The sequence below is a fragment of the Streptomyces sp. NPDC059852 genome, assembly GCF_042731455.1.
Taxonomy (GTDB): domain Bacteria; phylum Actinomycetota; class Actinomycetes; order Streptomycetales; family Streptomycetaceae; genus Streptomyces.
On record NZ_JBHWJK010000002.1, the window covers coordinates 161,607 to 271,972 of the forward strand.

Consider the following 110,366-nt stretch of genomic DNA (forward strand, 5'->3'; position numbering starts at 1 on the left):
CGACCGCCGGGTAGTCGTCGGTGGCGAAGTCGATGCGCGGGGTGAAGCCGGCGCTCGCGCACACCTCGACCAGCTGGCCGCGGCAGCGCGGGCACCCGGCGATCCACGGCTCGGCCGCCAGATCGCCGATGGCGACCGACGCCGGTGATCCCGCGCGGGCGAGCCGGTGCCGCTCCGGGACGAGGCCGACCAGGCGGTCGGTGAGCAGCGGGCGGACCACGAGGTCGTCCCACTCCTCGGCGCCGGCGGCGCTCTCGTACCGGAAGGCCAGGGCCACGTCGCACTCGCCCTCGCGCAGCATCTCGACCGACTTCGGCGGCTCGGCCTCCTCCAGGGAGACGCGGGTGCCGGGGTGGGCGGCGCGCAGGGCGGCGAGGGCGGTCGGGACGAGGGTGGAGCTGCCGCTGGGGAAGGAGACGAGCCGGACCCGTCCGGCGCGCAGGCCGGCGATGGCGGCGACCTCCTCCTCTGCGGCGGTGAGCCCGGCCAGGATGCCGGTGGCGTGCCGCACGAGCGCGTCGCCGGCCTGGGTCAGCCGCATCGCGCGCCCGGTGCGGATCAGCAGCGGGGTGCCGACGGCCGTCTCCAGCGCCTTCATCTGCTGGCTCACGGCGGGCTGGGTGCAGCCCAGCTCGCGGGCGGCCGCCGAGAAGGAGCCGGTGGTCGCGACGGCGCGCAGGACGCGGAGATGACGGGCTTCGAGCACGTCATCGAGCATAAGGCGCGCTTGGGGAGTGCGCTGAATATCGCGTCGACACTTTGACCACCGGTCGCCTACCGTGCCGCCATGAAGCTTCTGTCAGTGAATCTCGGCCGCTCCGAGGCGGTGCCGTACACGGACCACCCCGAGGGGGTGACCGGCATCGACAAGCGCCCCGTCGAGGGCTCGGTACGGGTGACGGCACCCGGCCCGAAGGGCGTCGGCGGGAGCGGTCTGGCCGGGGACGCGGTGTGCTCGAGGCAGCATCACGGCGGCGACGACCAGGCCGTGTACGCGGTGGCGCGGGAGGACCTCGACGCCTGGGAGCGCGAGCTGGGGCGCCCGCTGCGCAACGGCGTGTTCGGAGAGAACCTCACGACGTCCGGGGTGGACGTCTCCGGGGCGCTGATCGGCGAGCGCTGGCGGGTGGGGCCCGATCTGCTGCTGGAGGTCACGAGCGGCCGTATCCCCTGCCGCACCTTCCAGGGCCACCTGGGTGAACGGCAGTGGGTCAGGCGGTTCACCGCGCAGGCCGCGCCGGGCGCGTATCTGCGGGTGATCGAGCCGGGCGAGATCCGGGCGGGCGACGCGATCGAGGTCGTCCGGCGGCCGGACCACGAGGTGACGGTGGCGTTCCAGTTCCGGGCGGTGACGACCGAGCGGTCGCTGCTGCCGCGCCTCCTCGCGGCGGCCGAGTGGCTGCACCCGGAGGCGGTGGAGACGGCGGAGAAGTACGTGGCGAAGTACGGCTCCTGACGCGACGCCAAAAGCCGTGGGCCGTCGGCTTGTTGCCCTCGGGGGCGGCCGGAGCGGGCGTCCACTGACCGGCCGCGGAGCGGAAGGGGGCGCTCCGGGCCCCTAACCTTGCGCCATGACAACGGCATTGATCACGGGATCGACCGCGGGCCTGGGCGCCGCGTTCGCGCGACGGCTGGCCTCCGACGGACATGACCTCGTCCTGGTGGCCCGGAACACCGAGCGGCTGCGCGAGCAGGCCACCGAACTGCACGACCGGCACGGCGTCGAGGCGGAGGTGCTGACGGCGGACCTCGCCGAGGACACCGGCATCGAGGCGGTCGCCGCCCGCCTCGGCGACCGCCGCAACCCGGTCGATCTGCTGATCAACAACGCGGGGTTCGGCAACAAGGGCCGCTACCTCGACGTGTCCATGGCCGACGAGCTGCGGATGCTCAAGGTGCACTGCGAGGCGGTGCTGCGGCTGACGTCGGCGGCGGCCGGGGCGATGCGCGAGCGGGGCCGGGGCGGGGTCGTGAACGTCGCCTCCGTGGCGGCGTTCGTGCCGCGCGGGACGTACGGCGCGTCCAAGGCGTGGGTCGTGCAGTTCACCCAGGGCGCGGCGCGGGACCTGGCCGGGAGCGGGGTGCGGCTGATGGCGCTGTGCCCGGGGTTCGTGCGGACCGAGTTCCACGAGCGCGCCGGCATGGGCACGGACAACATCCCCGGGTGGATGTGGCTGGACGCCGACAAGGTGGCGGCCGCCGCGCTGGAGGACCTGGCACGGGGGCGGGCGCTGTCCATCCCGGACCCCCGCTACAAGGTGCTGCTGGGCGCGGCGAAGCTGGTGCCGCGGGGCATGCTCGGCACGATCTCCTCGCGGACGGGCCGCAAGTACGGACCGCGGTAGCGGGCGCTCCCGGCGGGAGGCGGGGGGCGGCTCGGGCGAGGAGAATGGTGCTGTCCAGCCGCACCCAGGGGGACCGGGAGGCGCCGGCGCCATGACCTTCGTACAGCTCATCGACTGCAGGACGGACCGGTTCGACGAGATGAACCGGCTGATGGACAGGTGGGTCGAGCAGACCAAGGGGAAGCGGACGGCCACGCACGACGTCATCGGACGGGACCGGTCGGACGGCTCGCACTTCGTGGAGATCGTGGAGTTCCCGTCGTACGACGAGGCGATGCGCAACTCGCACCTCCCCGAGACCGGCCGGATCTACGAGGAGATGGTGGCGCTGTGCGACGGACCGCCGGTCTTCACCGATCTGGACGTGGTGCGCGACGAACAGCTGAACGTCCTCGCCGCGCGGGCCTTCTTCACGGAGCTGGGCCGCAGGCCCCCGGAGCGCGTCCTCGAGCACGTCACGGACGACTACGTGGACCACGACCCGTCCTACCCGCGTCCCGTCAAGGGCAAGGACGAGATGCGCGCGGTGCTGGAGGGCTGGTACGGCGCCTTCGACATCGCGTTCACCGTCCACGACCAGATGGCCGAGGACGACCGGGTCTGCACCCGCTGGACCGTGACCGGCCACCACAAGGGCGACTTCCTGGGCATCCCGCCGACCGGCCAGGACGTGAGCATGCAGGGCATGACCTGGCAGCGCTTCCGCGACGGCCGCATCTGCGAGGGCCACTGGATCTACGACCGCGCGGGTCTGATGGAGCAGTTGGGGGTACTCGCCGAATGACCGCGAAGGGGAAGGCCCCGCTCCCGTCCTGACGAGGGAGCGGGGCCTTTGTCGTCCCGGAGCCGGGTGAAGCCCGTCAGTCGCCGCCTCCCCCGTCCCCGCCGCCGTCTCCCCCGCCTCCGTCGCCGCCGTCTCCGCCGTCGTCGCCCCAGCCGTCGGCGCCGCCCGGTTCGTTGTCGTCGTGGCCGGTGCCCAGGTTGCTGAACCAGGGCAGTTCCCAGGTGGTGTCGGCGTCGTCGCCGGGGCGGGGGCGGGTGCGGAAGCGGGCCGAGCCCGTGGTGTCGCCCAGGCCGAAGGACGCCGCGACCGCGTGGGCCATGACGGCGTCCAGCGGGTCGGGGCTCTCGTGGCGCACGGCGGGGAGGGGCAGCAGGACCGTGCCGGGGGCGAGGTCGGGGCGGCGGGGCGGGCGGGTCAGGAGGGCGACCCGGTCGTCGTCGCGCAGCAGCCAGGAGCTGGTCGCGTCGGCACGCCGTAGCGTCCACTGCCGGCCGGGGAGTTGTATCCCGACGCTGCGTTTGGACTTGCGGAGCGTCCTGCGCAGGGACAGCCGCGCGTACTGGTCGCCGACGGTCAGCACCAGGCCGGCGCCCGGCGAGGAGGAGTCGCCGAGGTGGCCGTGGGGCGCGCGCAGCCGTACGGCCGGGGCGTGCGGGCCCCAGACGTCGACGCGGACCAGGCGCCGGTCCACGGCGACGGCCACCGGTCCGGCCGGGCCCGGCGCGTACCGGCGCGCGATCCACAGCGGGACGTCCTCGGCGCGCGCCCGCTCGGCGAGGGCGGCCACGGCGGCCGGTCCGCCGCACGCGCGCACGGACAGTTCGCCGAGGGCCCGCGCGAACTCGGCGGCCCGGCGGACCTTCAGCGGGGTGCTGGTGCCGGTCACCCGGATGACGGGGACGGTCCCGGCGTCCTGCGGCAGCCGCCCGAGCGGACGTTCGGTGCCACCGCCGCCGAGCCACTGGCCCCGCAGGAACGCCTCCGCCATGGCGCCGAGGTTCAGCTCGGCGAGCGGTGTCGTACGGCCGCCCCTGCGCAGTCCGTCCCCGGTCAGTTCCACGGTCCGCGCGAACGGGTTCCGGGACCGTTCGCCGTAGAGCACCTCGCTCATCGCACCCCCTGTTGTCCGGCCGTCGCCCTGAGGGTACGGCGAGGGCCCGGCACCCCACGGTGGGAGTGCCGGGCCCTCGGCGTCGTACTAGGTGCCGCTCACTCAGTGGGCGTGGCCGTGACCGTGGCCACCGGCGGCGGCCGGCTCCTCCTCTTCCTTCTTCTCGACGACCAGGGTCTCGGTCGTGAGCAGGAGGGAGGCGATGGAGGCGGCGTTCTCCAGGGCGGAGCGCGTCACCTTGACCGGGTCGATGACGCCGGCCTTGACCAGGTCGCCGTACTCGCCGGTGGCGGCGTTGAAGCCCTGGCCCTTCTCGAGCTCGGCGACCTTGGAGGTGATGACGTAACCCTCGAGGCCGGCGTTCTCGGCGATCCAGCGCAGCGGCTCGACGGCGGCGCGGCGGACGACGGCGACACCGGTGGCCTCGTCGCCGGTCTTGCCGAGGTTGCCCTCGAGGACCTTCACGGCGTGGACGAGCGCGGAGCCACCACCGGAGACGATGCCCTCCTCGACCGCGGCGCGGGTCGCGGAGATGGCGTCCTCCAGACGGTGCTTCTTCTCCTTCAGCTCCACCTCGGTGGCGGCGCCGACCTTGATCACGCACACGCCGCCGGCCAGCTTCGCGAGGCGCTCCTGGAGCTTCTCGCGGTCCCAGTCGGAGTCGGTGTTCTCGATCTCGGACTTGATCTGGGCGACGCGGCCCTGGACGTCCTCGGACTTGCCGGCGCCGTCGACGATCGTGGTGTCGTCCTTGGTGACGGTGACGCGGCGGGCGGAGCCGAGCACGTCGATGCCGACCTGGTCGAGCTTGAGGCCGACCTCCTCGGAGATGACCGTGGCGCCGGTGAGGGTCGCCATGTCCTGCAGCATCGCCTTGCGGCGGTCGCCGAAGCCGGGGGCCTTGACCGCGACCGCGTTGAAGGTGCCGCGGATCTTGTTGACCACCAGGGTCGACAGGGCCTCGCCCTCGACGTCCTCGGCGATGATCAGCAGCGGCTTGGAGGCGTTGGTCTGGATGACCTTCTCCAGCAGCGGCAGCAGGTCGGCGATGGAGGAGATCTTGCCCTGGTTGATGAGGATGTAGGGGTCCTCCAGGACGGCCTCCATGCGCTCCTGGTCCGTCACGAAGTACGGCGACAGGTAGCCCTTGTCGAAGGCCATGCCCTCGGTGAAGTCCAGCTCCAGCCCGAAGGTGTTGGACTCCTCGACGGTGATGACACCGTCCTTGCCGACCTTGTCCATCGCCTCGGCGATGAGCTCGCCGACCTGCTGGTCCTGGGCGGACAGCGCGGCGACGGCGGCGATGTCGGACTTCTCGTCGATCGGGCGCGCGGTCGCGAGGAGGTCCTCGGACACGGCGGCGACGGCGGCGTCGATGCCCTTCTTCAGCAGCGCCGGGGAGGCGCCGGCGGCAACGTTCTTCAGGCCCTCGCGCACGAGCGCCTGGGCGAGCACGGTGGCGGTGGTGGTGCCGTCACCCGCGATGTCGTTGGTCTTGGTCGCCACCTCCTTCACCAGCTGGGCGCCGAGGTTCTCGTACGGGTCCTCGACCTCGACCTCACGGGCGATGGTCACACCGTCGTTGGTGATGGTGGGGGCGCCGAACTTCTTGTCGATGACGACGTTGCGGCCCTTGGGGCCGATCGTCACCTTGACCGTGTCGGCAAGCTTGTTGACGCCGCGCTCGAGGGCGCGACGGGCGTCCTCGTCGAACTTCAGGATCTTCGCCATGACAGCGGGAGCCCTCTCGGATTCTGTGGGTTCTCAAAAAAAGACACTGCGCCCCGGGCGCCCGGTTCTCATGTGGTCGCGGGGGCCAGGGGCGCAGCTGAAGACAAGAGCTTCGAGGTGTCTTACTTCTCGATGACCGCGAGCACGTCGCGGGACGAGAGGACGAGGTACTCCTCGCCGTTGTACTTCACCTCGGTGCCGCCGTACTTGCTGTACAGCACGATGTCGCCGACCTTCACATCGAGCGGAAGGCGCTCGCCGTTCTCGAAGCGGCCCGGACCGACGGCGAGGATGACGCCCTCCTGGGGCTTCTCCTTCGCGGTGTCCGGGATGACCAGGCCAGAGGCGGTGGTCTGCTCGGCGTCGAGCGGCTGGACCACGATGCGGTCCTCGAGCGGCTTGATGGCAACCTTGGAGCTGGTGGTCGTCACGATCCGACCTCCCCCTTCGGAGATCTCACGGGGTTAACTGTCTGAGGTGGCGACCAGGTCGATCCGTCGTCGCGGGTGCCGGACCTGCCCGTCGCGTGGTTGGCACTCTCCAGTGGGGAGTGCCAGAGCCGAGACTATGACCGCGATTAGCACTCGGTCAAGCGGAGTGCCAATTCGCCGTGGCGCGGCGCGCCGCGGACGGCCCCCCCGGAACGCCGGATGCCGCCGACGGGACGTCAGACGTAGTCCTCCAGGCGGCCCACGGTGAGCCCCCGCTCCTGGACCGCCCGCAGCAGCAGGGTGGTGCGCTCCCGCAGCGACAGCCCGCCCGGCTCGGCGGACGGCACGGAGACGACGTCGCCGGGGCGCAGCCGCCCGGGCCCCTCCGCGTACGTCAGCCGGCCGCCGCCCGTCATCGTCGCGCGCCACAGCACGACGGCGCCGACCCCGCAGTCGGCGGCGGCGCGCAGCGTGGTGCTGTCGTAGGTGCCGTAGGGCGGCCGGAAGAGACGGGGGCGGACACCGAAGCGGGCGTGCAGCTTGTGCTGCTGGCCGCAGATCTCGGCGCGCTGGCCGGCGTAGGGCAGTCCGCGCAGGGCGGCGTGGTCGAGGGTGTGGTTCTGCAGGGACGCGCCGACCGCGCGCAGCCGCGCGAAGTGCCCGTAGCCGGGGCCGACCACACTGTCCGTGAGGAACATGCTGACGGGCAACCGCAGTTCCCGGACCATGTCGACGAAGCGGGGGTCCTTCTCGGCGCCGTCGTCGTAGGTGAGGAAGACGACGCGGTCGCGGGTGGGGACGCGGCGCAGGACGGGCGGCGGTCCGCCGGGGGGCCGGGCGACGCGGCGGGCGGGCGGCGGGGGCGGCGCGGGCAGCGGGTCGCTCAGCCCCCAGCGGCGGTACGGCTGCGCGGTGTGCGTGGCGTTCTTCGCGGCGCGCGTGGCCTCCTGACCGGTCCCGGCGCGGGGGCCGGTGGCGGTCGTCCCGGCGGCGCATCCGGCGAGCACAGCGATCGCCAGGGCCACGACGACGGACGCGCGTGTCCCCGGCGGCGGCGTCACAGGTAGTCCTCCAGCCGGGCCACCGCGAACCCCTCGGCCGTGACCTTGTCCAGGAACCGGCGGATCATGTCGGGCATTGTGCCCTTCCACTCGTCCCGGCCCCGGAAGTGACTGAGCACGATGTCACCCGGACGGATCCGCCGGTCCTCCTCCCGGTAGTCCCAGCGGTCGACGAAGACCTCCTCGTTCCACAGGGGGACGTACCGCACGCCGCAGGACCGGGCCGCGCGCAGGGTGTTCCGGTCGTAGTTGCCGAAGGGCGGGCGGAACAGCGCGGGCCGCTCGCCGAAGCGCTCCTCCATGACGTCCTGCATGCCGCAGATCTCGTACTGCTGGCCACGGTAGGACAGGCCGGGCAGATACCGGTGGTGGAGGGTGTGGTTGTTCAGGCCGGCCCCCGCCCGCTGGAGCTGCCGGAAGTAGCCGTAGTCGTCCTTGATCACGTAGTCGCTGAGGAAGGCGGTGTACGGCACCTTCAGGTCGCTCATCATGCGCAGGAACGCCGGGTCCTTCTCGGCGCCGTCGTCGATGGTCAGGAAGACGACCTTCTGCCGCGTGGGGACGGTCGTGAAGACCGGCGGGAGGCCCAGTTCCTCGTGCCCGTCGACCTCGAAGCCCCCGCGGGTGGTGATCCGGGGCTTGACCGCGGGCGGCGGCGGGGGCACGAGCGGGACCCGGGCGAGCCGCCAGCGCCGGGCCGCGGCGACCCGGGCGGCATGGGCCTGCTGGGCGGACGGCGGCTTCCTGCCGTCCGGGGAACGGCCGCTGTCCGGGGAAGGACTGCCGTCCGAGGAACGGGTGCCGTCCGGAGTCCGGGTGCCGTCCGGAGGCGACGCCGGTGCGGCCGAACGGCTCGGCACGGGCCCGGCGGCCGGGGAGGTGCCGCCCGCCGGGCCGGGGAGCGCGCCCTGCGCGCAGCCCGAGGCGACGGCGGCGACCGCGAGCCCGGCGACGGCTCCCCGCAGCCGCGCACGCCGGATCGCCCGGGCGGCGGGACGGCCCCAGGACGCAATCCCGGCGATCCCGGCGATCCCAGTGTTCCCGGCGATCCGAGCGATCCCCAGAGGCCCCTTTTTGTCATTTTGTCCTACAAGTCGCATGGAGCCGGATCCTGGCAGGCGCCCCCGCCCGGACCGGGCCGACAGCGCCGCCGTGGAGCGGACCATCCTCCGACTGGCCGACAATGACCCGGTGAACGACCACCTCGACGCCTTCACCGCCCTGCTCGCCCCCGAGGGCCGCGCCCTCCTCGACGCGGTGCGCGGCACCGACCCCGCCGACGAACTCGCCGTCGCCACCAGGCTGCGCCGCGAGCACCCGGCCGGGCTGGTGTCCGCGGCGCTCGGGCAGGCCCGGCTGCGGCAGCGGGCGGCGGCGAAGTTCGGCGCCGAGGACGCGGGGCGCATGTACTTCACGCCGAACGGCGTCGAGCAGTCGACGCGGGCGAGCGTGGCGGCGTACCGCGCGGCCCGGATGCGGGAGCTGGGCATCGGCTCGGTCGCCGATCTGTGCTGCGGCATCGGCGGCGACGCGATCGCGCTCGCACGGGCCGGCATCCGGGTGCTGGCCGTCGACCGGGACCCGGCGACGGTCGCGGCGGCGCGGGCCAACATGGCGGCGCTGGGGCTGGCGGACCTGGTCGAGGTGCGCGAGGCGGACGTCACCGAGGTCGGGACCGACGGCTTCGACGCCGTGTTCGTCGACCCGGCCCGGCGGGGCGGACGCGGCCGCATCTTCGACCCGGAGGCGTACTCGCCGCCCCTGTCCTGGGCCGTCGAGGCCGCCCGCACCGCGCCCCATGCCGCCCTGAAGGTCGCGCCCGGCATCCCGCACGAGGCGGTCCCCGGCGACGCGGAGGCCGAGTGGATCTCGGACGGCGGGGACGTCAAGGAGGCGGTGCTGTGGTTCGGGACGGCCCCCGGGGCGGTCCGCGCCACCCTGCTGCCGGGCCCGCGCCCGCTGCTCTCCCGCGGCCTGCCCGACCCGGCGGTGCGGCCCGTCGGACGCTATCTGTACGAGCCGGACGGCGCCGTCATCCGGGCCCATCTGGTCGCCGAGGTCGCCGAGTCGCTGGACGGCGGGCTCGTCGACGCGACCATCGCGTACGTCACCGCGGACGAGCTGCGCCCCACGCCGTACGCCACCGCGTACGAGATCACCGACCGGCTGCCGTTCAACGTGAAGCGGCTGAAGGCGCTGCTGCGGGAGCGCGAGGTGGGCACGCTGACCGTGAAGAAGCGCGGTTCGGCGGTCGAGCCGGAGGAACTGCGCCGCAAGGTCAAGCCGCAGGGACCGAACGCGGCCACCGTGTTCCTGACCCGGGTGGCGGGGGCGCCGACGATGCTCGTGGGACGCCCCGCCTAGGGCGTGACGTCCGCCGCGCGTCCGAGCAGCATCTCCCGCTCCGCCTCGTTGCGTGTCAGGGCCGCCGCGCGCTCGAACTCCGCCCGTGCCTCCGCCGTACGGCCGAGGCGCAGCAGCAGATCGCCGCGCACGCTCGGCAGCAGGTGGTAGTCCCGCAGCGCCGGTGCGCCCATGAGGCCGTCGACGATCTCCAGGGCGGGCCCGGGGCCCTCGGCCATCGAGACGGCGACCGCCCGGTTCAGCTCCACGACCGGCGACGGCGCCCGGGCGGCGAGCAGCCGGTACAGCGTGGCGATGGTCTGCCAGTCGGTGTCCTCGTAGCGGTACGCGTGCGCGTGGCAGGCGGCGATGGCGGCCTGGAGGGCGTACGGGCCGGGGGCGCCCGTGGCCGTGGCGCCCGCCCGGTCCAGGGCGGTGATGCCCCGGGCGATCAGCATGCGGTTCCAGCGGCGGCGGTTCTGGTCGCGCAGCAGAACGGGCGTGCCGTCGGGGGCGGTGCGCGCGGGCGTGCGGGACGCCTGGAACTCCAGCAGCGCGGCCAGGGCGTGCACCTCGGGCTCCTTCGGCATCAGCGCGGCGAGCTGCCGGGCCAGCCGCAGCGCGTCCTCGCACAGCGCGGGGCGCAGCCAGTCGTCGCCCGCGGTGGCCGCGTACCCCTCGTTGAAGATCAGGTAGATGACGTCGAGGACGGAGCCGAGCCGCGCCTCCCGGTCGGGCCCGTACGGCACCTCGAAGGCGACGTTCCGGGTGGCCAGGGTGCGCTTGGCGCGGACCACGCGCTGGGCGACCGTGGCCTCGGGGACCAGGTAGGCGCGGGCGATCTCGGCGGTGGTCAGACCGCCGACCAGGCGCAGGGTGAGTGCTGTGCGGGCCTCCGGGGACAGCACGGGATGGCAGGTGGTGAAGACGAGCCGGAGCAGGTCGTCGTCGATGGCGTCGGGGTCGGCGGGCTCCGGCGGCGGCACGTCCTCCAGGGTCCGGCCGATCTCCCGGAGCTTGCGGGCGTAGTTCTCCCGGCGCCGGACCAGGTCGACGGCGCGGTGCCGGGCGGCGGCGGTGAGCCAGGCGCCCGGCCGGTCGGGCACGCCGTCGCGCGGCCACTGCTCCAGCGCGGCGACCAGGGCGTCCTGGGCGAGTTCCTCGGCGATGCCGACGTCCCGGACGACCCGGGTGACGGCGGCGACGACACGGGGGAACTCGAGGCGGAACACGGTGTCGAGGGCGGACCGGGTGTCGATGCTGCGCGGTGTCTCCACAGCCCACCATCGAACACCCTGTCCGCCCGGCGGCCCAGCGGGGGCGGTCACCCCTCGGCGATCTCCCGCACCTCGCAGGTGACGGTCCAGAACTCCTCGTGGACCTTCAGGAAGCGGGTGGTCCACTCGATGGCCTCGGCCTTGTCCTTGCACTGCATGATCGCGTACCCGCCGACGACCTCCTTGGCCTCGGTGAAGGGCCCGTCGGTGACGGAGATCCGGCCGCCCTCCCAGTGCACCCGGGTGCCCTGCGCGGACGGCAGCAGCCCGGCGGTGTCGAGCATGACGCCCGCCTTCGTGACCTCCTCGATCAGCTCGCCCATGCGCCGCATCAGTTCGGGGCTCGGACCCTCGGCGGGGGCGGACGCCTCGTCGATCTTCACGAGCGACAGGTATCGGGGCATGGTGACTCCTCGTGCTGCGGTGGCCGGGCCCTTCCCGGCCTCTCACCCCTGCGTCGAACGGCCGGGCGCCGGATCGACACGTCCTGCGGGATTTCCTGAGAGATCTTTTCTCAGCGCAGCGACTTCCACAGCTCGCTCGCCTCCGGCTCGTCCGCCACCACCCGGTTGTGGTTGGACGGCGCGGGCACGACCGGCATGGTCAGGGTCTTCACACCGTCCGACGTCAGCCCGCGCAGGCTCTGCCCGAGGCCGGTCAGCTCGCTCAGCGAGTCCAGTCCCGTGTCCGTGGTCAGGGCGCCGGTCACCGCGTCGGCGACCCGGTAGAGCCGGGCGGGGTCGGTGAGCAGGTCCGTGGAGGAGATCTGGTCGAGCAGCGCCTTCACGAGCTTCTGCTGGAGCTCGATGCGGCCCAGGTCGCTGCCGTTGCCGATGCCGTGCCGGGTACGGGCCAGCGCCAGCGCCTGCTTGCCGTCCAGATGGTGCGTGCCGGCCGCGAGGTCCAGATGGCTGTCGTCGTCGTGGATGTCCTCGTCCGTGGTGACGGTGACCCCGCCGAGGGCGTCCACCAGCTTCGCGAACCCGGAGAAGTCCAGCTCGACGTAGTGGTCCATCCGCACACCCGTCAGCGACTCGGCCGTCTTCACCGCGCAGACCGGACCGCCCAGCGCGTAGGCGCTGTTGAACATGGCCTGGTACGCCCGCCGGGTCGACCCACCCGACGGCAGCGGGCAGGACGGCCGGGTGACCAGGGTGTCGCGCGGGATGCTCACGACCGTGGCCGTGGTGCGGCCGGCGTCGATGTGGAACACCATCGCCGTGTCCGAGCGGGCGCCCCCGCTGTCGCCCCCGCCGAGCTTCCTGTTGGCGGCGCCGCTGCGCGAGTCCGAGCCGAGGACCAGGATGTTCAGCGCCTGCGTCGGCAGCGGTGACGCCGACGGCGACGGGGTCGTCATGACCCGGGGCGGGCGGTCGTCGCCCAGCGCCTGGTCGATGTCGACACCGGTGATGTTGTCGTCGAGATGCCGGTAGGCCCAGGCCGCCGCCCCGATCGCCAGGGCCAGTAAGGCCGCGAGCGCGATCCCCGTCCTTCTCCACACGGTCGCCCGCCGGCTCCCGCGTCCCCCGTCGTCCCCACCCGTTCCCCGCCCGCGTCCCCTCATGGACAGGAACGTACGTCCGAATTATTATGGCCAGACAGCCCAGAGCCGCTTTTCTCGCGAAATTCTCAGACTTCTCTCAGACGGCAGCCGAATGTTTCGCGCCGGGTGTCACCGCTGGGGCGCGGGGGCCGTACTGCTGCGCACCACCAGACTCGTCGCCAGGTCCACCCTGGTCGCCGTGGGCTGCTCCCTGGCGAGGTCCAGCACCAGCTTGGCCGCCGCCTCCGCCATCTCCGTCAGCGGCTGCCGCACGGTGGTCAGCGGCGGCCCGACCCAGCGCGCGACCGGCAGGTCGTCGAACCCGACGACGCTCAGGTCCTCCGGCACCCGCAGCCCGAGCTCCCGCGCGGCCTCGTACAGGCCGAGCGCCTGCAGGTCGTTGCCGGCGAAGACCGCCGTGGGCCGGTCCGGGCGGCGCAGCAGGTCCAGGCCCTCCCGGTAGCCGGTCTCGTGGTGGAAGTCGCCGGTCCTGACCAGGTCCTGGTCGACCGTCAGCCCGGCGGTCTCCAGGGCGGCGCGGTAGCCGTCGAGGCGGGCGCGGCTGCACATCATCCGGGACGGCCCGGTGATCGCGCCGATCCGCCGGTGCCCGAGCTCGATGAGATGGCGGGTGGCGGCGAGGCCGCCCTGCCAGTTGGTCGCGCCGATGGACGGCACGTCGGCACCCGGGTCGCCCGCCGGGTCCATCACGACGAACGGGATGGAACGGCTGGTCAGCAGGGCCCGCTGGGCCTCGTCGAGGCCGGACAGCACGAGGATCACCCCGTGCGGGCGGCGGGCGGCGACCTGGTCGGCCCAGGTCCGGCCCGGTGTGTGGCGCCCCGCGCTCTCGCTGAGCACGACGCTCAGCCCCGCGTCCCTGGCCACGTTCTCGACGCCCCGGATGACCTCCATCGCCCAGGCGCTCTCCAGCTCGTGGAAGACCAGGTCGATCAGGGGCGAGCGGCCGGTCTCGGCCCGTCGGCGGCGGTAGCCGTGGGCGCGCAGCAGCTCCTCGACGCGGCTGCGGGTGCCCGGGGCGACGTCCGCGCGTCCGTTGAGGACCTTCGAAACAGTCGGCGCCGAGACGCCGGCCTCGCGGGCGATCTCGGCGAGCGTGGCCGTCCGCCCGGACCGGCCGGTCGTCGGGGCCGTCGACGATGCCGGCCGGTTCTCCGGCTCGTCCGTCCGGGGTGCGGCGGTCTCACGGGCTGTCATGGCGGCGATCGTAACCCCGCCCGGCCCGAGGACGAACCCCCTCCGACCCAGTCCATGTCCCGGAACATTCGAAACGGAAGACGAAACCTTCGAACCGGGGATCAACCCGGGACGGCTCCCTCAGCCGCCGGACCGGCCGGAACCCTCCGTGCCGAGCGACTCGAACCGCCACCGGTGCACGGCCCGGGTGACCAGCTCGCCGCCGGGTTCCGGAAGTTCCGGGACGTCCGCGTCGGCGTCCGCGTCCCACCAGGTGACGACCAGGACCCGGTCCTGCGGTGCCCGGAAGGTCTCCCGGCGCAGCGGCGGCCGGGGCAGCTCCTGCGCCCGCGCCCAGGCGAGCAGGTCCTCGCCCCGCCCGGGCACCGCCCGCGCCTCCCACATCAGGGCCAGGGTCACGAGTACAGGTTCTCCCTGCCGACCTCGTGCACATGGTCGTGCCCGCTGCCCGGCACATGCGGGTCCGTCACCGGCAGAGAGGAGTCCGCCGACAGGTCCCAGTCGGAGGCCGCCCGGTTGCGCGCGACCATCTCGGCGCCGAGCGCGGCGACCATCGCGCCGTTGTCCGTGCACAACTTCGGCCGGGGCACCCGCAGCCGGATGCCGGCCGCCTCGCAGCGCTCCTGGGCCAGCGCCCGCAACCGGGAGTTGGCGGCCACACCGCCGCCGATCATCAGATGGTCGACGCCCTCGTCCTTGCAGGCCCGTACGGCCTTGCGGGTCAGCACGTCGACGACCGCCTCCTGGAAGGAGGCCGCGACGTCCCGCACCGGCACCTCCTCGCCCGCGGCCCGCTTCGCCTCGATCCAGCGGGCGACGGCGGTCTTCAGACCGGAGAAGGAGAAGTCGTACGCCGGGTCCCGCGGGCCGGTCAGACCGCGCGGGAACGCGATCGCCGCCGGGTCGCCCTCGCGGGCGTAACGGTCGATGACCGGGCCGCCGGGGAAGCCGAGGTTCAGCACGCGGGCGATCTTGTCGAACGCCTCGCCCGCCGCGTCGTCGATGGTCGCGCCCATCGGGCGCACGTCGGAGGTGATGTCGGAGGACAGCAGCAGCGAGGAGTGCCCGCCGGACACCAGCAGCGCCATCGTCGGCTCCGGGAGCGGCCCGTGCTCCAGCTGGTCCACGCAGATGTGCGAGGCGAGGTGGTTGACGCCGTACAGCGGCTTGCCGAGCGCGTAGGCGTACGCCTTGGCCGCCGACACGCCGACCAGCAGCGCGCCCGCGAGGCCGGGACCGGCCGTGACGGCGACGCCGTCGAGGTCGCGGGCGCTGACACCCGCCTCCTTCAGGGCCCGGTCGATCGTCGGAACCATGGCCTCCAGATGGGCCCGGGAGGCGACCTCGGGCACGACACCGCCGAAGCGGGCGTGCTCGTCGACGCTGGAGGCCACGGCGTCGGCGAGCAGGGTGGTGCCGCGGACGATGCCGACGCCGGTCTCGTCGCACGAGGTCTCGATGCCCAGAACGAGGGGTTCGTCCCGCGAGTCAGCCATTGATCTCAGTTCCTTGTACGGAGTCGTCACCCGCGGCGCTGCCGCTGTCGGGCGCTGTGGTCAGTCGCATCACCAGGGCGTCCACGTTCCCCGGCTGGTAGTAGCCGCGCCGGAAGCCGATGGCCTCGAAGCCGAAGCGCTCGTAGAGCTTCTGCGCGCGGACGTTGTCCACCCGGCACTCCAGCATCACCTCGGCGCACTCGAACTCGGTGGCCGCACGGAGCAGTTCGGCCAGCAGCCGCCCGCCGAGGCCGGTCCCCCAGTGGTCGCGGGCGACGGCGATGGTCTGGACGTCGGCCAGGTCGCCGGCGGAGGCGAGCCCGGCGTAGCCGATGAGGCGCCCGTCCTGCTCGGCGACGACGTAGCGGCGGGTGGCCTCGGCCCCGCGGGCGTGGGCCAGCTCGGACCAGAACATGCCCCGGGACCAGGCGTCCTCGGGGAAGAGCTCCTTCTCCAGCTCCAGCACGGGGTCGATGTCCCACCAGCGCATCTCGCGCAGTGCGGGGCCCTCGGCGCCGCCGGGGGCGGTCTCGGGTCCGGTCACTTGGGGGTGACCACCTTGTAGTTCTTGGGGACCTGGGCGTCGGGCCGGCGCAGGTACAGCGGCCGGGGCGCGGGCAGCTCCTCCCCCGCGGCCAGCCGCTCGGCGGCCAGGGCGGCCAGGGCGGCCGCCGACACGTGCTCGGGCTCGTGGGCGCGCGGGAACGTGTCGGGGTAGAGCAGGGCGCCGGCGCCGACGGCGGGCAGTCCGGCCACCTCGGCGGCGATGTCGGCGGGCCGGTCGACGGCCGGGTCGGTCAGCCGGGTGCGCGAGTCCGCGTACCGGGCCCAGTAGACCTCCTTGCGCCGGGCGTCGGTCGCCACGACGAAGGGGCCCTTCTCGATGTCGGCGGCGTAGGCGAGGCCGTCCAGCGTGCACACGCCGTGCACGGGGACGCCGAGGACGAGCCCGAAGGTGTCGGCGGTCATCAGGCCGACCCGCAGCCCCGTGTAGGGGCCGGGGCCGATGCCCACGACGACGCCGGTGACGGCGTCCAGCTCCACACCGGCCTCGGCGAGGACCCGGTCGACGGCCGGGAGCAGCAGCTCGCCGTGCCGGCGCGCGTCCACCTGGCTCGAGGAGGCGATGACGTCCGTGCCGTCGTGCAGCGCGACGGTGACGGCGGGGGTGGCGGTATCCAGAGCGAGCAAGAGCACGCGAACAGCCTACGGCGCCCGGGCCTCCGGAAGCGCCGCCCCGGTCGCGCGGACGGTGACTGCTACGGTCGGCGTGATCACGTTGCGCGAGCGAACGCTGAGGTGGTGACGGTGGCGGGCAGCAGTTCCGGATTCGTCGTGGGCCTGACCGCGGCCGCCCTCGCGGCGGTCGGCCTCCTCACCTTCCAGGCCGCCGCGAACATGCCGCCCGACCTGGGCGAGCGCCCCGACGGCGCGCTCCGCGCGAGCACCTCCGCGGCCGCCCGGGACGACCGCGACCCCGAGGCGCTGCCCGCCCTGTCCGGAACCGGGGAGCGGGTCGTCTACGCCCTGGGCGACGACCGGGTGTGGCTGGTCGGGGACGGCGACAAGGTCAAGCGGACGTTCCGGGTGACCCCCGGATCGGTCGACCCCGCGCCGGGCACCTACACGGTCGGGTCGCGCTCCGGTTCGGTCACCGGGACCGACGGGCTGCCGGTGGAGCACGTGGTGCGGTTCGCGACGGTGGACGACGTGACGATCGGCTTCAGCGCGGCCGTGCCGGGCGGTACCCCCCAGCCGGACCCGGCCACGCGGACGGGCGGCATCCGCGAGTCGCGCGCTGACGGCACCGCCATGTGGGAGTTCGCGACGATCGGCCGCACGGTGGTCGTGGTCCCCTGACCGCTCTCGGTCAGGCCGCCTCGGGCCGCGGCTCGGCGGCCGGGCGGGGCTCGGGCGTTGACGGGGGTGTCGAGACGATCCGCGCGGCGGCGTTGGCCGCCAGCAGGTCGCGCACGGACAGCGGGACGCCATGGGCCGGCGGGTACGGCCGCGCCTCACCGTGGGTCGTGTTCTCCGGTGCCGGCATGGAACGCCTCCTGAGGTCGGGGGCGGGCGTGGTTAGGCACGCCTAACCACGGGCTGGCTACCATGTGACCACGCCCACGACCACGAACGCAACGTTTTCCCGACACGTTGTCGGAACGACTCGCGGCCGGCCCCGGCCCGCAGGGCGTCAGGCGGACAGCACGCTGAGGTCCACGGCCGCCCAGCGCTCGCCGAGCCCGGTCACCGTCACCTGCCGCACCTCGTCGGTGGTGTCGCCGACGGCCCGGTGGATCACGACCTGGAGCCGCTCCTCGGTCAGCTCCTCGACCTTGCCCTCGCCCCACTCCACGACGACGACCGACTCGGGCAGCGAGACGTCCAGGTCGAGGTCCTCCATCTCGTCCAGGCCGCCGGACAGCCGGTAGGCGTCGACGTGCACGAGCGGCGGGCCGTCGCCGAGCGACGGGTGGACCCGGGCGATCACGAAGGTCGGGGACGTCACCGCGCCCCGGACCCCCAGGCCCTCGCCGAGCCCCCGGGTCAGCGTCGTCTTGCCCGCGCCGAGCTCCCCGCTGAGCATCAGGAGGTCGCCGGCGCGCAGCAGCTTGGCGAGTCGCCGGCCGAGCTCCCGCATCTGCTCGGGGGAGGTGACGGTCAGCTGAAGGTCACCCGCGTTGTGCGGTGCTGCTGGTGCTTCCATAGCCACTAACCGTAGCCCCTGCGGGCACGGCGCCCGCGCGGGTGAGCAGGTCCGCGAGGCGGTCGGTGACCACCTCCGGGTGCTCCAGCATGACCAGGTGACCGGCGTCCGGCACCAGCACCAGTTCGGCCTCGGGCAGCAGGTCGGCGATGGCCTCGCTGTGCTCGCTCGGGGTGACCAGGTCGCCGACGCCGGCCAGCACGAGGACCGGCATCTCGGTGAACAGGGCGAGCGCCTCGGTCTTGTCGTGGTCGGCGAACGCCGGGTAGAACTCCGCGACCACGTCGATCGGCGTCCCCTCGATCATCCGCTCGGCGAACCGGGCGATGGCCGGGTCCACGTCCCGCGACGAGAACGAGTACCGCTTGATGATCCCCGCGAACAGGTCGGCGGTTGCCCGCCGCCCCTTCTCCACCAGTTCGGCCCGCTGTCCCAGCGCCTTGAGGACGCCCGGCAGCACACGGCGCACGGCGTTCACCCCCGCGACGGGCAACCCGAAGTTGACCTCGCCGAGCCGCCCGGACGACGTACCGACGAGAGCGGTGGCGACGACGCGCTCGCGGATCAGCTCGGGGTACTGGTCGGCGAGCGCCATCACGGTCATGCCGCCCATGGAGTGCCCGACCAGGACGAGCGGGCCCTCGGGCGCCGCCGCGTCGATGACGGCTTTCAGGTCCCGGCCCAGCTGCTCGATGTCGACGTGCCGGTCCTCCTGCGTCTGGGCGACCCCGCGCCCGGACCGCCCGTGGCTGCGCTGGTCCCAGTGCACGGTGCGCACGACGCCCCGCAGCGCCGCCCGCTGGAAGTGCCAGGAGTCCTGGTTGAGGCAGTAGCCGTGGCTGAAGACGACGGTGACGGGGGCCGGCGCCTTGCGCCCGAACAGCCGGCGCCGGCGAGGGCTGAGCGCGGGCGCGGAGTCGGGGTCGACGTCGTCGACCTCGTAGTACAGCTCGGTGCCGTCGTCGGCGTACGCCTTGCCCGGGGTGCCGCGCAGCGAGCCGTAGGGCCCCGCCGAGTCGAGGGCGAGGCGTGCCCTCTGGCGCATGCCACGGCCCACGGTCATCCGCTCTATGGCGACACCGGCGGCCGCGCCGGCCGCGATCACGCCTATCGCGGCGCCGGCGAGACCGGTCGCCCTGCGCCAGCTCGCGGCCGCCCCCGAGGCGGAGGCGACGGCCGCGACGGCGGCCTCCGCGCTGCTCTCGCTCACGTACCGCTCCTCTTCGCTGGGTCCGGTGCCGGTGTGACGACGGTGGTGGACGGTGCCCGTGGTGCGAGGGGTCCCGCTACGGGGTACCCCTCTCGTTCCTCTTTCACATGAATGTACTCACTGGTAGCAACCGCGTGGCGGCACACACCGCGGTTCCTCCCGGAACCGGCGGCCGCGGCTACCGGCTCTCGTCCACATAGACGCGGGGAACGCGCGCGGAGATGCGCGTGACGACCTCGTACGCGATGGTCCCCGCGGCCTGCGCCCAGTCCTCGGCCGTGGGCTCCCCGCCGTCGCCGGGGCCGAACAGCACGGCCCGCGCGCCCGCCTCGGGCTCGTCCCCGCCGAGGTCGACGACGAACTGGTCCATCGCGACCCGCCCGGCGACCGTCCGCCACTTGCCGCCGACCAGGACCGGCCCGGCGCCCGAGGCGTGCCGTGGGACGCCGTCGGCGTAGCCGAGCGGGACGAGACCGAGGGTGGTCTCGCCCGGGGTGACGTAGTGGTGCCCGTAGCTGACGCCGTGCCCGCCGGGCACCTGCTTGACCAGGGCCAGGGACGCCGAGAGCGTCATCACCGGACGCAGCCCCAGGTCGGCGGCGCTGCCCAGCTCGGGGCTCGGCGAGATGCCGTAGACCGCGATGCCGGTGCGGACCAGGTCGAAGTGGCTCTCGGGGAGCGTGAGCGTGGCCGGCGAGTTCGCGATGTGCCGCACCTCGGGGCGCGCGCCCCGCTCCTCGGCGTACGCGGTCATCTCCCGGAAGCGGTCGAGCTGGGCGGCGATGGAGGGGTGGCCCGGCTCGTCGGCGCAGGCGAAGTGGGACCACAGCCCGGTGATCCGGATCAGTCCGTCGGCCTCGGCGCACAGCGCCTCACGGACCAGCTCGGCCCAGTCGTCCCCGGGCTGGCAGCCGCCCCGCCCGAGACCGGTGTCGGCCTTGAGCTGCACCCGCGCGGGCGTCCCGGCCCGCCGGGCGGCCTCCGTGACCTCGCGCAGCGCCCACATCCCGCTGACGGACACGTCGAGGTCGGCCTCGATCGCCTCCTGCCAGGGCCCGCCGGGCGTCCACAGCCAGCACATCATCCGCACGCCCTGGATCCCGGCGGCCCGCAGCGCGAGGGCCTCCTCGGGGGTCGCCGTGCCCAGCCAGGTCGCCCCGGCCTCCAGCGCGGCGCGGGCACAGGGAAGCGCCCCGTGGCCGTACGCGTCCGCCTTGACGACGGCCATCAGGGCCGCGCCGGGAGCGCGGCCGCGCAGGGTCCGCACGTTGGCCCGCAGGGCGGCCAGGTCGATCTCGGCGCGGGCACGCGCGGGGGCGGTCCGCTGTGGTGCTGTCTCTTTCATGGCGCCCCCAGTGTCTCAGAGGGGCCCGGCGACGCCGTCGCGCCGGACCCCTCGCGCCGGGCTCAGCCCTCCGTGCGGTGGCCCCACACGTAGACGCGGTCGCCGTTCCTCAGCAGCTTCCACAGCGCGCGGGCGTCGTCCAGGCGCAGGTTGACGCAGCCCATGGAGCCGACCTCGGTGAAGATGCTTCCGTAGACGCCGTGGAAGGCCTGGCCGCCGTCGAAGAACTGCGCGTACGGCATGGGGCTGTCGTAGAGCGTCGAGACGTGGTTCTTGTGCCGCCAGTAGATCCGGTGCCATCCGGTGCGGGTGCCGTAGCCCTTGCGTCCGCTGCGCACGGAGACCGGCTGGAAGACGACCTTGCGGCCCGTCTGCACCCAGGCGATCTGCCGGTCGAGGTCCACGCAGGCGACCCGGTACGCCCGTACGGGGCACTTCTTGGCGGCGTTGGGGTTCTTGCGGGCCGACTCCAGCCGCATGGTGGCCCAGGTGACGGGACCCGCGAAGCCGATCGCGGGCTTGATCCCGTGCTTCACCTGGAAGCGCCGGATGGCACGGCAGTCGGCGGGCGACTGCTCGCCGTCCACCGTCCGCCCCAGCCACCGCTCGACCTCGCGCTGGTACGGCCCGTCCTCGTCGCTGCACTTCACGCCGCCGAGGGCGTCCATCGGGGTGACGTACTCGACGAGGTCGTGCGTGGCGTCGGGGGCGGCCTTCGGCTCGACGGCGTCCTCCTCGGCGCTGGGCTCGTACACCTTCGGCGGCAGGGCCTGGTCCGCGGTGTCGGCCGGGGCGAGCTGGAGCATGTCGAGGGGGACACCCGGTACGAGGCCGGCACCGGGTCCGGTGGCCGGGGGCTCGGGGTCCGCCGAGGCGCTGCCCACGGGCAGCAGGGAGGCCGCCGCGAGCATCACGGCGATGCTCCGGCAGGCGATACGTCCGCTGATCATGCGCACAGGGAAGCGTGCCCGCCGGGCCCGGTGGGAGGCGCCGCGCGGCGGGGTCACCCGAAGGAGGAACCGTAATGTGCTCGCCATGAGCATCATCGGGGTCGGCATCGACGTGGCCGAGATCGACAGGTTCGACGCGGCGCTGCGCCGCACGCCGGGCCTGGCCGAACGGCTGTTCCTGGAACGTGAGTTGCTGCTGCCCGGCGGTGAACGCCGGGGCATCGCCTCGCTCGCCGCGCGCTTCGCCGCCAAGGAGGCGCTCGCGAAGGCGCTCGGCGCACCGGCGGGCCTGCTGTGGACCGACGCCGAGGTCTACGTCGAGGACAGCGGGCGGCCCCGGCTGCGGGTGCGCGGCACGGTGGCGGCACGCGCGGCCGAACTCGGCGTCCGGTCCTGGCACGTGTCCCTCAGCCATGACGCCGGGGTCGCCTCGGCGGTGGTGATCGCCGAGGGCTGATTCGATGGGCCGGGCGCGGCCCGGTGCGTCAGACTCGGTCGTATGCGGACTGCTTACGGCGTGGAGACGGTGAGGGCGGCCGAACGGGAGCTGATGGCACGGCTCCCCGAGGGCGCGCTGATGCAGCGGGCGGCGGCCGGACTCGCCGCGGCCTGCGCGGACCTGCTGGGCCGGGTGTACGGCCGCCGGATCGTGCTGCTGGCCGGCAGCGGCGACAACGGCGGTGACGCCCTGTACGCCGGCGCCCGGCTGGCCCGGCGCGGGGCGGGTGTCACGGCGGTGCTGCTCTCCCCGGAGCGGGCGCACCCCGGCGGCCTGGCCGCGCTCCACAAGGCGGGCGGCCGCAGCGCGGGGGCCGACGCGGGCGGGGAGTTGGTCGAGCGCGCCGACCTCGTCGTGGACGGCATCGTCGGGATCGGCGGCAAGGGCGGGCTGCGCCCGGAGGCGGCGGCGCTCGCGCACGCGGCGCGGCGGGCCCGGGTGCCGGTGGTCGCGGTGGACCTGCCGAGCGGTGTGGACGCCGACACGGGCGAGGTGCGGGGGACGGCGATGCGGGCGGACCTCACCGTCACGTTCGGCACGCACAAGCCGGGACTGCTGATCGACCCGGCCCGCGAACACGCCGGTGTGGTGCGACTCGTGGACATCGGGCTGGCGCTGCCGCACGACGCGGTGGAGCTGGAGGCACTGCAACACGCGGACGTGGCACGGCTGTTGCCGGTGCCGGCGGCGGAGTCCGACAAGTACCGCCGGGGCGTGGTCGGCATCGCGGCCGGTTCGGCGCGCTATCCGGGGGCCGCCGTGCTCGCGGTGTCGGGGGCGCTGCGCGGCGGGGCCGGCGCGGTGCGGTACGTCGGCCCGGCCGGGGACGCGGTGATCACCCGGTTCCCGGAGACGCTGGTGTCGGACCGGGGGCCGCGGAAGGCCGGGCGGGTCCAGGCGTGGGTGGTCGGGCCGGGCGCCGGGGACGACGCGGCGACGGTCGCGGAGGTTCTGTCGACGGACGTGCCGGTGCTGATCGACGCCGACGGGCTGCGGCTGGCGGACCCGGAGGCGGTACGGGCGCGGACGGCGCCGACGCTGATGACCCCGCACGCCGGGGAGGCGGCGGCGCTGCTCGGCGTCACCCGTGAGGAGGTCGAGGCGGCCCGGCTGACGTCGGTCCGGGAGCTGGCCGCGCGCTACACGGCGACCGTCCTGCTGAAGGGGTCCACGACCCTGGTGGCCGGCGCCGGGGGCACCGGCCCGGTCCGGGTGAACCCCACGGGCACCTCCTGGCTGGCCACGGCCGGCAGCGGCGACGTCCTGTCGGGCCTCACCGGCTCCCTCCTGGCGGCGGGCCTCGCCCCGCTGGACGCGGCGAGCGCCGGGGCCTATCTGCACGGCCTGTCGGCCCGGTTCGCGGCGGACGGCGCCCCGCTGGCCGCCCACGACGTGGCGGAGGGCATCCCGCAGGCGTGGCGGGACGTGACGGGATGACGGGGTGAGCGGACGGCGGCGACGGCCATGAGTTCGGTCCCGACGCCCCTCCCCCGCAGGCCGGAGGCGACCATGGTGTCGAGGTAGGCAGCGGGCGGCCCCGCGCGCCGGAGGGTTTCCGCCGCCTACTCCACCGTCACCGACTTCGCCAGGTTGCGCGGCTGGTCCACCTCGTTGCCGCGGGCCGTGGCCAGTTCGCAGGCGAAGACCTGCAGGGGGACCGTCGCCACCAGCGGCTGGAGCAGGGTCGGGGTGGCCGGGATGCGGATGAGGTGGTCGGCGTACGGCACGACCGCCTCGTCGCCCTCCTCCGCGATGACGATGGTGCGCGCGCCCCGCGCCCGGATCTCCTGGATGTTGGAGACGATCTTGTCGTGCAGGACCGACCGGCCCCGCGGCGACGGCACGACCACGACGACGGGCAGGTCGTCCTCGATCAGCGCGATCGGCCCGTGCTTCAGCTCGCCCGCCGCGAAGCCCTCGGCGTGCATGTAGGCGAGCTCCTTCAGCTTCAGGGCGCCTTCGAGGGCGACCGGGTAGCCCACGTGCCGGCCGAGGAACAGCACCGTGTTCTTCGCGGCGAGGCTCCGTGCCAGCTCCCGCACCGGTTCCATGGTCTCCAGCACCCGGTCGACCGCGCCGGCGATCTGCGAGAGGTCCCGGATGACCGCCCGGATCTCGTCGCCCCACTTGGTGCCCCGCACCTGTCCCAGGTACAGCGCCACCAGGTAGCAGGCGACCAGCTGCGTCAGGAACGCCTTCGTCGAGGCGACCGCGACCTCCGGCCCGGCGTGCGTGTACAGCACGGCGTCCGACTCGCGCGGAATCGTCGACCCGTTGGTGTTGCAGATCGCCAGCACCCGGGCGCCCTGCTCGCGGGCGTGCCGCAGCGCCATGAGGGTGTCCATGGTCTCGCCGGACTGGGAGATGGCGACGACCAGGGTCTGCTGGTCCATGATCGGGTCCCGGTACCGGAACTCGCTCGCCAGCTCCACCTCGCACGGGATGCGCGTCCAGTGCTCGATGGCGTACTTGGCGATGAGCCCGGCGTGGAAGGCCGTGCCGCAGGCGACGATGACGACCTTGTCGACCTCGCGCAGCTCGGAGGCGCTGATCCGCACCTCGTCCAGCCGGAGCGAGCCGCTCGCGTCGATGCGCCCCAGCAGGGTGTCGGCGACCGCCTTGGGCTGCTCGGCGATCTCCTTGAGCATGAAGTAGTCGTAGCCGCCCTTCTCCGCGGCGGCGGCGTCCCAGTCGACCCGGTAGGGCCGCACGTCGGCGGGCCGCCCGTCGAACCCGGTGACCCGCACCCCGTCCCGGCGCAGCTCCACGACCTGGTCCTGGCCCAGCTCGATCGCCGACCGGGTGTGGGCGATGAACGCCGCGACGTCCGACGCGAGGAACGCCTCGCCCTCGCCGACGCCCACCACGAGCGGTGAGTTGCGCCGGGCGCCCACCACGACGTCCGGCTCGTCGGCGTGCACGGCGACCAGCGTGAAGGCGCCCTCCAGCCGGCGGCACACCAGCCGCATGGCCTCGGCGAGGTCGGCCGTCGCCGAGAACTCCTCGGCGAGCAGATGGGCGACCACCTCGGTGTCGGTCTCGGAGGCCAGGTCGTGTCCGCGCTCGGTCAGCTCGGCGCGCAGACCGGCGAAGTTCTCGATGATGCCGTTGTGGACGACGGCGACCCGTCCGGCGTTGTCGAGGTGCGGGTGGGCGTTGGCGTCCGTGGGCCCGCCATGGGTGGCCCAGCGGGTGTGCCCGATGCCCGTGGTGCCCGTCGGCAGCGGCCGCTCCGTCAGCTCCTTCTCCAGGTTGACGAGCTTGCCGGCTTTCTTCCCGGCCGCCAGCCCGCCGTCCGCGAGCACGGCGACCCCGGCCGAGTCGTACCCCCGGTACTCCAGCCGCTTCAGTCCGGCCATCACGATGTCGAGCGCCGGCTGCGACCCCACGTATCCCACGATTCCGCACATGCGCGGCAGCCTACGGCCGAAGACGGAGCGCAAAGGGCCGAATCGTGCCCGATTTCGGAAATTCCTACGGTGGTACGAACGCTCCCGGCGGCCGGACGCAGCCGGATCGGCGCCGAGTGACGGATCCCACCCTGCCGTCCGTTCGTACTGCCGTAACAATGGACTGTGATCTCTCCGGTCTCCTCGATCCCCCGGAGCGCCCACCGGCAGCGGCCGGAGGCGACTCCCTACGTGGACCTCACCCGCTCGGAGTGGAGCGCGCTGCGCGACAAGACCCCGCTGCCGCTCACGGCGGAGGAGGTCGAGAAGCTGCGCGGTCTCGGTGACGTCATCGACCTCGACGAGGTGCGGGACATCTACCTCCCGCTCTCCCGCCTGCTCAATCTCTACATCGGTGCCACCGACGGCCTGCGCGGCGCGCTGAACACCTTTCTCGGGGAGCAGGGCTCCCAGGCCGGCACGCCCTTCGTGATAGGGGTCGCCGGCTCGGTCGCGGTGGGCAAGTCCACCGTGGCCCGTCTGCTCCAGGCGCTGCTGTCGCGCTGGCCCGAGCACCCGCGCGTCGAACTGGTCACCACCGACGGCTTCCTGCTGCCCACCCGGGAGCTGCAGGCGCGCGGCCTGATGTCCCGCAAGGGGTTCCCCGAGTCGTACGACCGGCGGGCGCTCACCCGTTTCGTCGCCGACATCAAGGCGGGCAAGGACGAGGTCACCGCCCCCGTCTACTCGCACCTGATCTACGACATCGTCCCGGACAAGCGGCTCACCGTGCGCCGGCCCGACATCCTGATCGTCGAGGGCCTGAACGTGCTCCAGCCCGCCCTGCCGGGCAAGGACGGCCGCACCCGCGTCGGTCTCGCCGACTACTTCGACTTCAGCGTGTACGTCGACGCCCGCGCGGAGGACATCGAGAGCTGGTACCTCCACCGCTTCAAGCGCCTGCGCGAGACGGCCTTCCAGAACCCGTCCTCGTACTTCCGCAAGTACACCCAGGTGTCCGAGGAGGAGGCCCTGGACTACGCCCGGACGATGTGGCGGACCATCAACAAGCCGAACCTGGTGGAGAACATCGCCCCCACCCGCGGCCGTGCCACCCTCGTCGTCCGCAAGGGCCCCGACCACAAGGTGCAGCGCCTGAGTCTGCGCAAGCTGTGACGGCTACGCTGCCCCCATGCTCCACCTCCGGTTGATCTCGCCTCCCGAACGGACCGATGACGTGGTCCGGCTGATCGAGCGGACGGTGGGGACGGCCCATCTCGTCGTCCTGTCCGGCGCTGCCCGCGACCCCGCCGGTGACCTCGTCCTGTGCGACGTGGCGCGGGAGTCGGGCGACGCGCTCCTCACCGGGCTCCAGCGTCTGGGGATCGAGGACGACGGGTCCATCGCCGTGGAGAACATCGACCTGTCGCTGTCCCGGCGGGCCGAACAGGCCGAGAAGGACGCGCCCGGCGAAGCCGCGGACGCGGTGCTGTGGGACCACCTGACGGAGGCCACGCACGAGGAGTCGACGCTGTCCGCCACCTATCTGGCGTTCATCACGCTCGCCACCATGATCGCCGCCTGCGGTGTGGTGCTGGACAACGCGGTGCTGATCGTCGGGGCGATGGCGGTCGGCCCGGAGTTCGGACCACTGGCCGGGATCTCCACGGCGATGGTGCGGCGCCGGCCCCGGCTGGCCCTGCGCTCGCTGATCGCGCTCATCTCCGGTTTCGTCGTCGCGATGGCGGTGACCGTCGGCTTCAGCTGGTTCATGGACGCGCTGGGACTGTTCTCCGAACGGCAGTTGGAGGCCGACCGGCCCAACACGGCCTTCGTCTACGCCCCCGACTGGTTCTCGTTCATCGTGGCGGTCCTCGCGGGGATCGCCGGAACCCTCTCGCTGACCTCGGCCAAGTCCGGCGCCCTGGTGGGCGTCGCCATCTCGGTGACGACGGTGCCGGCCGCCGCCAACGCGGCCGTCGCCCTCAGCTACGGCGACACCCGGCAGACCTGGGGCTCCTCGGAACAGCTCCTGCTCAACCTGCTGGGCATCGTCCTCGCGGGCACGCTCACACTGCTGCTCCAGCGGTGGTTCTGGTCCCGTCAGCCGCGCAAGGTCAACGCCGTCTGAGAGCGGGGACCGCACGGCGCCTCACGCCACGCGGTCCACCGCCTCCCTGACGGGGTGTCAGCCGAGCGCGGACTTCACCACGTCGGCCAGGCGGCCGGCCACGGACCGGGCCTGCTCGATGTCGGCCGCCTCGACCATCACGCGGACCAGCGGTTCGGTGCCCGAGGGGCGCAGCAACACCCGTCCGGTGGCGCCGAGTTCACGCTCGGCGTCGGTGACGGCCGCCGCGAGCTCCGCCGACGTCCTGACCCGCGACTTGTCCACGTCGGGAACGTTGATCAGCACCTGCGGCAGCCGGTCCATGACGCCGGCCAGTTCCCGCAGCGAGCGCCCGGTCTGCGCGACGCGGGCGGCGAGCAGCAGGCCGGTCAGCGTGCCGTCGCCGGTGGTGGCGTGGTCGAGGATGATGACGTGCCCGGACTGCTCGCCGCCGAGGGCGTAGCCGTGCTCCTTCATCTCCTCCAGCACATACCGGTCGCCGACGGACGTCTGCACCAGCTTCAGGCCCTCGCGCTCCAGCGCCAGTTTGAAGCCCAGGTTGGACATCACGGTCGCCACCACGGTGTCGGACCGCAGCACGGACCGCTCCCGCATGGCGAGGGCCAGCACGGCGAGGATCTGGTCGCCGTCGACCTCGTCACCGGTGTGGTCCACGGCCAGGCAGCGGTCGGCGTCGCCGTCGTGCGCGACCCCGAGGTCGGCGCCGTGCTCGAGGACCGCGGCCTTCAGCTTGTCCAGGTGGGTGGAGCCGCAGCCGTCGTTGATGTTGAGCCCGTCCGGCTCGGCCCCGATGGTGACGACCTCGGCGCCGGCCCGCCGGAACGCCTCCGGCGACACACCGGCCGCCGCGCCGTGCGCCTCGTCGAGGACGATCTTCAGGCCCTCCAGGCGGTTGGGCAGCACGCCGAGGAGGTGCCCGACGTAGTCGTCGAAGCCCTGGTCGTAGTCGCGCACCCGGCCGACGCCCGCGCCCGTCGGCCGCTCCCACGGCTCGCCGTGCCGGTGGGAGTCGTACACCGACTCGATCCTGTCCTCCAGTTCGTCGGCGAGCTTGTGGCCGCCGCGGGCGAAGAACTTGATCCCGTTGTCGGGCATGGCGTTGTGGCTGGCGGAGAGCATGACACCGAGGTCGGCGCCGAGCGAGCCCGTGAGATACGCCACCGCGGGCGTCGGCAGCACACCGACACGCAGGACGTCCACGCCGGCGCTCGCGAGGCCGGCGACCACGGCCGCCTCCAGGAACTCCCCGGACGCGCGCGGGTCCCTCCCGACCACCGCGGTCGGCCGGTGGCCTTCAAAGGTGCCCGCCTCGGCCAGTACGTGCGCCGCCGCCACGGAGAGACCGAGAGCCATCTCGGCCGTCAGATCCGCGTTGGCGACACCCCGCACGCCGTCCGTGCCGAAGAGTCGTCCCACTTGTCCTCCTGAGGAAACTTCACTACCGGGAAGCGGAGCCGGCGCCCGCCCTGCCGCCTGCCGCCGGTGGCTCCCGCTTCCAGGCATTCCATGCCTGGGCACCGGATCACACAAGCCTTTGAACGTCTTGTGCCGTTATACGCCCGCGCCCGGTGATAAGACGAACGCCCCGGTGGCACAGTGGCGTGCCGCCGGGGCGTTCGGAGTACCGGAGTACGTGCAGAGGCAGCTGGCGCTTAGCGCTTGCTGTACTGCGGGGCCTTGCGGGCCTTCTTGAGACCGGCCTTCTTGCGCTCGACCGCACGGTCGTCGCGCTTGAGGAAGCCGGCCTTCTTCAGCGGGCCGCGGTTGTTGTCGACGTCGGCCTCGTTCAGCGCGCGGGCGACACCGAGACGGAGCGCACCGGCCTGACCGGAGACACCGCCACCCGAGATGCGGGCGACGACGTCGTAACGACCTTCGAGCTCGAGCACCTTGAAGGGCTCGTTGACTTCCTGCTGGTGCACCTTGTTCGGGAAGTAGTCCTCGAGGGTGCGACCGTTGATCTTCCACTTGCCGGTGCCCGGGACGATCCGGACACGGGCGATGGCGTTCTTGCGACGGCCCAGGCCGGCGGCCGGCTGGGGCTCACCGAAGCGCGAGGCGAGGGACTCGGAGGTGTACTCGCCCTCCACCGGAACCTCGGACTCGGTGGTGTAGCTGTCGATGTCAAGCTCTTCGAGCGGCTGCTCGGCAGTGGTCTCGGCCACGATTCTCCTCAGATTCTCTTCAGTCTTAGGGGGTGGCCGGACTTACTGCGCGACCTGGGTGATCTCGTACGGCTGCGGCTGCTGCGCGCCGTGCGGGTGCTGGTCACCCTTGTAGACCTTCAGCTTCGAGAGCATCTGACGGCCCAGCGTGTTCTTGGGGAGCATGCCCTTGACGGCCTTTTCGATGGCCTTCTCGGGGTTCTTGTCGAGGAGCTCGTCGTAACGGACGGAGCGCAGACCACCCGGGTAGCCGGAGTGGCGGTACGCCATCTTCTGGGTCCGCTTGTTGCCGGAGAGGTGCACCTTGTCGGCGTTGATGATGATGACGAAGTCACCAGCGTCGACGTGCGGCGCGTAGATCGGCTTGTGCTTGCCCCGGAGGAGCGTCGCGGCAGTGGTGGCGAGACGACCCAGGACGACGTCCTGAGCGTCGATGACGTGCCACTGGCGCGTCACATCGCCGGGCTTGGGGCTGTACGTACGCACGGTTCGTAGCCTTCGCTTCGAGTGAATGGTCCTGAACAGGTCACCGAAACGATCACGACAGCCTGAGCCACTGCGGCGACGCATACCGCGTACGTGGGGTTGCTGGTCATCGGCCCGGTGGACCGGTGTAAGGGCCCGTCCCGTGAGAATGAGCAAGCCAATACACAACGAACATGCAGGATACCTGCGGCGCCCCAGCCGGGTCAAAACGGGTTGCCCACGGCCGGCGTCGCTGTTCCGGGTCCAGAGTAGACGACCCCCGGGGCCCGCCCGTCACACGCCGGACACGCTGCTCGGCGCCGCGGCCCCCCGCGAGGGCGGGACGGGCACGGCCGGCGCCCCCTTGCCGCCCGCCCGCCGCCAGGAGTGCAGTCCCACCGTCACCGCGAGGGCACACAGCGTCACGGCGTCCCGGAAGGCCCGCCGCTCCCCCGCCTCCAGATAGGGCCAGGTCACACCGGGCAGCTGCGGCACCAGGGCCATCCAGAACCAGACCGAGCGGGTCACCGACGCCGCGTACGGCAGCCCGGCCAGCAGCAGCGGCACCGGGACCAGCAGATAGTGGTCGTACGACGGCCGGGAGACCAGGAACGCCGAGAGCATCAGCAGCGCCCCGGTCTCCGCGTACCGCAGCGGGCCCTCTTCGCCGCGCCAGCGCCGGTGGGCGCACACCAGCCCCGCCGCGGCCAGCGCGAACGCCAGCGCCCCGGCCAGTGCGCCGGGCACCCCCAGCCGGGGCAGCACGGCCGCCGGGGACGCCTCGTAGAGCCGGACGAACCGGTCGTCTCCGCTGAGCAGGAATGGCACGGTCCGGGTGAAGAACCCGGCGGGGTCCGGCAGTGCCAGGGCCGCGCCGGCCGAGGCCGCCACCGGCACGGCGACCAGCACGCCCAGGGCCCGCCACCGCCGGGCGAACACGAACAGCAGACCCATCGGCGCGAGCAGCGGCTTCAGCGCCACCGCCGCCCCGAGCACCACCGCCGCGGCCACCCACCGTCCGCGCCCGGCGAGCAGCAGCGCCAGGGGCAGGGCCAGGGCCGCGGTCGCCGTCCAGTTGCCCAGCCAGACGAGATGGGCGAAGGGGGCGAAGCCCGCCGCGAGCGCGAGCAGGCCGAGGGCCGCGAAGCGGCTGCGCAGGGGGACGCCGTGCAGCCGCAGCGCGCAGATCCAGCCGCCCACCAGGCACCCGGTCACCACGAGGGGCGCCAGCACGCACAGCACGTCCCGCTCCACCAGCACCTGCGGGGCGGCGGCCAGCACCGCGCTCGGCAGATAGAGGAAGTGGGGGTCGTCATACGGCGAGCCCCCGTCCAGCCACGCCTTCGCCGCCCGTACGACGATGGCGTTGTCCATCCCTCCGCGCGAGGTCAGCCGGGCCGTGCGCGCCACGAGGGCCCCCAGCACGGCGCCCAGCGCGACCCACAGCGGCCAGGACGCCCGTCGTACCAACCACCCGGAGATGTCGCTTTTGCGCTCGCTCACCCTCTGAACGCTAGGTGCCGAAGGGCCCTTTGGGGCGGACCGGCACACCCGACGTCCGTCTAAGATGCGCCCCATGAGCTACGGGCAGCAGGGGGGACCCCCGTCCCAGTGGGATCCCTGGAAACCGCATTCCCAGCAGCCGTGGAGCGGCGGCACCGACCAGACCCCGGACTGGGCGGCGCTGGCCGAGGCGTCGGAGACCCGCAACAAGCGGCGCCGGATGCTGTTCATCGGCGGTGGCGCACTGGCCACCGTCGCCATCGGCGCGGCCGTCGCCGTGGCGGTGGTGTCGGCGAACGGGGACAACTCAGCGTCCGGCAAACCGGCTTCCGGCCTGCCCTCGACGGCCGACCTGCCGGGCGAGTCGGCGGCCGTCCCGTCGTTCGCGCCCACCAGCGCGCCGCCGCCGCTGGACCCGAAGGACTTCGTCGCCGGCAAGGACAAGGACACGGCCCCGCTCGGCGCCCAGATCCTCTTCCCCGGCACCCAGCTGACCATGGGGGAGACGGTCTACAAGAAGGGCGCGACGGACGACACGAAGAACTGTTCCGCCGCCACCAAGGGCGGGCTGCCGAAGCTCCTCGCCGAGGGCGGCTGCACCCGCTTCATGCGGGTCTCCTACGTCAAGGACGGCATCGCGGTGACCGTCGGCGTGGCCGTCTTCGACACCGAGGCGAAGGCCCAGAAGGTCAAGGGCAAGGTCGACACCAAGAAGGACATCGTCCGCTCGCTGTCCGGCAAGGGCGTCAAGGACTTCTGCACCGCGGCGGTCTGCCGCTCGACCGCCAACTCCTACGGCCGGTACGCCTACTTCACGATCACGGGCTTCACCAACGGCCGGAACATGACGGACAAGGACACCGCCGCCTTCAAGGCCGGTGACGACCTCGCCGAGTTCACGTTCCGTCAGATCCGCCGGCGCGGCGAGGCCCAGGCGTCGGCGGCGGCCGGCGAGTGACCGGCCGCCCCTTCGGCGGTCTCCACCGGGCCGGGGACCCCGGCCCGGCCTAGGGGTGTCTTGTCGATGAGCCCGGCCTGATCGGCAAGACGCCCCCTAGAGCCGCTTGGCGCTGCGCAGCGTCTTGGCGTAGTAGCCGTTGCCGTCGAGCCGGGACACACCGCCGACGTCGCCGATGGTGGGCCCGTTGACCTCCTCGCGGCTGGACACGAAGATCAGGTGTCCCTCGGTGTCGTGGCCGAGGACCATGCCGACGTGGTCCAGACGCTCGCCGGTGCGGGTGTCCAGCTTGAAGAAGACCAGGTCGCCCGGCTGGAGCTGGTCGATCGCGGAGGGCCGGTCCTTCGCGGAGATGCCGGTGAGCGGCAGGATGTCGACGCCGACCTTGGAGCGGGCCATGCCGTTGGCGGTGCGGGGCAGGCCGTCGCCGGAGGTGTCGGACGACATCAGGGGGAAGCGGGCCCGGTAGCCCAGCACCATGCGGATGAAGCCCGAGCAGTCGATGGACTTGGCGCGCATCGCCTCCGGCTGCCCGACGGTGCCGTCCCGGAACGGGTAGGGCACCTGGAGGTAGTCGTAGAAGTCGGACTGCTCCAGACGCAGGTCGCCGCCTTCGGCACCGGTAGTGTTCAGCGGCCCGAAGTTGGCGTCACCGGCGTAGGCGACGCCCTGCTCGTCCTTCTTCTCCGGGGCGCCCGCCACGTACTGGAAGGCGAACGCGAAGACGTCGTCCTCCTTGCTGTCCTTGTACTCGGCGTACCAGTCCTTGAACCACTTCTTCTTCTCGGCGCCCTTGGTCCACTTCTCCGGCATCAGCCGCACCCAGTCCGTGGTGCTGACCTTGGACGCGGTGGAGGCGGGCTCCTGGAAGGTGCGGGCCGGGCCGGTCAGCGTCGCCATGCGCGCGCCGTCCGTGAAGACGGCCTTGATCTGGCCGTCGTCGCCGCGCAGCACCGACCGTGCCGGGTTCTCCAGCCGCGACCAGGTCGTCCTGCCTTCAGTGGCCCCCGTGCTGCGGCCGCCCTCCAGGACGCCGACGTTGCGCACCTCGGTGATGCCGGGGTCCTCCTGCTTGCGCAGCTCCACCGTGAGGTAGCCGGAGGTGCCGACCAGCGCCAGCAGCACCAGGCCGGTGACGACGGGCCTCGACTTCTTCTTCCCTGCCATCGATTGCTCCTCGGATCTCAGACGGTCGGCATGACGCCGAGCAGCAGGCCGGCGGCGACGACGATGTAGGCCATGAGGGACACCGTTCCGGTGGCCAGCAGCGTGGCCCCCTTGGGCTGGCGCACCATCTGGTAGGCGACCAGGCCCGGCACGATGAAGCCGAGCGTCTGGTTGCCGTAGAGCAGCGGGAACTCCAGCGAGAGCACGATCATCACCGTGGCCTGGAGGAGTACGCCGAGCAGCACCACCGCGGCGAACAGCCGCTTGCCGTAGAGGATCACCAGCCGCTGCATGATCTTGGTGCCGCCGTAGGTGAGGGCGGTGACGCCGACCACCATGGCCGCGCGCTGGAGGTCCTCGATGAGGGTGAGCGCGATCCAGCCGGGGGTGATCATTCCGCCGGGCGACAGATTGGTCGTGAGATAGCACAGCAGCGAGAAGAACAGGCCGATGGCGATGCCCAGGGCGGCCATCTCGGGGGTCAGGGCGGCGGTGGTCAACGGGGTCTCCGGACAGAGGGGTGCGGGTTCGTGGGCGGGGCGGGCGGCCTGCGCGGCAGCCGCCCCGCGGGGTCAGGCGCGCGGGGGGTGTCCGCCGTCGCCGGCCGGCGGGCGCGGTGGCCTGCCCTGGTGCTCGTCGGGGTGCGGCTGCCGCGGTGCCCGGCCCGTGCCGTAGGGCTGCCCGGGGTGCCCGTCGGGGCCGGTGCCCTGCGGCGGCTGCGGACGCGCGGGCTGGTGCGGTGCGCGCGGCCGGCGCACCGGCGGGGCCTGGAACCAGCCGGACGCCTGCGACTCGGGCGCGGGCTCCGCGCCGGGGCCGGGCTGCGGCTGCGGATGTGCCGGCTGCTGTCCGTACGGTGCCGCAGCCGGGCCGTGTCCGCCCTGCGGCGGGTACCCGCCGTCCCGTGCGCCCCAGCCGTCGGCCTGCCGCTGACCGGGCGCGCCGGCGTAGGCCGCCGCGGTGTCGCCGTACGACGCCGTCGGCTGCTGCGGGATGCGGACGACCGGGATCTCCTGGGTCTGCGAGGCCTGGTACCGCTCCTCGTAGGCCGTCGGGTAGGAGGCGTACGGGTCGAGGCGCTGGGCCTGCTGCGGTGCGCTGACCACCGCCTCCGGGGCCTCCTCCACCGCGCTCTCGTCGGCGGGGAGCTCGGCCAGGTACTCCAGCAGCTCCTCGCCCTGTCCGTGGATGTTGCCGATGGCGACCAGGGAGGAGCCGTCGGCCATCCGGCCCAGCAGGGTCGGCATGAACTCGTCCGCCGAGCGCCGCTCGCCGCCGAGGTCGACCGCGCGGTCGCGCCAGTCGGCGGGGATGGCGTCGATGGCGCTCTTGGACGGGTGGCCGATGACGAAGACGTTGTCCGGCTGCAGGTCCGGGATGATCTCGCCCATCTGCCCGTTGCGCTCCACCCGGTCCGGGCGGCAGTTGATCACGACGTTCAGCGGGCGGCGGATCGCGCCGAGGTCGAGCAGCTGGTTGATGTTCATCAGCGTCGACTCGGGGTCGTTCGCCGCGAACACGTTGGCGAAGGCGAGCCGCTTGCCGTCGGGGGCGACATAGCGCTCCACGGAGAGCACGCCCGGGTCCGGCGGGGCGTCGTACATGCCCTGCAGCGCGACCTTGCGCTCGACGCCCAGCAGTTCCGCGACGACCAGGGCGATCGCCACGTTCTCCTTGAAGGTGAACCAGCTGAAGCCGCGCAGCTCCTCGTCGCTGACGGTCTCCGGGTCGGCGTAGACCAGCTTGCAGTTCCGGGCGTCCGCCTCCTCCTGGAGGATGTGGAAGCGCTCCTTCTCGGCGGTGACGCAGATGCCGTTCTCCGGCATGGAGCGGCACAGCGAACGCGCCACGTCGTCCAGGGTCGGGCCCATCTCGGCGAGGTGGTCCTCGCGGACGTTGCACAGCACGCCGATCGTCGAGCGGATCAGCTTGCTCTGGTTGACCTCCTGGAGCGCCGGCATGACCGCCATGCACTCGATGACGAGGGCGTCGGGACGGTAGGTGGCGGCCCGGCGGACGATGCCGATCTGCTCGACGACGTTGGCGATGCCGAACTTGCGGTAGACCGGCTCCTCCGTGGCGTCCGGGTGGATGAAGCGGGCCGCGGTGCCCGTCGTCTTGGCCACGGTGACCAGGTCACCGCCGCGCAGGGCGCCCGCGCACAGCCGGGTGATGGAGGACTTGCCGCGGATGCCGTTGACCAGCACCCGCGAGGGGATGGTGTGCAGGGCGGCGTAGTGCCTGCGCTGCTCGATGATGCCGGCGACCAGCAGGGAGACCCCGCCGATCAGCAGCACGAAGTAGAGGTAGAGCACGTCCGGTCACCTTCCTCCGGCGCCGAGCCGGGGCTCGGCACTCCGGCGCGCCTGGTTCTGCCTGCGGGCCTGCAACTGCTGGCGGACCAGTTCGAGGCTGCGGACGACGGCCCCCACCTCGTCGTGGTAGCGGGGGTACAGCACGGTCTTGAGGTCGCCGTCGGCCAGCTTCTCGGCGCTGGTCGCGAGGGCGCGCAGCGGCCGGACCACGACCAGGTGGATCCAGCCCAGGCAGACCACGATCAGGGCGAGTCCGAGCAGCCCGGCGAGCACGCTGCGGTCCTCGCGCTCGTACGCGGCGATCTCGAAGTGCTTGGCGTTCTGCCAGCTCACGACGGTCCAGCCGATGTCGGAGGCCACACCGCCGCCGGAGAACGGCGCCGCCGCGGCGACGGTGACGGAGCGGCCCTCGCGGATGAGCAGCCCGTTCTCCACGGGGCCGGCGCCGACCTTGACGCCGCCGGCCCGTACGAGGTCGGTGAGGGCGTCGCGCGGCAGGTCCTCGAAGGCGAGGAAGCCGTCGCTGGCGGCGATGGTCTCGGCCTTGGCGTCGACGACCCGGACCTCGCCGAGGCCCGGCCGGGCCAGCAGCGAGTTCAAAAACTCGACGCGGATCTCACCGACGAGTGTCATGCCCTTGTGGTCCGGGACGGCGGCCGCGGCCTGGACGACGGGCTTCTTGCCGCCCTCGCCGGTCACCCGGATGAGCTGGGCGTCCTCGCCCTTGGTCTCCTCGTCGCCGCCCCAGCCGGCGTGCGGTTCGGCGCCGGCGCGCGCGACGACCTCGCCGCCCCGGTCGATGACGTACAGGGAGCTGTAGCGGGTGTGCTCGCGCAGGGCGCCGGACAGCACACCGGAGGCGGCGCCGGGGTCGGCCGGGTCGATCAGCCGGGTCATGGACACGAGGTCGGCCTGGGCCTCGTTCAGCGCCCGGCGGACCCGGTCGGCGACCAGGTCGGTGCGGTCGCGCTGGTCGTTGACCATGGTGCTGGGCACGCTGACCGAGGCGTCCGTGCGGTTGAGCAGGAGGCCCACCGGGACGCACCACAGCAGGAGCAGGACGGCGGTCAGCGCGAGCGGGACCCGCAGCCCGAACCGGCCGCGACGGGGGGTGCGCTGGGTCGAGGGCTCCACGTCCCCGCCGGCCAGCTGCGCGCGCAGCCGCTCCAGGGCGGCGCCGACCCGGGCGGCCTCGCCCCAGCGGGGCACGGCGACGGGCCGCGTCAGATCGCCGCGGGCGAGCCGGCGGGACTCCAGGAAGAGGGCGAGCAGGGGGCGCTGCACGGCCCGCCAGAGCAGGGCGGCCGCGAGCAGGCCGACGACGACGAGCACGCCCGCCGCGATCAGCCCGTACAGCTCCCGCTCCTGACCGGCGGTCTCCTCCTGCACGACGGGCAGCATGGCCACGACGGTCAGGCCGAGGCCCGCGCCGACGCTCTTGCGCTGCTCGGGGTCCGCGGAGGCGAGGGAGGCGTAGCCGGCGGTGGCGATCCGGCCGTTGAAGGAGTCGCCGAGCAGGGTCCCGCTGACACCGGGGTAGCCGCGGGAGCCGGGCTCCTTCGCGCTCACCGGGTCCTGCTCGGTCTCCTTGGCGGCCTCCTCGGAGAGGCGGCTCATCTGCTTCTGGAGGAAGGTCAGCTCGTCGCGCTCGGCGTCCGAGTTCAGCGCCTCGGCCTGCTCGAAACCGGCCGTGGCGAGGACCTCGCCGCCCCGGGCCACGACCGCCATGGAGCGGAACGGGCCCAGGTTGATGGCGGGCACGGACAGGCTGTTGGAGGCGATCAGGAGCTGCTGCGGGCGGTCCTTCCAGTCGAGGAGCGCCATGGTCATCAGCCGGACGTCGCCGGTCCTCAGCCGGACCATGCGCGGGGTGAGGGCGTTCCTCCCCTGGAGCACGTCCTTGTCCAGCCAGCCCAGAGGAATCGTTTCTCCTCTGGCGGCGAGCACCTTGCCGCTCTCCAGGTCGAGGACCGTGGTGCCGGTCCACTTCTGGTACGCGTCGCTCAGGTCCGACAGCACCCGCTCCGGGTCCGCGGACTTGCCGGCGTTCAGCGTGGCCGCGGTGCGGTTCAGGTCGGTGACCCGCTCGTCGATCGACGCGCGTAGGGCGATGGCGCCGTCCTCCGCGAAGTGCTGCTGGGAGCCCAGCACCGCCTTCGGCACGACGGGGTCGCCGCCCGGGCCCAGCACCTTCGCGGTCAGCCCGGCCAGGGCGACGATCAGCAGGCACAGCAGCGCGATCGGCGGTCGCACGCCGCCCAGCAGCGGCATGTCCGCCCGTCTGCGCATGCGCCGCCGACCGCCGCGTCCGGGACGCGCGGGTGCTTGGGTTGGAGTCACCGGTGGTTTCCTTCGCCTCTTCACTACTCAGGCGCTCGCAGGAGCCACCGCTGACGCGGGCATGAGACGCCGTCGCTTTAAAAGACTTCCGACACGCGCAGGGGTTGGGCTACGGCGCGAAAGAGCTTGCTGTGTCCCTGGTCACTTCTCCAGGGACAGCGGCTCGAGGCCGTCGCCGCCGGGCGCGCCCCGGTTGTAGAGGAAGCCGCGCGTCCGGTCGGCGGCCAGCCGGTAGCGGGCCATCCGGTCCTCGGACAGGTCACCGGGGTGGTCGAGCGCGTCCTGCACGTCCACCAGCCGGTGGTCGACGACCGCGCCCCGGGGGGCCTTCTCCCCCTCCTCCAGCTCCGGCGGGATATCGACCAGCGTGGTCCGGTAGCGCGCGTCGACCTTCCAGCCGCCGTCCGACGTCTCCTTGAACTCGAACCAGCCGATCGCGCCCTCCTCCGTGAGCCCGGTCGGCGAGGAGTGACGGGCCACCTGGTTGCCCAGGCTGTAGGCGACCCAGGTGCCGTTGACCTTCTGGATGGGCTGCACGACGTGGGCGTGGTGGCCGATCACCAGGTCGACCCCGGTCTCCTTGGTGATCCGCTCGGCCAGCTGCAACTGCGGCACGCTGGGCTCGTTGTAGTGCTCCAGACCCCAGTGGACGGAGAGGATCACGACCTCGGCGCCCTTCTTGCGGGCCCGCTCCTCGGCCTTCTTGATCTCCTCGGTGCCGAGCCGGTTGAACGCCCACTTCTGCTTCTCGGGCGTGGGGTTCAGGAACGACTCCCACGAGAACGCCAGGTGAGCGACCTTGACGCCGTTGACGTCCCGGATGTTGATCTGCTCTGCTTCCTTGGGCGTACGCGCGGACCCGGTGTGTCCCAGACCCACCTCGTCCATCGCGTCCAGGGTGCGCTTCACGGCCTTGAGGCCGTGGTCGAAGGTGTGGTTGGAGGCCGTCGAGCAGGTGTCGTACCCCACGTCCTTGAGGGTCGTGAGGATCTGCGGCGGGACCAGGAATTCGGGGTACCCCTCGAAGGGCCCCTTGGGAGTGCCGACCGGCGTCTCCATGTGACAGATGGCCAGGTCGGCCTTGCTGATGATGGGCTTCACACCCGCCATCAGCGGTCCGAAGTCCAGCCCGGCCTGCCCCTCACCGGTCTTCTTGGCGTCCTTCGCCGCCTGGTCGACCAGCTCGGGGTGGATGAGCACATCACCCGCGGCGGCGACGGTGAACGAGCGGCCCCCCGGCTTCACCTGGGCCCCGGACGGCTCGGAGGAGGAACAGGCGGCCACGAGGCCCACCAAAGCCCCCAGAACCGCCACCGAGCGACCTATACGGAGAGACTTACGGAATGTCACCGCGACATACTCACATGCCACTCACATCTCGATCGCCGTCCTTTGTCACAAGAGCATCACATTTCACTCGCTTTCTTGCCCCGGTGGTTTTGACCCTCGCACTGGCCTCCTGCGACGCGGCCCCGGCCGACCGCCCGGAACCCTCGGCTCCGCAGGCGCGCGAACTCGTCGATCTGCGCAGCCGCATCCTCACGTACACGGCGGACTTCGCACCCGACGGCGACTACCGCCCGCCCGGCGACGACGAGCGCGAGCGGCTGGCGGACGGCGTGGGCGCGCTGCTCGACGGCGACGCCGCGCAGGCCGAGCGCCGGCTCTCCCCCCTCGGCCTCTCCGTGACCCGCCTCACCGACACCGACTCCGGCCGCCGCTACGACGAGATAGCCGCCACCGAGCCCGACGGGGACGCCGCGCACTGGGGACGCCTCTATCTGAACGCCGACTCGGCCCTGCGCTGGAACGTCCAGGTGCCCCACCCGGTCTCCGACCGGGCCACCGAGGAACTGGGCGTCCGGCTCCTGGAGGACACCCCGTCCGGCGCCCTGGTCCTGGCCGGCGCCCACCGCAGGGCCGGTCGCTCCGGTACGGCGGACGTGGCACACCGCGAGGACAGCGCCTTCCACACGGTCGTCGAGGAACTGCAGAAGCGCGGGGTGCCCGGCCTGCAGCTGCACGGATTCTCCCGGACCCGCGAGCGTCCCTACGAGGCCATCGTCTCCGGCGGCGCCGCCCAGAGCGCGCCCGGCGAGGCCACCGCCCTGGCCGACCGGCTGGAGGCCGACGGCCTGCGGGTCTGCCGCGGCTGGTCGGCCCGCTGCCCGCTGGAGGGCACGGCCAACGTGCAGGGCAGGACGGCCGAGCGCCGGCACGCCCTGTTCCTGCACGTGGAGCTGGCCGCCGTCGCCCGCGGGGACGGCCCCGACGCGGACGACGCGGCCGAAGCCCTCGCCGACACGCTGGCCAGCTGGGACCGGGAGTGAGCTAGCAGCAGCCGGCGCCGGGCAGCGTGCGCTTGTTCCGTGCCTCCTTGTTCCGCGCGGCGAGCAGTTCGTCCGCCGGGTATCCGACCTCTTCGAGGGTCAGCCCGTGCGGCCGTACGACGTGGACGGCGGAGTCCCGGACACCGGCGGCGAGCACCTTGCCGGGCCAGTCGGGGGGCCGGTGCCCGTCCCCCACGAACAGCAGCGCCCCGATGAGCGAGCGCACCATGTTGTGGCAGAAGGCGTCCGCCCGCACGGTCGCCGTCACGATCCCGTCGTCCCCGCGCACCAGGCTCAGCTCCTGGAGGGTGCGGATCGTCGTGGCGCCCTCCCGCTTCTTGCAGTAGGCGGCGAAGTCATGCTCCCCGAGGAGCCGCCCGGCCGCCTCGTTCATCGCGTCCACGTCGAGCGGCCAGTCGTGCCACAGGACGTGGTTGCGCAGCAGCGGATCGACGCCCCCGGGGTTGTCGGTCACCCGGTAGGCGTACCGCCGCCACACCGCGGAGAACCGGGCGTCGAACCCGGCGGGCGCCTCGCGCAGCGCCCATACGCGCACGTCCCTGGGCAGCCGTCCGGCGAGCCGCTTGAGCAGCTTCTCGCTGTGCTCGGCCCACACCGCGCGCGGCAGATCCACGTGCGCGACCTGCCCGCGCGCGTGCACCCCGGCGTCCGTCCGCCCCGCGACGGTCAGCTCGTACGTGGTGCCCCCGGACCGGGTGACGGTCCGCAGCGCGTCCTCGATCTCCCCCTGCACGGTCCGCCGCCCGCCGGCCTGCTTGGCCCATCCGGAGAACTCGGTGCCGTCGTACGACAGATCGAGGCGCAGCCGTACGTACCCGGGTTCCACTTCGTCACTCACCCGTAGATCCTCTCAGCGACACGAAAGCGGGCCCGCCCCCCGGAAGGGACGGACCCGCGATCGAACAGCCCGGACTAGGCGTCCTTCGACTCCTCGGCGGGAGCCTCGTCGGCCTTGGTCGTGTCGACCGTGGTCTCGGCGGCCTCGGCGTCCTTGGCGGCACGCTTGGTGGCGGCCTCGGCCTCACCGGTGGCCTCCTGGGCGACCGTCAGCGCCTCGACCAGCTCGATGACAGCCATGGGCGCGTTGTCGCCACGGCGGTTACCGACCTTGGTGATCCGGGTGTAGCCACCCGGGCGGTTCTCGTACCGCGGGCCGATCTCGGTGAAGAGCGTGTGGACGATGCCCTTGTCCGTGATGACCTGGAGCACCTGACGGCGGTTGTGAAGGTCGCCCTTCTTCGCCTTGGTGATCAGACGCTCGGCGTACGGCCGCAGACGGCGGGCCTTCGCCTCGGTGGTGGTGATCCGGCCGTGCTCGAAGAGGCTCTTCGCCAGGTTCGCGAGGAGGAGCTTCTCGTGCGCGGCGCTGCCGCCCAGACGGGCACCCTTGGTGGGCTTCGGCATGTTCTTTCTCCTGTGTGTCTGCCCCGGCCGTATCAGGTACCGGGGTCAGTATCCGAGCGGGCGGTCGCCCGTCGGAGATCCGGGCACAGGCCCCGGAAGGGGCCGCGCCCGGAAGGGGCGCGGGGAACTGCGCGAGAAACCACAGCGCACCCGCACCCGAGTACGGACCGGAAGGCCCGAGCTCTTAGTACTGCTCGGTCTCCACGAAGCCCGCGTCCGCGTCGTCGTCCGCACCGAAGGCGTCGGCGGCGGCGGTCGGGTCGAATCCGGGCGGGCTGTCCTTGAGGGCCAGGCCCATGCCGGCCAGCTTCGCCTTGACCTCGTCGATCGACTTCGCACCGAAGTTGCGGATGTCGAGCAGGTCGGCCTCGGAACGCGCCACGAGCTCACCCACGGAGTGGATGCCCTCGCGCTTGAGGCAGTTGTACGAGCGGACGGTCAGCTCGAGCTCCTCGATCGGGAGCGCGAGGTCGGCCGCCAGCGCCGCGTCCGTGGGGGACGGACCCATGTCGATGCCCTCGGCGTCGATGTTCAGCTCGCGGGCGAGACCGAACAGCTCGACCAGGGTCTTACCGGCGGAGGCCATGGCGTCACGGGGACGCATCGCCTGCTTGGTCTCGACGTCGACGATCAGCTTGTCGAAGTCGGTGCGCTGCTCGACACGCGTGGCCTCGACCTTGTACGTGACCTTCAGCACCGGCGAGTAGATGGAGTCGACCGGGATACGGCCGATCTCCTGGCCCACCTGCTTGTTCTGCACGGCGGAGACGTAACCGCGGCCACGCTCGACCGTCAGCTCCATCTCCAGCTTGCCCTTGCCGTTGAGCGTGGCGAGGACGAGGTCGGGGTTGTGCACCTCGACACCGGCCGGGGGCGCGATGTCGGCGGCGGTGACCAGCCCCGGGCCCTGCTTGCGCAGGTACATCACGACGGGCTCGTCGTGCTCCGAGGAGACGACCAGCTGCTTGATGTTGAGGATCAGGTCGGTGACGTCCTCCTTGACGCCCGGCACGGTGGTGAACTCGTGCAGGACACCGTCGATGCGGATGCTGGTGACAGCGGCTCCGGGGATCGACGACAGGAGGGTGCGGCGCAGGGAGTTGCCGAGGGTGTAGCCGAAGCCCGGCTCCAGCGGCTCGATCACGAACCGGGAGCGGAACTCGTCGACGACCTCTTCGGTCAACGAGGGACGCTGAGCGATCAGCATGTGTGGATCAGATCCTTCTTTCGTGGACGCCCGCTATTTGACGTCCGACGGAAACCGCCCCCGGCAAGAGGGACGGGTACTGCAAGGGTACGGGCGATACGGCCCCGAGGAGCCGTACCGCCCGAAAAGCCCGGTGAAGCGTGCGTCAGACGCGACGGCGCTTCGGCGGACGGCAGCCGTTGTGCGGGGTCGGGGTGACGTCCTGGATGGAGCCGACCTCGAGGCCCGTGGCCTGCAGGGAGCGGATCGCGGTCTCACGACCGGAACCCGGGCCCTTGACGAACACGTCGACCTTGCGCATGCCGTGCTCCTGGGCGCGGCGGGCAGCCGACTCGGCGGCCATCTGCGCGGCGAACGGCGTGGACTTCCGGGAGCCCTTGAAGCCGACGTGGCCGGCGGAGGCCCAGGAGATCACGTTGCCCGACGGGTCCGTGATGGAGACGATCGTGTTGTTGAACGTGCTCTTGATGTGCGCGTGGCCGTGAGCGACGTTCTTCTTTTCCTTGCGGCGCACCTTCTTGGCAGCGCCCTGACGACCCTTGGGGGGCATCTGTACTCCTACGGGAGGTGGTCGGTCCTACAGCGAAGACCGCTGGACTGCGAAGTCCGCTGAGGACTACTTCTTGCCCGGCTTCTTCTTGCCGGCGATGGCGCGACGCGGGCCCTTGCGGGTACGCGCGTTGGTGCTGGTGCGCTGACCGCGGACGGGCAGACCGCGACGGTGACGCAGACCCTGGTAGGTACCGATCTCGACCTTGCGGCGGATGTCGGCCTGGATCTCGCGACGGAGGTCACCCTCGGTCTTGATGTTGTTGTCGACGTACTCGCGGATCGCGACGAGCTGCTCCTCGGAGAGGTCGCGAACGCGGGTGTTCGGGTCGACGCCGGTGGCGGCCAGCGTCTGCTGCGAAAGAGTCCGGCCGATGCCGAACACGTAGGTGAGGGCGATCTCCACGCGCTTTTCGCGCGGGATGTCAACACCGGAAACGCGTGCCATTCAATGGCTCCTGGTGGTTGTCGGAGGTCTTCCGCAGAACCGGTTCCCAGCCGCCGTACCAGGTACGAACTGGGTCCCCGGCCTCCGAACCGGGGGTGTCCGGCGATGACTTCGCCGGGGCTCTGCGTATGAACAATTCAGCTCGCGTCGCGCGAATCTCTGCGATAGCGGTGCAGAGGGGTGTGGTCGTACGTCAGCCCTGGCGCTGCTTGTGGCGCGGGTTGTCGCAGATGACCATGACCCGACCGTGACGGCGGATCACCCTGCACTTGTCGCAGATCTTCTTGACGCTCGGCTTGACCTTCATGGGGTGAGGTTCTCCGGGTCAGTGCCAACGCCCCGGAGGAACCGGGGCCCGGGCAAGATCTACTTGTAGCGGTAGACGATCCGGCCACGCGTCAGGTCGTACGGAGACAGCTCCACCACGACCCGGTCGTCAGGGAGGATGCGGATGTAGTGCATACGCATCTTGCCGCTGATGTGTGCCAGGACCTGGTGGCCGTTCTGGAGCTCGACCTTGAACATGGCGTTCGGAAGAGACTCGACGACAGTGCCCTCGATCTCGATGGCACCTTGCTTCTTGGCCACGCTTCGCCCTTCGAATCGACTACCTTGATCGACTCTGTGGGAGCGCATGCGGACATGCGGGTACACAAGAGCCGACGAGTCAGTCTACGTCAGGGCACCCGGAAACACGAATCGGGGAAGTCTGCCCCACAGGGGAGATCCTTACGCAAGCGGATCGGGAGCCGCCGTGACGCCCAGCTCCGCCAGCTTGGCCTTGCCGCCGTCGGGGGCCGTCAGGACCAGGGGGCCCTGCTCGGTCAGTGCGACCGAGTGCTCCCAGTGGGAGGACCAGGTGCCGTCCGTCGTGATGACGGTCCAGTCGTCCTCGAGGACCTCGGTCTTCGGGGTGCCCAGGGAGACCATCGGCTCGATGGCCAGGCAGAAGCCGGGGATCAGCTTGGGGCCCTTGCCGCGCCGGCGCTCGACGTAGTTCAGCAGGTGCGGGTCCATGTGCATCTCGGTGCCGATGCCGTGGCCGCCGTAGTCCTCGATGATCCCGTAGCGGCCGCCGCCCGGCTTGGGCTGGCGGCGGATGTACGTCTCGATGGCCCTGGAGACGTCCACGAGGCGGTTGCCCTGCTTCATGGCCGCGATGCCGGCCCACATCGACTCCTCGGTCACCCGGGAGAGCTCCACCAGCTCGGGGGCGTGCCCGGAACCGACGAAGGCCGTGTAGGCGGCGTCGCCGTGCCAGCCGTCGACGATGGCGCCGCAGTCGATGGAGATGATGTCGCCGTCCTTGAGGACGACGTTCTCCGAGGGGATACCGTGGACGACGACGTCGTTCACGGACGTGCAGATCGTCGCCGGGAAGCCGCCGTAGCCCAGGAAGTTCGACTTGGCGCCGTGCTCGGCGAGCACCTTGCGCGCGACCTCGTCCAGATCCTTGGTGCTGGCCCCGGGCACCGCGGCCTCCCGGGTGGCCGCGTGGATGGCGGCGACGACCAGCCCCGCCTCACGCATCTTGGCGATCTGCTCGGGGTTCTTGATCTGCACCATGGCGGCGGGGCCTTTCTCGGACCGGACTGCGGGACTTTTCTCAACCATAAGGGCGGAGCCACACCCCGCCCCACGCAGCAGCCGCGGCCCCCTGACCGGGAACCGCGGCTGCGCCGTACGAGCTGGTGACTCCTACGTGGCGTCCACGTCACGCTTCAGCGCCTGCATGGCGCGAGCCGTGACCTCCTCGACCTTGCCGAGGGCGGAGATGGTCACGACCAGCCCCTGCGCCTTGTAGTAGTCGATGATCGGCTCGGTCTGCGTGTGGTAGACCTCGAGCCGCTTGCGGACGGTCTCCTCGGAGTCGTCGTCCCGCTGGTACAGCTCGCCGCCGCAGACGTCGCAGACGCCTTCCTGCTTCGGCGGGCTGTACGTGACGTGGAAAACGTGGCTGGAGTCCTTGCGGCAGATCCGCCGTCCGGCGATCCGCTTGACGACCTCGTCCTCGGGGACCTCGAGATCCAGCACCGCGTCGAGCTTCATGCCCTCGGAGCGGAGCATCTCGTCGAGCGCCTCGGCCTGCGACACATTGCGCGGGAAGCCGTCGAGCAGGAAGCCGTTCTCGGCGTCCGGCTGCTCCATGCGGTCCTTGGCCATCCCGATGGTGACCTCGTCCGGCACCAGGACGCCCGCGTCCATGTAGGACTTCGCGAGCTTGCCGAGGTCCGTCTGCTGGCTGATGTTGGCGCGGAACAGGTCGCCCGTGGAGATGTGCGGGATCGACAGGTTCTTGGCCAGGAACGCGGCCTGCGTTCCCTTCCCGGCGCCCGGCGGCCCGACGAGGACGATTCGCATCAGCGGAGGAACCCTTCGTAATTGCGCTGCTGGAGCTGGCTCTCGATCTGCTTCACCGTCTCAAGACCGACACCCACGATGATCAGGATGCTGGTCCCGCCGAACGGGAAGTTCTGGTTTGCCCCAAAACCTGCCAACGCCAGTGTCGGCACGAGAGCGATCAGACCCAAGTACAGCGAGCCCGGCCACGTGATCCGGTTGAGTACGTACGACAGGTACTCAGCGGTCGGTCGGCCAGCCCGGATGCCCGGGATGAAGCCACCATACTTCTTCATGTTGTCCGCGACTTCCTCGGGGTTGAACGAGATGGCCACGTAGAAGAAGGCGAAGAAGACGATCAGCAGGAAGTACAGCGCGACGTGGATCGGGGCCGAGGTCGAGGCCAGGTTCTGCTGGATCCAGGCGGCCCATCCGGCGGTCGATCCGGAGAACTGCACGATCAGTGCCGGGATGTAGAGCAGCGACGACGCGAAGATGACGGGGATCACACCCGCCTGGTTCACCTTGAGCGGGATGTACGTCGAGGTACCGCCGTAGGAACGGCGGCCGATCATGCGCTTGGCGTACTGCACGGGCACTCGGCGCTGGGCCTGCTCGACGAAGACCACCAGGCCGACCATGACCAGGCCGACGAGGATCACCGTGCCGAACTCGATCCATCCGTCCGCCAGGTCGCCCTGCTGCTTGATGGCCCACAGCGCGGCCGGGAAGGTCGCGGCGATCGAGATGAACATCAGGATCGACATGCCGTTGCCGATGCCGCGGTCGGTGATGAGCTCGCCGAGCCACATGACGACGGCCGTACCGGCGGTCATGGTGATGACCATCGTGATGGTCGTGAAGATGGAGCGGTCCGGGACGATCTGGCCGGCGACGGCGCACTGCGGGAACAGCGAGCCGCTGCGGGCCGTGGCGACCAGGCCGGTGCCCTGGAGGATGGCGAGCGCGACCGTGAGGTAACGGGTGTACTGCGTGATCTTCGCGGTACCCGCCTGGCCCTCCTTCTTCAGGGCCTCCAGACGCGGGATCACGACGGTCAGCAGCTGCAGGATGATGCTCGCCGTGATGTACGGCATGATGCCGAGCGCGAAGATCGTGATCTGCAGCAGCGCGCCGCCGCTGAACATGTTGACCAGGCCGAAGATGCCCTGGTTCGTGCTCGCCTGGTCGATACAGACCTGAACGGCCCGGTAGTCGACGCCGGGGATCGGGATGTGGGTACCGATCCGGTAGATCACGATGATGCCGAGCGTGAAGAGCAGCTTCTTGCGCAGGTCGGGCGTCTTGAACGCCCGGGCGAACGCGGTGAGCACGGTGCCTCCTGCGACCCCCGCGCAACTGCGTCAAGGGTGACGGTCTGAGGTTCGACTGATAGGGAACGACTTAGCTAACGGTCAGCTGCCGCTCAGAGTGCCCCATGGGGAGCACCCGGTGAAAGTGGGCAGTGCAGGCCACCTTACCGGCGAGACCGCCCCCCTAGGAACGACCAACCGGGGATACCCCATTTGTGGGGTATCCCCGGTCGGGATCGCTCAAGTCATCAAGACGCCTGATGCACTCAGACGAGCTCGGTGACGCTGCCGCCGGCGGCGGTGATCTTCTCCTTGGCGGAGCCGGAGACGGCGTCGACCGTCACCTGCAGCGCCACGGAGATCTCGCCCTGGCCGAGCACCTTGACGAGGCTGTTCTTGCGAACGGCACCCTTCTCGACCAGGTCCGCGACCGTGACCTCGCCGCCCTCGGGGTAGAGGGAGGCGAGCTTGTCCAGGTTGACGACCTGGTACTCGGTCTTGAACGGGTTCTTGAAGCCCTTCAGCTTCGGGAGACGCATGTGGAGGGGCATCTGGCCACCCTCGAAGCGCTCCGGAACCTGGTAGCGGGCCTTGGTGCCCTTGGTACCACGACCGGCCGTCTTACCCTTCGACGCCTCACCACGACCGACACGGGTCTTCGCGGTCTTGGCGCCGGGGGCCGGACGGAGGTTGTGGATCTTCAGCGGGTTCTGCTCCGCCATGATCAGTCGACCTCCTCGACCGTCACGAGGTGGCGGACGGTGTGCACCATGCCGCGGAACTCGGGACGATCCTCCTTGACGACCTGCGTGTTGATGCCCTTGAGACCAAGGGACCGCAGGGTGTCGCGGTGGTTCTGCTTGCTGCCGATGTAGGACTTGACCTGCGTAATCTTCAGCTGCGCCATGATTACGCACCCGCCCCGGCACGCGCACGCAGCAGGGCCGCGGGGGCGACGTCCTCGAGCGGCAGACCACGGCGGGCCGCGATCTCCTCGGGACGCTGCAGGCCCTTCAGGGCCTCCACGGTCGCGTGCACGATGTTGATGGCGTTGTCGGAGCCGAGCGACTTCGACAGCACGTCGTGGATACCGGCGCACTCGAGCACGGCACGCACCGGACCACCGGCGATAACACCGGTACCGGGGGACGCGGGCTTGAGCAGGACGACGCCGGCAGCCTTCTCACCCTGGATGGGGTGCGGGATGGTGCCCTGGATACGGGGGACCTTGAAGAAGTGCTTCTTGGCCTCCTCAACACCCTTGGCGATGGCGGCCGGCACCTCCTTGGCCTTGCCGTAACCGACACCCACGGTGCCGTCACCGTCGCCCACCACGACCAGCGCGGTGAAGCTGAAGCGACGACCACCCTTCACAACCTTGGCGACGCGGTTGATCGCGACGACGCGCTCAACGTACGCGGTCTTCTCGGCGGCAGCTGCGCCGCCGTCACGGCCCTTCCGGTCCCGCCGCTCGCCGCCACCGGCACCGCCACCGCGGCGCTGGGGTCCAGCCATTGGATTTACCTCTCTCTGTTTCCGCTAGCTACGGCAGGCTCAGAACTTGAGCCCGGCTTCGCGGGCGGCGTCCGCCAGGGCGGCGATGCGCCCGGCGTACTGGTTGCCACCACGGTCGAACACGACAGCCTCGACACCGGCGGCCTTGGCGCGCTCGGCGACCAGGGCGCCGACCTGCTTGGCCTGCGCGGACTTGTCGCCCTCGCCACCGCGGATCGAGGTGTCCAGGGTGGACGCGGACGCCAGGGTGTGACCCTTGATGTCGTCGATCACCTGGGCCACGATGTGGCGGTTCGAGCGGGTAACGACCAGACGCGGACGCTCCGCCGTTCCGTTGATGTGCTTACGGATCCGGATGTGGCGGCGCTTGATCGCGGCGCGCTTGTAGGCGTCGCCCTTGAGGATCTTCTGTCCGTATGCCATGGCTTACTTACCCGCCTTTCCGACCTTGCGGCGGATGACTTCGCCCTCGTACTTGACGCCCTTGGCCTTGTACGGGTCGGGCTTGCGCAGCTTGCGGATGTTGGCCGCGACCTCGCCGACCTTCTGCTTGTCGATGCCCTCGACCGAGAAACGCGTGGGCGCCTCGACCTTGAAGGTGATGCCTTCGGGGGCCTCGACCGTGATGGGGTGGCTGTAACCGAGCGCGAACTCGAGGTTCGAACCCTTGGCGGTCACGCGGTAACCGACACCGCTGATCTCGAGCTTCTTCACGTAACCCTGGGTCACGCCGGTGATCATGTTCGCCACCAGCGTGCGGGACAGGCCGTGGAGGGCCTTGTTCTGACGCTCGTCGTTCGGGCGGGTCACCGACAGGGTGCCGTCTTCGCCCTTGGCGACCTCGATCGGCGCCGAGACGGTGTGGGTCAGCTCGCCCTTGGGGCCCTTGACCTTGACCGTACGGCCGTCGATGGTGACGTCCACGCCGGCGGGAACCGCGATGGGGAGCTTGCCGATGCGCGACATAGCTGTTTCCTCCGTTCCCTTCTGCTACCAGACGTAGGCGAGGACTTCCCCACCCACGCCCTTCTTGCCGGCCTGCTTGTCGGTGAGGAGACCGTGGGACGTGGAGATGATGGCCACGCCCAGGCCGCCGAGCACCTTCGGCAGGTTGGTGGACTTCGCGTACACCCGGAGACCGGGCTTGGAGATCCGCTTGATGCCCGCGATGGAGCGCTCACGGTTCGGGCCGAACTTCAGCTCGAGAACGAGGCTCTTGCCGACCTCGGCGTCCTCGACCTTCCAGCCCGTGATGAAGCCCTCCTGCTGGAGGATCTCCGCGATGTGCGACTTGATCTTCGAGTGCGGCATCGCCACGGTGTCGTGGTACGCCGAGTTCGCGTTCCGCAGACGCGTAAGCATGTCTGCGATCGGATCAGTCATGGTCATGAATTGGCCTTCGGCCTCTCTCGCCGGGGTTTCCTGGTGCGCCATCCCTCTCCCCGATCCGAGACGGGACGGGTGCGGCGCGGTGGACCTACGGCGTAGTAAGTCGTACGGGCGGCGACAGACGCCCAACCCCACAAGCCTAAGGCATGCGGGCTGGGCGTCCTGCCGCCCTGTCTGCTTACCGAGAGCCTTGGTTATCCCTGAAAGCGGGGATTACCAGGAGCTCTTGGTCACGCCCGGCAGCTCGCCACGGTGAGCCATCTCACGAAGGCACACGCGGCACAGGCCGAACTTGCGGTACACGGAGTGCGGACGGCCGCAGCGCTGGCAGCGGGTGTAGCCACGCACACCGAACTTGGGCTTGCGAGCAGCCTTAGCGATCAGAGCCTTCTTCGCCATCTCGCTCACGCCTCCTTGAAGGGGAAGCCGAGGTGACGAAGGAGCGCGCGGCCCTCAGCGTCGTTGGTCGCCGTGGTGACCACGGTGATGTCCATACCCCGGACGCGGTCGATCTTGTCCTGGTCGATCTCGTGGAACATGACCTGCTCCGTGAGACCGAAGGTGTAGTTGCCACGGCCGTCGAACTGCTTGGGGGACAGACCGCGGAAGTCGCGGATGCGCGGCAGCGCGAGCGACAGGGTGCGGTCCAGGAACTCCCACATGCGGTCGCCACGGAGCGTGACGTGGGCACCGATCGGCTGGCCCTCACGCAGCTTGAACTGCGCGATGGACTTGCGGGCCTTGGTGACGGCCGGCTTCTGACCGGTGATGGTGGTCAGGTCGCGGATCGCGCCCTCGATCAGCTTCGAGTCACGGGCGGCGTCGCCGACACCCATGTTGACCACGATCTTCACGAGGCCGGGGATCTGCATGACGTTCTCGTACTTGAACTCGTCACGCAGCTTGCCCGCGATCTCCTCGCGGTACTTCGTCTTGAGACGCGGAGTGGTGGTGGTAGCCATCAGATGTCCTCACCCGTCCGCTTGGCAACGCGGATCTTGTTGCCCTCGTCGTCGAAGCGGTAACCGACACGCGTGACGACCTTGTTGCCGTCCTTCTCCACGACCAGCTGGACGTTGGAGACGTGGATCGGGGCCTCGGTCGTGACGATGCCGCCGGCCTGCGAACCGCTGGCGGTCGGGCCGGCCTTGGTGTGCTTCTTGACCCGGTTGACACCCTCGACCAGGACACGGTCCTCGCGGGGGAAGGCCGCGATGACCTTGCCCTGCTTGCCCTTGTCCTTACCGGTGATGACCTGGACCAGGTCGCCCTTCTTGATCTTCATGCTTACAGCACCTCCGGCGCGAGCGAGATGATCTTCATGAACTTCTTCTCGCGCAGCTCACGGCCGACGGGGCCGAAGATACGGGTGCCGCGAGGGTCGCCGTCGTTCTTCAGAATGACGGCGGCGTTCTCGTCGAAGCGGATGTACGAGCCGTCCGGACGGCGGCGCTCCTTGACGGTGCGAACGATGACCGCCTTGACGACGTCACCCTTCTTCACGTTGCCACCGGGGATCGCGTCCTTGACGGTGGCGACGATGACGTCACCGATGCCCGCGTAGCGGCGACCGGAGCCACCGAGCACACGGATGCAAAGGATCTCCTTCGCACCAGTGTTGTCGGCGACACGCAGTCGCGACTCCTGCTGGATCACGTCTATCTCCTGTTTGTCTGCCGGTTCCCGGCAGGGGGCTCAGGACGAGCACCCCTGCCGAGCCTGGCGGAACTGACCTGCGGGATGTTCCCCGCAGGAATTACTTGGCCTTCTCGAGGATCTCGACGACGCGCCAGCGCTTCGTCGCGGACAGCGGCCGGGTCTCCATGAGGAGGACGCGGTCGCCGACACCCGCGGCGTTCTGCTCGTCGTGCGCCTTGAGCTTGTTGGTACGGCGGATGACCTTGCCGTACAGCGCGTGCTTGACGCGGTCCTCGACGGCGACGACGACGGTCTTGTCCATCTTGTCGCTGACGACCAGACCCTCACGGGTCTTGCGGAAACCGCGAGCTTCCTTGTTCTCAGTCACGTTGCTCTCGCTCATGCGTTCTCCACCGTTTCGATGCCCAGCTCACGCTCGCGCATCAGGGTGTAGATCCGCGCGATGTCCTTGCGGACGGCCTTCAGCCGACCGTGGTTCTCGAGCTGACCCGTGGCCGCCTGGAAGCGGAGGTTGAACAGCTCTTCCTTGGCCTCGCGGAGCTTCGCCAGAAGCTCCTCGTTGCCCAGCTCGCGCAGCTCGGACGCCTTGGTACCGGCCGACATCACGCTTCACCTGCCTCGCGCTTGACGATCCGGCACTTCATCGGCAGCTTGTGGGCTGCGCGAGTCAGGGCCTCACGGGCGATCTTCTCGTTGGGGTACGACAGCTCGAACATGACGCGTCCGGGCTTGACGTTGGCGATCCACCACTCCGGCGAACCCTTACCGGAACCCATGCGGGTCTCGGCCGGCTTCTTGGTGAGGGGACGGTCCGGGTAGATGTTGATCCAGACCTTGCCGCCACGCTTGATGTGGCGGGTCATCGCGATACGGGCCGCCTCGATCTGGCGGTTCGTCACGTAGGCCGGGGTCAGCGCCTGGATGCCGTACTCGCCGAACGCAACCTGCGTTCCACCCTTGGACATACCGTTGCGCTTCGGGTGGTGCTGCTTGCGGTGCTTGACCCTACGGGGGATCAGCATGACGGTCAGGCCTCCGTTCCGGTGCTCTCAGCCGGAGCGGCGGCGGGAGCCTCGGCCTTGGGGGCCTCGGAACCGGCAGCCTGCTGCGGCTTACGACCGCGCCGCTCGCCACCGCGGCCACCACGGGCCGGGCGGTCGGCACCGCCGCGCGCCGGGCGGTTACCCGCACGGGCAGCGGCGTTCTCGGCGCGGACCTCGGCGATGTTCTTGACGTCGCCCTTGTAGATCCAGACCTTCACGCCGATGCGGCCGAAGGTCGTCTTGGCCTCGAAGAAGCCGTAGTCCACGTTCGCGCGGAGCGTGTGCAGGGGCACGCGGCCCTCGCGGTAGAACTCCGAGCGGGACATCTCGGCGCCACCGAGGCGGCCACCGCACTGGATCTTGATGCCCTTGGCGCCGGCCTTCATCGCCGACTGCATGCTCTTGCGCATGGCACGGCGGAAGGAGACGCGGGAGGAGAGCTGCTCGGCGACGGCCTGGGCCACCAGCTGAGCGTCCGTCTCCGGGTTCTTGACCTCGAGGATGTTCAGCTGGACCTGCTTGCCGGTCAGCTTCTCCAGGTCACCGCGGATGCGGTCGGCCTCGGCGCCGCGGCGGCCGATGACGATGCCCGGGCGAGCGGTGTGGATGTCCACACGGACGCGGTCACGGGTGCGCTCGATCTCCACCTTCGAGATGCCGGCGCGCTCCATGCCGGACGTCATCATCCGACGGATGGCGACGTCTTCCTTGACGTAGTCCTTGTACAGCTTGTCGGCGTACCACCGGGACTTGAAGTCCGTGGTGACACCGAGCCGGAACCCATGCGGGTTAACCTTCTGGCCCATTACCGGGTTCCTTCCTTGCTGGCGACGACCACGGTGATGTGGCTGGTCCGCTTGCGGATCCGGTAGGCACGGCCCTGGGCGCGCGGCCGGAACCGCTTCAGGGTCGGGCCCTCGTCGACGTACGCCTCGCTGATGAACAGCGAGGAGGCGTCCGTGTGGTCGTAGTTGTGCGCGGCGTTGGCGATGGCGCTGTCGAGCACCTTGCCGACCGGCACGGAGGCTGCCTGCGGAGCGAATCGCAGAACAGCCTGGGCCTCCGTGGCGTCCATGCCACGGATGAGGTCCACCACGCGGCGGGCCTTCATGGGCGTGACGCGGATGTACCGCGCCTGGGCCCTGGCTTCCATGGTTGTCCCTTCAGTTTCTTACGTGTCTGAATGCGATCCGCTACTAGCGGCGCTTCGACTTCCGGTCGTCCTTGACGTGGCCCCGGAAGGTGCGCGTCGGCGAGAACTCGCCGAGCTTGTGGCCGACCATCGACTCGGTGACGAACACCGGGATGTGGGTCTTGCCGTTGTGCACCGCGAGCGTGTGGCCGAGCATGGCCGGCACGATCATGGAGCGACGGGACCAGGTCTTGATGACGTTCTTGGTGCCGGCTTCGTTCTGGGCTTCCACCTTCTTGATCAGGTGGTCGTCGACGAAGGGCCCCTTCTTGAGACTGCGCGGCATCTAAACCCGCTCCTAGCGCTTCTTGTTCGTCTTGCGGCGGCGGACGATGTACTTGTTGCTCGCCTTCTTGGGAGCACGAGTACGACCTTCCTTCTGACCCCACGGGGAGACCGGGTGGCGACCACCGGAGGTCTTGCCCTCACCACCACCGTGCGGGTGGTCAACCGGGTTCATCGCCACACCGCGAACGGTCGGGCGGACGCCCAGCCAGCGCTTGCGGCCGGCCTTGCCCCAGTTGATGTTGCTCTGCTCGGCGTTGCCGACCTCGCCGACGGTGGCGCGGCAGCGCACGTCGACCAGGCGGATCTCACCGGACGGCATGCGGAGGTGGGCCATCTGGCCCTCCTTCGCGAGCAGCTGCACGGAGGCACCGGCGGAGCGGGCGAACTTGGCGCCGCCACCGGGACGGAGCTCGATCGCGTGGATCGTGGTACCGACCGGGATGTTGCGGAGGGCCAGGTTGTTGCCCGGCTTGATGTCGGCCCCGGGACCGTTCTCGACGCGGTCACCCTGCTGCAGGTTGCGCGGGGCGAGGATGTAGCGCTTCTCGCCGTCGGCGTAGTGCAGCAGCGCGATGCGCGCGGTGCGGTTGGGGTCGTACTCGATGTGCGCGACCTTCGCCGGCACGCCGTCCTTGTCGTGACGACGGAAGTCGATCACGCGGTAGGCGCGCTTGTGTCCGCCACCCTGGTGGCGAACGGTCACACGACCGGCGTTGTTACGGCCGCCCTTGCTGTGCAGGGGGCGGACCAGCGACTTCTCCGGCGTGGACCGCGTGACCTCGACGAAGTCGGCGACGCTGGAGCCACGACGGCCCGGCGTAGTCGGCTTGTACTTGCGGATTCCCATTTCTCAGTCCTCGTCCGATATCGGACGATCCGACCCGCTTACGCGGTCGGACCGCCGAAGATGTCGATACGGTCGCCCTCGGCGAGGGTCACGATCGCGCGCTTGGTGGCGGCACGCTGGCCGAACCCGGTGCGGGTCCGCTTGCGCTTGCCGGCGCGGTTGATCGTGTTGACCCCAGTGACCTTGACGTCGAAGACCGCCTGGACGGCCTGCTTGATCTGGGTCTTGTTGGCGTTCGGGTCGACGATGAACGTGTACTTGTTCTCGTCGAGGAGCGCGTAGCTCTTCTCCGACACGACCGGCTTCAGCAGGACGTCACGGGGGTCCGTGTACGCCTTGCTCGCCGGAGTGACGACGGTGTTCTTGCCCTCGGCGGCGTGGCGGCGCGCCTTGGCGACGCGAGCGGCCTTGGCCTTCTTCGCGGCCTTGGAGGCAATAGCGGGGTGACGGATAGCCATCAGGCCTCGCTCCCTTCGGTGTCATCGGCCTTCGGGCCCGACACGAAGGACTCGAACGCGGCCTGGGTGAAGACCACGTCGTCCGAGACGAGAACGTCGTACGTGTTCAGCTGGCCCGGCTCCAGGATGTGGACCTGGGGCAGGTTGCGGGCGGACAGCCACGCGGCCTCGTCGGCGCGCTCGACGACCAGGAGCAGGTTCTTGCGCTCCGAGATCTTGCCGAACAGGCTCTTGGCGGCCTTCGTGGACGGGTTGTCGCCCTCGATCACGCCGGAGACGACGTGGATGCGGTTGTTGCGGGCCCGGTCGGTGAGGGCGTGGCGCAGGGCCGCGGCCTTCATCTTCTTCGGGGTCCGCTGCGAGTAGTCACGCGGCACGGGACCGTGCACGACGCCACCACCGGCGAACTGCGGCGCGCGGGTCGAACCCTGACGGGCGCGACCGGTGCCCTTCTGGCGGTACGGCTTCTTGCCGCCACCACGGACCTCGCCACGGGTCTTGGTCTTGTGCGTGCCCTGACGGGCAGCGGCCAGCTGGGCGACGACGACCTGGTGGAGCAGCGGAACGCTGATCTTCTCTACGCCGAAGATCTCCGCGGGGAGCTCGACGGAACCGGCCTTGTCGCCAGCAGGCGAAAGGATGTCAACAGTGCTCATCGGTTACCTCAGGCCCCCTTGGCCGCGGTGCGGACCAGGACGAGGCCGCCGTTCGGACCGGGAACCGCGCCCTTGATGAGCAGCAGACCCTTCTCCGCGTCAACGGCGTGGACGGTCAGGTTCTGGGTGGTGACCCGCTCGTTGCCCATGCGACCCGCCATGCGGAGGCCCTTGAACACACGGCCCGGGGTGGCGCAGCCACCGATGGAACCGGGCGAGCGGTGCTTGCGCTGGGTGCCGTGACCGGCGCCGAGGCCCTTGAAGTTGTGACGCTTCATGACACCGGCGAAGCCCTTGCCCTTGCTCTTGCCGGTGACGTCGACCTTCACGCCGGCCTCGAAGACCTCGGCCGTGACTTCCTGGCCGAGCGTGTACTCGGAGGCGTCAGCGGTGCGGATCTCGACGAGGTGGCGACGGGGGGTGACGTCGGCCTTGGCGAAGTGGCCCTTGAGGGGCTTGTTCACCTTGCGCGGGTCGATCTCGCCGAAGGCGATCTGGACCGACTCGTAGCCGTCGACGTCGTTCGTACGGACCTGGGTGACGACGTTGGGGCCCGCCTTGACGACGGTGACCGGGACGACGCGGTTGTTCGCGTCCCACACCTGCGTCATGCCGAGCTTCTCGCCCAGGATGCCCTTGATCTGCTTAGCCATCGTTCAGATCACCGGCCTCAGAGCTTGATCTCGATGTCGACACCGGCCGGGAGGTCGAGTCGCATCAGAGAGTCAACGGTCTTGGGGGTCGGGTCGAGGATGTCGATCAGGCGCTTGTGCGTGCGCATCTCGAAGTGCTCGCGCGAGTCCTTGTACTTGTGCGGCGACTTGATGACGCAGTACACGTTCTTCTCAGTGGGCAGCGGCACCGGGCCCGCGACCGACGCACCAGTGCGAGTCACCGTCTCGACGATCTTCTTCGCCGAAGAGTCGATGACCTCGTGGTCGTAGGCCTTGAGCCGGATGCGGATCTTCTGTCCCGCCATGGCTACTCAGTAGTCCTGTCTCTCATACGCTCTGGAACCCGGTGTTCCCTTGACCTCCTCCGACCCACGCGGTCGGGCGTGTCGCGCTCCCGCTGACACAGATGTCCCTTGTTCGAACATCCCTGCGTGGGAACACGGCCCTTCCGGAACCGCAAGCCGGGAGCTAGGAGGCCCACCGGGTGCCTGGTCGGTGCCGCGCCGACACTTCCCGGAAGATTCCCGTACGTCCGCCCCAGCGCTGCCTTTCGGCAGTTAGGGCGACGAGTACTGTGGGACTCGCTTCCGGTCCTCCCGGCGGGAGGCGCGCAGCATCAACACTCGACCGAGCAACCCCGCTAGTCTGCCATACGGGGCAGGGGCCTGGCCAATCGAGCCGGAGAGAATACCCCGAGCGTGACGCAGGTCAAACCCTGGGCCGCCGTGCGCGCGCCTCCCCGGTGCGTCAGATGACGCCCTGGGCCAGCATCGCGTCCGCCACCCGCTCGAATCCGGCGATGTTGGCGCCGGTCACGTAGTCGCCCGGGGCGCCGTAGCGCTCGGCCGTCTCGGCGCAGGTGGTGTGGATGTCGGTCATGATGCGGGCCAGCTCGCGCTCGACCTGGTCGGCCTTCCACGACGTGCGCGAGGCGTTCTGCGTCATCTCCAGCGCGCTGACCGCGACCCCGCCGGCGTTGGCCGCCTTGCCGGGGCCGAAGGCCACCCCGGCCCGCTGGAACAGCTGCACGGCCTCCGGCGTGGTGGGCATGTTCGCGCCCTCGGAGACCGCCTTCACGCCGTTGCGGATCAGGGCGTCGGCGTCGACGGCGTTCAGCTCGTTCTGTGTGGCCGACGGCAGGGCGACGTCCGCCGGGACCTCCCAGACGCGGCCGTCCGGCACGAACCGCGCGGAGGCGCCCCGGCGTTCGGCGTACGCGCTCACCCGGCCCCGCTCGACCTCCTTGATCTGGCGCAGCAGCTCCAGGTCGATGCCCTTCTCGTCGACGACGTAGCCGCTGGAGTCGGAACAGGTGACCGGGTTGGCCCCAAGGGCGGTCAGCTTCTGGATGGTGTAGATCGCCACGTTGCCGGAGCCGGAGACGACGGCGGTCTGCCCCTCCAGGTCCTCGCCGCGGGCGCGCAGCATGGCCTCGGTGAAGAGCACGTTGCCGTACCCGGTGGCCTCCGGGCGGATCAGCGAGCCGCCCCAGCCGGCGCTCTTGCCGGTGAGGACGCCGCCCTCCCAGCGGTTGGTGATGCGCCGGTACTGGCCGAACAGGTAGCCGATCTCCCGGGCGCCGACGCCGATGTCACCGGCGGGGATGTCGGTGTACTCGCCGATGTGCCGGTACAGCTCGCTCATGAAGGACTGGCAGAAGCGCATGACCTCGGCGTCGCTGCGGCCCTGCGGGTCGAAGTCGCTGCCCCCCTTGCCGCCGCCGATACCGAGCCCGGTGAGCGCGTTCTTGAAGATCTGCTCGAAGCCCAGGAACTTGATGATGCCGAGGTTCACCGAGGGGTGGAAGCGCAGACCGCCCTTGTACGGGCCGAGGGCGCTGTTGAACTCGACGCGGAAGCCGCGGTTGACGTGGACGCGGCCCTGGTCGTCCTGCCACGGGACGCGGAACATGATCTGCCGCTCCGGCTCGACCAGCCGCTCCACGAGCCCCGGCTCCGCGTACTCGGGCCGCGCGGCGAGCACGGGCGCGAGCGTCTCCAGGACCTCTCGGGCGGCCTGGTGGAACTCGGGCTCCGCGGGGTTGCGGCGCTCCACCTCGGCGCGCAGACGGTCGAGGGAGGTCTTGGGGTCGGGTCGCGAGGACACGGAGGTCACGGGGCAGGTCCCTTTCTGGCACGGCTTCACCGGTACGGCACCGGTGGGGGCGCTCGGCGCCGTTGCCGCGCGCGGGACGTCGGCGGCCTCGTTCGTACGCCGGTTTCGTATACGAAGGGTCGCCCAACCCTTCCAGTGTTACTCCTGTGTTACGCGGATACCAAGGGGCGGGCCCGAATGTCCGCCATCTGGACAACGTGTACGGAGTGCGGACGTGGAACCGCCCCGGGCCGGTGTCGGACGACCGGGCCGGGGCGGTGGTTCGGGGATGCCTCAGTGCTCGCGGTGCCCGGGCCCCTTCGGCCCGCCCTTCCCGCAGTCGCCGTGGCGGGCGTCCTTCAGGGTGTCGCGCAGCGCGTAGTACGCCGGCTTGCGGCCGAAGTCGTCCGTCATGACCGTCGCGAAGCCCTCGCCCTCGAAGAACACCGGGACCCACGAGTACTTGTCGGTGAAGCCCCAGATGGTGAACGAGTTGCAGCCGTCGACGTCCAGGCACGCCTGCAGCATCCGCTGGTAGTACTCGGCCTGCTGCTTCTCCTGGGCCGGGGTCGGGAGCGAGCCCTTCGGCACGTCCATGCGGACGTCCAGTTCGGTGACCGCCGTCTCCAGGCCGAGCGCGTCGAAGCGGCGCAGGTTGTCGGCGAGGTCGCCGGGGAAGCCGTAGCGCGTGCTCAGGTGCCCCTGCACGGAGAAGCCGTGCACCGGCACCCGCTGCGCGCGCAGGTCCTTCACGAGCGCGTAGTACGCGTCGCTCTTCGCGTTGACGCTCTCGACGTTGTAGTCGTTGAGGAACAGCTTCGCCTTCGGGTCGGCCTGGTGCGCCCAGCGGAACGTGTCCGCGACGATCCCCGGACCGAGCTCACGGATCCAGATGTTCTCCTGCGTGCGCAGGTTCCCCTGGTCGTCGAAGATCTCGTTCGCCACGTCCCACTGCTGGATCCTTCCCTTGTACCGGCCGACCACCTTGGTGATGTGCTCGTGCAGGATGCCGCGCAGCTCCGCCTTGGTGAAGTCGCCGTTCTCCAGCCACCCGGGGTTCTGGCTGTGCCACAACAGCGTGTGTCCGCGCACCACTTGGTGGTTCTTGCGGGCGAACTCGACGATCGCGTCCGCCTGCTTGAAGTCGTAGCGGTCGCGCTCGGGGTGGATGTAGTCCCACTTCATCTGGTTCTCGGGCGAGACCGAGCTGAACTCCCGCCCCAGGACCTTGCGGTACTCCTTGTCGTACGTGAAGGGGTCCGGGTAGTCCTGCTCCAGGTGGTGGCCGCCGCCGGCCACGGCCGAGCCGATCACGAAACCTTCGGGGGCGGCCGCGCGCAGCCGGTCCGGCGCGGGGTGGGAGTGCGGCGGCGCCTTGGGACCGGCCTGCGAGGCGGCGGACGCCGAACCGCCCAGGAGCGGCAGGGCGAGTGCTGCGGTGGCGAGGGCCACGGTGGTGAAACGAAGAGGTCTCATGCGGCTTCCCTTTCCCGTCCTCGTTCTCGAATGTTTCGAAAACGTATCCGAAACATTAGGGATGGGGCGGACGGTACGGTCTGGCCGAGCGGCGCGTCAATACCCGTGCACGCGCGGGGTGTTCAGACCGCGCTCAGCCCACCGACGGACGGATCACCTCCTTTGCCACCCACCGGGCGATGCCCTCGGGAAACGGCGCCGGCAGTCCGAGCACGACGTGCCGGAACCCCGCCTCCAGCGCCTCCCCCACGGCGTTCCGTACGGCGTCGGGCCGGCCGGTGTCGACCGGGAGGTGGATCGACCGGACGATCGACGCGGGGTCGCGGCCGATGTCGGCGCAGTACCGGTCCAGCAGGGCGCTGCGCCGCACCACGTCGTCGATGTCGCCGCCCGGGACGTTCCACACGTCGGCGTGGACCGCGGCCACGCGCAGCGTCGCCGACGACCGGCCGCCGACGAGGATCGGCGGATGCGGGCGCTGCACGGGCCTGGGGCGGGCGAACGCCCCGGTCAGCCGGTGATGGGTGCCGTGGAAGTCGAACGGCTCCTGCGCGGTCCACAGCCGGCGGATCACCGTGCACGCCTCGGCGAGGCTCTCGACCGCCCGGGCCGGCTCCAGGAAGGGCAGCCCGTGGGCCGGGTACTCACGCCGGGCCTCCGGGGGGTGGGGCCGTGAGCCGACCCCGATGCCGAAGTCCAGCCGCCCGCCGGAGACGACGTCCACCGTCGTCGCGATCTTGGCGAGATGCGCGGGCGCCCGGAACCGGTTGCTGGTCACCATCACCCCGAGCCGGAGCCGCCCGGTCTGTGCCGCGAGGGCGGCGAGCAGCGTCCAGCCCTCGAAGACCGGCCCCTGGGGGTCGCCGAAGATGGGCATGAGGTGGTCGAACAGCCAGGCGTGCTCGATCTCGGGGACCTCGTCCGCCTCGCGCCAGACGCGGACGAGGTCGTCGTAACCGACCTGCGAAGGCGCGGTCATGATCCCGAAGCTGGGTCGGGGGGTGCTGCACATCAGGTTCCGTCCGTCCCGGTCAGCGGCGGCGCAGGGACACGTCGAGCAGCGCGGGCGGCGTGTCGAACTTCTCCTGCGGGGCCAGGTCGGTGCCGGGGGCGACGATCTCGTCGATCGCGTCGAGGACGTCGGCGGAGAGCACGGTGTCGGCGGCGGCGAGCTGGGAGTGCAGATGGTCGAGCGTGCGGGGGCCGATGAGCGCGGCGGTCACGGCGGGGTGCGCGTTGACGAATCCCAGGGCCAGCTGGATCAGGGTCAGACCGGCCTGGTCGGCGACCTCGGCCAGCCGCTCGACGGCCTCGCTTCGGGCCTGGTTGGAGGGGATCGAGAGGTCGAACCGCTCGGGCAGCACCTTCGAGCGGCTCGTGGCCACCTCGCGGCCCTTGCGGACCGCGCCGGACAGCCAGCCCGAGGCGAGCGGGCTCCACACCAGCACGCCGAGGCCGTACTCCTGGGTCACCGGAAGGACGTGCGCCTCGATGCCGCGCTGGAGGATCGAGTAGCTGGGCTGCTCGGTGACGTACCGGCCCAGACGCAGCTCGCGGGCGGCCCACTGCGCCTGCACGATGCGGTACGCGGGGAAGGTGGAGGAGCCGAAGTAGCGGATCTTCCCGGCGCGCTGGAGGTCGGTCAGGGCCGACAGGGTCTCCTCGTCGCTGGTGGTGGGGTCCCAGCGGTGGATCTGGAACAGGTCGACGTGGTCCACGCCGAGGCGGCGCAGGCTGTCGTCCAGGGCCTTGTGCAGCCAGCGGCGGGAGCTGCCCCGGTGGTTGCGCTCCTCCCCGATCGGCATGGTGGCCTTGGTGGCCAGGACAAGGTCGTCGCGGCGGCCCGCGATGGCCTTGCCGACCATCTCCTCGGACTCGCCCTCGCCGTAGAAGTCGGCGGTGTCGATGAGGTTGACGCCGGCCTCCAGGGCCGCGTCGACGATGGCGGTGGCCTCGTCCTGGGTGGTGCGGCCGATGGCGCCGAAGTTCATGGCGCCGAGCGCGAGCGTGCTGACCTGGACACCGGTGCGGCCGAGCGTGCGGTACTGCATGGAAGCCTCCTACACTGGAAGCGGAACAAGGTTCCGGTACGCCTCCCACGATACGGAACGTTGTTCCGTTTCTGCAAGGGCAGGCGTACGACGGTGCCCGTTCCGCCTGCGTGAGACCATGCGGGGACCCGGTGAGAGAGCGAGGAGCGACGCGGTGAGCGAGAGCGACCGGCGCGGCACGAGCGCGGCCCCGTCCCGGCGGAAGGACGCCCGGCGCAACAAGGAGACGCTGCTCGACGCGGCCGCCGCGGTCTTCGTCACCTCGGGCGTGGACGCCCCGGTGCGTGACATCGCCGCCCGGGCCGGCGTCGGTACGGGCACCCTCTACCGGCACTTCCCGACCCGCGCGGACCTGATCATCGCCGTCTACCGGCACCAGGTGGACGCCTGCGCCGAGGCGGGTCCCTCGCTGCTCGCCGAGGCCCCGACCCCGCACGCGGCCCTGCGCCGCTGGATCGACCTCTTCGTGGACTTCCTGGTGACCAAGCACGGCCTCGCCGCCGTGCTGCGCTCCGACCAGTCCGGCTTCGCCGCCCTGCACGACTACTTCCTGGACCGTCTGGTGCCCGTCTGCGCCGACCTGCTGTCCGCGGCGGTCGCCGCCGGCGAGATCCGCGACGACATCACGGCGCTCACCCTGCTGCGCGGCGTCGGCAACCTGTGCATCGGCGCGGAGAACGACCCCGGCTACGACGCCCGCCGGCTCGCCGCCGTCCTCGTCGACGGACTGCGCCGCACCCCCTGACGGACCCCCGTCCCGAGCTGCCCGCGGGCATGCGAAAGGGCCCGCACGACCGAAGTCGTGCGGGCCCCTTCAGGTGCTCGCGCTGGAGCCACCAGGTCAGACCGACAAGATTACTTGTTGATCTTGGTGACCTGGCCGGCGCCGACCGTCCGGCCACCCTCACGGATGGCGAACTTCAGGCCCTCTTCCATGGCGACGGGCTGGATGAGCTCCACCTTCATCTCGGTGTTGTCACCCGGCATGACCATCTCGGTGCCCTCGGGGAGGGTCACGACGCCGGTCACGTCCGTCGTACGGAAGTAGAACTGCGGACGGTAGTTGTTGAAGAACGGCGTGTGGCGGCCACCCTCGTCCTTGGACAGGATGTAGGCCTGGGCCTCGAACTCGGTGTGCGGGGTGACCGAACCGGGCTTGATGATGACCTGGCCGCGCTCGACGTCCTCGCGCTTGATGCCGCGGAGCAGCAGACCGACGTTCTCACCGGCCTGGCCCTCGTCGAGCAGCTTGCGGAACATCTCGATGCCGGTGACCGTGGTGGTGGTCTTCTCCGTCTTGATGCCGATGATGTCGACGGTCTCGTTGACCTTGAGGACACCACGCTCGATACGGCCGGTGACGACCGTACCGCGACCGGTGATGGTGAAGACGTCCTCGATCGGCATCAGGAACGGCTTGTCGACGTCACGCTCGGGCTGCGGGATCGCCTCGTCGACGGCGGCCATCAGGTCCAGGACCGACTGGCCCCACTCCTTGTCGCCCTCGAGAGCCTTGAGCGCCGAGACCTTGACGACGGGAACGTCGTCGCCCGGGAACTCGTACTCGGAGAGGAGCTCACGCACCTCGAGCTCGACGAGCTCCAGGATCTCCTCGTCGTCCACCATGTCGGCCTTGTTCAGGGCGACGACGATGTACGGAACGCCGACCTGGCGGGCCAGGAGCACGTGCTCCTTGGTCTGCGGCATCGGGCCGTCGGTGGCGGCGACCACGAGGATGGCGCCGTCCATCTGCGCCGCACCCGTGATCATGTTCTTGATGTAGTCCGCGTGACCGGGGCAGTCGACGTGGGCGTAGTGACGCGTCTCGGTCTGGTACTCGACGTGCGCGATGGAGATGGTGATACCGCGCTGGCGCTCCTCGGGAGCCTTGTCGATCTGGTCGAAGGCCGAGGCCTCGTTCAGGTCCGGGTACGCGTCGTGCAGCACCTTGGTAATGGCGGCCGTGAGGGTCGTCTTACCGTGGTCGATGTGACCGATGGTGCCGATGTTGACGTGGGGCTTAGTCCGCTCGAACTTCGCCTTCGCCACGGGGTCCTCCTGTGGAGTGGTTCTGAACGCCTTGCTTCATCGGCGCCAGGTGATCTTTGCTGGAAAGCCCGGGCCCCGGGGCATTCCGCCCGCTGTTGCGGTGGAATGCCCCCTGAGGCTCCGGAGTCAAGCCTAAAGCGTGTGAACGCGGTGCGTTACTCGCCCTTGGCCTTCGCGATGATCTCCTCGGCGACGTTCCGCGGAACCTCGGCGTAGGAGTCGAACTGCATGGAGTAGCTGGCCCGGCCGGACGTCTTGCTGCGCAGGTCGCCGACGTAACCGAACATCTCCGAGAGGGGCACGAGGCCCTTCACGACGCGAGCACCCGCCCGCTCCTCCATGGCCTGGATCTGGCCACGGCGGGAGTTGATGTCACCGATGACCTCGCCCATGTAGTCCTCGGGCGTGGTGACCTCGACGGCCATCATCGGCTCGAGCAGCACGGGGCTGGCCTTGCGCGCGGCCTCCTTGAAGGCCTGCGAGCCGGCGATCTTGAACGCGAGCTCGGAGGAGTCGACCTCGTGGTAGCCACCGTCGATCAGCGTGACGCGCACGCCGGTCATCTCGTAGCCCGCGAGGATGCCGAACTGCATGGCCTCCTGCGCACCGGCGTCCACCGAAGGGATGTACTCCTTCGGGATACGGCCACCGGTGACCTTGTTCACGAACTCGTACGAGGCGTCGCCGCCCTCGATCGGCTCGATCGCGATCTGCACCTTGGCGAACTGGCCGGTACCACCAGTCTGCTTCTTGTGCGTGTAGTCGACGCGCTCGACGGCCTTGCGGATCGTCTCGCGGTAGGCGACCTGCGGCTTGCCGACGTTGGCCTCGACCTTGAACTCACGGCGCATACGGTCGACCAGCACCTCGAGGTGCAGCTCGCCCATACCGCCGATGATGGTCTGACCGGTCTCCTCGTCCGAGTGAACCTGGAAGGAGGGGTCCTCCTCCGCGAGACGCTGGATGGCGACACCCAGCTTCTCCTGGTCGCCCTTGGACTTGGGCTCGATCGCGACCTGGATGACCGGCGCCGGGAAGTCCATGGACTCCAGGATCACCGGCTGCTTGTCGTCGGACAGCGTCTCACCGGTGGTGGTCTGCTTCAGGCCCATGACGGCGACGATGTCGCCGGCGCCCACCGACTCGATCTCCTCACGCTTGTTCGCGTGCATGCGGTAGATCTTGCCGATGCGCTCCTTCTTGCCCTTGACGGAGTTCAGCACGGCGGTGCCGGACTCCAGGCGGCCCGAGTAGACCCGGACGAAGGTGAGCTTGCCGAGGTGCGGGTCGCTCATGATCTTGAACGCCAGCGCGGACAGCGGCTCGTCGTCGGACGGCTTGCGCTTGACGACCAGCTCGGGGTCCTTCACGTCGTGGCCCTCGATGGCCTCGACGTCGAGCGGGGTCGGCAGGTAGCGCACGACCGCGTCGAGCAGGGGCTGGACGCCCTTGTTCTTGAACGCGGTGCCACAGAACACCGGGGTGACCGTGGTGTCGCTGGACTTGCCGGACGCGATGGTGATGCGACGGATCGCGGCGTACAGCTGCTCCTCGGTGGGCTCCTGGCCCTCCAGGTACAGCTCCATGATCTCTTCGTCGTTCTCCGCGACGGCCTCGACCAGCTTGCCGCGCCACTCCTCGGCGGCCTCGGTGTGCGTGGCCGGGATGTCGACGACGTCGTACATCTCGCCCTTGGCGGCCTCGGCGGACCACACGAGCGCCTTCATGCGGACCAGGTCCACGACGCCCTTGAAGTCGGCCTCGGCGCCGATCGGGAGCTGCATGACGAGCGGCTGGGCGCCCAGGCGGTCCGAGATCATGTCCACGCAGCGGTGGAACTCGGCGCCGGTACGGTCCAGCTTGTTGACGAAGCAGATACGCGGGACGCCGTAACGGTCGGCCTGACGCCACACCGTCTCGGACTGCGGCTCGACACCGGCGACACCGTCGAACACCGTCACGGCACCATCGAGCACACGCAGGGAACGCTCCACCTCGACGGTGAAGTCGACGTGCCCGGGGGTGTCGATGATGTTGATGGTGTAGTCGTTGTCTTCGAGCGGCCAGTGACAGGTGGTGGCAGCAGACGTGATCGTGATGCCACGCTCCTGCTCCTGCTCCATCCAGTCCATGGTGGCAGCGCCGTCGTGGACCTCACCGATCTTGTAGGACACACCGGTGTAGAACAGAATCCGCTCGGTGGTGGTCGTCTTGCCCGCGTCGATGTGGGCCATGATCCCGATGTTTCGGACCCTGGCCAGGTCAAGTGAAGTGGTAGCCATAAGGCTTCAGTCTTCTCTCGGTCTCGATGTGGGAGCGACTACCAGCGGTAGTGCGCGAAGGCCTTGTTGGACTCGGCCATCTTGTGCGTGTCCTCGCGCTTCTTCACAGCGGCACCCAGGCCGTTGGAGGCGTCGAGGAGCTCGTTGAGCAGACGCTCGGTCATGGTCTTCTCGCGACGGGCGCGGGAGTAACCGACCAGCCAGCGCAGCGCCAGCGTGTTGGCACGACCGGGCTTGACCTCGATCGGAACCTGGTACGTCGCACCACCGACACGGCGGGACTTGACCTCGAGGGTCGGCTTGATGTTCTCAAGAGCGCGCTTCAGCGTGATGATCGGGTCGTTGCCCGTCTTCTCACGCAGACCCTCCATGGCGCCGTAGACGATGCGCTCGGCGGTGGAGCGCTTGCCGTTCAGCAGCACCTTGTTGATCAGGGAGGTCACCAGAGGAGAGCCGTAGACCGGGTCGATGATGACCGGGCGCTTCGGGGCGGGGCCCTTACGAGGCATTCTTACTTCTCCTTCTTGGCGCCGTAGCGGCTGCGGGCCTGCTTGCGGTTCTTGACACCCTGGGTGTCGAGGGAGCCACGGATGATCTTGTAGCGAACACCCGGCAGGTCCTTCACACGGCCGCCGCGCACGAGCACGATGGAGTGCTCCTGCAGGTTGTGTCCCTCACCCGGAATGTAAGCGGTGACCTCGATCCCGCTGGTCAGACGCACACGCGCGACCTTACGCAGGGCCGAGTTCGGCTTCTTCGGGGTGGTCGTGAACACACGCGTGCAGACGCCACGACGCTGAGGGGAACCCTCGAGTGCGGGCGTCTTGTTCTTCTCGACCTTGTCCTGCCGGCCCTTGCGGACCAGCTGCTGGATCGTAGGCACTACTTCTCCGGTTTCTGTGTGCCGAATGGTGAAGCTAACCTGGAACGTCACCGACCCACGCGGTCGGGTGTGTCGAATCCGGCGGACTCCCGCCGCGAGGCGAAAAGAGCACAGATCACGGTGGCCGCTCACAGCTCGCTGCACGGTCTGAAGGCACGCACAGGAGCCAGGGCACACCCCAGGCACAAGGTCTGAGCGTACCTATCGCATTCGCTGCGGTCAAAACAAATGGGTCTCGCCCGCATCGCCATACGGCCGATGTCAAGACCACACGGCGCAGACGATCTTCGTCCGGTCGATCCGGCCACGTCACAGCCCTCTCACCGCACGCCCGCCCACCGTCACGCGGACACGGCCGCGGCCACGATCATCAGCGTCAGCAGCGCGGCCCACGCCACGTTCGACAGCCAGCCGAGGACGAGCCCCGTCAGCGCGAGCCCGTCACCGCTCTCCCCCGTGCGCCGTATCTCGGCGCGGGCCGAGTGCCCCAGCACGACGGCCGGTATGCCGGCCAGGCCGAAACTCATCAGGCAGAGCACCCCGCACACCGCCGACCCGACCGCCTTGCCGTTGGTCCGCGGCCGGTCGTACGGCAGGAAGGTCCGCGGCACCGGCGTGACGGGCGCAGGCAGCGGCAGGGGGCCCTGGGGCAGGTCGGCCACCAGCAGGGCCAGTTCCCCCACCGTACGGGCCGCGTAGGCCCGCGCGACCCGCTGGTCGAACTCGGGCTTCTCCAGGCGCCCCTCCCCGAACCCGGCCCTGAGCACGTCCACGGCGCGCTCACGGTCGGCGTGCGAGGCGAGCATCGCGGGGGCGGCGGCCTGGGCCCAGGGCTGCGGCGCACCGCCGGCGCCCTTCTGCCACGGCTGCGGCCCGGGCCCCTGATAGGGCTGCCACGGCGGCCACGACGGCTGAGTCATGGAGCACCTCCCCCGTAACGGTCGGAGTCCCTCCATCATGCGCCGAACCGGCGCCTCGGGCATCGGGGTCGGACCCTGACGAATCCCCGAGCGACCCCCGAGCCGGCCCCCGGACCGCCCCGGACACGCCGAAGGGCGGCCACCCCGAGGGGTGACCGCCCTTCACACGATCGCTCGCTTACTGGTTGTACGGACCGTAGTCGTAGTCCTCCAGCGGAACGGCCTGGCCGGAGCCGGTGCCGAACGGCGAGTAGTCGATGTCGTCGTAGCCGACGGCCGAGTACATCGCGGCCTTGGCCTCCTCGGTCGGCTCGACCCGGATGTTGCGGTAGCGGGACAGACCCGTACCGGCCGGGATGAGCTTACCGATGATGACGTTCTCCTTGAGGCCGATCAGCGAGTCGGACTTGGCGTTGATCGCCGCGTCCGTGAGGACTCGCGTCGTCTCCTGGAAGGACGCCGCCGACAGCCAGGACTCCGTGGCCAGCGAGGCCTTGGTGATACCCATGAGCTGCGGACGACCGGAGGCCGGGTGACCGCCCTCCTGGACCACACGACGGTTCTCCTGCTCGAACTTCGAGCGCTCGACCAGCTCGCCGGGCAGCAGCTCGGCGTCGCCGGACTCGATGATCGTCACACGGCGGAGCATCTGCCGGATGATGATCTCGATGTGCTTGTCGTGGATCGACACACCCTGCGAGTTGTAGACCTTCTGGACCTCGCCGACCAGGTGGACCTGGACGGCACGCTGACCCAGGATGCGCAGCACGTCGTGCGGGTTGGTGGCACCCACGGTGAGCTTCTGGCCCACCTCGACGTGCTCGCCCTCGCTGACCAGGAGACGGGCGCGCTTCGAGATCGGGTACGCCGTCTCGTCGCTGCCGTCGTCCGGGGTGACGACGATCTTCTTGGTCTTCTCGGTCTCCTCGATCCGCACGCGGCCGGTGGCCTCGGAGATCGGGGCGACACCCTTCGGGGTACGGGCCTCGAAGAGCTCGACGACACGCGGCAGACCCTGGGTGATGTCGTCACCGGCCACACCACCGGTGTGGAAGGTACGCATCGTCAGCTGGGTGCCGGGCTCACCGATGGACTGGGCGGCGATGATGCCGACCGCCTCACCGATGTCGACCAGCTTGCCGGTGGCCAGTGAACGGCCGTAGCACATCGCGCAGGTGCCGACCTGGGACTCGCAGGTCAGGATCGAACGGGTCTTGACCTCCTCGACACCGTGGTGCACCAGCTGGTCGATGAGCACGTCGCCCAGGTCCACGTTGGCCGGCGCGATCACCTTGCCGTCGATGACGACGTCCTCGGCGAGCATGCGGGCGTAGACGCTGGTCTCGACGTCGTCCGCCTTGCGCAGCACACCGTCGGCGCCGCGGTTGGCGATCCGCAGCTTCAGACCGCGCTCGGTGCCGCAGTCCTCCTCGCGGATGATGACGTCCTGCGAGACGTCCACCAGACGACGGGTGAGGTAACCCGAGTCGGCGGTACGCAGGGCGGTGTCCGCCAGACCCTTACGGGCACCGTGCGTGGAGATGAAGTACTCCAGCACGGACAGGCCCTCACGGAACGACGCCTTGATCGGACGCGGAATCGTCTCGTTCTTCGCGTTCGACACCAGACCACGCATACCGGCGATCTGACGCATCTGCATCATGTTGCCTCGTGCACCCGAGTTCACCATCATGAAGATCGGGTTGGTCTTCGGGAAGTTGTCGTTCATCGCCTCGGCGACCTCGTTGGTCGCCTTGGTCCAGATCGCGATGAGCTCCTGCGTGCGCTCGTCCTTGGTGATCAGACCGCGCTCGTACTGCTTCTGGACCTTCTCGTCCTGCGCCTCGTAGCCCTTGACGATCTCCTTCTTCGCCTCGGGAACGACGACGTCGGAGATGGCCACGGTGACACCGGAACGGGTCGCCCAGTAGAAGCCGGACGCCTTCAGGTTGTCGAGCGTCGCCGCCACGATGACCTTCGGGTAGCGCTCGGCGAGGTCGTTGACGATCTCGGAGAGCTGCTTCTTGCCGACCTCGTAGTCGACGAACGGGTAGTCCTCGGGCAGCAGCTCGTTGAAGAGCGCGCGGCCCAGGGTCGTCCGCAGACGGAACGAGTCACCCTGCTGCCACTCCGGCTCGCCCTCCTCCTGCGCCGGCGGGGTCCAGCCGCGCGGCGGGATGGTGCCGACCGGGAAGCGGATGTCGATCTTCGACTGGAGCGAGAGCTCGCCGGCGTCGAAGGCCATGATCGCCTCGGCCACGGAGGAGAAGGAGCGGTCCTCGCCCTTCACGTCCCGCATCTCGCCGTCGGTGGTGAGGAAGAACAGACCGAGGACCATGTCCTGGGTCGGCATCGTCACCGGACGGCCGTCGGCGGGCTTGAGGATGTTGTTCGAGGACAGCATCAGGATGCGGGCCTCGGCCTGCGCCTCCGCGGACAGCGGCAGGTGCACGGCCATCTGGTCACCGTCGAAGTCCGCGTTGAACGCGGTGCAGACGAGCGGGTGGATCTGGATGGCCTTGCCCTCGACCAGCTGCGGCTCGAAGGCCTGGATGCCGAGGCGGTGCAGGGTGGGAGCACGGTTCAGCAGAACCGGGTGCTCGGCGATGACCTCTTCGAGGACGTCGTACACGACCGTGCGGCCGCGCTCCACCATGCGCTTGGCGCTCTTGATGTTCTGCGCATGGTTCAGGTCGACCAGGCGCTTCATCACGAACGGCTTGAAGAGCTCCAGCGCCATGGCCTTGGGCAGACCGCACTGGTGCAGCTTCAGCTGCGGGCCGACGACGATGACGGAACGCGCCGAGTAGTCGACTCGCTTGCCGAGCAGGTTCTGACGGAAGCGGCCCTGCTTGCCCTTGAGCATGTCGGACAGCGACTTCAGCGGACGGTTGCCCGGACCGGTGACCGGCCGGCCACGACGGCCGTTGTCGAACAGCGCGTCCACGGCCTCCTGGAGCATGCGCTTCTCGTTGTTCACGATGATCTCGGGCGCGCCGAGGTCGAGAAGCCGCTTCAGGCGGTTGTTGCGGTTGATGACACGGCGGTACAGGTCGTTCAGGTCGGAGGTCGCGAAGCGGCCACCGTCCAGCTGCACCATCGGACGCAGGTCCGGCGGGATGACCGGCACGCAGTCGAGCACCATGCCCTTGGGGCTGTTGCTGGTCTGCAGGAACGCGGAGACGACCTTCAGGCGCTTGAGCGCACGGGTCTTCTTCTGGCCCTTGCCGGTGCGGATGATCTCGCGGAGCTTCTCGGCCTCCTCCTCGAGGTCGAAGGACTCCAGGCGCTTCTGCAGCGCCGCGGCACCCATCGAGCCGTCGAAGTACGTGCCGAAGCGGTCACGCAGCTCGCGGTAGAGCAGCTCGTCACCCTCGAGATCCTGGACCTTGAGGTTCTTGAACCGGGTCCACACCTCGTCCAGGCGGTCGATCTCGCGCTGCGCACGGTCGCGCAGCTGCTTCATCTCGCGCTCGGCACCCTCGCGCACCTTGCGGCGCACGTCGGCCTTGGCGCCCTCGGCCTCGAGCTCGGCCAGGTCGGTCTCGAGCTTCTTGGCGCGGGCCTCCAGGTCGGCGTCCCGGCGGTTCTCGATCTGCTGGCGCTCGACCGAGACGTGCGCCTCCAGGGAGGGCAGGTCGCGGGTACGGCGCTCCTCGTCGACGTACGTGATCATGTACGCCGCGAAGTAGATGACCTTCTCGAGGTCCTTGGGCGCCAGGTCCAGAAGGTAGCCGAGGCGCGACGGGACACCCTTGAAGTACCAGATGTGCGTGACGGGGGCGGCCAGCTCGATGTGGCCCATCCGCTCACGGCGCACCTTGGCGCGGGTCACCTCGACGCCGCAGCGCTCACAGATGATGCCCTTGAAGCGGACACGCTTGTACTTGCCGCAGTAGCACTCCCAGTCCCGGGTGGGGCCGAAGATCTTCTCGCAGAAGAGGCCGTCCTTTTCGGGCTTGAGGGTGCGGTAGTTGATGGTCTCGGGCTTCTTGACCTCGCCGTGGCTCCACTGACGGATGTCGTCAGCGGTGGCCAGACCGATCCGGAGCTCATCGAAGAAGTTGACGTCGAGCACTATGCGTCAATCCCTCTCAGGGTTGTAAGTCTGTGGTCTGAAACGGGGGCCTGGGGGTCGGCGGGGCCCTGTGGGTGAGGGCCCCGCCGGACTCCCGTCAGACCTCTTCGACGCTGCTCGGCTCGCGCCGGGACAGGTCGATGCCGAGCTCCTCCGCAGCGCGGAAGACGTCCTCGTCGGTGTCACGCATCTCGATGGACATACCGTCGCTGGACAGCACCTCCACGTTCAGGCAGAGCGACTGCATCTCCTTGATGAGCACCTTGAAGGACTCGGGGATGCCGGGCTCGGGGATGTTCTCGCCCTTGACGATGGCCTCGTAGACCTTCACGCGGCCGGTGACGTCGTCGGACTTGATGGTCAGCAGCTCCTGGAGGGCGTAGGCGGCGCCGTACGCCTCCAGCGCCCACACCTCCATCTCGCCGAACCGCTGGCCACCGAACTGGGCCTTACCACCCAGCGGCTGCTGGGTGATCATCGAGTACGGGCCGGTCGAGCGGGCGTGCAGCTTGTCGTCGACCAGGTGGTGCAGCTTCAGGATGTACATGTACCCGATGGAGATCGGGTCCGGGAACGGCTCACCGGAGCGGCCGTCGAACAGCCGCGCCTTACCGGTCGGCTGCACCATGCGCTCGCCGTCCCGGTTCGGGATGGTGTGCTGGAGCAGACCCGCCAGCTCGTCCTCCCGCGCACCGTCGAAGACCGGGGTCGCGACGTTGGTGCCGGGGGCGACCTGGTCGGCGCCGATGGCCTGGAGGCGCTGCGCCCACTCCTCGCCGAGGCCGGAGACGTCCCAGCCGCGGCTGGCGAGCCAGCCGAGGTGGATCTCCAGGACCTGTCCCGGGTTCATTCGGGACGGGACACCCAGCGGGTTGAGGATGATGTCGACCGGGGTGCCGTCCTCCAGGAACGGCATGTCCTCGATCGGCAGGATCTTGGAGATGACGCCCTTGTTGCCGTGACGGCCGGCGAGCTTGTCACCGTCGGTGATCTTGCGCTTCTGCGCGACGTAGACGCGCACCAGCTGGTTCACACCGGGGGGAAGCTCGTCGCCCTCCTCGCGGTCGAAGACGCGCACGCCGATGACCTTGCCGGTCTCGCCGTGCGGCACCTTCAGCGAGGTGTCACGGACCTCACGGGCCTTCTCACCGAAGATCGCGCGGAGCAGGCGCTCCTCCGGCGTCAGCTCGGTCTCACCCTTGGGCGTGACCTTGCCGACGAGGATGTCACCGGCGATGACCTCGGCACCGATGCGGATGATGCCGCGCTCGTCGAGGTCGGCGAGGACCTCCTCGGAGACGTTCGGGATGTCCCGGGTGATCTCCTCGGGGCCGAGCTTGGTGTCACGGGCGTCGACCTCGTGCTCCTCGATGTGGATCGAGGAGAGGACGTCGTCCTGCACGAGGCGCTGCGACAGGATGATCGCGTCCTCGTAGTTGTGACCCTCCCACGGCATGAACGCCACGAGCAGGTTCTTGCCGAGGGCCATCTCGCCGTTCTCGGTGGCCGGGCCGTCGGCCAGGACCTGGCCTTCGATGATCCGGTCGCCCTCGTGGACGATGACCTTCTGGTTGACCGAGGTGCCCTGGTTGGAGCGGGCGAACTTGGCCAGACGGTACGTGATGTACGTGCCGTCGTCGTTGGCGGTGGTGATGTAGTCCGCAGAGACCTCCTGGACGACACCCGCCTTCTCGGCCTTGACCACGTCGCCGGCGTCGACGGCGGAGCGGTACTCCATGCCGGTGCCGACGAGCGGGGCCTCGCTCTTGATGAGCGGCACGGCCTGACGCATCATGTTCGCGCCCATGAGGGCACGGTTGGCGTCGTCGTGCTCGAGGAACGGGATCATGGCGGTCGCGACCGACACCATCTGGCGCGGCGAGACGTCCATGTAGTCGACGTCGTCACCGGGGACGTAGTCGACCTCTCCGCCACGACGGCGGACCAGGACCCGGGCCTCCTCGAACCGCATGTCGTCGTTGAGCGTGGCGTTGGCCTGCGCGATGACGAAGCGGTCCTCCTCGTCGGCCGTCAGGTAGTCCACCTCGTCGGTGACCTGGCCGTCGACGACCTTGCGGTACGGCGTCTCCACGAAACCGAACGCGTTGACGCGGCCGTAGGAGGCGAGCGAACCGATCAGACCGATGTTCGGGCCTTCGGGCGTCTCGATCGGGCACATGCGGCCGTAGTGCGACGGGTGGACGTCACGGACCTCGAAGCCGGCCCGCTCACGGGACAGACCACCCGGGCCGAGCGCGGACAGACGACGCTTGTGCGTCAGCCCGGACAGCGGGTTGTTCTGGTCCATGAACTGCGACAGCTGGCTGGTGCCGAAGAACTCCTTGATGGAGGCGACGACCGGCCGGATGTTGATCAGGGTCTGCGGCGTGATCGCCTCGACGTCCTGGGTGGTCATGCGCTCGCGCACGACGCGCTCCATACGAGCCAGACCCGTACGGACCTGGTTCTGGATGAGCTCGCCGACGCTGCGCAGACGACGGTTGCCGAAGTGGTCGATGTCGTCGGTCTCGACGACGATGCTCTGACCGCTGTCGCCGACCGTCTCGGTCTCGCCCGCGTGCAGCTTCACCAGGTACTTGATCGTCGAGATGATGTCCTCGACGGTCAGGATGCCCGCGTCCAGCGGAGCGTCCGCACCCAGCTTCTTGTTGACCTTGTAGCGACCGACCTTGGCGAGGTCGTAGCGCTTGGGGTTGAAGTAGAGGTTCTCGAGCAGCGTCTGCGCGGCCTCACGCGTGGGGGGCTCGCCCGGACGCAGCTTGCGGTAGATGTCGAGCAGCGCGTCGTCCTGGCCCTGGGTGTGGTCCTTCTCCAGGGTGGCGCGCATCGACTCGTACTCGCCGAACTCCTCGAGGATCTGCTCGGTGGTCCAGCCGAGCGCCTTCAGGAGGACGGTGACGGACTGCTTGCGCTTGCGGTCGATGCGCACACCGACCATGTCGCGCTTGTCGATCTCCATCTCCAGCCAGGCACCCCGGGACGGGATGATCTTGGCGGAGAAGATGTCCTTGTCGGACGTCTTGTCGATGGAGGAGTCGAAGTAGACGCCGGGCGAGCGGACCAGCTGCGACACCACGACACGCTCGGTGCCGTTGATGACGAAGGTGCCCTTGTTGGTCATGAGCGGGAAGTCGCCCATGAAGACCGTCTGGGACTTGATCTCGCCGGTCTCGTTGTTCGTGAACTCGGCGGTGACGAAGAGCGGGGCCGCGTACGTGAAGTCGCGCTCCTTGCACTCGTCGATGCTGTTCTTCGGGGGCTCGAAACGGTGGTCGCGGAACGTCAGCGACATCGACCCGGAGAAGTCCTCGATCGGGGAGATCTCCTCGAAGATCTCCTCGAGGCCGGACTTGGTGGGGACGTCCTGACCGGACTCCAGAGCCGCCTCGACCCGACTCTGCCAGGCGGTGTTGCCGAGCAGCCAGTCGAAGCTCTCGGTCTGCAGCGCGAGCAGGTTCGGAACCTCGAGGGGCTCCTTGATCTTTGCAAAAGAGATGCGCAGCGGGGCGGTGCTGGCGCCGTTGTTCGTATTCGCGGTCGAGGCGTTGCGCGAGGCGGCCAAGAGGGGGTCCTTCCGAGGGCTCGGACTCACTACGCGCGTACCGGCCCCTCACTCCCCTATCGGGACAGACGTCGCCCGATCTGACCGTTGGGCCAGGTCGGAGATGTCCGGTCGGCGATACTGAGGCGAGGGCAGACCCCTGGTGACGGGCAGGGGACAGCTAACAGGCAGCGCAAAGGGTCAGTGTAGCCACTTGGCACACTGATGTCCAGTCCCGGTTTTCAGAGACCCTCATTGTTCTCAACGCCTGCGCCATGCCTGCCTTCAACGCACGTTGATACTGCCCTCTTCGCCGTCGATCCATGCCTCGGATTCGGATCCTTGTGACGACGCGTCCTGAGAATTGCGCGCTGCGTGCGGTTCGTCAAGGCCCTCATACCCGAACCCCGGGCCGACCAGGGACACGACGAAGATCACCATACCCCCCGACGAACGCGGCGCAAGGCAACCGCGGCCGCACCCCGGGAACGCCGAAGAGCGACCACCCGAATGGATGATCGCTCCTCGGTACGCTCGCGTTACAGCCCTAGCGGGCCGCTGCGTTCGTGAAGGTCTTACTTGACCTCGACGGAGGCGCCGGCGCCCTCGAGGGACTCCTTGGCCTTGTCCGCGGCCTCCTTGTTGACCTTCTCCAGAACCGGCTTCGGCGCACCGTCGACCAGGTCCTTGGCCTCCTTCAGGCCGAGGGAGGTCAGCTCACGCACGACCTTGATGACCTGGATCTTCTTGTCGCCGGCGCCGGTGAGGATGACGTCGAACTCGTCCTTCTCCTCGACGGCCTCGGCACCACCGGCGGCACCGCCGGCGGCCGGGGCGGCGACGACGGCCGCAGCGGCGGCGGTGACGTCGAACTTCTCCTCGAACGCCTTCACGAACTCGGAGAGCTGGATCAGGGTCATGTTCTCGAACTCGGCGAGCAGTTCGTCCTGGGTGAGAGCCACGATGGCTTTCCTTCCACTAATTCGGCAGGTGCCGGATGTACATGTGCTGGCGGGCGTACGTTGGCCCGCTACGACCTCCGCCTCAGGCGGCGGCGGTCATCGTGCGAGCCGAATTACTCGGCACCGCCCTGCTCGTCCTGCTTGGCACGAAGCGCGTCCACGGTGCGGACGAGCTTCGACGGGAGCGCCTGGAAGACCTGAGCAGCCTGCGTCTGCTTGCCCTTCAGAGCGCCCGCCAGCTTGGCGAGCAGAACCTCGCGGGACTCGAGGTCCGCAAGCTTCTTGATCTCGTCGGCGGACAGCGCCTTGCCGTCAAGGACACCGCCCTTGATGACGAGATTCGGGTTGTCCTTGGCGAAGTCGCGCAGACCCTTAGCCGACTCCACCGGGTCACCGGTGACGAAGGCGACAGCCGTCGGACCGTTGAACAGGTCGTCCAGCGTCGAGATCCCGGCCTCGTTGGCCGCAATCTTGGTCAGCGTGTTCTTCACCACGGCGTACTGGGCGTTCTCACCGAGCGAACGACGCAGCGTCTTGAGCTGCGCCACGGTGAGACCGCGGTACTCGGTCAGCACGGCAGCGCTGGAGTTGCGGAACTGCTCCGTCAACTCGGCCACTGCGGCAGCCTTGTCGGGCCTCGCCATAGAGTCTCGGCCTCCTTCCGGGTGATTCTGACCGCGCGGACCCGAAGGAGGACTGGGGAAAACGAAACGCCCCGGCGCAGGCGCACGGGGCGGACTCGACCGGCCTCGCACACAGGCTGTGCGCGCTCCGGGAGTTCTTCCACTGACACCTGCGCGGGTCGTCCGCTATTCAGCGGATCCTTCGGCCACCGCACCCTCATCCGAGCGCACGGCAACGACCAGCGGTCTTTGGCTTCTGTAGGAGAGTACGGGACGCCATCGCCGTCAGGCAAATCGCCCCTTACGGCATCAGCTCCCGGGCTCGCTCCCCAGCAGTTCCCCGAGGTCCGCGGTGTCCCCGGCCGGCGGCTTGCTGACCGTGACCCCGACGCCGTAGTCACGGTAGAAGGCGGTCTGGGTCAGCGCCCCCGTGGCCGTACGGCCCTTCTCGACCTTCTTGACCAGCAGGTCCCGGTCGTCGACCCAGATCTCGACGGTCTGCGCGTGCGCGCCCTCCCCCGGCACGGTGCCGGAGTAGTGCGTGGTCCGCGTGCCCCGCACGGTCTCCTCACCGACCCTGCGAACGTCCGAGGACGCGAGGAGCCGCTTCACCGAGGTGTGCGGCGCGGTGTCGCGCATCCGGTCGGCGAGGTCCGCTCCGGAGCTGCCCGCGAGGCGCTCCAGGTCGTCATAGGCGTATCTGATCCAGTGCCTGCCGTCGGTCCTGCCGGCGAACACCTCGCCCATGCGCGCGTAGTACGCGTCGGGAAGGTAGCGGGCCTCCATCGACGTGGTGCCCAGGCGGCGCATCGTGTCGGCCGTGCTGCCGCCCGTGTACCGGATGCGCAGGGTGCCGGTGAGGGGGCCGTGCCAGGCGAGGGTGCCGCGGGCCGTCATGGAGAGCGAGGAGCCCAGGGTGGTCGTGGACTCCACGTACGAGGACGCGGCGCGGTCGGTAGAGCGCTCGGCCTGGCGCAGGGCGGCCGTCACGGCCGGGGCGGGCGTCACGGCCGGGGCGGGCGCGGTGCGCTCGGGGCCCGCGGACCCGTCGGGGGCGGTGCAGGCGGCCAGGGCCGTCAGCGCGGCCGTAAGGGCGCTCCACAGCGCCGGCCAGTGCGCCCTCGTGCTGCTCATACGTCCCCCCGTGCGGTTCCCGTGAAGGCACGTTAACCCAGGGCACGGACACGGCGGGCCGGGACGAGGAACGGGCCCCGCACCTCGAGGATGCGGGGCCCGTCGCCGACGTCGGTGAGCGGGAAGGCTCAGACCGCGGCCGGGTCCTCCTCGACGAGGAGGTTGCGGGTGCGGTTGGCGTCGAGCGGAATGCCGGGGCCCATCGTGGTGCTGATGGCGGCCTTCTTGATGTAGCGACCCTTGGCGGCGGACGGCTTCAGACGGAGGATCTCCTCCAGGGCCGCGCCGTAGTTCTCCACCAGCTTGGTGTCGTCGAACGACGTCTTGCCGATGATGAAGTGCAGGTTCGAGTGCTTGTCGACGCGGAACTCGATCTTGCCGCCCTTGATGTCGTTGACAGCCTTGGCGACGTCCGGCGTGACGGTGCCGGTCTTCGGGTTCGGCATCAGACCACGGGGGCCGAGGACGCGGCCGAGGCGGCCGACCTTGCCCATGAGGTCCGGGGTGGCGACGACGGCGTCGAAGTCCAGGCGGCCCTTCGAGACCTCGTCGATCAGCTCGTCGGCGCCGACGATGTCGGCGCCCGCGGCACGCGCGGCCTCGGCACGGTCACCGGTCGCGAAGACCAGGACCCGGGCGGTCTTACCGGTGCCGTGCGGAAGGTTCACGGTGCCACGGACCATCTGGTCGGCCTTGCGCGGGTCGACACCCAGACGGAAGGCGACCTCGACGGTGCCGTCGAACTTGGTCGTGGACGTCTCCTTGGCGAGACGGACGGCCTCGAGCGGGGCGTAGAGCTTGTCCCGGTCGATCTTGGCGTCCGCAGCGCGGAGAGACTTGCTGCGCTTGCTCACTACTGCTCCTGTGTGTTCTTAGGAGTCGTGGTCCGGGCCGAGCAGGCCCTCCCACGTTCTGCTTGTCGTACGGGGGGTGGAGGTCAGCCCTCGACCGTGACGCCCATGGAACGCGCGGTGCCGGCGATGATCTTCGACGCGGCGTCCAGGTCGTTGGCGTTGAGGTCGGGCAGCTTCGTCTGGGCGATCTCGCGGACCTGCGCCTCGGTGATCTTGGCGACCTTGGTCTTGTGCGGCTCGCCGGAGCCCTTCTCGATGCCCGCGGCCTTGAGGATCATCTTGGCGGCCGGAGGCGTCTTGGTGATGAAGGTGAAGGAGCGGTCCTCGTAGACCGTGATCTCCACCGGGATGACCCAGCCACGCTGCGACTCGGTCGCGGCGTTGTAGGCCTTGCAGAACTCCATGATGTTGACGCCGTGCTGACCCAGCGCGGGGCCGACCGGCGGGGCCGGGTTCGCGGCACCGGCCTGGATCTGGAGCTTGATGAGCCCCGTGACCTTCTTCTTCTTGGGAGGCATTGCTCTCCGGTTCCTCTCTTCGGGTCCTACCCGCCCCCAGATGGCGTTCCTGGACGCAGGCATACCGCACAACGATAACGGGTATAGATGCGCGGCCTGAAACCGAGCAGGTCAGACAGGCTGCGGGACAGCCGGTCTGACCTGTTCGGAAGCTCTGGCGAAGACGCCGGCTAGTTCTTCTGGATCTGGTCGAAGCTCAGCTCGACCGGCGTCTCACGGCCGAAGATCTCGACGAGACCCTTGACCTTCTTGGAGTCGGCGTTGATCTCGTTGATCGTGGCCTGCAGCGTGGCGAACGGGCCGTCGGTGACGGTGACCGAGTCGCCGACCTCGAAGTCCAGCACCTGGACCTCGACCTTGCGCTGCGGCGCCGGCTTGCCCTCGGCCTCGGCGGCCTCGCGGGCGGCCTTCTCCTCGGCCTCCGGGGCGAGCATCTTGACGATCTCGTCCAGGGTCAGCGGGTACGGGTCGTAGGCGTTGCCCACGAAGCCGGTGACGCCCGGGGTGTTGCGGACGACGCCCCAGGACTCGTTCGTCAGGTCCATGCGGACCAGGACGTAGCCCGGCAGCTTGTTCTGCTTGATCGTCTTGCGGTCGCCGTTCTTGATCTGGACGACCTCTTCCTGCGGCACCTCGGCCTGGAAGATGTAGTCCTCGACGTTCAGCGAGACGGCGCGCTGCTCCAGGTTGGTCTTCACGCGGTTCTCGTAGCCGGCGTAGGTGTGGATCACGTACCACTCGCCGGGCAGGGTGCGGAGCTCCTCGCGGAGGGCGGCGACGGGGTCGACGGGCTCGGCCGGCTCGGCCTCCTCCTCGGTCGCCTCGTCCGCGTCCTCGGCGTCGACCGAGGCGGCCTCGGCGTCGTCCGAAGCGTCCTCGGCGCTCACCGCGGCTTCCTCGGCGGGCTCGCCCGCCTCGGCGTCGGCAGCCTCGACCTCGTCCAGGTCCTCGTCCGCGCCCTCGACGATGTCGAGCTCGTCGTCCACGGACTGGTCCGGCTCGACGGCGTCGTTCAGGTTCTGGTCAGACACGGTGGCTGCTTCTTCCTGGATACATAGGGGTGGAACATGCGAAAGGGGCGCCGGTGACCCGCGGCGCCCTTCGCTCTGTGCTCAGCCGAAGACGTACTTGGCTGCGTGGTCGAGCCCATAGTCAATCACGGTCACGAGACCGATCATGATGACGACGAAGAGGATCACCACAGTGGTGTACGTCGTCAGCTGATTGCGCGTCGGCCAGACGACCTTCCGGAGCTCCGCGACGATCTGGCGGTAGAACAGCGCGAGCCGCTTCAGCGGGCCCTTCTTGCCGCGCTTGCCGCCCTTGCGCGTCTTCTTCTCCGGCGCCTCGTCCTGGGCATCAGGCATGTCGATGGAGCCCACGGCGTCCGTCACTCGTCCTCACCTGATTCCGGGTCGTGGCCGTGCCGCGCCCGGTTTGAGCCGCACGGCGGTGCATTGCTGTACGTACATGCGCACACATCCTGGCGATGGTGTGTGTAGCAGGGCCGGAGGGACTTGAACCCCCAACCGCTGGTTTTGGAGACCAGTGCTCTACCAATTGAGCTACGACCCTTTGTGTGTCCCCCAACGTACCGCATCCGCGCGAGTGCTCGGTGTGCACCGTGCGGCGGCGGCTGCTGAAGGCCAACGAGGTGAGAGTGTACGTGGTCCCGGGCGCCCCGTCGAACAGAAAGTGGCCGATGAGGACGCGGCCGCCGGAGGATCGCCGGACGGGCGCCGGTCCGCGGAGACAAGATCGCGCTGGCCGAGGGCGGGATCCGGACGGATGTTCAGGGGATGTTCAGTCCGTGAAACCCGTGTGCCGGGCGCGTTTCCTGTCTGAAACGATGGGGCCATGAGCGCTGCAACCCCTCCGACCGAGCGCCGGGTCTCCGCCCGAATCGGCGCGATCTCCGAGTCCGCCACCCTCGCCGTGGACGCCAAGGCCAAGGCCCTCAAGGCCGCCGGGCGTCCGGTGATCGGCTTCGGCGCCGGTGAGCCCGACTTCCCGACCCCGGACTACATCGTCGAGGCCGCCGTCGAGGCCTGCAAGAACCCGAAGTACCACCGCTACACCCCGGCGGGCGGTCTTCCCGAGCTGAAGGCCGCGATCGCCGCGAAGACGCTGCGCGACTCCGGCTACGAGCCGGACGTCTCGCAGATCCTCGTCACCAACGGCGGCAAGCAGGCCATCTACGAGGCCTTCGCCGCGATCCTCGACCCGGGCGACGAGGTCATCGTCCCCGCGCCGTACTGGACGACGTACCCGGAGTCGATCCGGCTCGCCGGCGGTGTCCCGGTGGAGGTCGTCGCCGACGAGACGACCGGCTACCGCGTCTCCGTGGAGCAGCTGGAGGCCGCGCGCACCGAGAAGACGAAGGTCGTCCTCTTCGTGTCGCCGTCCAACCCGACCGGCGCCGTCTACACCGAGGCCGAGACCGAGGCGATCGGCCGCTGGGCCCTCGAGCACGGGCTGTGGGTCCTCACGGACGAGATCTACGAGCACCTGGTGTACGGCGAGGCCGCCGCGGTCTCCCTGCCGGGCCTGTTCCCCGAGCTGCGCGACAAGTGCGTCGTCGTCAACGGCGTCGCCAAGACCTACGCCATGACGGGCTGGCGGGTCGGCTGGGTCATCGGCCCGAAGGACGTCGTCAAGGCCGCGACCAACCTCCAGTCGCACGCCACGTCCAACGTCTCCAACGTGGCGCAGGCCGCAGCCATCGCCGCCGTCTCCGGCGACCTGGAGGCCGTCGCGAAGATGCGCGAGGCGTTCGACCGCCGGCGCCGGACGATCGTGCGGATGCTCAACGAGATCGACGGCGTGGTCTGCCCCGAGCCCGAGGGCGCCTTCTACGCCTACCCGTCGGTGAAGGCCCTGCTGGGCAAGGAGATCCGCGGCAAGCGCCCGCAGTCCAGCGTCGAGCTGGCCGAGCTGATCCTGGAGGAGGCCGAGGTCGCGGTCGTCCCGGGTGAGGCGTTCGGCACGCCGGGCTATCTGCGGCTGTCGTACGCGCTCGGCGACGAGGACCTCGTCGAGGGCGTGAGCCGTATCCAGAAGCTGCTGGCGGAGGCCCGGGACTGACGTCCCCGTCCGCCCGAGGGCGCCTCCGGATCTCCGGGGGCGCCCTCATTTGTTTGTGCGAGCAAGACCACTAAAGGGGAAACCGCTACCGGGACCCCTCGGGCGTGCGGCAGGATCTGGGAATGGAGCGTGTACGTGATGTCTCTGAGCTGCCGAAAGCCCATCTGCACCTGCACTTCACCGGCTCGATGCGGCCGACGACCCTGCTGGAGCTGGCCGACAAGTACGGGGTGCGTCTGCCCGAGGCCCTGACCGACGCGCTGACCAGAGGCGAGTCCCCCAAGCTGCGGGCCACGGACGAGCGGGGCTGGTTCCGCTTCCAGCGCCTGTACGACGCCGCTCGCTCGTGCCTGCGGCAGCCGGAGGACATCCAGCGCCTGGTCAGGGAGGCCGCCGAGGAGGACCTGCGGGACGGCTCCGGCTGGCTGGAGATCCAGGTCGATCCGACGTCGTACGCGCCCCGGCTGGGCGGGCTGATCGCGGCGCTGGAGATCATCCTCGACGCGGTCGACACGGCGGCGCGGGACACGGGGCTCGGCATGCGCGTCCTGGTGGCGGCGAACCGGATGAAGCACCCGCTGGACGCGCGCACCCTGGCCCGGCTGGCCGTCCGTTACGCGGACCGGGGCGTGGTGGGCTTCGGGCTCTCCAACGACGAGCGCCGGGGCATGGCCCGGGACTTCGACCGCGCCTTCCACATCGCCCGTGAGGGCGGCCTGCTGTCGGCGCCGCACGGCGGCGAGCTGACGGGGCCCGCCTCGGTCCGGGACTGCCTGGACGACCTGGACGCGCACCGGATCGGCCACGGGGTCCGTGCGGCGGAGGACCCGCGGCTGCTGAAGCGCCTCGCCGACCGGGGTGTGACCTGCGAGGTGTGCCCGGCCTCGAACGTCGCCCTCGGGGTGTACGAGAAGCCCGAGGACGTCCCGCTGCGCACCCTGTTCGAGGCGGGCGTGCCGATGGCCCTGGGCGCCGACGACCCGCTGCTCTTCGGCTCACGGCTCGCCGCCCAGTACGAGCTCGCCCGGCATCACCACGGCTTCAGCGACGCGGAGCTGGCGGAGCTGGCCCGTCAGTCCGTACGGGCCTCGGCCGCGCCCGAGGAGACGAAGAAGAAGCTGCTGGCGGACGTGGACGACTGGCTGGCCGGTCCGGCCGTCCGAAGTGGGCGTACGGCGGATACGGCTTGAAGCAGACCAGGACCTCGAACGGGTGCCCGCCGCCGGGCGGCTGGGCCAGCGGCAGCCCCGTCATGAACGCGAGGCGCCCTTCGGCGACGCGCTTCTGGCGGGGCCCGAAGCCGGCCGCGTAGGCGAACGCCTCGGCGGAATCGGCGAACACCTCCCGGCCGCCGAACAGGAAGAGCGTGCGCGCGTGGGTGGTGTGCCGTAGGTCGTCGCGGTCCCGTGCCTCCTGCCAGGCGCGCGCGTCCCGTGCCGTGCGGGCCTCGTCGGTGCGGACGGTCAGTGGGGTGCCCTGGCCCAGAGCGCGCCGCAGTCCCGGCCACCGGCTGGGGCGCAGGCCGAGGGTGCGGTGGGCCAGGACGAGGTCGATCGGCTCGCCCCGGCCCTCGTCGGGCGGGACGCCGTCGCGCAGGGGCACGTGGACGATCGTGTGCGGGGAGCGGGACGCGAAGGAGAGGAGGGCGGCCAGCCTGCTCAGGCCGTCGTGGTCGCCGATCAGCAGGCCGATGGGGTCGGGCGCGGTCAGCGAGGTGTGGCGCAGGGCTGTCCTCGGCTGGACGACCCGGTGGACGTGCGGCCCGGTCCGGGGCCGGAACTCGGTCAGCCTCAGCCGCATGTGCGATGCCTCATGGCGTCAGGGTCACGGGCGGGCGGCGTCCCGCGCAACGGAGATTCCGTCCACCAGGGTCCGGGCGAGCCGGGCGGCGAAGGCTGCCACGGGCGGGCGGGCGTCCTCCGGGCCGGCGTCGTAGGCGAACGCGCGCTGGGCGCAGGCGCCGAGGAGCAGCGAGGCGGCCGCGAAGGTGTCGGCTCCGGGGTGGACGCGGCCCGCGGCCTGCTCGGCGCGCAGATAGGCGTCGAGGGCCTCGATGGGCACGTGCGGGCCGGCGCCGATCTTGCGCAGCGCCTCGTCGTGCCGCCGCTTGAGCTGGGGCTCGGCGTACAGGGAGGCGGCGATCGGGAAGCTCTGCTCGTAGAAGAGGGCGGCCTGCTCGGCGATGCGGGCCAGGTTGTCCTCCAGGGTGCCGGTGCCGGGCTCGGCCGTGAGGGTGCCGAGCAGCGGGGTCAGGCGGGGCAGCCGCTCGCCGAGGACGCGGACGAACAGTTCCTCCTTGCTCTCGAAGTACTTGTAGAGCGCGGCCTCAGAGCACCCGGCCGCCTTGGCGATCTCCTTGGTGGTGGCCCGGGCGAGACCGACGGTGAGCAGCAGGTCGTGGGCGGCGTCGAGGATGCGGACGCGGGCGGGCTTCTGCACGGATTCCACGCGACGGACCTTACCGGGGGTTGACGGGTGAGTGAGTACTTACCCACCCTGGAGGCAAAGCATGGGTGGAGTGAACACTTACCCACTACTCGTTCGGAATCGGGGAGAGCCATGAAGCTCACGGTGTTCGGTGCCACCGGAGGCATCGGTCAGGAGATCGTCCGTCAGGCGCTCGCCGCCGGGCACGAGGTGACGGCGGTCGTACGGGATCCCGCGCGGCTTCCGGTGACGGGGGCGGGGCTGGAGGTGTTCCGCGCGGATCTGACCGACCCGGAGGCCGTGCGTCCCGCGGTGGCCGGCCGGGACGCGGTGCTGTCGGGTCTCGGCGCGCGCACCCGCAAGGACGCCGGGATCACCACGCGGCTGACCCGTACGGTGCTGCGGGCCATGGAGGCCGAGGGCACGCGCCGGCTGCTGGTGGTGAGCGCGGCGCCGCTGGGGCCGGCCGCGCCGGAGGACGGCCCGCTGGACCGGACCATGCACGCCGTGGTCTCCAAGGTCCTCAAGAGCGTCTACGACGACCTGCGGGAGATGGAGGCGGAGCTCGCCTGCAGTTCCGTGGAGTGGACGTCGGTCCGGCCGCCCCGCCTCCAGGACAAGCCGCTCGGCGGCGCGTACCGCACGGTGATCGGCGGGACCCCGCCCCGGGGCCGCTTCATCGGCCGCGCGGACGTGGCCCACGCGATGCTGGCGATGACCCAGGACGCGAGGACGGTGAAGCAGGGCGTCGGGGTGGCCTACTGACGCCCTTGCGGGCGGCGCGTCTACAGGCTGACGCCGACCGTCACCGGCTCGTTGACCAGCGTGATCCCGAACGCCTCGTGGACCCCGGCGACGACCTCGCGCGCCAGCGCCAGCAGGTCCTCGGTGGTCGCCGCGCCCCGGTTGGTGAGGGCGAGGGTGTGCTTGGTGGAGATACGGGCGGGGCCGCTGCCGTAGCCCTTGGTGAAACCGGCCTTGTCGATCAGCCAGGCCGCGGAGGTCTTGGTGTGTCCCTCCCCCGCCGGGTACGCGGGCGGCTCCACGCCCTCGCCGAGACGCTCGCCCACGCGCGCGCGGAACGCCGCGAACTGCTCGTCGGTCAGGATCGGGTTGGTGAAGAACGACCCGGCCGACCAGGTGTCGTGGTCGTCGGCGTCGAGCACCATGCCCTTCCCGGCGCGCAGCTTCAGGACGGTCTCCCGCGCGGCGGCCAGCGGCACCCGGTCGCCGACCTCCACGCCGAGGGCGCGGGCGGTCTCGGCGTACCGGACCGGCGCGGAGAGCCCGTCCGCGTCCTCCAGCTCGAACCGGACGCGCAGGACGACATAGCGCTCGGGGTCGGACTTGAAGCGGCTGTGGCGGTACGAGAAGGCGCACTCCCCGTTCGTCAGCGTGACGGTCTCACCGGCCCGGCGGTCGTAGGCGATCACCTCGGTGATGCTCGCGGAGACCTCCTGGCCGTACGCCCCGACGTTCTGGATCGGGGTCGCGCCCGCGCTGCCGGGGATGCCGGCGAGGCACTCGATGCCGGCGAGCCCGGCCTCGACGGTGCGGGCGACCGCGTCGGTCCACACCTCGCCCGCGGCCAGCTCCAGGGTGGTGCCGTCGAGCTCGACGCCCTGCGTGGCGATGACCAGGGCGGTGCCCTCGAAGCCCTTGTCGCCGATGACCAGGTTCGACCCGCCGCCGATGACCAGCAGCGGGGTACCCGCGGCGTCCGCCTCGCGCACGACGTCGATCACCTCGGCGTCGGTGGTGGCGGTGACCAGGCGGGTGGCCGGGCCGCCCAGGCGGAACGTGGTGAGCGGGGCGAGGGGGGCGTCGTGGAGTACCTGCACGCGCCCAAGACTACGAGACGGCGCCGACGGCCCCGGCACCCCTGTGGATACCGGGACCGTGACGGGCTCCACGCGCGCGTGCCGGTCAGGTGAGCCGACGGCGCGCCTCGGTCCAGTCCAGCGGGAGCGCGTCGCCCGGCACCTCCCAGCGCGCGAACTGCGCGTCCCGCATCTGCCCGGACAGTCCCCGGGCGGTCGGGGCGTGCGGGCCGGAGCGGGCGAACTCCTTCAGCGCGGCCGGCGACTCCCAGGCGGACAGGGTCCAGAACGTCTTCTTGAGGACCTCGGCCTTCAGCGTGGCGCCGTACGCCCCCGGCGCCCGGCTCACCTGCCGCCACACGCCCGGCGTGCGGAGGAAGAAGGCGAACGCTCCCCACAGCGTGCGGGTCTCGAAGCGGGAGGCGAAGACGAGCGCGTCGGCGCCGGGCGGGACGGGGTTCGGCGTGGTCCAGGGAAGCGTGGGCACGGCTGTTCCTCTCTTCTCGATGGACGGACGTGGGTGGGGCGAGGTCACCGGGACGCCGGCTGGAGCTCGCGCTCCGGCAGGCTCCCGGCCTCGTCTCCGGCGGCCTCGACGGCGTGCCGCCGGCCGGGGACGAGCAGGGCCGCGGCACCGGCGAGGGCCACCACGGCGGCGCCGGTGACCAGGGCGGGCCGCAGCCCGTCGACGAAGGTCTGGCCGGTCTCGTAGCCGCCCTGGGCCGCGAAGATCGAGCCCATGATCGCGATGCCGAGTGCGCCGCCGACCTCGCGCAGGGCGTTGTTGGCGCCGGACGCGATGCCCTGTTCCGCGGGGCGGACGCTGGACATGACCAGATGGGAGGCGGGCGCGAAGAACAGCGCCATGCCGACCCCGCTGATGATCAGACCGGGCAGCTGGGCGGCGTAGGAGACGTCGACGGTGACCACGGACGCCATGTAGGCGAGACCGGCGGCCTGGAGGAACAGTCCCGTGGCGACCACGGGCCGCCCCCCGATGCGGTCGGCCAGGATGCCCGCGACCGGCGCGACCAGCATCGGCATGCCGGTCCAGGGGAGCATCCGCAGCCCCGCCTCGGTCGGCGAGTAGCCGAGCACACCCTGCATGTACTGGCTGAGCAGGAAGATCGACCCGAACATGCCGAGGAACATCAGCAGGCTCGCGGCGTTGATCCCGGCGAAGGCGCGGGAGCGGAACAGCCGCATGGGCAGCATGGGGTTGCGGGCCCGGGTGCTGTAGAGGACGAACCCGGCGAGCAGCGCGCCGCCCGCGAACAGGCCCGTCAGGACCAGACGCCCGGTCCAGCCGTCGGAGGGGCCGCGCACCAGCCCGTACACGATGCCGAAGAGTCCGCCGCTGGCCAGCAGGGTGCCGGGGAGGTCGAGCGGGGCGCCGGTGCCGTGCGACTCGGCGAGGCGCAGCCGGGCGAGCGGCAGCAGGGCGACACCGAGCGGGACGTTCAGCCAGAAGATCCACTGCCAGGAGATGTGCTCGGTGAGGCTGCCTCCGATGAGCGGGCCGGACGCGACCGCGAGCCCGTTGACCGCGCCCCAGATGCCGAACGCCATCCCGCGCCGGGCCGCGGGCACCGCCGCCGTCAGCAGGGTGAGGGTGAGCGGCATCATGATCGCGGCGCCGACGCCCTGCACCGCGCGGGCGGCGATCAGCGAGTCGATGCCGGGGGCGAGGGCCGCGCCGGCGGACGCGGCGGTGAAGATCGTGATGCCGACGAGGAAGAGCCTGCGGCGGCCGAAGCGGTCCCCGAGCGCCGCGCCGAACATCAGCAGGACGGCGAAGGTGAGCGTGTAGGCGCTGACCGTCCATTCCAGGTCGTGCAGTCCACCGCCCAGGTCCTCCCGGATGGAGGGCAGCGCGGTGGTGACGACGAGGTTGTCGAGTGCCGCCATGAATCCGGCGATGCTCGTGATGACCAGGGCCCATACGGCCCCGCGCGGGTTCGTGGCCCCCGCGTTCTGATCGGTCCGGTGTGACATCGCTCCCCCAGGAGTGTGCGATTCCGCTTGATAGTTATTGATCACTAACTTCTGCGGCCATGAAGAAGCACGGCGATCCCCGCCGCCCTCCCCTACGACCCGCTCCCGCCCTCGTCCCGCTCGGCGGACTGCATACCCGCCCAGACCCGGTGCTCGGGCGGGAAGCCCATGGCCACCAGGCAGTTGATGAGCATCCCGTACGCCATGAAGGTCGTCGTCTCCTGCACGTCCGCTCCCAGAGGCAGATGCACGGTGTCCCACAGGCGCATCCAGCCGGCCCGCACGGCCTCGCCGAACTCGTGGTCGCCCTCCTGTTCGGCGGCGGCCACGGCGAGGAACATCTGCATCTGCATCATCAGCCGCTCGGGCTGCTCGGAGACCATCCGGTGATAGGCCTCACCCATGACGTGCAGGGCCTCCTCGCCCTCCACCCCTTCGGCGGCCTCGGCGAACACCCGGTGGATGTCCTCCACGCACTGCTCGGCGGCGGCCAGGAAGATCGCCCGCTTGCCCGGGAAGAGCCGGAAGAGATACGGCTGCGAGACACCGACCCGCTTGGCGATCGACTCGGTGGAGGTGCCGTAGTAGCCGCCCCGCGCGAACTCGGCCATGGCCGCCCGCACGACGCTCTCGCGCCTCTCCTCCGCACTCATCCTGACCATGCTTTGAAGTTAGTACTCAATCACTAACTAAGTCAAGGGCGATTCTCGGGGCTTGGCTCGGTACGGCGAAGGGGCGCCCCGCAAGGCGGGACGCCCCCCACGCGCGCGTGTGCGTCACGCCAGCTGGACGACCGCCCGGGACATGCCGAGCACCTTCAGCCCGGCGCTCATCACGGTCAGGTCCACCCGGACCCTGTTGTCGTCGAGCTTGGCCGCGACCTTGCCGCTGACCTCGATCGTGGCGCCCTTGTCGTCGTTCGGCACGATGACGGGCTTGGTGAAGCGGACGCCGTACTCGACGACCGCCGCGGGGTCGCCGGTCCAGTCGGTGACCACCCGGATCGCCTCGGCCATCGTGAACATGCCGTGCGCGATGACGTCCGGCAGCCCGACCTCCTTGGCGAACTTCTCGTTCCAGTGGATCGGGTTGAAGTCGCCCGAGGCGCCCGCGTACCGCACCAACGTGGCGCGGGTCACGGGGAAACTCTGGGCGGGCAGCTCGGTGCCGACCTCGACTTCGTCGTACGCGATCTTCGCCGTCATCGGTCTCAGCCCTGCCCTTCCTCGGCCCCGCGCGCCACGAGCTTCGTCCAGGCGGTCACGACGTGCTCGCCGGCCTCGTCGTGGACCTCGCCGCGGACGTCCAGGATGTCGTTGCCCGCCATCGTCTTGACGGCCTCGATCGTCGAGGTCACGGAGAGCCGGTCACCGGCGCGCACCGGGCGGGTGTAGGCGAACTTCTGGTCGCCGTGCACCACCCGGCTGTAGTCCAGGCCCAGCTGCGGGTCGGCGACGACCTGCCCGGCGGCCGCGAAGGTGATCGCGAAGACGAAGGTCGGCGGGGCGATCACATCGGGGTGACCGAGCGCCTTGGCGGCCTCCGGGTCCGTGTAGACCGGGTTGGCGTCCCCCACCGCCACCGCGAACTCACGGATCTTCTCCCGCCCCACCTCGTAGGGCTCGGTGGGCGGGTAGCTCCGCCCCACGAAGGACTGGTCGAGCGCCATGGCCCGGCACCTCCTGCTGTCTGCTGCGAATGTCCTGACGCGGCTGCGCGCATCCCGCTCCGATGCCCGGCGGCCGGAACCGACCGGTAACCGGAGCGGAAACGACGCGAGGCCGCCCCCACGATCGGGGACGGCCTCGCGTACGAGCCTGATTTATCGCGTTTCGCGGTGCGCGGTGTGCGCGTTGCAACGCGGGCAGTGCTTCTTCATCTCCAGTCGGTCCGGGTTGTTACGCCGGTTCTTCTTGGTGATGTAGTTCCGCTCCTTGCACTCCACGCAGGCCAGCGTGATCTTCGGGCGGACGTCGGTGGCAGCCACGTGAGTGCTCCTAAGACGAACGGATGGACTGATTCAACGCAAGAAAGAGTAGCCGATCGAAGGACCGACCCCGCAATCGGCTACTGTCAGTAGCGGTGACCGGACTTGAACCGGTGACACAGCGATTATGAGCCGCTTGCTCTACCGACTGAGCTACACCGCTGTGATGCGACAGGCCCCGTCTTGCGACGGGAACCCTTCACACCAGAGCCCCAAAACGGAATCGAACCGTTGACCTTCTCCTTACCATGGAGACGCTCTGCCGACTGAGCTATTGGGGCGAGCGATGAAGACATTACACGGTCTGCCGCCGTTCGCCCAAATCCGTTTCCCGGCCCCCGTCCGCACCCGAACACCGGGTCGAACGCCCGACTCCAGGACCGTGCCGCGACCCCGCTCCACGACGGACCACGCCGGTACGACTATTGCGCTCCTGCGCGCCAGGGCCGCACGGCCACCCTAGGCTCGACTCACTCTGCGTGATCTTGCATGCCCGGCGCAGTGCCCCGGCAGGGTCCCGCAGCACCGATGCGCAGCCCGAGCCCCTGGAGCGCGATGCCCGACAGCCACCCCCAGCCGCCCCCCTCGTCCTCCTCGTCGGGACCCGCCGACCCGGGCACCCTCCTGTTGTGCGGCGCACGCCTCACCGACGGCCGGACCGTCGACGTACGGCTGAGCGGCGGGCGCATCGAGGCGGTGGGGACGGCCGGGAGCCTGACCGGGGACGGCACACGCGCGTGCGGGTCCCGTGTGGACCTGAGCGGGTACCTGCTCCTGCCGGCCCCGGCCGAACCGCACGCCCACGCCGACACCGCCCTCTCCGCCGACGACCGGGACGGGCCCGTGTCCTACGAGGCCGAGGCCGTCCAGCGCCGGGCCACCGAGGCCGCCCTGCTCCAGCTCGGACACGGCGCGACCGCGCTGCGGGCCCACGTGCACGTGGGCGACGTCCAGGAGCTGAACGCACTCGCCGCGGTCCTCCAGGCACGGCGCTCGCTGCGCGGGCTCACGGAGTTGACGACGGTCGCCATGCCCCGGCTGCTGACCGGCGTGGCGGGGGCGGACGGGCTGGCCATACTGCGGGACGCGCTGAAGATGGGCGCCTCGGTCGTCGGCGGCTGCCCCGACCTGGACCCCGACCCGACCGGATACGTCGAGGCCGTCCTGGAGGTCGCCTCCGAGCACGGCTGCCCCGTCGATCTGCACACCGACGCCACGGACCCGGCCCGGTTGTCCCGTCTCGCCGCGATGGCGGGCGGCCTGCGCCCCGGCGTCACGCTGAGCCCCTGCGGCGGCCTGGGCCGCCTGCCCACGGACGTGGCCTCCCGCACCGCCGACCAGCTCGCCGCGGCCGGGGTCACCGTGGTGTGCCTCCCTCAGGGCGGCTGCGGGGGCGCGGAACGCCGCGGCACGGCGCCCGTACGGCTGCTGCGCGCCGCCGGGGTCCGGGTCGCCGCCGGCAGCGGCGCCCTGCAGGACGTCTCCAACCCGGTGGGCCGCGGGGACCCGTTCGAGGCCGCCTATCTGCTCGCCTCCCGCCACGGGCTGCGTCCCGAGGACGCGTACGACTGCGTGAGCGCGTCGGCGCGCGCGGTGCTGGGCCTGCCGGAGGTCCGCGTGGAGGCGGGCTTCCCGGCCGAACTGCTCGCGGTGCGCGGGGAACGCCTCGCGGCGGCGCTGTCCCTGGCCTACAGCCGGATCGTGGTGCACCGCGGCCGCGTGGTGGCCCGCACGAGCGCCGTACGCGAGTACTGCGACTCGGACGCGGCGACGGAACTCGGGCTGCCACGGCAGGGGCGGGGGGAGGTCTCGTGAGGACGCTCCCCTGCCGTGCACGCCGATGTGTGCGCTGACGTGGGTGACTGGCGGGGGCCGTACGCGAGTACCGCGACTCGGCCGCGGCAACGGAACTCGGGCTGCCACGGCAGGGGCGAGGGGACGTCTCGTGAGAACGCTCCCCTGCCGTGCACATCGATGTGTGCGCTGACGTGGGTGACTGGCGGGCGTCGTGCGGCGGATGAGGTCGGCCCGGCGTACGGTCGAAGGCATGCGCATTGTCATCGCTGGTGGTCATGGTCAGATCGCGCTGCGGCTGGAGCAGTTGCTCTCCGCGCGCGGTGATGAGGTCGCGGGAGTCATCCGCAAGGCCGAACAGAGCGACGATCTGCGAGAGGCCGGTGCCGAACCCGTGGTGCTGGACCTGGAGTCGGCGTCGGTCGAGGAGGTCGCGGAGCGGCTCCGGGGTGCCGACGCGGCGGTGTTCGCGGCCGGCGCGGGCCCGGGCAGTGGGGCCGACCGCAAGGACACCGTGGACAAGGGCGCCGCGGTCCTCTTCGCGGACGCGGCGGTCCGGGCGGGCGTACGCCGCTTCCTGGTCGTCTCCTCGATGGGCGCCGACCCGGCGCACGAGGGCGACGAGATCTTCGACGTCTACCTGCGCGCCAAGGGTGAGGCCGACGCGTACGTCCGCTCCCAGGAGGCCCTGGACTGGACGATCCTGCGGCCCGGCATGCTGACCGACGACGCCGGGACGGGCCTGGTCCGCCTGGAGGCCCACACCGGCCGCGGCCCGATCCCCCGGGACGATGTGGCCGCCGTCCTGGCGGAGTTGCTGGACACTCCGGCGACCGCGGGCCTGACGCTCGAGCTGATCAGCGGCTCCACTCCCGTGTCGGTCGCCGTGAGGTCCGTGGCGGGCAACTGAGACACGTCCCGCGGTGCCGCTCAGAACAACGGCAACTGCCCGGGGAAGTCGGGCACGACGTACCCGTCCAAGGCGGGCTGAGCGGCACCGAGTTGTGTCTGCCGCCGGGACCCCGGGCACGACACGAGTTCCCCGCTCTCCCGCGCGCCGGGCGGATCGTGCCGGGCGAACCGGCCGGCGACGACGGCGATCTCTCGACGGCATTCGGGACAGCGTCTGCGAGGCGTGGCCATGGGGCCAGTGTGCCCGGCTGGAACGGAGCACCGGGAACGCGAAAACCCCTCCGCGCTACGTTTCCGTAGTACGGAGGGGTTTCCCAGCGTGGCGGGCTCATCAGCCCGATCCACCAGGCCCTCGCCCACCACGTCCCAGCTGAGGCGACCGGCCTGCACTGTGCGAGATCCCGCGCCCCGACCACCGTGTCGGTGACCGCCTGCTGCGTCCCGCCCACGTCGAGGTCACCGGTCCCCCTTCAGCCCGAGGGGACGGCGACCTCGGCTGACGGCCGTGCCGGGTGTCCTGCTCTCGCTGGTGGTGAACCGCGGCCATCACCATCTGTCGAACCTCGAGAAATGATGCGAAGGCACATACAACCCTCGGGCCTCGACGTGAGTCTCTTGATCGCATATCGACCGCGGATGCCCTGAGCCCGGCATCCCGCATGCCGCAGCCAGGAGAACCCGCGTGCCCCCTCTCGATACCTCCATGCACAAGCAGCACCTACGACTCGCCCTCGCGATGACCACCTTGGCCGCGCTGTCGGGCGGTCTGCTCTCGGTTGCGGCGGCCACCCCGGCGGCGGCCGCCACCGGCCAGTACAGCGCCGACTTCAACGGCGACGGCTACAAGGACGCCGTCGCCCCGGCCCCCGAGGCCACCGTCGGCGGCAAGTGGCACGCGGGCGCCGTCGGTATCGTGTACGGCGGACCGGGCGGCGTCGGCCGTACCGCGTCCGTCAGCCAGAACAGCTCCGACGTCCCCGGATCCGCCGAGGAGGAGGACTCCTTCGGCGCCGCGGTGGCGGTCGGCGACCTGAACAAGGACGGCTACAGCGACCTGGTGGTCGGTTCCCCGCACGAGTCGGTCGGTGACGACGAGAGCGCCGGCGCGGTGGTGATCGTCTGGGGTTCGGCGAGCGGCCTGAAGGGGGCCACCACCGTGAAGGACCCGGCGCCGACCCGGCACGACAACTGGGGACAGGCCCTCGCGATCGGTGACTTCACCGGCGACGGAAGGCCCGACCTCGCGGTCGGCGCCACCGGCACCACCCAGTGGATCATCAAGGGCGCCTTCAGCAGGTCAGGTTCGACCGGGGCGAAGATCACGTACACGACGTCGTGGACCGGCGGCGCGGGCGTCCTGCGCCTCACCGCCGGCAAGGTGAACACCGACGCCAAGGCCGACCTGGTCATCGGCGGCCACGCCAAGATCGGCTCGGAGCGCTACCTCGACCACAACCACCTGTACTACGGCACGGCTTCGGCTCCGACCAGGAAGAGCGAACTGCCGTACGGCACCAAGCTCGCCATCGCCGACCTGAACAAGGACGGCTACGGCGACATCGTCACCGGCTGGACGCAGACCGCGACCGGTGGCGACCTGGCGGCCACCGGCCACGCCCGTATCTCGTACGTCTCGTCCTCCGGCGTCTCCTCCAGTGCCGGCCTGCCCTGGCCGGGCATCCCGTCCGCCGGCGACATCAACGGCGACGGCTACAAGGACCTGGCCCTCGGCGACCCCGAGGACTCGACCGACGACGTCGTCAGCGGAGCCGTCCGCATCCTCTACGGCACCGCCCGGGGCCTCACGTCCGACGCCGTCACGCTCACCCAGAACGCCGCCGGCGTCCCCGGCAGCGGCGAGCGCAACGACTTCTTCGGCGACGGCACGCTGCTCACCGACCTGAACAAGGACGGCAGGGCCGACCTGCTGGCCGGCTCGGACGGCGAGAACGACTTCAACGGCAACGTCACCGTCCTGAAGGGCTCGGCCTCCGGCATCACGACCTCCGGCGCGACGGCGTACGGCCCGAGCGCCTTCGGCATCTCCACCACCGGCGACCCCAGCCTCGGCCGCGACCTGACCGGCTGACCCAAGGAGCCCTCATGCGCAGACCCACCCCCGCGGTCCTGACGGCCGCACTCCTCGCCTCCGCCCTGACCCCGCTCGCCTTGAGCACGCCGGCCTCGCCGGCGGTCGCCAAGCACTACGACGACTTCAACGGCGACGGATACCGCGACGTGGCGTACGGCGGTTACGAACGGTTCAACCACCCCGGCGGCGCCGTCACCGTCGTCTACGGCAAGGCCGGCGGCCTCGACACCTCGCACACCCAGGTCATCGACCAGGACACCTCCGGCATCCCGGGCGCGGGTGAGGAGGACGACACGTTCGGCGAGAGCCTCACCAGTGCCGACCTCAACAAGGACGGGTACGCGGACCTGGTCGTCGGCAACTCGACGGAGCATGTGGGCAGCACCCGGTACCGCGGCACGGTGACCGTGGTGTGGGGCTCCGCCTCCGGTTTGTCCGGTGGCACGACCATCAGCCCGAAGTCCGGCGCGAGCGGCTCCCAGGCCCACTTCGGAGGCGACCTCGCCGCCGGCGACTTCAACGGCGACGGTTCGCCCGACCTCACGGTCCTCGGCGGAGGGGACGCGTGGCTGTACCGGGGCCCGTTCACCAGGTCGGGCACCACCGGCAGCGTCTCCGAGATCGACAAGCCGGACGCGATCTGGGACTCGTACGGCCTCGCCGCCGGAAAGGTCAACGGCGACGGCAAGACCGACCTCGTGGTCCTGGGCGAGCAGGGTTCCGACAGCGCCGTACAGCTGCGCGCCTGGTTCCTCAAGGGCACCTCCACCGGCCTGGCCTCCGGCACGTCCAAGACCCTCGACAGCGACTGGAACGGCGGCCTCGGCGCGAACGCCGCCATCGGGGACTTCGACAAGGACGGCTACGGCGACATCGCCCTCGCCCAGCCCGACCACGACCACGGCAAGGGCGCGGTGACCGTCTGGCGCGGCACCTCGTCGGGCCCGAACGGCTCGACGACGTTCACGCAGGCGACCTCCGGCGTCTCCGGCTCCCCCGAGACCGGCGACACCTTCGGCTACGACGTCTCGGCCGCCGACACCAACGGTGACGGCTACGCGGACCTGGCGGTCGGCGTCCCGCACGAGGACGTGAACGGCATGGAGGACCAAGGTGGCGTCCACGTCTTCCGGGGCGGATCCGGCGGCCTGAGCGGTGCGCGTTCCTCCTGGATCCCGCAGACGGTGCAGGGCGCGGCCGACTCGGACGTGAGCTTCGGCTACACCCTCCGCCTGCGCGACGTGACGGGCGACGGCAAAGCGGACCTGGGCATCGGGGCGGCGGAGCCGAGCGTCCTGCTCCGCGGCACGAGCACCGTCCCGACAGCCACTGGGCTGACGGAACTGCCGTCGATGGGCGGGGACTTCAGCGACTGAGGTGATGTGCGGGGCGGAGGGCCCGGTGCGCTGACGCCGCTCATCACGCTGGGCCCGCCGTGGCCGCACGCCAACACCCGGATCGACGCAGCCCTACGGCAGTGGAACGTGCGGGAGTGATCATGCTCACCCCCAAGGACACCTGGGGGACACACGCTGATCAGCGGGGGGATACGGGCGGGACGAGATGAGACCCGTCCGCGTCCCGTCCACGTCGCGTCCATGGAGAATCGAACGAAGAGGGGCAACAAGAAACCCCCTCTGTCCAGGTAAGCAACCTGGACAGAGGGGGTTTCCCTCAGCGTGGCGGCGCCAGGATTCGAACCTGGGAAGGCTGAGCCGGCAGATTTACAGTCTGCGCGACGGTTGTGGGGTGAGCTGCGCTTTGCGTCACCCAACGTCGCAGCACCCCACGGATGCCCCGCACACGACTATCGGCCCGTTGGCGGTTACTGTGCTGCGCCGCACAGAGAGATCACCAACGCATCAACGCCTCCTGTCCTCAGTGCCCTGGAGCAGCACCTTGGTCCAGGACACCAGCTGAAGCAGTAGCCGCTCAGCTCGCTGAACCCCGCCGGATCCCAGGAATGGAAGGACAAGCACTGCAGGCAGGACGGACACTGTGACCAGCACAACAGGGATGATGCCGATGGTCAGGAGGAGGGCGCGCTGCATACTCCGTCCATATCCCGCGAAATGGTGCAGGTTTTCCATCACCGTTTGTCACACCTCATTCAGCAACCGGGCTTGGTGGACACGAGCGTCGCGCAGGCAGAGCGATTGCTGAAGTCATCAACGGTTGCCAATCAACTGCAAGTAGCAGCTCGTGCAGGAGGCCAGAGTAATGAGCGATATCTCCAGGTCACAGGGACGCCGCTCGGAGATCGAGGTCAGCCAGCTCCCTGAGGTTGCGGCACTGGCAACGGCGTTGACAACCCTGTTCAACGGACTAGGCATACCACAGCAGAGGTACGCGGCAAGAATCGCAATGGACAAGAGCACCGTATCTAGGTACCTCAACGGCCGCCGCGTCGCTAACCAAGACTTCGTGAACCGCCTCTTCAGTGAACTGGAACGTCATAGAGGAGCCCCCTTAACCGAAGAGACACGGTCGAGGGTGCACCGGCTTCGTCTTGCAGCCTTGAGGGTTTCTGACCCCCAAGCATTCGAAGTAGAGAATTTGCGAGACGAGGTCGACAGGTCACATCGGACAATCAAAAATCTCCGGAGGCAGCAGGAGGCACTGGAGCTACTGCTGGACCAAAAGGAGGATGTCGCTCGTGAAGCCGAGCGCCAACTGGAGCTGCTGCGAGGGGACTGGGTCGCTGACCGTGTACAAAGCGAAGCCCGCTTCCTCTCCCTCTCAGGAGAAAACCATCGGCAAAAAGAGGAAAGTGAAGGACTGCGAGCTGAGATTGAAAATCTCAAACAGCAACTAGCCGATGTTAGTGACCTCCGCCGGGATGCGGAAGAACGTTGCTCCGAACTGCAACGCCAACTTGCAGCAGCCGAGGAGAAGTTGGCCGAACGCATCGAGAATCAGGCGGACAACGAGTTCCCTTACAGCCCTGCAGAGGTCGCCGAGCAAGTCTTCGCCGCCCACGCACAGGAAAGGTTTAACGACGCCGCAAGATTACTTTCCCTCGCCGCCGCTCATTTCAATGGGGACGACACGGTAGCTTTGTGGCGAAGTATCGCTTCGAGCAGGCGAGGCTATACTGACGCAATTAGACTACTGGACGACGCCGTACGGTTCGGCTCAGTCGAAACCGTCACATCGATCGCCGAAGCAGTATGTGATGCTAACTCTGATCAGTGGCCCAGCACTGCACGTAACGTCGCCACAAGCATAGCCACGTCCAGAACTGCGGCCGAGTTGCTCAAACTTTACCACCAATGGTGCAGCGGTGGACCACTGTACGGGGTTATGCGGGTCGCGTTGCCAATATGGTGTGAAGACGCTACACCCAATGCCGTATTTGAAGTCTTGAGCGCAGTCCACCAAAAGGGCGACTCAACAATCAAAATCCGCATGCTTCACGTTTACGGCGCCAGGTCAACATTTGTAGTCGTGTCGCTTGTCGCACTCTACTCTGACTCAATGGCGGATAGGCGAGATGAGGTTGAACTATTGATACGGCGCTGGTGGGAAAAGTTCCCACTATCCGAGAGGCACCTCCGAACTCAGGAATGGAATAGATTCGTAGACAAGTACGCGGCGGGTAAAGTTTGGCGATTAAGCTAAAGCCGGGATGCGCGTTCGCTTTAGGGCGCGAGGATTTGCGGTAGTGGCGTTAGATCGTCGAAACCATGCTCTGCCGGGCTGGCGACCCGCTGGGCAAGCCACCCTGAAACGCGAGGTCCACCGTTCACAGCGCCCCCCTCGCGGACCGTGCGTACATACCTGAAACCTTGACGCAGGTAGTACCGCTGGAGTCCTTCATTCGTGGACCACGCGTCCAATCGCAGCCACTTGGCCCCAGCACGGTAGGCGCGATCCCCTGCCCATTCGAGCAGTCGACCACCAACGTTCTGTCCTGCATGGGTACGCGCCACGGTGAGCTTGTTGACGAACATGGAGGGCTCCGACAGCTCTTGTTCCGTCCAGAGCCCCTCTTCGGCATCGGGAGTGAGAGTGATAGTCGCAGCTGTGGCATTGCCGTCCATGACCATGAAGACGGTGCCTGCCTCGATGGTCGCGAGCAGACGGTCAGCGGGGTATGGGCGTTGCCACTGGTCGCTGCCAAGTCGCGTGAGCCAAGCCGCGGCCTCTTCACGGAAGGCCAGCAGCTTGGCCACGTCGTCAGGTTGAGCGGGGAGGATTCTCACTGAGGCTCGTTCTCGTGTCGGCCGGACAGGTCACCGATCTCGTAGTTCATGCGGTTCAAGTCACCCCGGAAGGTCGTCGTAGTGCAACGGATCGGACGATCTTCCGAGTAGCCCGTGCGGGTCCAGAGCATGACCGGCACACCCGCCCCAATCTCCAGCAACCGCGCTTCGTCTGGCGTGGGCATCCGCGTTGAGATCTCGTCGAAGTAGCCAACCTGCTTGATACCGAGGCTCGCGAGGTAGCGCGTTGTCCCCTCTGCGATATCGCCGGGTTCCGTGAGACGCGGGCCCCGCTCGACGAGCCACTCGGGGTAGTACGTGGCCTGCGTGGACCACGGCACTTCGTCAACGAACCGATGGCAGAACCGCAGCACCGTCGTCGCTCCTGCCTCAACCTTCAGACGTTCAGCGACGAAGTCAGGGGCAGGCGTCAGTTCCACCCTGAACGTCTGTGACGGCCGACGGCCGGCGTTCGTCACGTCAGTGTTGTAGGCGTCGCCGTTCTGCGGGAATTCCAGGTTCTCGAAGCGCGAAGCGTTCAGCTCGAACACCTCGTGCTTGGCGACGTCGTACCCGAGTCCCTGGCTTGACGTGATGAGCCCTTGCGAGACCAGTAGGGCCAGACCGGACCGGACCGTGTTCCGCGACGCGTCGAAGCGCGCGGAAAGCTCGCTCTCGGACGGGAGCCGAGAGCCCGGCGGATAGGTGCCGTTGTCGATCTCCCGTCGCAGGACGTCGGCCAACTGCCGGTACTTCGGCTGCTTACTCATGGCCCCATCATGACGCACTCGCGCAACTTGTTGGTACATGCGGCTCCAAAAGGCTTGACGACTCACCGTCCGTGGGTGCAGCATCACTGCATCAGCTTGTACCAACAAGTTGAGCAAGCGGTGCAACACCATTAAGTGTGCCCGATTGCGCTGACAGTGCCGACGGGTCCCGTGAAGACGGGAGCCCCTCTGACCAGGGGTTACCGCGTCCGCCGGTAGCGACCGTGACTTGAAAACTGCATAGGTGGGCCCCGCCTCCCCGAGTTGAAAAGGCGGACGACGTGACTGGACACGCATCGACCTTCGCGGCTCTCGCCGCGCCGGTTGCCTCCGCTGCTCGTCTCGTACGAGCGGCGCTGAGGGGAGCCGGATCTACCGACTTCAACGGCGCGTGGCCCCGGTGCTGGAACACCGGGGCCACTGTTCGGGCCGTTCCTGGCTGAGAGGAACAAGACCCAATGGAACACATCGTGACTGTTCAGGACGCTGTTACCGCGTTCGAGCCGTGGATGGAGCCCACGGACGCGGAGCTGGACGCCATCGACCGCGAGATGCCCGTCATCCGCGCGGAGATGGAACTGCTGGACGCGCAGATCATCGTCATCGACCGCACGCCGTGCGAGCTGGACGAGCGGCGTATCCGCCGGGCCCGCCGGCGCGTGCTCGCCGCGCACCGCGCCCACCTCAACGGCCGTTCCGGCCAGACCGGCGGTGCCGCATGAACCTGCACCGCAAGGGCCGCACTACCCTCGTGCTCGCCCTGGTCGTCGTGGTGGCGATGGCGTTCCGGGTGTCCTGGAACGCCCTGCGCGACATCGCCGGCGCCATCGGCGCCGACCACACCGCCGCGACGCTCTACCCGTTCGTGGTTGACGGCCTCATGGCCCTGGCCCTGATCGCCACCCTCGTGCTCGCCGGGCGGGATCGGGTGTTCGCGCTGCGGGTGCTGGCCGCCTACACGATCGCCTCGCTCGTGCTGAACTACGTGCACGGCCTGGTCCCGAAGCTCCACGGCCGCACGGTCGACTGGGGCCGACTCGCTGACTGGGACCCGGCGAACTGGGCGCTCGTGCTGCTCGCTACCTCGTTGCCGGTCGGGTCGATCTACTTCGGCTCCGACCTCGTTGCGAAGGTCCTGCACCACCGCCCCGCCCCGGTTGCACCCCTGACCATGAATGCGGAGGAATCGACCGGAACCGAGAGGAATCGGTCTAGTTCTGACCTGCCGGTATCGACCCCGGAGCGGATCACGCCGAACGTGACGGCACTGCCCCGACCGGTGGCGGTCGGCTTCATCAAGTCGAACATCCCGGCCAAGCCGCTCCCGGCGATCGAGCAGACGACCCCGGCCCCGATCGAGCGGCGTACGGCGGCGGCCGAGTCGACCCGACCGCGCCGTGCCACGGGCCGCGTGCCCGAGATTGCCCGCACCCCGCGACCCAAGCGCACCCCGGACGAGCTGCTGGCCGAGGCCCGCAAGGCGACCGCCGACTGGCCGGACGCCCGGCTGACAGCCGAGGGCATCCGACGTGAGGTCCGCACCTCCCCGGCGAACGCCCGCACTCTGCGCGACACCCTGCGCGCTGAGCGCGGCCTTCAGGCCGTGTGATGAGCACGCTGCCGGTCTACCGGTGGCGGTTCGCCCCGGACGGCTACGCCACCCGCCGCCAACTCCGCGCCCTCGGCCTGCGCCCCGGCGGCCAGGACGTGGCCGCACAGCTCGAACGACCCCGCCGACGGCGAGGCCCGCTGGTCGCCTACCTGTACCGCATCGACCGCGCCAAGCCGGTCCGTCCGATGACCCCGGCCCGGCGGGCGGCACTGGCCAAGGCCAACGCCGCCCGCCGCATCTGCCCCGCCTGCCGCCGTGACGCGGGATACGTCATCCCGCCGTCCCTCGGCATGTGCTCGACCTGCGCTTTCCCCGACAACGCCCCGGAGGGTGCGTCATGGAACAGCTCCCCGCACACCGCCCGCTGACCGTCGTTCAGCTCCCCGACGGCAGCCACGTCTACGCCGACCCCGCCGCCTTGCCCGCTCGGCAGCCGTCCGGGCCGCAGGTGGTGCACATCCACCAGGCGCCGCCGGACCGCACGGTGCAGCGCGTCGCGCTCGGCTCCGGGGTCGGGGCCGGTGCGGTCGCGGCCGGCGTCTACTTCGGCCCTCTGCTCGTCGGCGCGCTGACCGCCATCGCCGCGAACCTCGCGATGCTCGCGTTCATCGCGCTCGTGCTCGGCTGGTCCGTCGTCACCGTCGTCCGCGCCGTCGGCGACAGCACCAAGAGCCCCACCCGGCGCGGCCGGAAGGCTCGCTGAACCACCCCGAGGCCGTAGGCGCCTCGCAGGGCGCCTGAGGCCCCTTCCGGGTGGGGTTTGACCCTCGGAAGCCTGTTCGGCCGCCTGAGGCCCAGTAGCGACGCAGGGTGACGGAAGTTTCCGTCCTCGCGCGCGCACGCGTAGGGACCCCGTCGGAAACCAGGAAACCGGAAACCTGCTCACTCCGCGTAACACCGCGCGTGTGGTGACGGGCCGTCGCAGGGCCCGTCACCACCAACCCACTGATCCCGGAAATGAGGACACCCGTGAGTCACGGACAAGTCTGGCGCACCCACCGCCAGTACGCCGCCACCGCCGCCCGCTGGACGGCCGACCACTGGCGCAAGGAAGCCGAACGCCGCCGCGCCCTGCGCGCCGAACGCAAGCCGCTGGTGCGCGATGCTCGCCGCGCTCTGGCCACCGCACGCGTCATCGACCCCGAGGGCGTCACCCCCCTGCGCCACCGCGCGGAGCGCGAGTTGCGCACCGCCAAGCGGCGCGTCCCGGACCCGATGTGGCTGTTCGCCACGAAGACCGCCGCCACGCTCGGGGCCGCCGGGTACGTGTGGCTGCCGCAGGTCTCCGCCCGCGCGTGGGTGTGGTCGGCCGTGGCCGTTGTCGCGGCCGTCACCGCCCTGTCGGTGTGGATCGCGGTGCGCGAGCGCGATACCAGCGGACTCAAGCCCACCGCCGAAGAGTCGGCATTGCTGAAGCGTCTTCAGCCGCAGCACTGGAAGGAGCACGCCGAACAGCGCGGCCTCGCGGGCACGCTGACCGGCCGGCCGAGGCTGACCGAGGCCGGGATCGTGTGCGCCGTCCGGCTCGACGGCACGTGGACCGCGACCAAGCTCCGCGCCGCCGAGGACCACGTCCGCAACCTGCTCGGCGCCCGCACGAGCCTGCGCATGCAGATCAAGGCAGGCAAGCAAGGCGGCTGGGCCGAACTCACCCTGCGCACCCGCAGCGCGGCCGACGGCGACGACCTGACGTGGACACCCCAGCGACGCTCCCTCGGCATCGACACCGTCACCGGCGAGCAGGTCACCGTGCCGCTCGGGGAACGGCTGCTGATCGCCGGACGCTCCGGTGCGGGCAAGTCGGTCGCCTCCCGGCCGCTGCTGTACGACGCGTCCGAGGGTGCGACGAACGCGCTCGTCATCATCGATCTCAAGCGCGTGGAAGGCCGGTTGTGGGACCACCGGGCCCGCGTCGCCTCCACCCCGCGCGAGGTCATCGACGTGACCGACGAGCTGGAGACGGAGATGCTGGAACGGCTCTCCATCCTGCCCAAGGGCCAGGACACGTGGACCCCGACGGCGGACCGGCCCCGGATCACCGTGGTCGTGGATGAGGGCGCCGAGGTCATGACGGCCGCCGACAGCGTTCCGTACGAGGTCGAGGCCGGGGAGGGGAAGACGCGCACGGTCAAGCGGTCCGCGCTCCCGGCGCTGGAGTCCATCGCCCGGATGGGGCGGGCGGCGTGCATCGACCTGTGGTGGATGACGCAGAAGCCCACCATCGGGGACGGCATCCCCAAGCAGATCGCCCCGCAGATCGGCGTCTCCATCTGCCTCGCGGTCCGCACGCCGGCCGAAGCGCGCGTGGTCCTCGGTGAGGACGCACAGGCCAAGGGCTGGAACGCCGACGAGCTGCCCGTGCCCGGTGTGGCGCTGATCCGGGACGGCAAGCGCAAGCCGGACCCCGTCAAGGTCCGCTACATGGACAAGTCCGTGGTCATTGCCCTGCCCGACCGCACCCCGTGGTCCCGCTCGGTCGCGCCGACAGTCGAAGCCGCGGGCGCCCCGACTCTCACTCTCGTCAGGGACACCGCTCCCGAGACGACCCCCGCCACGGACGGCGCCGCCGCCCGCGTGCTCAAGGCCATCGAGACCACCGACGAACCGGTCCGGCAGAAGGACCTGGTCACGCTCACGGGCCTGTCCAAGGGCGCCGTGTCCAAGGCCGTCAAGGCCCTCACCACGAGCGGCGCCGTCGTCCGCACCCCGGATGGCTGCCTGACCGCGACGCGCGGCGACGAGTCCGCTGCCGCCTGACCTACCCGCACAACGACGGCGGCCCCCATCCGACCAAGAACCGGGGCCGCCGCCTTCCACCAGACCGTCAACAGACCTGTGGAGGTCTCCCAGCATGACCCAACCGACCGTCTTCCGGCGAGTGCGCGGCCGGCGCCCGCGCTTACTGGACCTGTTCTGCTGCCAGGGCGGCGCGGCCAAGGGCTATGACGACGCCGGGTTCGACGTGACCGGCGTTGACCTCGCCCCGCAGCCCCGCTACCCGTTCCCGTTCGTGCAGGCCGACGCGATCGCGTTCGTCCTCGAACACGGGGCCGCGTTCGACTTCATCCACGCCTCACCCCCGTGCCAGCACGACAGCGAGTGCCAGCGCATCCAGTCCAACGACCACCCCGACCTGATCGCCCCCACCCGCGCCGCCCTCGAGACGACCGGGCGGCCGTGGGTGCTGGAGAACGTGCGCGGCGCGGTGCCCAAGCTCCGCGCTCCGGTGATGCTGTGCGGGCAGATGTTCCGACTCGCCAACTACCGGCACCGCTTCTTCGAGACCGGCGGCGGCTTTCACCTCGCGCAGCCGGACCACCCCGCCCACCTCGTGCCGCAGGCCAAGATGGGCCGCCCGGTTCCGGCCGGGCACTACGGGCAGTTCGTCGGGAACTTCTCTGGTGTGCCCCTAGCCCGCAAGGTGCTGGAGGTGCCGTGGATGAACCGCGACGGCATCCGCGAGTGCATCCCGCCCGCCTACGCACAGCACATCGGCCGCGCCGCCCTGGTCCTGCTCGCCTCCGGGCTGGAGGTGGCGGCATGACCAGCATTCCCACGGTGAACCTGGAGTGCCTGCCGCTGCTCGCATCCGCTCTCACGGCGGCCGAACGCGGCTGGCCCGTCATCCCGCTGCACCCCGGCAGCAAGCGGCCGGCCGGGCACGCCGAACGGGCCTGCCCCGGCACCGGCCGGTGCGCCGGCGGGCACCGCACCCCGGAAGAGCGCGCCACCACCGACCCGAACCTGATCCACGCAGCGTGGGCGCACCGGCCGTACAACGTCGGGATCGCGACCGGTCCGGCCGGGCTGCTCGTCATCGACCTGGACCCGGTCAAGGCGGAAGAGCAGAAAGGAGCGCCTGACGGCGCCACTTCTCTGCAAGCGCTCTGCGAGCGCGCCGGGCAGGTGCTCCCGGATACCTACCAGGTGCGGACCGCGCGCGGTGAACACCTCTACTTCACCACCCCCGCCGGGGTCAGGCTGAAGTGCAGCGTGGACCGTCTCGGACCGCACATCGACACCCGTGCGTGGGGCGGCTACGTCGTCGCCCCCGGCAGCACCACCCCGGACGGCGCGTACGAGGTCGCCCACGACGTGCCTGTCGCGGAACTGCCGGTCTGGCTCGCCGCACTGCTCACCGAGCCGGACCGGCCCGCCCCGGTGCCCGTCCGGGTCCATGACGGCACGCGTGCCGCGCGGGTGGCGCTGGAACGTGAGTGCGCCGTCATCGCCGCCGCAACCGACGGCGGGCGCAACAGCGCCCTGCACAAGAGCGCCTGCAAGGTGGCCCGGTTCGTCGCGTGGGGTGACCTGCCGCGAGAGGTTGCAGAGCAGGCAATCCAGGGGGCGGGGGAGGCTACGGGTCTGCCGCCGGCCGAGTGCCGCACCACCATCCGCAGCGCCCTGGACTGGGTCATCGCCCACGCCACCCCGAGGGAGGCGGCATGACGGCCCCGACTCGCCCCGCCCTGGATTGCCCCACCAAGACCCCCACCGGCCCGCACACCGCCCCACAAGCGGTGGATGCGGTGGCCGTGGGCGAGCCGAAAGGCGCCGCCCGTCAGGGCGTCGTCACTGCTCTTCGTTCTGAGCGGTTCCGGAGCAACGAGGCACGCCACGACGCAGAAGACCCGACGCCCGAGCGGCCCGGCATCCGCATCTACGCCCCACCGGTCTACCGCCACCACTGGGACGGCGCCCGCTGGTCCACACGGCACGGCGACACCCCCACCGCCGCCTACGCCTGCACCTGCGGACAGACCGGCACCGCCACCGGTCCCCGCACGGTGGCCGCGCTGATCTACGAGTACGAGGCGCACGCGTCCGGCTGCACGGGAGCTTCCCCGACGACCCTGGAAAGGAGGACCGCCGCATGACGCCCAAGTCCATCGACGGCGCCGCGCTGCTCGACGAGGTGGAAGCCTTCCACCGGCGCTTCAACGTCTTCCCCACCGATGCCGCGTACGTCGCGGTCGCGCTGTGGGACGCCCACGCCCACCTGCTCGACTGCTTCGACTCCACCCCGCGTCTCGCGTTCCTGTCCCCCGAACCGGGGTCGGGGAAGTCGCGGGCACTGGAGATCGTGGAAACCCTCGTGCCGCACCCGATGGTCGCGGTCAACGCGTCCGCCGCCGCCCTGTTCCGGGCCGTGTCCGGCGTGGACGGACGGCCCACCATCCTGTTCGACGAGATCGACACCATCTTCGGCCCCAAGGCGGGAGACAACGAGGACCTGCGCGGCTTCCTCAACGCCGGACACCGCCGCACCGGCGTCACCTACCGGTGCATCGGCGACGGCGGCAACCAGACCGTGCAAGCCTTCCCCTCGTACTGCGCGGTCGCAGTCGCCGGACTCGGCTCCCTGCCGGACACGATCCTCACCCGCTCCATCGTCGTCCGCATGCGCCGGCGAGCCCGCAACGAACGCGTGGAACCCTTCCGCGCCCGCATCCACGAAGCCGAGGGCCACAAGCTCCGTGACCGGCTCGCCGACTGGGCCGAGCAAGCACGCGGGTTCGTGCTCGGAGCCTGGCCCGAGATGCCCGACGGAGTCACCGACCGGCCTGCGGACGTATGGGAGCCACTGCTCGCCATCGCGGACGCCGTCGGCGGAAAGTGGCCCGAACGTGCCCGCGACGCGTGCGTCACGCTCGTCAAGGCCGCGCAGACCACCGACAAACACAGCCTCGGCATCCGCCTGTTGACCGACCTGCGCGACCACGTCCTGATCGGCGTGGACAAGCTGCCCACCATCGCCATCCTCGACCGGCTCAACGCCCTCGACGACGCCCCGTGGGCCGACCTCGACGGCAAACCGCTCGACAACCGGCGCCTTGCCCGGATGCTCGCCGAGTACATGACCGCCGACAACACCCCCGTCCGATCCCGCAACATCCGAACCGCCGGCGGAGTCCTCAAAGGCTTCCACGCCGAGGACCTCGCGGACGCGTGGGCCCGCTACTGCCCGCCCCCTCCCCAGGACTCCGCTACATCCGCTACACCGCTACAGCCCAGCTCAGAGGCCATGAATCTGTAGCGGCACCCAAGCGTGTAGCGGCTACGCCCACAACGACGCAGCGCATGCGTAGCCGCTACACGCCACCCCTCCGCTACAAAAACACCCCCGCTGACCTGCGATGTAGCGGCGTAGCGGATGTAGCGGACTTCCCAGAAGGGGGCCAAGAGCCCCGCCTTCTCACCCCGTCAAGGAGTCGCACCGTGGCACGCCCCCAGATGCTCAAGCTCCCCGACGTCCTCAGCGAGATCGGCATGAGTCGCACCGCCTTCTACCGCATGCGTGCCCGTGGGCAAGCCCCCCGGCTCGTGAAGCTGCCAAATGGCCATCTCCGTGTACGCCGAAGCGA

At 70.2% G+C, this 110,366-nt stretch carries 119 protein-coding genes, 4 tRNA genes and 1 pseudogene (2 of these 124 cut by a window edge); 30 read left to right on the forward strand and 94 right to left on the reverse strand.

What is annotated here, in order from left to right:
- Positions 1-706 carry the 5' portion of a LysR family transcriptional regulator gene (locus tag ACFV46_RS03020; protein WP_361925722.1) on the reverse strand. 218 nt of this gene lie to the left of the window's left edge, so the window shows 706 of its 924 coding nt (coding positions 1-706); its start codon is at positions 704-706; its stop codon lies off the left edge, out of view.
- 81 nt (positions 707-787) lie between these two features.
- Here ACFV46_RS03020 and ACFV46_RS03025 point away from each other — a divergent pair, with 81 nt between their 5' ends.
- The 3 genes from ACFV46_RS03025 (at position 788) to ACFV46_RS03035 (ending at position 3,129) form a co-directional block, all read left to right on the forward strand.
- On the forward strand, positions 788-1,456 hold the full coding sequence (locus ACFV46_RS03025; RefSeq protein ID WP_361925720.1) for an MOSC domain-containing protein: 669 nt from the start codon (positions 788-790) through the stop codon (positions 1,454-1,456).
- Positions 1,457-1,571: 115 nt separating this feature from the next.
- A complete protein-coding gene (locus ACFV46_RS03030; RefSeq protein WP_361925719.1) occupies positions 1,572-2,345 on the forward strand; it encodes an SDR family oxidoreductase in 774 nt (257 codons plus the stop codon).
- Positions 2,346-2,436: 91 nt separating this feature from the next.
- Complete coding sequence (locus ACFV46_RS03035; protein ID WP_361925717.1) at positions 2,437-3,129, forward strand: ester cyclase; 693 nt, start codon at positions 2,437-2,439, stop codon at positions 3,127-3,129.
- Positions 3,130-3,205: 76 nt separating this feature from the next.
- On the opposite strand, the gene ACFV46_RS03040 is transcribed toward ACFV46_RS03035, so the two are convergent.
- The 5 genes from ACFV46_RS03040 to ACFV46_RS03060 form a co-directional block, all read right to left on the reverse strand.
- Complete coding sequence (locus ACFV46_RS03040; RefSeq protein ID WP_385496837.1) at positions 3,206-4,240, reverse strand: hypothetical protein; 1,035 nt, start codon at positions 4,238-4,240, stop codon at positions 3,206-3,208.
- Positions 4,241-4,342: 102 nt separating this feature from the next.
- A complete protein-coding gene (gene groL, locus ACFV46_RS03045; protein WP_361925713.1) occupies positions 4,343-5,971 on the reverse strand; it encodes a chaperonin GroEL in 1,629 nt (542 codons plus the stop codon).
- Positions 5,972-6,093: 122 nt separating this feature from the next.
- Entirely contained in the window at positions 6,094-6,402 is a 309-nt protein-coding gene (groES, locus tag ACFV46_RS03050; protein WP_013001368.1) for a co-chaperone GroES, read from the reverse strand.
- Between the two features lie 236 nt (positions 6,403-6,638).
- Complete coding sequence (locus ACFV46_RS03055; RefSeq protein WP_385496838.1) at positions 6,639-7,463, reverse strand: polysaccharide deacetylase family protein; 825 nt, start codon at positions 7,461-7,463, stop codon at positions 6,639-6,641.
- Positions 7,460-8,563 (reverse strand): polysaccharide deacetylase family protein, encoded by a 1,104-nt coding sequence (locus ACFV46_RS03060; protein WP_385496839.1) that lies wholly within the window; start codon positions 8,561-8,563, stop codon positions 7,460-7,462. Before ACFV46_RS03060 ends, ACFV46_RS03055 begins: the two co-directional genes overlap by 4 nt.
- A gap of 91 nt (positions 8,564-8,654) precedes the next feature.
- Here ACFV46_RS03060 and ACFV46_RS03065 point away from each other — a divergent pair, with 91 nt between their 5' ends.
- Complete coding sequence (locus ACFV46_RS03065; RefSeq protein WP_385496840.1) at positions 8,655-9,827, forward strand: methyltransferase domain-containing protein; 1,173 nt, start codon at positions 8,655-8,657, stop codon at positions 9,825-9,827.
- Here ACFV46_RS03065 and ACFV46_RS03070 read toward each other — a convergent pair.
- From ACFV46_RS03070 to tsaB, 8 genes are all read right to left on the reverse strand, one after another.
- Complete coding sequence (locus ACFV46_RS03070) at positions 9,824-11,083, reverse strand: RNA polymerase sigma factor (protein WP_385496841.1); 1,260 nt, start codon at positions 11,081-11,083, stop codon at positions 9,824-9,826. The two genes, ACFV46_RS03065 and ACFV46_RS03070, sit on opposite strands and share 4 nt — an antisense overlap.
- A gap of 47 nt (positions 11,084-11,130) precedes the next feature.
- Entirely contained in the window at positions 11,131-11,487 is a 357-nt protein-coding gene (locus ACFV46_RS03075) for a YciI family protein (RefSeq protein ID WP_151785429.1), read from the reverse strand.
- Positions 11,488-11,597: 110 nt separating this feature from the next.
- Positions 11,598-12,647: an LCP family protein gene (locus ACFV46_RS03080; protein ID WP_385496843.1), complete on the reverse strand. Its 1,050-nt coding sequence runs from the start codon at positions 12,645-12,647 to the stop codon at positions 11,598-11,600.
- A gap of 108 nt (positions 12,648-12,755) precedes the next feature.
- Positions 12,756-13,844, reverse strand: coding sequence for a LacI family DNA-binding transcriptional regulator (locus ACFV46_RS03085; RefSeq protein WP_385496845.1), 1,089 nt, complete (start codon positions 13,842-13,844; stop codon positions 12,756-12,758).
- Between the two features lie 120 nt (positions 13,845-13,964).
- On the reverse strand, positions 13,965-14,243 hold the full coding sequence (locus ACFV46_RS03090; RefSeq protein ID WP_376729449.1) for a hypothetical protein: 279 nt from the start codon (positions 14,241-14,243) through the stop codon (positions 13,965-13,967).
- Positions 14,240-15,340: a tRNA (adenosine(37)-N6)-threonylcarbamoyltransferase complex transferase subunit TsaD gene (tsaD, locus tag ACFV46_RS03095; protein ID WP_385496847.1), complete on the reverse strand. Its 1,101-nt coding sequence runs from the start codon at positions 15,338-15,340 to the stop codon at positions 14,240-14,242. Before tsaD ends, ACFV46_RS03090 begins: the two co-directional genes overlap by 4 nt.
- The gene (gene rimI / locus ACFV46_RS03100; RefSeq protein WP_361925803.1) at positions 15,333-15,830 is read right to left on the reverse strand and encodes a ribosomal protein S18-alanine N-acetyltransferase; all 498 of its coding nucleotides are present in this window, start codon (positions 15,828-15,830) and stop codon (positions 15,333-15,335) included. Before rimI ends, tsaD begins: the two co-directional genes overlap by 8 nt.
- Positions 15,831-15,880: 50 nt before the next feature.
- Positions 15,881-16,537, reverse strand: a complete 657-nt coding sequence (gene tsaB, locus ACFV46_RS03105) for a tRNA (adenosine(37)-N6)-threonylcarbamoyltransferase complex dimerization subunit type 1 TsaB (RefSeq protein WP_283287018.1) — start codon at positions 16,535-16,537, stop codon at positions 15,881-15,883.
- A gap of 111 nt (positions 16,538-16,648) precedes the next feature.
- On the opposite strand from tsaB, the gene ACFV46_RS03110 reads away from it, so the two are divergent.
- Positions 16,649-17,200 (forward strand): hypothetical protein, encoded by a 552-nt coding sequence (locus ACFV46_RS03110; RefSeq protein WP_385496848.1) that lies wholly within the window; start codon positions 16,649-16,651, stop codon positions 17,198-17,200.
- 10 nt (positions 17,201-17,210) lie between these two features.
- Here the strand turns inward: ACFV46_RS03110 and ACFV46_RS03115 are convergent, their stop codons facing one another.
- From ACFV46_RS03115 to ACFV46_RS03135, 5 genes are all read right to left on the reverse strand, one after another.
- Positions 17,211-17,387 carry a hypothetical protein gene (locus ACFV46_RS03115; protein ID WP_361925694.1) on the reverse strand — a complete coding sequence of 59 codons (177 nt, stop codon included), beginning with the start codon at positions 17,385-17,387 and terminating at the stop codon, positions 17,211-17,213.
- 147 nt (positions 17,388-17,534) lie between these two features.
- Entirely contained in the window at positions 17,535-18,047 is a 513-nt protein-coding gene (gene tsaE, locus ACFV46_RS03120) for a tRNA (adenosine(37)-N6)-threonylcarbamoyltransferase complex ATPase subunit type 1 TsaE (RefSeq protein ID WP_361925692.1), read from the reverse strand.
- Positions 18,013-19,257, reverse strand: coding sequence for an alpha/beta hydrolase (locus ACFV46_RS03125; protein WP_361925690.1), 1,245 nt, complete (start codon positions 19,255-19,257; stop codon positions 18,013-18,015). The genes tsaE and ACFV46_RS03125 overlap by 35 nt, the downstream gene beginning before the upstream one ends.
- Positions 19,258-19,435: 178 nt before the next feature.
- The gene (gene alr / locus ACFV46_RS03130; RefSeq protein WP_385496849.1) at positions 19,436-20,602 is read right to left on the reverse strand and encodes an alanine racemase; all 1,167 of its coding nucleotides are present in this window, start codon (positions 20,600-20,602) and stop codon (positions 19,436-19,438) included.
- Between the two features lie 62 nt (positions 20,603-20,664).
- Positions 20,665-21,552 carry a L,D-transpeptidase family protein gene (locus ACFV46_RS03135; RefSeq protein WP_361925686.1) on the reverse strand — a complete coding sequence of 296 codons (888 nt, stop codon included), beginning with the start codon at positions 21,550-21,552 and terminating at the stop codon, positions 20,665-20,667.
- A gap of 85 nt (positions 21,553-21,637) precedes the next feature.
- Between ACFV46_RS03135 and ACFV46_RS03140 the strand changes: the two genes are divergently transcribed.
- Together ACFV46_RS03140 and ACFV46_RS03145 are read left to right on the forward strand one after the other, a co-directional pair.
- Complete coding sequence (locus ACFV46_RS03140) at positions 21,638-22,009, forward strand: holo-ACP synthase (RefSeq protein WP_361925684.1); 372 nt, start codon at positions 21,638-21,640, stop codon at positions 22,007-22,009.
- Between the two features lie 42 nt (positions 22,010-22,051).
- Positions 22,052-23,488 (forward strand): NAD(P)H-hydrate dehydratase, encoded by a 1,437-nt coding sequence (locus ACFV46_RS03145; protein ID WP_385496850.1) that lies wholly within the window; start codon positions 22,052-22,054, stop codon positions 23,486-23,488.
- A gap of 125 nt (positions 23,489-23,613) precedes the next feature.
- Here ACFV46_RS03145 and glmS read toward each other — a convergent pair whose 3' ends face one another.
- Entirely contained in the window at positions 23,614-25,461 is a 1,848-nt protein-coding gene (glmS, locus tag ACFV46_RS03150; protein ID WP_376729444.1) for a glutamine--fructose-6-phosphate transaminase (isomerizing), read from the reverse strand.
- Positions 25,462-25,626: 165 nt separating this feature from the next.
- Here glmS and coaA point away from each other — a divergent pair, with 165 nt between their 5' ends.
- Together coaA and ACFV46_RS03160 are read left to right on the forward strand one after the other, a co-directional pair.
- A complete protein-coding gene (coaA, locus tag ACFV46_RS03155; RefSeq protein ID WP_385496851.1) occupies positions 25,627-26,616 on the forward strand; it encodes a type I pantothenate kinase in 990 nt (329 codons plus the stop codon).
- Between the two features lie 16 nt (positions 26,617-26,632).
- On the forward strand, positions 26,633-27,571 hold the full coding sequence (locus ACFV46_RS03160) for a DUF389 domain-containing protein (protein WP_361925676.1): 939 nt from the start codon (positions 26,633-26,635) through the stop codon (positions 27,569-27,571).
- 57 nt (positions 27,572-27,628) lie between these two features.
- On the opposite strand, the gene glmM is transcribed toward ACFV46_RS03160, so the two are convergent.
- The 4 genes from glmM to ACFV46_RS03180 form a co-directional block, all read right to left on the reverse strand.
- A complete protein-coding gene (gene glmM / locus ACFV46_RS03165) occupies positions 27,629-28,987 on the reverse strand; it encodes a phosphoglucosamine mutase (protein WP_361925674.1) in 1,359 nt (452 codons plus the stop codon).
- A 236-nt stretch (positions 28,988-29,223) separates the two neighbouring features.
- Positions 29,224-29,736, reverse strand: a complete 513-nt coding sequence (rpsI, locus tag ACFV46_RS03170) for a 30S ribosomal protein S9 (protein WP_062664011.1) — start codon at positions 29,734-29,736, stop codon at positions 29,224-29,226.
- Positions 29,737-29,778: 42 nt separating this feature from the next.
- Positions 29,779-30,222: a 50S ribosomal protein L13 gene (rplM, locus tag ACFV46_RS03175; RefSeq protein ID WP_010036634.1), complete on the reverse strand. Its 444-nt coding sequence runs from the start codon at positions 30,220-30,222 to the stop codon at positions 29,779-29,781.
- 273 nt (positions 30,223-30,495) lie between these two features.
- Positions 30,496-31,704: a glycosyltransferase 87 family protein gene (locus ACFV46_RS03180; RefSeq protein WP_385496852.1), complete on the reverse strand. Its 1,209-nt coding sequence runs from the start codon at positions 31,702-31,704 to the stop codon at positions 30,496-30,498.
- 73 nt (positions 31,705-31,777) lie between these two features.
- Here ACFV46_RS03180 and ACFV46_RS03185 point away from each other — a divergent pair, with 73 nt between their 5' ends.
- Positions 31,778-32,662, forward strand: a complete 885-nt coding sequence (locus tag ACFV46_RS03185; protein WP_361925670.1) for a hypothetical protein — start codon at positions 31,778-31,780, stop codon at positions 32,660-32,662.
- A 96-nt stretch (positions 32,663-32,758) separates the two neighbouring features.
- Here ACFV46_RS03185 and ACFV46_RS03190 read toward each other — a convergent pair whose 3' ends face one another.
- From ACFV46_RS03190 to ACFV46_RS03210, 5 genes are all read right to left on the reverse strand, one after another.
- Positions 32,759-33,829 carry an NlpC/P60 family protein gene (locus tag ACFV46_RS03190; RefSeq protein ID WP_385496853.1) on the reverse strand — a complete coding sequence of 357 codons (1,071 nt, stop codon included), beginning with the start codon at positions 33,827-33,829 and terminating at the stop codon, positions 32,759-32,761.
- Positions 33,830-33,846: 17 nt separating this feature from the next.
- A complete protein-coding gene (locus tag ACFV46_RS03195) occupies positions 33,847-34,329 on the reverse strand; it encodes a poly-gamma-glutamate biosynthesis protein PgsC/CapC (protein WP_062664017.1) in 483 nt (160 codons plus the stop codon).
- 72 nt (positions 34,330-34,401) lie between these two features.
- Positions 34,402-36,144, reverse strand: coding sequence for a poly-gamma-glutamate synthase PgsB (pgsB, locus tag ACFV46_RS03200; protein ID WP_385496855.1), 1,743 nt, complete (start codon positions 36,142-36,144; stop codon positions 34,402-34,404).
- A 6-nt stretch (positions 36,145-36,150) separates the two neighbouring features.
- The gene (locus tag ACFV46_RS03205; protein ID WP_385496974.1) at positions 36,151-38,415 is read right to left on the reverse strand and encodes a HAMP domain-containing protein; all 2,265 of its coding nucleotides are present in this window, start codon (positions 38,413-38,415) and stop codon (positions 36,151-36,153) included.
- A gap of 210 nt (positions 38,416-38,625) precedes the next feature.
- Positions 38,626-39,789 (reverse strand): CapA family protein, encoded by a 1,164-nt coding sequence (locus ACFV46_RS03210; RefSeq protein ID WP_385496975.1) that lies wholly within the window; start codon positions 39,787-39,789, stop codon positions 38,626-38,628.
- Positions 39,790-39,917: 128 nt separating this feature from the next.
- Here ACFV46_RS03210 and ACFV46_RS03215 point away from each other — a divergent pair, with 128 nt between their 5' ends.
- Positions 39,918-40,814 carry a hypothetical protein gene (locus ACFV46_RS03215; protein ID WP_385496856.1) on the forward strand — a complete coding sequence of 299 codons (897 nt, stop codon included), beginning with the start codon at positions 39,918-39,920 and terminating at the stop codon, positions 40,812-40,814.
- Between the two features lies 1 nt (position 40,815).
- On the opposite strand, the gene truA is transcribed toward ACFV46_RS03215, so the two are convergent.
- From truA to ACFV46_RS03390, 35 genes are all read right to left on the reverse strand, one after another.
- Positions 40,816-41,673, reverse strand: coding sequence for a tRNA pseudouridine(38-40) synthase TruA (gene truA, locus ACFV46_RS03220; protein ID WP_361925662.1), 858 nt, complete (start codon positions 41,671-41,673; stop codon positions 40,816-40,818).
- Between the two features lie 74 nt (positions 41,674-41,747).
- Entirely contained in the window at positions 41,748-42,239 is a 492-nt protein-coding gene (gene rplQ / locus ACFV46_RS03225; protein WP_361925660.1) for a 50S ribosomal protein L17, read from the reverse strand.
- 184 nt (positions 42,240-42,423) lie between these two features.
- Positions 42,424-43,446, reverse strand: coding sequence for a DNA-directed RNA polymerase subunit alpha (locus ACFV46_RS03230; protein ID WP_003966937.1), 1,023 nt, complete (start codon positions 43,444-43,446; stop codon positions 42,424-42,426).
- Between the two features lie 145 nt (positions 43,447-43,591).
- Positions 43,592-43,996 (reverse strand): 30S ribosomal protein S11, encoded by a 405-nt coding sequence (rpsK, locus tag ACFV46_RS03235; protein WP_003956432.1) that lies wholly within the window; start codon positions 43,994-43,996, stop codon positions 43,592-43,594.
- A 66-nt stretch (positions 43,997-44,062) separates the two neighbouring features.
- Positions 44,063-44,443 (reverse strand): 30S ribosomal protein S13, encoded by a 381-nt coding sequence (rpsM, locus tag ACFV46_RS03240; protein ID WP_004984507.1) that lies wholly within the window; start codon positions 44,441-44,443, stop codon positions 44,063-44,065.
- 193 nt (positions 44,444-44,636) lie between these two features.
- Positions 44,637-44,750 carry a 50S ribosomal protein L36 gene (gene rpmJ, locus ACFV46_RS03245; RefSeq protein ID WP_003974245.1) on the reverse strand — a complete coding sequence of 38 codons (114 nt, stop codon included), beginning with the start codon at positions 44,748-44,750 and terminating at the stop codon, positions 44,637-44,639.
- A gap of 59 nt (positions 44,751-44,809) precedes the next feature.
- Entirely contained in the window at positions 44,810-45,031 is a 222-nt protein-coding gene (infA, locus tag ACFV46_RS03250) for a translation initiation factor IF-1 (protein WP_003948620.1), read from the reverse strand.
- 141 nt (positions 45,032-45,172) lie between these two features.
- Entirely contained in the window at positions 45,173-46,009 is an 837-nt protein-coding gene (map, locus tag ACFV46_RS03255) for a type I methionyl aminopeptidase (protein WP_385496857.1), read from the reverse strand.
- Positions 46,010-46,141: 132 nt separating this feature from the next.
- Entirely contained in the window at positions 46,142-46,804 is a 663-nt protein-coding gene (locus ACFV46_RS03260; protein WP_361925657.1) for an adenylate kinase, read from the reverse strand.
- Positions 46,804-48,117, reverse strand: coding sequence for a preprotein translocase subunit SecY (gene secY, locus ACFV46_RS03265; RefSeq protein ID WP_361925655.1), 1,314 nt, complete (start codon positions 48,115-48,117; stop codon positions 46,804-46,806). Before secY ends, ACFV46_RS03260 begins: the two co-directional genes overlap by 1 nt.
- 245 nt (positions 48,118-48,362) lie before the next feature.
- Complete coding sequence (rplO, locus tag ACFV46_RS03270) at positions 48,363-48,818, reverse strand: 50S ribosomal protein L15 (protein ID WP_062664033.1); 456 nt, start codon at positions 48,816-48,818, stop codon at positions 48,363-48,365.
- Positions 48,819-48,820: 2 nt separating this feature from the next.
- Complete coding sequence (gene rpmD / locus ACFV46_RS03275; protein WP_003974250.1) at positions 48,821-49,003, reverse strand: 50S ribosomal protein L30; 183 nt, start codon at positions 49,001-49,003, stop codon at positions 48,821-48,823.
- Positions 49,004-49,005: 2 nt separating this feature from the next.
- The gene (rpsE, locus tag ACFV46_RS03280; RefSeq protein ID WP_009190144.1) at positions 49,006-49,611 is read right to left on the reverse strand and encodes a 30S ribosomal protein S5; all 606 of its coding nucleotides are present in this window, start codon (positions 49,609-49,611) and stop codon (positions 49,006-49,008) included.
- 39 nt (positions 49,612-49,650) lie between these two features.
- Positions 49,651-50,034, reverse strand: coding sequence for a 50S ribosomal protein L18 (gene rplR / locus ACFV46_RS03285; RefSeq protein WP_007494754.1), 384 nt, complete (start codon positions 50,032-50,034; stop codon positions 49,651-49,653).
- Between the two features lie 3 nt (positions 50,035-50,037).
- Positions 50,038-50,577 carry a 50S ribosomal protein L6 gene (gene rplF / locus ACFV46_RS03290; RefSeq protein WP_062664035.1) on the reverse strand — a complete coding sequence of 180 codons (540 nt, stop codon included), beginning with the start codon at positions 50,575-50,577 and terminating at the stop codon, positions 50,038-50,040.
- Between the two features lie 24 nt (positions 50,578-50,601).
- Positions 50,602-51,000, reverse strand: coding sequence for a 30S ribosomal protein S8 (gene rpsH, locus ACFV46_RS03295; protein ID WP_053759511.1), 399 nt, complete (start codon positions 50,998-51,000; stop codon positions 50,602-50,604).
- Between the two features lie 213 nt (positions 51,001-51,213).
- Positions 51,214-51,399: a type Z 30S ribosomal protein S14 gene (locus ACFV46_RS03300; protein WP_003948630.1), complete on the reverse strand. Its 186-nt coding sequence runs from the start codon at positions 51,397-51,399 to the stop codon at positions 51,214-51,216.
- Between the two features lie 5 nt (positions 51,400-51,404).
- Positions 51,405-51,962, reverse strand: a complete 558-nt coding sequence (rplE, locus tag ACFV46_RS03305; RefSeq protein ID WP_007494758.1) for a 50S ribosomal protein L5 — start codon at positions 51,960-51,962, stop codon at positions 51,405-51,407.
- Positions 51,962-52,285 carry a 50S ribosomal protein L24 gene (gene rplX, locus ACFV46_RS03310; protein WP_033272457.1) on the reverse strand — a complete coding sequence of 108 codons (324 nt, stop codon included), beginning with the start codon at positions 52,283-52,285 and terminating at the stop codon, positions 51,962-51,964. The genes rplE and rplX overlap by 1 nt, the downstream gene beginning before the upstream one ends.
- A 2-nt stretch (positions 52,286-52,287) precedes the next feature.
- Entirely contained in the window at positions 52,288-52,656 is a 369-nt protein-coding gene (rplN, locus tag ACFV46_RS03315; protein ID WP_003998823.1) for a 50S ribosomal protein L14, read from the reverse strand.
- Between the two features lie 100 nt (positions 52,657-52,756).
- Positions 52,757-53,041, reverse strand: a complete 285-nt coding sequence (rpsQ, locus tag ACFV46_RS03320) for a 30S ribosomal protein S17 (protein WP_039656223.1) — start codon at positions 53,039-53,041, stop codon at positions 52,757-52,759.
- Positions 53,038-53,262 (reverse strand): 50S ribosomal protein L29, encoded by a 225-nt coding sequence (gene rpmC / locus ACFV46_RS03325; protein ID WP_007494763.1) that lies wholly within the window; start codon positions 53,260-53,262, stop codon positions 53,038-53,040. The genes rpsQ and rpmC overlap by 4 nt, the downstream gene beginning before the upstream one ends.
- A complete protein-coding gene (rplP, locus tag ACFV46_RS03330; RefSeq protein ID WP_009190136.1) occupies positions 53,262-53,681 on the reverse strand; it encodes a 50S ribosomal protein L16 in 420 nt (139 codons plus the stop codon). The genes rpmC and rplP overlap by 1 nt, the downstream gene beginning before the upstream one ends.
- Positions 53,682-53,686: 5 nt before the next feature.
- Complete coding sequence (gene rpsC, locus ACFV46_RS03335) at positions 53,687-54,508, reverse strand: 30S ribosomal protein S3 (RefSeq protein ID WP_015658463.1); 822 nt, start codon at positions 54,506-54,508, stop codon at positions 53,687-53,689.
- On the reverse strand, positions 54,508-54,855 hold the full coding sequence (gene rplV / locus ACFV46_RS03340; protein ID WP_003998827.1) for a 50S ribosomal protein L22: 348 nt from the start codon (positions 54,853-54,855) through the stop codon (positions 54,508-54,510). Before rplV ends, rpsC begins: the two co-directional genes overlap by 1 nt.
- 43 nt (positions 54,856-54,898) lie before the next feature.
- Positions 54,899-55,180, reverse strand: a complete 282-nt coding sequence (rpsS, locus tag ACFV46_RS03345) for a 30S ribosomal protein S19 (protein ID WP_019753092.1) — start codon at positions 55,178-55,180, stop codon at positions 54,899-54,901.
- A 12-nt stretch (positions 55,181-55,192) separates the two neighbouring features.
- Positions 55,193-56,029: a 50S ribosomal protein L2 gene (gene rplB, locus ACFV46_RS03350; protein WP_055622537.1), complete on the reverse strand. Its 837-nt coding sequence runs from the start codon at positions 56,027-56,029 to the stop codon at positions 55,193-55,195.
- A gap of 38 nt (positions 56,030-56,067) precedes the next feature.
- A complete protein-coding gene (rplW, locus tag ACFV46_RS03355; protein WP_361925651.1) occupies positions 56,068-56,487 on the reverse strand; it encodes a 50S ribosomal protein L23 in 420 nt (139 codons plus the stop codon).
- Entirely contained in the window at positions 56,487-57,143 is a 657-nt protein-coding gene (rplD, locus tag ACFV46_RS03360; protein WP_151785406.1) for a 50S ribosomal protein L4, read from the reverse strand. The genes rplW and rplD overlap by 1 nt, the downstream gene beginning before the upstream one ends.
- A gap of 8 nt (positions 57,144-57,151) precedes the next feature.
- The gene (gene rplC / locus ACFV46_RS03365) at positions 57,152-57,796 is read right to left on the reverse strand and encodes a 50S ribosomal protein L3 (RefSeq protein ID WP_055622540.1); all 645 of its coding nucleotides are present in this window, start codon (positions 57,794-57,796) and stop codon (positions 57,152-57,154) included.
- Positions 57,797-57,813: 17 nt separating this feature from the next.
- Positions 57,814-58,122 (reverse strand): 30S ribosomal protein S10, encoded by a 309-nt coding sequence (gene rpsJ / locus ACFV46_RS03370; RefSeq protein WP_003948644.1) that lies wholly within the window; start codon positions 58,120-58,122, stop codon positions 57,814-57,816.
- Positions 58,123-58,564: 442 nt separating this feature from the next.
- Positions 58,565-59,923, reverse strand: a complete 1,359-nt coding sequence (gene gdhA / locus ACFV46_RS03375; protein ID WP_385496976.1) for an NADP-specific glutamate dehydrogenase — start codon at positions 59,921-59,923, stop codon at positions 58,565-58,567.
- 282 nt (positions 59,924-60,205) lie between these two features.
- The gene (locus ACFV46_RS03380) at positions 60,206-61,387 is read right to left on the reverse strand and encodes an endo-1,4-beta-xylanase (protein ID WP_385496858.1); all 1,182 of its coding nucleotides are present in this window, start codon (positions 61,385-61,387) and stop codon (positions 60,206-60,208) included.
- Positions 61,388-61,520: 133 nt separating this feature from the next.
- Complete coding sequence (locus ACFV46_RS03385; RefSeq protein WP_361925645.1) at positions 61,521-62,399, reverse strand: LLM class flavin-dependent oxidoreductase; 879 nt, start codon at positions 62,397-62,399, stop codon at positions 61,521-61,523.
- 19 nt (positions 62,400-62,418) lie between these two features.
- Positions 62,419-63,438, reverse strand: coding sequence for an aldo/keto reductase (locus tag ACFV46_RS03390; RefSeq protein ID WP_361925643.1), 1,020 nt, complete (start codon positions 63,436-63,438; stop codon positions 62,419-62,421).
- A gap of 154 nt (positions 63,439-63,592) precedes the next feature.
- Between ACFV46_RS03390 and ACFV46_RS03395 the strand changes: the two genes are divergently transcribed.
- Complete coding sequence (locus ACFV46_RS03395; protein ID WP_385496859.1) at positions 63,593-64,183, forward strand: TetR/AcrR family transcriptional regulator; 591 nt, start codon at positions 63,593-63,595, stop codon at positions 64,181-64,183.
- A gap of 110 nt (positions 64,184-64,293) precedes the next feature.
- Here ACFV46_RS03395 and tuf read toward each other — a convergent pair whose 3' ends face one another.
- From tuf to ACFV46_RS03470, 15 genes are all read right to left on the reverse strand, one after another.
- Positions 64,294-65,487: an elongation factor Tu gene (gene tuf, locus ACFV46_RS03400; RefSeq protein WP_030860906.1), complete on the reverse strand. Its 1,194-nt coding sequence runs from the start codon at positions 65,485-65,487 to the stop codon at positions 64,294-64,296.
- A 155-nt stretch (positions 65,488-65,642) separates the two neighbouring features.
- Entirely contained in the window at positions 65,643-67,769 is a 2,127-nt protein-coding gene (gene fusA, locus ACFV46_RS03405; protein WP_062664051.1) for an elongation factor G, read from the reverse strand.
- Between the two features lie 38 nt (positions 67,770-67,807).
- Positions 67,808-68,278: a 30S ribosomal protein S7 gene (rpsG, locus tag ACFV46_RS03410; RefSeq protein ID WP_003992340.1), complete on the reverse strand. Its 471-nt coding sequence runs from the start codon at positions 68,276-68,278 to the stop codon at positions 67,808-67,810.
- Between the two features lie 2 nt (positions 68,279-68,280).
- Complete coding sequence (gene rpsL, locus ACFV46_RS03415; protein ID WP_003948652.1) at positions 68,281-68,652, reverse strand: 30S ribosomal protein S12; 372 nt, start codon at positions 68,650-68,652, stop codon at positions 68,281-68,283.
- 341 nt (positions 68,653-68,993) lie between these two features.
- Positions 68,994-69,572, reverse strand: coding sequence for a DUF1707 and DUF4190 domain-containing protein (locus ACFV46_RS03420; RefSeq protein ID WP_385496860.1), 579 nt, complete (start codon positions 69,570-69,572; stop codon positions 68,994-68,996).
- Between the two features lie 178 nt (positions 69,573-69,750).
- Positions 69,751-73,650, reverse strand: a complete 3,900-nt coding sequence (locus tag ACFV46_RS03425; protein ID WP_361925637.1) for a DNA-directed RNA polymerase subunit beta' — start codon at positions 73,648-73,650, stop codon at positions 69,751-69,753.
- A 97-nt stretch (positions 73,651-73,747) separates the two neighbouring features.
- Positions 73,748-77,233: a DNA-directed RNA polymerase subunit beta gene (gene rpoB / locus ACFV46_RS03430; protein WP_361925635.1), complete on the reverse strand. Its 3,486-nt coding sequence runs from the start codon at positions 77,231-77,233 to the stop codon at positions 73,748-73,750.
- Positions 77,234-77,787: 554 nt separating this feature from the next.
- Positions 77,788-78,177 (reverse strand): 50S ribosomal protein L7/L12, encoded by a 390-nt coding sequence (rplL, locus tag ACFV46_RS03435; protein ID WP_283288197.1) that lies wholly within the window; start codon positions 78,175-78,177, stop codon positions 77,788-77,790.
- A gap of 110 nt (positions 78,178-78,287) precedes the next feature.
- Positions 78,288-78,818, reverse strand: a complete 531-nt coding sequence (gene rplJ / locus ACFV46_RS03440; protein WP_055622549.1) for a 50S ribosomal protein L10 — start codon at positions 78,816-78,818, stop codon at positions 78,288-78,290.
- Positions 78,819-79,106: 288 nt separating this feature from the next.
- Entirely contained in the window at positions 79,107-79,931 is an 825-nt protein-coding gene (locus ACFV46_RS03445; RefSeq protein WP_385496861.1) for a hypothetical protein, read from the reverse strand.
- A 128-nt stretch (positions 79,932-80,059) separates the two neighbouring features.
- Positions 80,060-80,785 carry a 50S ribosomal protein L1 gene (rplA, locus tag ACFV46_RS03450; RefSeq protein WP_151785397.1) on the reverse strand — a complete coding sequence of 242 codons (726 nt, stop codon included), beginning with the start codon at positions 80,783-80,785 and terminating at the stop codon, positions 80,060-80,062.
- An 83-nt stretch (positions 80,786-80,868) separates the two neighbouring features.
- Positions 80,869-81,303 carry a 50S ribosomal protein L11 gene (gene rplK / locus ACFV46_RS03455; protein ID WP_055622551.1) on the reverse strand — a complete coding sequence of 145 codons (435 nt, stop codon included), beginning with the start codon at positions 81,301-81,303 and terminating at the stop codon, positions 80,869-80,871.
- Positions 81,304-81,473: 170 nt separating this feature from the next.
- Complete coding sequence (gene nusG / locus ACFV46_RS03460; RefSeq protein WP_385496862.1) at positions 81,474-82,334, reverse strand: transcription termination/antitermination protein NusG; 861 nt, start codon at positions 82,332-82,334, stop codon at positions 81,474-81,476.
- An 81-nt stretch (positions 82,335-82,415) separates the two neighbouring features.
- Positions 82,416-82,697, reverse strand: coding sequence for a preprotein translocase subunit SecE (gene secE, locus ACFV46_RS03465; protein WP_361925630.1), 282 nt, complete (start codon positions 82,695-82,697; stop codon positions 82,416-82,418).
- Between the two features lie 108 nt (positions 82,698-82,805).
- Positions 82,806-82,878: transfer RNA gene (locus ACFV46_RS03470), tRNA-Trp, on the reverse strand.
- Positions 82,879-83,160: 282 nt separating this feature from the next.
- Between ACFV46_RS03470 and ACFV46_RS03475 the strand changes: the two genes are divergently transcribed.
- Positions 83,161-84,387, forward strand: coding sequence for a pyridoxal phosphate-dependent aminotransferase (locus tag ACFV46_RS03475; protein ID WP_376728975.1), 1,227 nt, complete (start codon positions 83,161-83,163; stop codon positions 84,385-84,387).
- 122 nt (positions 84,388-84,509) lie between these two features.
- Positions 84,510-85,577 (forward strand): adenosine deaminase, encoded by a 1,068-nt coding sequence (locus ACFV46_RS03480; protein ID WP_385496863.1) that lies wholly within the window; start codon positions 84,510-84,512, stop codon positions 85,575-85,577.
- Here the strand turns inward: ACFV46_RS03480 and ACFV46_RS03485 are convergent.
- Positions 85,534-86,187, reverse strand: a pseudogene (locus ACFV46_RS03485) (hypothetical protein); the annotation flags it as partial. The gene ACFV46_RS03480 and the pseudogene ACFV46_RS03485 overlap by 44 nt on opposite strands.
- A gap of 24 nt (positions 86,188-86,211) precedes the next feature.
- Entirely contained in the window at positions 86,212-86,835 is a 624-nt protein-coding gene (locus tag ACFV46_RS03490; protein WP_385496864.1) for a TetR/AcrR family transcriptional regulator, read from the reverse strand.
- Positions 86,836-86,946: 111 nt separating this feature from the next.
- Here ACFV46_RS03490 and ACFV46_RS03495 point away from each other — a divergent pair, with 111 nt between their 5' ends.
- Positions 86,947-87,579 carry an NAD(P)-dependent oxidoreductase gene (locus ACFV46_RS03495; RefSeq protein ID WP_385496866.1) on the forward strand — a complete coding sequence of 211 codons (633 nt, stop codon included), beginning with the start codon at positions 86,947-86,949 and terminating at the stop codon, positions 87,577-87,579.
- A gap of 20 nt (positions 87,580-87,599) precedes the next feature.
- Here ACFV46_RS03495 and ACFV46_RS03500 read toward each other — a convergent pair whose 3' ends face one another.
- The 9 genes from ACFV46_RS03500 to ACFV46_RS03540 all read right to left on the reverse strand — a co-directional run bounded on the left by ACFV46_RS03500 (position 87,600) and on the right by ACFV46_RS03540 (position 92,897).
- Positions 87,600-88,655 (reverse strand): UDP-N-acetylmuramate dehydrogenase, encoded by a 1,056-nt coding sequence (locus ACFV46_RS03500; protein WP_385496868.1) that lies wholly within the window; start codon positions 88,653-88,655, stop codon positions 87,600-87,602.
- 85 nt (positions 88,656-88,740) lie between these two features.
- A complete protein-coding gene (locus tag ACFV46_RS03505; RefSeq protein ID WP_385496870.1) occupies positions 88,741-89,121 on the reverse strand; it encodes a DUF3291 domain-containing protein in 381 nt (126 codons plus the stop codon).
- A gap of 44 nt (positions 89,122-89,165) precedes the next feature.
- On the reverse strand, positions 89,166-90,629 hold the full coding sequence (locus ACFV46_RS03510) for an MFS transporter (RefSeq protein WP_385496871.1): 1,464 nt from the start codon (positions 90,627-90,629) through the stop codon (positions 89,166-89,168).
- 92 nt (positions 90,630-90,721) lie between these two features.
- Positions 90,722-91,291, reverse strand: a complete 570-nt coding sequence (locus ACFV46_RS03515; RefSeq protein WP_385496872.1) for a TetR/AcrR family transcriptional regulator — start codon at positions 91,289-91,291, stop codon at positions 90,722-90,724.
- 114 nt (positions 91,292-91,405) lie between these two features.
- The gene (locus ACFV46_RS03520) at positions 91,406-91,834 is read right to left on the reverse strand and encodes a MaoC family dehydratase (RefSeq protein ID WP_361925612.1); all 429 of its coding nucleotides are present in this window, start codon (positions 91,832-91,834) and stop codon (positions 91,406-91,408) included.
- Positions 91,835-91,839: 5 nt separating this feature from the next.
- Positions 91,840-92,298 (reverse strand): MaoC family dehydratase N-terminal domain-containing protein, encoded by a 459-nt coding sequence (locus ACFV46_RS03525; RefSeq protein WP_151785387.1) that lies wholly within the window; start codon positions 92,296-92,298, stop codon positions 91,840-91,842.
- Between the two features lie 153 nt (positions 92,299-92,451).
- The gene (rpmG, locus tag ACFV46_RS03530) at positions 92,452-92,616 is read right to left on the reverse strand and encodes a 50S ribosomal protein L33 (RefSeq protein ID WP_003948671.1); all 165 of its coding nucleotides are present in this window, start codon (positions 92,614-92,616) and stop codon (positions 92,452-92,454) included.
- 90 nt (positions 92,617-92,706) lie between these two features.
- Positions 92,707-92,779, reverse strand: a tRNA-Met gene (locus ACFV46_RS03535).
- A gap of 45 nt (positions 92,780-92,824) precedes the next feature.
- Positions 92,825-92,897 (reverse strand) — tRNA-Thr (locus ACFV46_RS03540).
- Positions 92,898-93,171: 274 nt separating this feature from the next.
- Between ACFV46_RS03540 and ACFV46_RS03545 the strand changes: the two genes are divergently transcribed.
- Together ACFV46_RS03545 and ACFV46_RS03550 are read left to right on the forward strand one after the other, a co-directional pair.
- Complete coding sequence (locus tag ACFV46_RS03545; protein ID WP_385496873.1) at positions 93,172-94,431, forward strand: amidohydrolase family protein; 1,260 nt, start codon at positions 93,172-93,174, stop codon at positions 94,429-94,431.
- Positions 94,432-94,663: 232 nt separating this feature from the next.
- On the forward strand, positions 94,664-95,320 hold the full coding sequence (locus tag ACFV46_RS03550; protein WP_361925610.1) for an SDR family oxidoreductase: 657 nt from the start codon (positions 94,664-94,666) through the stop codon (positions 95,318-95,320).
- Between the two features lie 20 nt (positions 95,321-95,340).
- On the opposite strand, the gene ACFV46_RS03555 is transcribed toward ACFV46_RS03550, so the two are convergent.
- Entirely contained in the window at positions 95,341-95,553 is a 213-nt protein-coding gene (locus ACFV46_RS03555) for a hypothetical protein (protein WP_151785385.1), read from the reverse strand.
- A 451-nt stretch (positions 95,554-96,004) separates the two neighbouring features.
- On the opposite strand from ACFV46_RS03555, the gene ACFV46_RS03560 reads away from it, so the two are divergent.
- Positions 96,005-97,411, forward strand: coding sequence for an FG-GAP repeat protein (locus ACFV46_RS03560; protein ID WP_385496875.1), 1,407 nt, complete (start codon positions 96,005-96,007; stop codon positions 97,409-97,411).
- A gap of 14 nt (positions 97,412-97,425) precedes the next feature.
- Complete coding sequence (locus ACFV46_RS03565) at positions 97,426-98,790, forward strand: FG-GAP and VCBS repeat-containing protein (RefSeq protein WP_385496877.1); 1,365 nt, start codon at positions 97,426-97,428, stop codon at positions 98,788-98,790.
- 304 nt (positions 98,791-99,094) lie between these two features.
- Here the strand turns inward: ACFV46_RS03565 and ACFV46_RS03570 are convergent.
- A tRNA-Tyr gene (locus ACFV46_RS03570) sits at positions 99,095-99,287 on the reverse strand.
- Between the two features lie 347 nt (positions 99,288-99,634).
- Here ACFV46_RS03570 and ACFV46_RS03575 point away from each other — a divergent pair.
- Complete coding sequence (locus ACFV46_RS03575) at positions 99,635-101,035, forward strand: hypothetical protein (protein WP_382112905.1); 1,401 nt, start codon at positions 99,635-99,637, stop codon at positions 101,033-101,035.
- A gap of 20 nt (positions 101,036-101,055) precedes the next feature.
- Here ACFV46_RS03575 and ACFV46_RS03580 read toward each other — a convergent pair whose 3' ends face one another.
- Positions 101,056-101,619 (reverse strand): GNAT family N-acetyltransferase, encoded by a 564-nt coding sequence (locus ACFV46_RS03580; RefSeq protein ID WP_382112904.1) that lies wholly within the window; start codon positions 101,617-101,619, stop codon positions 101,056-101,058.
- On the reverse strand, positions 101,616-102,389 hold the full coding sequence (locus ACFV46_RS03585) for a GntR family transcriptional regulator (protein WP_382112903.1): 774 nt from the start codon (positions 102,387-102,389) through the stop codon (positions 101,616-101,618). Before ACFV46_RS03585 ends, ACFV46_RS03580 begins: the two co-directional genes overlap by 4 nt.
- Before the next feature lie 458 nt (positions 102,390-102,847).
- Here ACFV46_RS03585 and ACFV46_RS03590 point away from each other — a divergent pair, with 458 nt between their 5' ends.
- From ACFV46_RS03590 to ACFV46_RS03635, 10 genes are all read left to right on the forward strand, one after another.
- Positions 102,848-103,111: a DUF6284 family protein gene (locus ACFV46_RS03590; RefSeq protein ID WP_382112902.1), complete on the forward strand. Its 264-nt coding sequence runs from the start codon at positions 102,848-102,850 to the stop codon at positions 103,109-103,111.
- Positions 103,108-103,998 carry a DUF2637 domain-containing protein gene (locus ACFV46_RS03595; protein WP_382112901.1) on the forward strand — a complete coding sequence of 297 codons (891 nt, stop codon included), beginning with the start codon at positions 103,108-103,110 and terminating at the stop codon, positions 103,996-103,998. Before ACFV46_RS03590 ends, ACFV46_RS03595 begins: the two co-directional genes overlap by 4 nt.
- Positions 103,998-104,369 carry an RRQRL motif-containing zinc-binding protein gene (locus ACFV46_RS03600; RefSeq protein WP_382112900.1) on the forward strand — a complete coding sequence of 124 codons (372 nt, stop codon included), beginning with the start codon at positions 103,998-104,000 and terminating at the stop codon, positions 104,367-104,369. Before ACFV46_RS03595 ends, ACFV46_RS03600 begins: the two co-directional genes overlap by 1 nt.
- Positions 104,339-104,704 (forward strand): DUF6251 family protein, encoded by a 366-nt coding sequence (locus ACFV46_RS03605; RefSeq protein WP_382112899.1) that lies wholly within the window; start codon positions 104,339-104,341, stop codon positions 104,702-104,704. Before ACFV46_RS03600 ends, ACFV46_RS03605 begins: the two co-directional genes overlap by 31 nt.
- A 266-nt stretch (positions 104,705-104,970) precedes the next feature.
- On the forward strand, positions 104,971-106,758 hold the full coding sequence (locus tag ACFV46_RS03610; protein ID WP_382112898.1) for a MarR family transcriptional regulator: 1,788 nt from the start codon (positions 104,971-104,973) through the stop codon (positions 106,756-106,758).
- Between the two features lie 94 nt (positions 106,759-106,852).
- A complete protein-coding gene (locus tag ACFV46_RS03615) occupies positions 106,853-107,545 on the forward strand; it encodes an SAM-dependent methyltransferase (RefSeq protein ID WP_382112897.1) in 693 nt (230 codons plus the stop codon).
- A complete protein-coding gene (locus ACFV46_RS03620) occupies positions 107,542-108,450 on the forward strand; it encodes a bifunctional DNA primase/polymerase (protein ID WP_385496879.1) in 909 nt (302 codons plus the stop codon). The genes ACFV46_RS03615 and ACFV46_RS03620 overlap by 4 nt, the downstream gene beginning before the upstream one ends.
- Positions 108,447-108,878, forward strand: coding sequence for a hypothetical protein (locus ACFV46_RS03625; RefSeq protein ID WP_382112895.1), 432 nt, complete (start codon positions 108,447-108,449; stop codon positions 108,876-108,878). The genes ACFV46_RS03620 and ACFV46_RS03625 overlap by 4 nt, the downstream gene beginning before the upstream one ends.
- On the forward strand, positions 108,875-110,038 hold the full coding sequence (locus ACFV46_RS03630) for a DUF3631 domain-containing protein (RefSeq protein ID WP_382112894.1): 1,164 nt from the start codon (positions 108,875-108,877) through the stop codon (positions 110,036-110,038). Before ACFV46_RS03625 ends, ACFV46_RS03630 begins: the two co-directional genes overlap by 4 nt.
- Positions 110,039-110,220: 182 nt before the next feature.
- Positions 110,221-110,366, forward strand: partial view of a helix-turn-helix transcriptional regulator gene (locus ACFV46_RS03635; protein ID WP_385496881.1) — the 5' portion only. The gene runs 43 nt beyond the window's last position; 146 of the gene's 189 nt are visible here — the first part of the coding sequence; the start codon lies at positions 110,221-110,223; its stop codon lies beyond the right edge, outside the window.

What these genes read in the sequence shown, in the direction of transcription:
- ACFV46_RS03420 (WP_385496860.1), bottom strand. Translation starts at nt 69,572, where the DNA reads ATGACTCAGCCGTCGTGGCCGCCGTGGCAGCCCTATCAGGGGCCCGGG.
- rpsE (WP_009190144.1), bottom strand. Translation starts at nt 49,611, where the DNA reads ATGGCTGGACCCCAGCGCCGCGGTGGCGGTGCCGGTGGCGGCGAGCGG.
- ACFV46_RS03300 (WP_003948630.1), bottom strand. Translation starts at nt 51,399, where the DNA reads ATGGCGAAGAAGGCTCTGATCGCTAAGGCTGCTCGCAAGCCCAAGTTC.
- rplP (WP_009190136.1), bottom strand. Translation starts at nt 53,681, where the DNA reads ATGCTGATCCCCCGTAGGGTCAAGCACCGCAAGCAGCACCACCCGAAG.
- ACFV46_RS03585 (WP_382112903.1), bottom strand. Translation starts at nt 102,389, where the DNA reads ATGAGTAAGCAGCCGAAGTACCGGCAGTTGGCCGACGTCCTGCGACGG.
- ACFV46_RS03620 (WP_385496879.1), top strand. Translation starts at nt 107,542, where the DNA reads ATGACCAGCATTCCCACGGTGAACCTGGAGTGCCTGCCGCTGCTCGCA.
- ACFV46_RS03445 (WP_385496861.1), bottom strand. Translation starts at nt 79,931, where the DNA reads ATGAGCAGCACGAGGGCGCACTGGCCGGCGCTGTGGAGCGCCCTTACG.
- ACFV46_RS03555 (WP_151785385.1), bottom strand. Translation starts at nt 95,553, where the DNA reads ATGGCCACGCCTCGCAGACGCTGTCCCGAATGCCGTCGAGAGATCGCC.
- rplD (WP_151785406.1), bottom strand. Translation starts at nt 57,143, where the DNA reads ATGAGCACTGTTGACATCCTTTCGCCTGCTGGCGACAAGGCCGGTTCC.
- ACFV46_RS03035 (WP_361925717.1), top strand. Translation starts at nt 2,437, where the DNA reads ATGACCTTCGTACAGCTCATCGACTGCAGGACGGACCGGTTCGACGAG.
- rplO (WP_062664033.1), bottom strand. Translation starts at nt 48,818, where the DNA reads ATGGCGGAGCAGAACCCGCTGAAGATCCACAACCTCCGTCCGGCCCCC.
- rpsG (WP_003992340.1), bottom strand. Translation starts at nt 68,278, where the DNA reads ATGCCTCGTAAGGGCCCCGCCCCGAAGCGCCCGGTCATCATCGACCCG.
- ACFV46_RS03385 (WP_361925645.1), bottom strand. Translation starts at nt 62,399, where the DNA reads ATGTGCAGCACCCCCCGACCCAGCTTCGGGATCATGACCGCGCCTTCG.
- rpmC (WP_007494763.1), bottom strand. Translation starts at nt 53,262, where the DNA reads ATGTCGGCCGGTACCAAGGCGTCCGAGCTGCGCGAGCTGGGCAACGAG.
- ACFV46_RS03140 (WP_361925684.1), top strand. Translation starts at nt 21,638, where the DNA reads ATGAGCATCATCGGGGTCGGCATCGACGTGGCCGAGATCGACAGGTTC.
- rpsM (WP_004984507.1), bottom strand. Translation starts at nt 44,443, where the DNA reads ATGGCACGCGTTTCCGGTGTTGACATCCCGCGCGAAAAGCGCGTGGAG.
- ACFV46_RS03550 (WP_361925610.1), top strand. Translation starts at nt 94,664, where the DNA reads ATGCGCATTGTCATCGCTGGTGGTCATGGTCAGATCGCGCTGCGGCTG.
- ACFV46_RS03390 (WP_361925643.1), bottom strand. Translation starts at nt 63,438, where the DNA reads ATGCAGTACCGCACGCTCGGCCGCACCGGTGTCCAGGTCAGCACGCTC.
- ACFV46_RS03060 (WP_385496839.1), bottom strand. Translation starts at nt 8,563, where the DNA reads ATGCGACTTGTAGGACAAAATGACAAAAAGGGGCCTCTGGGGATCGCT.
- ACFV46_RS03190 (WP_385496853.1), bottom strand. Translation starts at nt 33,829, where the DNA reads ATGGCAGGGAAGAAGAAGTCGAGGCCCGTCGTCACCGGCCTGGTGCTG.
- rpsJ (WP_003948644.1), bottom strand. Translation starts at nt 58,122, where the DNA reads ATGGCGGGACAGAAGATCCGCATCCGGCTCAAGGCCTACGACCACGAG.
- rplB (WP_055622537.1), bottom strand. Translation starts at nt 56,029, where the DNA reads ATGGGAATCCGCAAGTACAAGCCGACTACGCCGGGCCGTCGTGGCTCC.
- fusA (WP_062664051.1), bottom strand. Translation starts at nt 67,769, where the DNA reads ATGGCTACCACTTCACTTGACCTGGCCAGGGTCCGAAACATCGGGATC.
- ACFV46_RS03380 (WP_385496858.1), bottom strand. Translation starts at nt 61,387, where the DNA reads ATGAGACCTCTTCGTTTCACCACCGTGGCCCTCGCCACCGCAGCACTC.
- ACFV46_RS03185 (WP_361925670.1), top strand. Translation starts at nt 31,778, where the DNA reads ATGAGCTACGGGCAGCAGGGGGGACCCCCGTCCCAGTGGGATCCCTGG.
- ACFV46_RS03475 (WP_376728975.1), top strand. Translation starts at nt 83,161, where the DNA reads ATGAGCGCTGCAACCCCTCCGACCGAGCGCCGGGTCTCCGCCCGAATC.
- rplJ (WP_055622549.1), bottom strand. Translation starts at nt 78,818, where the DNA reads ATGGCGAGGCCCGACAAGGCTGCCGCAGTGGCCGAGTTGACGGAGCAG.
- ACFV46_RS03545 (WP_385496873.1), top strand. Translation starts at nt 93,172, where the DNA reads ATGCCCGACAGCCACCCCCAGCCGCCCCCCTCGTCCTCCTCGTCGGGA.
- ACFV46_RS03040 (WP_385496837.1), bottom strand. Translation starts at nt 4,240, where the DNA reads ATGAGCGAGGTGCTCTACGGCGAACGGTCCCGGAACCCGTTCGCGCGG.
- ACFV46_RS03025 (WP_361925720.1), top strand. Translation starts at nt 788, where the DNA reads ATGAAGCTTCTGTCAGTGAATCTCGGCCGCTCCGAGGCGGTGCCGTAC.
- rplC (WP_055622540.1), bottom strand. Translation starts at nt 57,796, where the DNA reads ATGGCTAAGCAGATCAAGGGCATCCTGGGCGAGAAGCTCGGCATGACG.
- ACFV46_RS03260 (WP_361925657.1), bottom strand. Translation starts at nt 46,804, where the DNA reads ATGCGAATCGTCCTCGTCGGGCCGCCGGGCGCCGGGAAGGGAACGCAG.
- ACFV46_RS03515 (WP_385496872.1), bottom strand. Translation starts at nt 91,291, where the DNA reads ATGGTCAGGATGAGTGCGGAGGAGAGGCGCGAGAGCGTCGTGCGGGCG.
- rpsK (WP_003956432.1), bottom strand. Translation starts at nt 43,996, where the DNA reads ATGCCCCCCAAGGGTCGTCAGGGCGCTGCCAAGAAGGTGCGCCGCAAG.
- groL (WP_361925713.1), bottom strand. Translation starts at nt 5,971, where the DNA reads ATGGCGAAGATCCTGAAGTTCGACGAGGACGCCCGTCGCGCCCTCGAG.
- map (WP_385496857.1), bottom strand. Translation starts at nt 46,009, where the DNA reads ATGGTGCAGATCAAGAACCCCGAGCAGATCGCCAAGATGCGTGAGGCG.
- ACFV46_RS03615 (WP_382112897.1), top strand. Translation starts at nt 106,853, where the DNA reads ATGACCCAACCGACCGTCTTCCGGCGAGTGCGCGGCCGGCGCCCGCGC.
- ACFV46_RS03230 (WP_003966937.1), bottom strand. Translation starts at nt 43,446, where the DNA reads ATGCTGATCGCTCAGCGTCCCTCGTTGACCGAAGAGGTCGTCGACGAG.
- ACFV46_RS03075 (WP_151785429.1), bottom strand. Translation starts at nt 11,487, where the DNA reads ATGCCCCGATACCTGTCGCTCGTGAAGATCGACGAGGCGTCCGCCCCC.
- rplE (WP_007494758.1), bottom strand. Translation starts at nt 51,962, where the DNA reads ATGGCTACCACCACCACTCCGCGTCTCAAGACGAAGTACCGCGAGGAG.
- ACFV46_RS03525 (WP_151785387.1), bottom strand. Translation starts at nt 92,298, where the DNA reads ATGGCGCTCGACCAGTCCTTCGTGGGGCGGAGCTACCCGCCCACCGAG.
- rplV (WP_003998827.1), bottom strand. Translation starts at nt 54,855, where the DNA reads ATGGAAGCCAGGGCCCAGGCGCGGTACATCCGCGTCACGCCCATGAAG.
- alr (WP_385496849.1), bottom strand. Translation starts at nt 20,602, where the DNA reads ATGAAAGAGACAGCACCACAGCGGACCGCCCCCGCGCGTGCCCGCGCC.
- ACFV46_RS03520 (WP_361925612.1), bottom strand. Translation starts at nt 91,834, where the DNA reads ATGACGGCGAAGATCGCGTACGACGAAGTCGAGGTCGGCACCGAGCTG.
- rplK (WP_055622551.1), bottom strand. Translation starts at nt 81,303, where the DNA reads ATGCCTCCCAAGAAGAAGAAGGTCACGGGGCTCATCAAGCTCCAGATC.
- ACFV46_RS03590 (WP_382112902.1), top strand. Translation starts at nt 102,848, where the DNA reads ATGGAACACATCGTGACTGTTCAGGACGCTGTTACCGCGTTCGAGCCG.
- ACFV46_RS03145 (WP_385496850.1), top strand. Translation starts at nt 22,052, where the DNA reads ATGCGGACTGCTTACGGCGTGGAGACGGTGAGGGCGGCCGAACGGGAG.
- tsaE (WP_361925692.1), bottom strand. Translation starts at nt 18,047, where the DNA reads ATGGAAGCACCAGCAGCACCGCACAACGCGGGTGACCTTCAGCTGACC.
- ACFV46_RS03080 (WP_385496843.1), bottom strand. Translation starts at nt 12,647, where the DNA reads ATGAGGGGACGCGGGCGGGGAACGGGTGGGGACGACGGGGGACGCGGG.
- ACFV46_RS03595 (WP_382112901.1), top strand. Translation starts at nt 103,108, where the DNA reads ATGAACCTGCACCGCAAGGGCCGCACTACCCTCGTGCTCGCCCTGGTC.
- ACFV46_RS03630 (WP_382112894.1), top strand. Translation starts at nt 108,875, where the DNA reads ATGACGCCCAAGTCCATCGACGGCGCCGCGCTGCTCGACGAGGTGGAA.
- rpmD (WP_003974250.1), bottom strand. Translation starts at nt 49,003, where the DNA reads ATGGCGCAGCTGAAGATTACGCAGGTCAAGTCCTACATCGGCAGCAAG.
- ACFV46_RS03115 (WP_361925694.1), bottom strand. Translation starts at nt 17,387, where the DNA reads ATGCCGGCACCGGAGAACACGACCCACGGTGAGGCGCGGCCGTACCCG.
- rplX (WP_033272457.1), bottom strand. Translation starts at nt 52,285, where the DNA reads ATGAAGATCAAGAAGGGCGACCTGGTCCAGGTCATCACCGGTAAGGAC.
- ACFV46_RS03135 (WP_361925686.1), bottom strand. Translation starts at nt 21,552, where the DNA reads ATGATCAGCGGACGTATCGCCTGCCGGAGCATCGCCGTGATGCTCGCG.
- ACFV46_RS03565 (WP_385496877.1), top strand. Translation starts at nt 97,426, where the DNA reads ATGCGCAGACCCACCCCCGCGGTCCTGACGGCCGCACTCCTCGCCTCC.
- ACFV46_RS03480 (WP_385496863.1), top strand. Translation starts at nt 84,510, where the DNA reads ATGGAGCGTGTACGTGATGTCTCTGAGCTGCCGAAAGCCCATCTGCAC.
- rimI (WP_361925803.1), bottom strand. Translation starts at nt 15,830, where the DNA reads ATGCGCTGGTGGGACATCGACCCCGTGCTGGAGCTGGAGAAGGAGCTC.
- ACFV46_RS03030 (WP_361925719.1), top strand. Translation starts at nt 1,572, where the DNA reads ATGACAACGGCATTGATCACGGGATCGACCGCGGGCCTGGGCGCCGCG.
- rpmJ (WP_003974245.1), bottom strand. Translation starts at nt 44,750, where the DNA reads ATGAAGGTCAAGCCGAGCGTCAAGAAGATCTGCGACAAGTGCAGGGTG.
- ACFV46_RS03085 (WP_385496845.1), bottom strand. Translation starts at nt 13,844, where the DNA reads ATGACAGCCCGTGAGACCGCCGCACCCCGGACGGACGAGCCGGAGAAC.
- ACFV46_RS03510 (WP_385496871.1), bottom strand. Translation starts at nt 90,629, where the DNA reads ATGTCACACCGGACCGATCAGAACGCGGGGGCCACGAACCCGCGCGGG.
- rpsH (WP_053759511.1), bottom strand. Translation starts at nt 51,000, where the DNA reads ATGACCATGACTGATCCGATCGCAGACATGCTTACGCGTCTGCGGAAC.
- ACFV46_RS03600 (WP_382112900.1), top strand. Translation starts at nt 103,998, where the DNA reads ATGAGCACGCTGCCGGTCTACCGGTGGCGGTTCGCCCCGGACGGCTAC.
- glmS (WP_376729444.1), bottom strand. Translation starts at nt 25,461, where the DNA reads ATGTGCGGAATCGTGGGATACGTGGGGTCGCAGCCGGCGCTCGACATC.
- ACFV46_RS03605 (WP_382112899.1), top strand. Translation starts at nt 104,339, where the DNA reads ATGGAACAGCTCCCCGCACACCGCCCGCTGACCGTCGTTCAGCTCCCC.
- rpsQ (WP_039656223.1), bottom strand. Translation starts at nt 53,041, where the DNA reads ATGAGCGAGAGCAACGTGACTGAGAACAAGGAAGCTCGCGGTTTCCGC.
- rpsC (WP_015658463.1), bottom strand. Translation starts at nt 54,508, where the DNA reads ATGGGCCAGAAGGTTAACCCGCATGGGTTCCGGCTCGGTGTCACCACG.
- tsaD (WP_385496847.1), bottom strand. Translation starts at nt 15,340, where the DNA reads ATGGCTGACTCGCGGGACGAACCCCTCGTTCTGGGCATCGAGACCTCG.
- rpsS (WP_019753092.1), bottom strand. Translation starts at nt 55,180, where the DNA reads ATGCCGCGCAGTCTCAAGAAGGGGCCCTTCGTCGACGACCACCTGATC.
- ACFV46_RS03625 (WP_382112895.1), top strand. Translation starts at nt 108,447, where the DNA reads ATGACGGCCCCGACTCGCCCCGCCCTGGATTGCCCCACCAAGACCCCC.
- ACFV46_RS03495 (WP_385496866.1), top strand. Translation starts at nt 86,947, where the DNA reads ATGAAGCTCACGGTGTTCGGTGCCACCGGAGGCATCGGTCAGGAGATC.
- ACFV46_RS03205 (WP_385496974.1), bottom strand. Translation starts at nt 38,415, where the DNA reads ATGCCGCTGCTGGGCGGCGTGCGACCGCCGATCGCGCTGCTGTGCCTG.
- ACFV46_RS03160 (WP_361925676.1), top strand. Translation starts at nt 26,633, where the DNA reads ATGCTCCACCTCCGGTTGATCTCGCCTCCCGAACGGACCGATGACGTG.
- rplR (WP_007494754.1), bottom strand. Translation starts at nt 50,034, where the DNA reads ATGGCATACGGACAGAAGATCCTCAAGGGCGACGCCTACAAGCGCGCC.
- rplW (WP_361925651.1), bottom strand. Translation starts at nt 56,487, where the DNA reads ATGGCTATCCGTCACCCCGCTATTGCCTCCAAGGCCGCGAAGAAGGCC.
- ACFV46_RS03575 (WP_382112905.1), top strand. Translation starts at nt 99,635, where the DNA reads ATGAGCGATATCTCCAGGTCACAGGGACGCCGCTCGGAGATCGAGGTC.
- rplF (WP_062664035.1), bottom strand. Translation starts at nt 50,577, where the DNA reads ATGTCGCGCATCGGCAAGCTCCCCATCGCGGTTCCCGCCGGCGTGGAC.
- rplQ (WP_361925660.1), bottom strand. Translation starts at nt 42,239, where the DNA reads ATGCCGAAGCCCACCAAGGGTGCCCGTCTGGGCGGCAGCGCCGCGCAC.